This window comes from Micromonospora echinaurantiaca (genome assembly GCF_900090235.1).
GTDB lineage: Bacteria > Actinomycetota > Actinomycetes > Mycobacteriales > Micromonosporaceae > Micromonospora > Micromonospora echinaurantiaca.
Window position 1 is genome coordinate 632,501 of the sequence record NZ_LT607750.1, and the last position, 113,218, is coordinate 745,718.

The window sequence follows — 113,218 nt, forward strand, 5'->3', positions numbered from 1 at the left end:
GCAGGCATGAGTAGCGAAAGAAGGGTGAGAAACCCTTCCGCCGGATGACCAAGGGTTCCAGGGCCAGGCTAATCCGCCCTGGGTGAGTCGGGACCTAAGGCGAGGCCGAGAGGCGTAGTCGATGGACAACGGGTTGATATTCCCGTACCCGCGAAAGAGCGACCCTGATGAACCTCGTTGTGCTAACCACCCAAACCGGCGGCGACCTTCGGGTCAATGTTGGGGAGCGTGGGAACCTGGCGGGTAGTAGTCAAGCGATGGGGTGACGCAGGAAGGTAGCTGATCCCGGCCGGTGGTTGTGCCGGGGTAAGCGTGTAGGCCGTGCTGTAGGCAAATCCGCAGCACATGTAGGCTGAGACGTGATGCCGAGCCGATTCAGGTGAAGTCAGTGATCCTATGCTGCCGAGAAAAGCCTCTAGCGAGTTCTGAGCGGCCCGTACCCCAAACCGACACAGGTGGTCAGGTAGAGAATACCGAGGCGATCGGGCGAACTGTGGTTAAGGAACTCGGCAAATTGCCCCCGTAACTTAGGGAGAAGGGGGGCCGGAGACGTGAAGCCCCGCGCGGGTGGAGCGTTGTATGGCCGCAGAGAGCAGGGGGAAGCGACTGTTTACTAAAAACACAGGTCCATGCGAAGAAGTAATTCGATGTATATGGACTGACGCCTGCCCGGTGCTGGAACGTTAAGGGGACCTGTTAGCTCTTCGGGGCGAAGCGGAGAACTTAAGCGCCAGTAAACGGCGGTGGTAACTATAACCATCCTAAGGTAGCGAAATTCCTTGTCGGGTAAGTTCCGACCTGCACGAATGGCGTAACGACTTCCCCACTGTCTCAACCACAGGCCCGGCGAAATTGCATTACGAGTAAAGATGCTCGTTACGCGCGGCAGGACGGAAAGACCCCGGGACCTTTACTATAGCTTGACATTGGTATCCGAATTAGCTTGTGTAGGATAGGTGGGAGCCGGTGAAGTCCATACGCCAGTATGGGTGGAGGCAATCTTGAAATACCACTCTGGTTGATTTGGGTATCTAACTTCGGACCGTGATCCGGTTCAGGGACAGTGTCTGGTGGGTAGTTTAACTGGGGCGGTTGCCTCCTAAAGGGTAACGGAGGCGCCCAAAGGTTCCCTCAGCCTGGTTGGCAATCAGGTGTTGAGTGCAAGTACACAAGGGAGCTTGACTGTGAGACTGACAGGTCGAGCAGGGACGAAAGTCGGGACTAGTGATCCGGCACTTGCGTGTGGAAGCGGTGTCGCTCAACGGATAAAAGGTACCCCGGGGATAACAGGCTGATCTTCCCCAAGAGTCCATATCGACGGGATGGTTTGGCACCTCGATGTCGGCTCGTCGCATCCTGGGGCTGTAGCAGGTCCCAAGGGTTGGGCTGTTCGCCCATTAAAGCGGTACGCGAGCTGGGTTTAGAACGTCGTGAGACAGTTCGGTCCCTATCCGCCGTGCGCGTAGGATACTTGAGAAGGGCTGTCCCTAGTACGAGAGGACCGGGACGGACGAACCTCTGGTGTGCCAGTTGTCCCGCCAGGGGCACGGCTGGTTAGCTACGTTCGGAAGGGATAACCGCTGAAAGCATCTAAGCGGGAAGCTCGCTTCAAGATGAGGTATCCCACCACCCATTGGGTGGGTAAGGCCCCCAGCTAGACGACTGGGTTGATAGGCCGGAAATGTAAGCCCGGTAACGGGTTCAGTTGACCGGTACTAATAGGCCGAGGACTTGACTACTAAGCTGCTACGCGTCCACTGTGCAACTCACAGCAAACGAACAACAGACCACTGTGTGGTGTTGTTTGATATGTTGATAGAGTTACGGCGGTCATGGCGGAGGGGAAACGCCCGGTCACATTCCGAACCCGGAAGCTAAGCCCTCCAGCGCCGATGGTACTGCACTCGTGAGGGTGTGGGAGAGTAGGACACCGCCGGACAATCTTCCATTCAGGGCCACCCCACGAGGGGTGGCCCTGAATGCATTCCACCCTATTTTTGGCTCCGCCAGCTTTTGGTCTGGTTGCGGTTGGGGGTGTGGCCCCGCCGTGACCGGCTCCGGGCGGTCAGGCTTGATCCCTGCGCCGGTCACGGCGGGGCCACACCCCGATCCTGGTCACCGCCCGCCCGCCAGCAACAGCCTCCCGAAACCAACAAGGGGGCCGATCGCATGAACAAGGCGCTACTCAGATGAACAAAGGCGCTGTCAGCCCCGGGCCCGCCAACACCAACGACAGCCGCCGGACGCACGAGCGTCGCCGGATCAACCACCGACCCACACGCCCTTGACGACCAGGCGGCAGCCAAGCTGGACGGCTGCCCCTCGCTGTGCTGGACGTGTGCGGGGCGCCAGCGCTGCCCGGCGGAACCGCGGCCCAGGGGGGGGTGCCGGCGACCGAACCTGTCGTAGCGGGACGATGGCGCGGCCTCACCCGGTGGCAGCTGTCACGGTCACGTCACCGGTCAAATTGACCCGAACCGGCGAACACCGGTCGGTGGAAACCCCTCACCCAGCCGGGCTCGGGCGCGCACGCACCCATCTGCCACCCGCAAGTTCCCGCGGACCGGGACCACGACGAGGGTGTGGCCCGCCGTGCCCGGCGCAGGGATCAAGCCTGACCGCCCGGAGCCGGGCACGGCGGGCCATACCCCCAACCGCAACCACCCACGGCCGCCGAGCCGCCGGGTGAACCGCGCCCAAGCCCGCAACCGACCACGGCCGCAAGCGACGACGCCACGCCCCACCGCAACCACCCCGACGCGAACCCAGGCAGGACCAGCCACGGAGAGGCGCGTCAGTCGCGGGTCTGGACCTCGTCGCGGATGTTGCGGAGCAGCTCGCCGGACTGGTCGACCGGGCGGCCCGGGAACATCGCCATCACCACGCTGCCGTGGTCGGCCCAGCCGCAGATGGCGAAGTCGCCACCCTCGCCGCTGGTGCTGCCGCACTTCATCACGCCCCCGAACCGGCCCGCCGGCACCTCGCGCAGCCCGGTCACCTTGCCGGTCTCGTCCGACATCAGGCGGAAGAGGGTGTCCAGGTCGCGCTCCGGCTGCCAGAGCAGCGTGGTGCCACCGAAGATGAGCACCGACTTCCGCTCGTCGGCGGGGTCCCGGTAGACGGTGCCGAAGCTGCGGTCCAGGTCGATGTCGGCGGCGAAGCCGCTGCGCAGGTAGTCGGCGGTGCTGCGGGCCCGCTCGCTGTCGTCCCGGGTCAGGCCGGCCACCCGCTCCGGCGTGGCCAGGTCGGTGTCCTTCTGCTGGGCCACCCGCCAGCCGGCCGTGCTCAGCGCACCGGCGCCGGCCAGGCCGGCGACGAGCAGCGCCGCGAGCAGCACCTGCCGGCGCCGGGACCGGGGCCGCCGTTCGGCGGTCGCCTCCTGGTCCCGGTTGCTCAGCTGGATGGGCTCCTCGGTCAGGTCGATGGGCTCCCGCCCGTCGTCGACCGGGCGCTCGGTGAGATGTGCGTCGGACATAGCCGACACCGTACGCGAAGCACCGGTGGCGCACGTCAGGTCCGCGGAAGCGCTCCGTAGACTTTCAGGGTGACCGAGAGACTGGATGCCCGACGCCCCGACGCCCCGACCCTGGCCGGCCAGTACCAGCCGGGCGAGGTAGAGCAGCGACGGTACGAGCAGTGGGTAGCCGCCGGCCACTTCCGGGCGTCGGCGGAGAGCGACAAGCCCCCGTTCACCATCGTCATCCCGCCGCCGAACGTCACCGGCTCGCTGCACATGGGCCACGCGTTCGAGCACACGCTGATGGACGCCCTCACCCGGCGCAAGCGCATGCAGGGCTACGAGGCGCTCTGGCTGCCCGGCATGGACCACGCCGGCATCGCCACCCAGAACCTGGTGGAGCGGCAGCTCGCCACCGAGGGGCTGTCCCGGCACGACCTGGGCCGGGAGAAGTTCGTCGAGCGGGTCTGGCAGTGGAAGGCCGAGTCCGGCGGCGCGATCCTCGGCCAGATGCGCCGCCTCGGCGACGCCGTCGACTGGGACCGCGAGCGCTTCACCATGGACGAGGGCCTGTCCCGGGCCGTGCAGACCATGTTCAAGAAGCTCTTCGACGACGGGCTGATCTACCGGGCGAACCGGATCATCAACTGGTGCCCGCGTTGCCTCACCGCGCTCTCCGACATCGAGGTGGAGCACACCGACGACGAGGGCGAGCTCATCTCGATCCGCTACAGCGACGAGGTCGTGGTGGCCACCACCCGGGCCGAGACGATGCTCGGCGACACCGCTGTCGCAGTGCACCCGGAGGACGAGCGGTACCGGCACCTGATCGGCACGGAGGTGGCGCTGCCGCTCACCGACCGGCGGATCCCGATCGTCGCCGACGAGCACGTCGACCCGAGCTTCGGCACCGGCATGGTCAAGGTGACCCCGGCGCACGACCCGAACGACTTCGAGATCGGCCAGCGGCACGACCTGCCCGCCCTGACGATCATGGACGAGCGGGGCATCATCACCGCGCCCGGCCCGTTCGAGGGCCTGGACCGGTACGAGGCGCGCCCGGCGATCGTCGCCGCGCTGCGCGAGCAGGGCCTGATCGTCGCGGAGAAGCGGCCGTACCTGCACGCGGTGGGGCACTGCTCGCGGTGCAAGACCACCGTCGAGCCGCGGCTGTCGCTGCAGTGGTTCGTGAACACCGGGCCGCTCGCCCAGGCCGCCGGCGACGCGGTCCGCGACGGCCGGGTGAAGATCGAGCCGGCCGAGCTGGCCAAGCGCTACTTCGCCTGGGTCGACAACATGCACGACTGGTGCATCTCCCGCCAGCTCTGGTGGGGCCACCGCATCCCGGTCTGGTACGGCCCGAACGGCGAGATCGTGTGCGTCGGCCCGGACGAGGAGCCGCCGAGCGGCGAGGGCTGGCGGCAGGACGAGGACGTCCTGGACACCTGGTTCTCCAGCGGCCTGTGGCCGTTCTCCACCCTGGGCTGGCCGGAGCGAACCCCGGACCTGGCCAAGTTCTACCCGACCAGCGTGCTGGTCACCGGCTACGACATCCTCTTCTTCTGGGTCGCCCGGATGATGATGTTCGGCCTCTACGCGATGGACGGCGTGCAGCCGTTCGACGTGGTGGCGCTGCACGGCATGGTCCGCGACGAGCACGGCAAGAAGATGTCGAAGTCGTTCGGCAACGTGGTCGACCCGTTGGACTGGATCGACCGGTTCGGCGCCGACGCCACCCGGTTCACCCTGGCCCGGGGCGCCAACCCCGGCCAGGACGTGCCGGTCAGCGAGGAGTGGTGCCAGGGCTCCCGCAACTTCTGCAACAAGCTCTGGAACGCCACCCGGTTCGCGCTGCTGAACGGCGCGCACACCGGGGGGCCGCTGCCGGCCGCCGAGGCGTTGTCGACGGTCGACCGGTGGATCCTGTCCCGGCTGGCGCACGTCACCGCCGAGGTCGACGAGCAGTTCGAGGCGTACGAGTTCGCGAAGGTCTGCGACCTGCTGTACCACTTCGCCTGGGACGACGTCTGCGACTGGTACGTCGAGCTGAGCAAGCCGGTGCTGGCCGAGGGGGGACCGGCCGCCGAGGCCACCCGCCGGGTGCTCGGGCACGTGCTGGACCAGCTGCTGCGGCTGCTGCACCCGGTCATCCCGTTCGTCACCGAGGAGCTGTGGCTCGCCCTGACCGGCGGCGAGACGGTGATGACCGCCGCCTGGCCGACCGCCGACCGGGCGCTGCTCGACGACGCCGCCGAGGCCGAGGTCGGCACCCTGCAGCGGGTGGTCACCGAGGTCCGCCGGTTCCGTTCCGACCAGGGCCTGCGCCCCACCCAGCGGGTCGCCGCCCGACTCGACGGCCTGGCCGCCGCCGGGATCGCGGCGCACGAGCCGCTGATCCGGTCGCTGGCCCGGCTGGACGCGGCCGGTGACGACTTCCAGGCCAGCGCCACGCTGGCCATGCCCGGCTCGGTGAACGTCGCCCTGGACACCCGGGGCTCCATCGACGTGGCCGCCGAGCGGGCGCGACTCACCAAGGACCGCGCGGCGGCCGAGAAGGAGGCCGCGCAGGCCCGGGCCAAGCTGGACAACCCGGCGTTCGTCGGCAAGGCGCCGGAGCCCGTGGTAGCCAAGATCCGTGACCGGCTCGCGGTGGCCGAGGCCGACCTGGCCCGGATCGACGCGGCTCTGGAGGCGCTGCCCTCGTGACCGATCATGACTCGTTCGCCGAGGTCGAGGCCGAGCTGGCCGGCCGCGGCTTCACCCGGATGGTCTTCGAGCTGGACCGGATCCAGTCCGTGCTCGACCTGCTCGGCGACCCCCAGCGGGCCTACCCGGCGATCCACCTGACCGGGACCAACGGCAAGACCTCCACGGCCCGCATGATCGATTCGCTGTTGCGGGCGTTCGGGCTGCACACCGGTCGCTACACCAGCCCGCACCTGGAGACCGTCCGGGAGCGGATCAGCCTGGATGGCGAGCCGGTGAGCGAGGAGCGGTTCACCGCGACTTACCGGGAGGTCGAGCCGCTGGCCCGGCTGGTGGACGAGCGGTCGGCCGAGCCGCTGACCTACTTCGACATGACCACCGCGCTGGCGTTCGCCACCTTCGCCGACGCTCCGGTGGACGTGGCGGTGGTCGAGGTGGGTCTCGGCGGCGCCGAGGACTCGACGAACGTGATCCAGGCCGGGGTCGCGGTGATCACGCCGATCGGGCTGGACCACACGGAGTGGCTCGGCGACACGGTCGAGGACATCGCCCTGCACAAGGCCGGCATCATCCACAAGGGCGCGACGGTCATCTCGGCGGCGCAGGAGGAGGAAGCGGCCCGCCCGATCCTGGAGCGCTGCGCCGAGGTGGGCGCGACCATCGCCCGCGAGGGCTCCGAGTTCGGGGTGCTCCGCCGGGCGGTCGCCGTCGGCGGCCAGGTGCTCACCCTGCAGGGCCTGGGCGGCGTCTACGAGGAGGTGTTCGTCCCGTTGCACGGCGCCCACCAGGCGCAGAACGCGGCGGTGGCGCTCGCCGCCGTCGAGGCGTTCCTCGGTGCCGGCGCGCGGCGGCAGTTGGACGTGGAGACGGTCCGCGAGGGGTTCGCGGCGGCCAGTTCGCCGGGGCGGCTGGAGCGGGTCCGCAGCGCGCCGACGATCCTGCTCGACGGGGCGCACAACCCGCAGGGCATGGCCGCCACGGTCACCGCGCTGCAGGAGGAGTTCGCGTTCAGCAAGCTGGTCGCGGTGCTCGGCGTGCTCGCCGACAAGGACGCGGCCAGCCTGCTGGAGCTGCTGGAGCCGGTGGTCGACCAGGTGGTGGTGACCCGGAACAGCTCGCCGCGGGCGATGCCGGCCCGGGAGTTGGCCGCGCTGGCCGCCGAGGTGTTCGGCCCGGACCGGGTGGAGGTGGCCGAGGAGATGCCGGACGCGATCGAGGCGGCGGTGGCGCTGGCCGAGGAGGACGTGCCGGGCGAGCTGAGCGGGGTCGGCGTACTGATCACGGGTTCGGTGGTGACCGTGGCCGACGCCCGCCGGCTGCTGAAGCGATGACCGGCCCGGAGCACCCGCGGGCGGACGCCGCGGGCGAGCCGGCCGGCGCCGAGGCCCCGGACGGCCCCGCCGCGGGCGGACCGCGGCGGTCGGGGCTGCGGAACCCGGAGCGGGCGGTACGCGGCCTGGGCGCCGGCACGCTGAGCCTGGAGGCGTTGGTGCTGCTGCTCGCCATCCAGCCGATCCGGGTGGTCGGCGGCGACCTGAGCGGCACCGCGATCGGCGCGGTGGTGGCGCTGGCCGTGGCGGCGGTGGTGCTGGCCGGCATGATGCGCCGACCGTGGGCCTGGCACGCGGGCACCGCCCTGCAGGGGTTGCTGATGCTGGCCGGCCTGCTGCACTGGTCGCTGTTCGCGCTGGGCGTCATCTTCGCCCTGGTCTGGGCGTACGCCCTGCACGTGCGCCGGGTCATCCTCGGCTGAGCGCGGCCCGGCCCGGTCGGCCGGGGGTCAGGCCTCGGCGCGTTCCCGCCACTGGGTCAGCGCGATGCCGTGGCCGTCCGGGTCGCGGAAGGCGGCCGCCCACACCTCCAGCCTGCTGCCCCGGTTGACCACCCTCGGCGCGTAGGTGAACCGCACGCCGGAGTCGCGCATCCGGTCGTACGCGGCCTGGATGTCGTCGACCTCGAGGTTGACGTGCACCACCCGCCGGTTCACCGCCGCCGCCTCGGTGTTCTCGCGCAGCACCAGGCGGGTCGCGCCGGAGGCGAGCACGGCGTTGCCGCTGCCCCGGTCGACCTCGGTGAAGCCGAGCACGTCCCGGTAGAACGCCAGCGAGCGGGACAGGTCGGTGACCAGCAGGGTGAGCCCCACCCCGCTGATCGGCGCGGCCGGGTCGGCCGGCGCGGCGTCCGGGTCGAAACCGAAGATCGCCTCGTCCAGTTCCTCCGGGGTGACCGCCTCGGCGCGCGGCCGGGGCGGCGGCAGCGGGTCGTCCAGCGGCAGGTCGATCGGGTCGAGCGGCTCCGCCGCCGGCGATTCGAACCGCTCCTCGGCGGGCGGGCGCGGGGCCGGGGTGGCCCGGCGGGGCAGGGTGCCGCTCTCCGTCGACTGCTCCACCACGGTGCCCTCCAGCACCACCGGGCCGCCGGGGCGTTGGTGCATCCGCACCGGCTCGCGCTCGTCGGCGGGCGGGCCGAGCTCGTCGACCAGCGGGTCCGGCCCGAGCGGGTCGCGCGGGTCGTCGCGCAGGTCGTCCTCGGGGGCCCGGTCGGCCCACGGTGGGGCCTCCTGCTGGATCAGCACCTCCTCCACCGGCTCGGCGCCGGCGTACTCGGGCGGGAGGTCGGCGACCGCCTCGGCGGTCTCGCTGTGGGTGGGCACCTCGTCCCAGAGGACCCGGACGTGTCGCTGGTCGTCCAGCGCCACCCGGATCGGCAGGGTCTGGCCGAGCGAGGGCCACTTGGCCACCGGCACCCGCGGCTCGATGATCTTCTTGGAGCGCGGTGGCAGGCCCGGGGCGTCGATCACCAGTTGCAGCTCGCAGCGGCCGAAGGCGTACTGGGTGGGTGGCTCGGAGGCGCTGTGCACGTGCCCGACGCCGACCACCCAGGTGCGCCCGCCGCCGCGTACCGTGGCCAGCGCGATGGCCAGCACCAGCAGGGCCACCCCGAGCGCCACGATCGCCCAGCTGGTCATGCCGAGGCCGAAGAGGATCACGAAGGTGGCCACGGTGCCGAGCACCGCGGCGATCAGCTTGCGTACCGGCGCGATGGGTCGGTTCCCGCCATTCGCCACTGTGGACCTCCCGGGGGTCAAGGGCCAGGCTAGGCCGGACCGGTGGCCGGGGGAAAGACCGGCCGCCGCGCCGGCGCCGGGACCGGGTCGCTAGGCTGACCGTACCCAGCAGGACGGTCTTGCGCGCACAGGAGGAACCCAGCGTGTCCAGCAGCAGCCCGGATGAGCGCACCCTCGTACTGATCAAGCCGGACGCGGTGCGCCGCGGGCTGGTCGGCGAGGTCATCTCCCGCTTCGAGCGCAAGGGGCTGCGGATCGACGCGATGGTGACCCGGACGATGGACGCCGCGCTGGCCGACGAGCACTACGCCGAGCACGTCGACAAGCCGTTCTACCCGCCGCTGAAGGACTTCATGACCGGCGGCCCGCTGGTCGCCCTGGTGCTCTCCGGCGACCAGGTCATCGACGTGGTGCGCGGGCTGGTCGGCGCGACCGACGGGCGCAAGGCGGCCGCCGGCACCATCCGCGGCGACTTCTCGCTGTCCAACCGGGAGAACCTGGTGCACGCCTCCGACTCCCCGGACAGCGCCAAGCGGGAGATCGCGCTCTGGTTCCCCGAGCTGGGCTGACGCGAGCTGGGCTGACGCGAGCTGGGCTGACGCGTCACCGCGTCCGGCGCGGCGCCCGGCGGCCGACCTGACCGGCCCGGCCCGGGCCGGGAACCGGGACGCGACCGGGATGGTCGGCGGCGCCGGGCCGGGCGGGCTCCGGGCTCAGTCGGTGCGGGCCGGGAGCTTGTCCGGGTTCCCCACCACGTAGAGCCCGGTGATCCGGCCGCCGGCGGCGGCCACGGTGAGCGCGTACCGGCTGCCGTCGGGGCGGACGACCAGCGCGGCCGGCTGGCCGTTGAGTTCCAGCCGGCGTACCGAGAACGGGACGCCGCCGTAGATGCCGGCGAAGAAGCGGGCGATCCGATCCGCGCCGGTGACCGGGTTGCGGGCCGCCTTCACCCGCCCGCCGCCGTCGGTCCAGGCGGTGGCGTCCGCGGCGACCAGCCCGGTCAGCGCCGCCAGGTCGCCGTCGCGGGCGGCGGCGAGGAAGGCGTCCAGCAGCCGTTCCTGCTCGGCCCGGTCGACGGTGAACCGGCGCCGGTCCTGCCCGATCCGGGCCACCGCGCGGTGGTGCAGCTGCCGGCAGTCGGCCGGCGACCGGTCCAGGATCTCCGCGATCTCGGCGTACGGCAGCTCGAAGGCGGTGTGCAGGACGTAGACCGCCCGCTCCGGCGGGCTGAGCCGCTCCAGCAGGTGCAGCAGCGCGGTGGCCAGCGTGTCGCGCTGCTCGGCGCGGTCCAGCGGCCCGAACGGCGAGGGCGCGGTCGGCACCGGCTCGGGCAGCCACGGGCCGACGTACGCCTCCCGGGCGGCCTGCCGGGCCCGGAGCCGGTCCAGGGCCAGTCGGGTGACCACCCGGGACAGGTACCGGCGCGGCTCGGCCACTGCCGCCCGGTCGACGGCCAGCCACCGCAGGTAGGCGTCCTGAAGCACGTCCTCCGCGTCGTGCCGGCTGCCGAGCAGGCGGTAGGCGAGGCCGAGCAGCATCGGCCGGTGCGCCTCGAGCGCACCGGCCGCCTGCTGCGCTGCGAGCGTGGTCACACGGTCAGCGGGGGCTGCTTCCGGGTGGTCACGGCGATCCGGTTCCACACGTTGATTGTGGCGATCGCCATGACCAGGTCGGCCAGTTCCCGCTCCGACCACACCTTCGCCGCGGCGTCCCAGACGTCGTCCGGCACGCCGTGCTCGCCGAGCCGGGTGACCGCGTCGGTGAGGGCGAGCGCGGTGCGCTCCCGCTCGGTGAAGAACGGCGCCTCCCGCCACGCGGCCACCGCGAACAGCCGGCGGGTCGACTCGCCTGAGTCGAGGGCGTCCCGGGTGTGCATGTCGACGCAGAACGAGCAGCCGTTCAACATCGAGGCCCGGATCTTGACCAGCTCCAGCACGGTGTGCTCGACGTTGGCCCGGACGTACTTCTCCAGCCCCAGCACGGCGTGGTACGCCTCCGGCGCCACCTCGGCCGCATCCATCCGCTGCATGACGAACCTCCCTGGTCGGTGGTGTGACACCGACACGACGACGCGGCGGGGGCGCGGCGTGACGGTCGGGCCTGTGATCCCGGTCATGCCGGGCGCGCCACGCGGGGGGCCGGCGGGACCCGGGATGGGGAATAGTCACGGGCGCGGGGTGCCGGGGGTCGAGTATTCTTGGCGACCGTAAGGCGATGACCCGGCCATCACCGGCGAGCCTCCGGAAGAACAGCCGGGTGACCGGCCCAGTAGAACCGGACGGGTCCGGCCCGTCACAGCCGGCCAACGAGCGGGCGGTCGATCCTGACCGCCAAGCGGGGTGGTACCGCGGGCCCACCCGGGGCGCCGACAGGCGTACCGGAACGGCTCGTCCTCGCAGACCCACACGACGCGTGAGCTGCTGAGGAGAGCGACCCCCGATGGCCTATCCGTTGCACGACCCGACCGCCGCCGGCGTGCCGGCGAGCCCGGACCTGCCCGCGGTCGAGCGCCGGGTGCTGGAGCACTGGACGGCCGACAAGACCTTCGAGGCCAGTGTCGAGGCCCGTCCCGCCGGCACCGACGGCAAGAACGAGTACGTCTTCTACGACGGCCCGCCGTTCGCCAACGGCCTGCCGCACTACGGCCACCTGTTCACCGGCTACGTCAAGGACGTGGTGCCGCGCTACCAGACCATGCGCGGCAAGCACGTGGAGCGGCGCTTCGGCTGGGACTGCCACGGCCTGCCCGCCGAGGTGGTCGCCGAGAAGCAGCTCGGCATCACCAGCAAGGCGGAGATCCTCGACCTCGGCGTGGCCCGGTTCAACGAGGCCTGCCGCACCTCGGTGCTGGAGTTCACCCAGGACTGGGAGCGGTACGTCACCCGACAGGCCCGCTGGGTCGACTTCGCCAACGACTACAAGACCCTCGACCTGGACTACATGGAAAGCGTCATGTGGGCCTTCAAGACCCTGCACGACAAGGGTCTGGTCTACGAGGGCTTCCGGGTGCTGGCGTACTGCTGGCGCTGCGAGACGCCGTTGTCGAACACCGAGACCCGGATGGACGACGTCTACAAGGACCGGCACGACCCCACCCTGTCGGTGTGGTTCGCGCTGACCCCGGACGAGTCCGCGCCGGAGCTGGTGCGCGGTCCGGTGCGGCTGGGCGTCTGGACCACCACGCCGTGGACGCTGCCGTCCAACCTGGCGCTCGCCGTCGGCCCGGACATCGAGTACGCGGTGCTGGAGCGCGACGGCGACCGCTACCTGGTCGGCGCCGCCCGGCTCGGCGCGTACGCCAAGGAGCTGGAGGGGTACCAGCAGGTCGGCACGGTGCGCGGCGCGGACCTGGTCGGGCGCCGGTACACCCCGCTCTACGACTTCCTCGTCGAGCAGGCCGGCCCGAACGCGTACCAGGTGCTCGGCGCGGACTTCGTCACCACCGAGGACGGCACCGGGATCGTGCACCTGGCCCCGGCGTTCGGTGAGGAGGACCAGAACGCCTGCAACGCCGCCGGCATCCCGACCGTCGTCACGGTGGACGACCACACCCGGTTCACCGCGCTGGTCCCGCCGTACCAGGGCGAGCAGGTCTTCGACGTGAACAAGCCGGTGATCCGGGAGCTCAAGGAGCGGGGGGTGGTGCTCAAGCAGGACACCTACACCCACTCCTACCCGCACTGCTGGCGCTGCGACACCCCGCTGGTCTACAAGGCGGTGTCGTCGTGGTTCGTCGCGGTCACCAGGTTCAAGGACCGGATGGTCGAGCTGAACCAGCAGATCAACTGGACGCCGGGGCACATCAAGGACGGCTCGTTCGGCAAGTGGCTGGCCAACGCCCGGGACTGGTCGATCAGCCGGAACCGGTTCTGGGGCTCGCCGATCCCGGTGTGGAAGTCCGACGACCCGAACTACCCGCGGGTGGACGTCTACGGCTCGCTGGAGCAGATCGAGCAGGACTTCGGCGTACGCCTGACCGACCTGCACCGGCCGGCGGTGGACGAGCTGGTCCGCCCCAACCCGGACGACCCGACCGGCAAGTCGATGATGCGCCGGGTGCCGGAGGTGCTGGACTGCTGGTTCGAGTCCGGCTCGATGCCGTTCGCCCAGGTGCACTACCCGTTCGAGAACCGCGACTGGTTCGAGCACCACTACCCGGGCGACTTCATCGTCGAGTACATCGGACAGACCCGCGGTTGGTTCTACACCATGCACGTGCTGGCCACCGCGCTGTTCGACCGGCCCGCGTTCCGCAACTGCCTCAGCCACGGCATCCTGCTCGGCTCCGACGGGCGCAAGATGTCCAAGAGCCTGCGCAACTACCCGGACGTCTACCACGTCTTCGACTCGTACGGGTCGGACGCGATGCGCTGGATGCTGATGTCCTCGCCGGTGCTGCGCGGCGGCGACATGGCGGTCACCGAGGCGGGCATCCGGGACGCGGTGCGTCAGGTGCTGCTGCCGCTGTGGAACGTCTGGTACTTCTTCTCGCTCTATGCCAACGCGGACGGGTACCAGGCGCGCCGTCGGACCGACAGCAGCCACCTGCTCGACCGGTACGTGCTGGCGAAGACCCGGGAGCTGGTCGACACGGTCCAGGCGCAGCTGGACGCGTACGACATCTCCGGCGCCTGCGCCACCGTGCGGTCCTACCTGGACGCGCTGACCAACTGGTACGTGCGCCGTTCCCGGGACCGCTTCTGGGCCGGTGACCACAACGCGTTCGACACCCTGTGGACGGTGCTGGAGACGCTCTGCCGGGTGGTGGCGCCGCTGGCGCCGCTGACCGCCGAGGAGATCTGGCGCGGGCTCACCGGCGAGCGGTCGGTGCACCTGACCGACTGGCCGGACGCCACCGGGTTCCCGGCCGACCACGACCTGGTGGCGGCGATGGACGACACCCGGGCGGTCGCCTCGGCGGCGCTGTCGCTGCGCAAGGCGAAGGGCCTGCGGGTCCGGCTGCCGCTGTCCCGGCTGACCGTCGCCTCCCCGGCGGCGGAGCAGCTGCGGCCGTTCGCCGACCTGGTCGCCGACGAGGTCAACGTCAAGGCGGTGGAGTTCACCGACGAGGTGTCCGCGTACTGCCAGCAGGTGCTGACCGTGGTGCCCCGGGCGCTCGGGCCGCGGGTCGGCAAGCAGGTGCAGCAGGTCATCAAGGCGGTCAAGGCGGGGGAGTGGGAGCTGGTCGACGGCGCCCCGGTCGCCGCCGGGGTCACCCTCGCCGAGGGCGAGTACGAGCTGCGCCTGGTCGCCGCCGACGCCGAGCACTCCGCGCCGCTGCCCGGCGGCGAGGGCGTGGTCGTGCTGGACACCGAGGTCACCCCGGAACTGGCCGCCGAAGGGCTGGCCCGGGACGTGGTGCGGGTCGTGCAGCAGGCCCGCCGGGACGCCGACCTGGACGTCTCGGACCGGATCGTGGTGGCGCTGTCGGCGTCCGAGGAGGTGCGCGCGGCGGTGGCCGGGTTCGCGGACTTCGTGGCCCGCGAGGTGCTGGCCGACCAGGTCGACGTCGTGGAGGGCGTCGAGGGGTTCACCGGCGAGGTCGGTGAGGGCGATCGGGTGACGGTCGCCGTTCGCCGGGTATGAGAATCGGGTGAGCCGGCCGGAGGGGGTTCTTCCGTCGCGTTCGCGCTGCGGAGGGGCCCCTTCCGGCCCTTCGCCGCCCACCCGGACCAGCCCGCGGACCGCCCGCCACCCGCGCGGGGTGTCCGGGGGACGTCCGCTACGGTGACAGCGCCCGACCAGCCCGACCGCCGGAGGATCCGTGCCCCTGCTCTACACCATCGGCAAGCTCACCGTGGCGCCCGCGCTCCGGTTGGCCTGGCGTCCCACCGTGGAGGGGCTGGAGCACATCCCGCCGACCGGCGGGGCGATCTTCGCCGCCAACCACCTGTCGGTCGCCGACGAGCTGCTGCTGGGCACGGTGGTGCCCCGGCACCTGGCGTTCTGGGCAAAGTCGGACTACTTCAAGGGCACCGGGCTGCGCGGCTGGTTCAGCAAGGCGGTGCTCACCGGCCTCGGCGCGATCCCGGTCGAGCGGGCCGGCGGGCGGGCGGCGCTGTCGGCGTTCGACGCGGCGATCCCCGCGCTCAAGGGCGGTGACCTGGTGGTGGTCTACCCGGAGGGGACCCGGTCGCCGGACGGCCGGCTCTACCGCGGGCGCACCGGGGTGGCCCGGCTGGCGGTCGCCGCGCAGGTGCCGGTGATCCCGGTCGGCACCATCGGCACCGAGAAGGTCCAGCCGATCGGCGCCCGGATGCCCCGGCTGCTGCCGGCGGACATCACCATCCGGTTCGGCAAGCCGCTGGACTTCACCGGCCGGCCGGACGACCGGACGTCGCTGCGGGCGATGACCGACGAGGTGATGAGCGAGATCCAGAAGCTCACCGGCCAGGAGTACGTGTCGCGGTACGCCCCGCCGCGGGCGCACCCGGCCACCCCCGGCGACACCCCGGTCTGACGACGGCCGGCCCGGCCGCTGCTGATCCCCGCCCGGCCGCTGCCTAGCCCCGGTCCGATCCCGGTCCGGCCTCGGCCCGGCCCGCCTGGTCCGGTCACGGCGGCTGGTCGCCGCGGCGTCTCTCCTGGTCGAGCACCTGGTCGACGTCGGGCAGCCGGTCGAGCTGGGCCAGCTGCCGGGCCATCCGGGCGTTGGGCGGGAGCCGGTTGCGGTCGCGGGCCAGCAGGGCCCAGTAGCCGGCGGTGAACGGGCAGGCGTCCGCGCCGAGGCGCTGGCGCGGGTCGTACCGGCAGCCGCCGCAGTAGTCGCTCATCCGATTGATGTATGCGCCGCCGGCCACGTACGGCTTGCGGTCCAGGTCGGCGTACCGGCTCATACCGAGCACGTTCACCGGCATCGCCCAGGCGTAGCCGTCGACGAAGCCGCGGTGGAAGAGGTCGACCAGCTCGGCGGCGCGCCAGCCGCGTTGCACGGCGTAGTTGCCGAGCACCAGCAGCCGGGGGACGTGCTGCACCCAGCCGTGCTCCCGCAGGTCACCGAGGACGTCCGACAGGCAGCGCGCCCGTACCGCGTCGGCGTCCAGGTCGCGGAACCAGTCCGGCACCGACCGGCGGCCGGCCAGCTCGTCACGGCCGGGGTGGCCGTGGCCGAAGTACCAGTACAGGTTCCACACGTAGTCGCGCCAGCCCAGCACCTGGCGGATGAAGCCCTCCACGCCGGCCAGCGGGGCGCCGTTCCGGCGGTAGGCCCGTTCGGCGGCGCGCACCGCCTGCACCGGGTCGAGCAGGCCGAGGTTGAACGAGGACGACAGCGCGCTGTGCGCCATCCACGGGTCGTCGGCGAGCATGGCGTCGGCGTACCGGCCGAAGTGGGCCAGCCGGTGTCGGAGGAAGTGCCGCAGCCGGGCCGTCGCCTCCCGGGTGGTGGCCGGGAACCGGCGCGGTCCGTCCCGCCCGACGAACCGGACGCCCTCCCGCTCCCACCGGTCCAGGTCGGCCCGGACCTCGGCGTCGATGTCGTCCTCCGTCGGCATCGGCGGGGGCGGCAGGTCGAGCCGGCGGGCGCCCTTCGGTGGTGGCTCCCGGTTCTCCGGGGCCACGCTCCACCGCCCGCCGACCGGCTCGCCGCCGTCGACCAGCACCCCGTGGTGCTCCCGGGCGAACCGGTAGAACGCCTCCATCCGCAGGGCGCCCCGGCGGCCGTCCGCCCACTCGGCGAAGTCGTCGACCGCAGTGACGAAACCCCGGGGCGGCAGCACGGTGACCCGGTCCAGACTCCGGACGAACGCCAGCGCGGCCCGGGAGGTGGGGTGGCACACCTCCAGTGGCTCGCGGACCCCGCGCAGCGCCTGCCGGTACGTCTCGGTGCGCAGGAAGATCGCCTGGTCGCCCAGCTCGGCGGCGCGGTGGCGCAGCGCGGACAGCACCAGGTGGGCCTTCTGCCGGTGGTACGCGCGCCGGCGGAAGACCGCCTTCGACTCGATCAGCAGGACCGGTTGGTGGCGGTGGTCGAGGAAGTGCGGCCCCAGCTGGTCGGCGAAGAGCCAACGCCGCGACATGCCCCGATTATGGCCGGTTTATTCATAAATGAGGACGAGGGAATCTCAGCCAATCGGCTCAGTTCTGGTCCGCCGTCACGATCTGCGTGCGCATCCGGTCGAGCAGGCGGGCGCTGTCGTCGACGGAGAGCCGGGTGAACACTGCGGTGGCGATGCTGCCGTGGTCGGCCGAGGTGCAGACCACCACGTCCGTGCCGCCGTCCCGGCCGACCGCGCAGCGCCCGTGCCGGCCGCGCACCCCGGTCTCGACCACCTGCGCCTCGCCGAGCCGGTACTGCGCGGTGAGCCGGTCCAACTCCTTCTCGGCGTCCGCCTCCGGGGTGAACCGGAAGCCGGTGCCGCCGAACACGGTGACCCGCTTGCCGTCCCCGGTGGCGTAGACGCCGGCGAAGGTCTCCTCGGCCAGCCAGTGCGCCTTGCGTACCTCGGTCTCCAGCTGCCGGGCGGTCTGCTCCGACCGGCTGTCGTCGCGTAGCCGCAGGTCGTCCACCGCGGCCGGCAGCGCCGCCTTGGCCGGGTACTGCGCGGCGATCGGCATGCCGTAGTAGGCCGGGCAGCCGCAGCAGCAGGCCAGGGTGAGCAGCAGCAGCCAGGGCCAGCGGCGACGTTTGCGGACGGCGACCGGGACGTACCCCCTGGGGGCCTGCCAGCCGGGCGGCGGCGCCACCGGCGGCGGGGTCTGCTTCCCGCGCCGCTGCCGGGGCGGCCGGACCGGGGCCGCCGGCGGCGGGGCCGGTGGCCGGGCGACGAAGGCCGGTGGTGGGGCCGGTCGGGTGACCGGGGCCGGTGGTGGGGCCGGCCGGGAGGCCGGCGGTGGCGGCAGCGGCGCGGGCGGCGGCGAGACCGGGCCGGCGGGTGGCGGCGCGGGCGGTCCGGAGTACGGCCGGGTCGGCGGTGGCGCCGGGTAGGGCAGCGTCGGCGGCAACGTGGGCAGCTCGACCGACGGCAGCTCCCAACCCCCGGTGTCCGCGCCCGCCCACGGGTCGACCGGCGGCCGGTGCTCGGGCGGCTCGGGCGGGGCCGGCGGCACGGGGGTCGGCTCGGCCGACTCGCCCCAGGCCCGCCGGCGCGGCGGCGGGGGCGGGACCGGCGCGGAACCGCTCCACCGGGGCGCGGGCGCGGCGTCCGGCTCGCCGGCCGGCAACCGCCGGGTGCCCTGCGGCCCGAGGTCCGGCGCCGGGACCGTGCCGGGAGTCGGGGCGGGCGTCTCGTCCGCGTCGACGTTCCGCGGGTCCGCGCCGGGCTGGTCGGCGGGGGTCGGGTGCGGAGCGGGTTGCTCCGGTTCGTCGACGGTCGCGGCCTCCGGGTCGGTGCCGGGCTGGTCGGCGGGGGTCGGGTGCGGGGCGGGTTGCTCCGGTTCGTCCGCGGTCGCGGCCTCCGGGTCGGTGCCGGGCTGGTCGGCGGGGGTCGGGTGCGGGGCGGGTTGCTCCGGTTCGTCCGCGGTCGCGGGCTCCGGGTCGGTGCCGGCCTGGTCGGCGGGAGGCGTGCGGAGGTCGGCCGGCGGCGGGTCGCTCGCGGTCGCCGTGGGTGCGCCGGCCGGTGGCGTGCCCGCCTCCGGGGCCGGGCCGGGCGGGTCGGTGGGCAGCGTCGGGGTGCCCTCCGGGCCGGTGCGGGGCGGCTCGACCGGCGGTACGGGGGAGAGGGTCCGCTCCTCGCTGACCGCCGGATCCCGGTCCGGGTGCTGGTCCGGGGGGCTCCCGTCGGCCGGCCGGTCGGCTCCCGGCTGCGGCTGCGGCATCGCGGCAATCTCCTCTCGCGCCGATCCGAGGTTAGTACCGCTGCGCCACCGCCGTCGATCCGCCCACCACCAGCGCCGGTGACCCGGGTCGACGGCGGGTGAGCATGCCGTCCGGACACGAGCTGGTGGCGTGCACGCGGTCACCGCCGCCGGGCCGCGTACCCTTGGGCATCATGAGCGTCCCGTCCACCACCCCGCGCCCCGTCGCGGGCGAATCCGTCTGGCCCCGGCTGGAGCCGCTGCTGCCCCAGGTGACCAAGCCCATCCAGTACGTCGGTGGCGAGCTGGGTGCGGTGGTCAAGGACTGGGCCGCGGCGACCGTGCGCTGGGCGCTGATGTACCCCGACGCGTACGAGGTGGGCCTGCCCAACCAGGGCGTGCAGATCCTCTACGAGGTGCTCAACGAGCAGCCCGACGTGCTCGCCGAGCGGACGTACGCGGTCTGGCCGGACCTGGAGCGGCTGATGCGCACGCACGGCGTGCCGCAGTTCACCGTCGACGCGCACCGCTCGGTGCGTGACTTCGACGTGTTCGGCCTCTCCTTCTCCACCGAGCTGGGCTACACCAACCTGCTCACCGCGATCGACCTGGCCGGCATCCCGCTGCTCGCCGCCGACCGCACCGACGCCGACCCGGTGATCGTGGCCGGCGGGCACGCCGCCTTCAACCCGGAGCCGATCGCCGACTTCGTCGACGCCGCCGTGCTCGGCGACGGCGAGGAGGCGGTGCTGGAGATCACCGCGATCGTCCGGGAGTGGAAGGCCGAGGGCAGCCCGGGCGGGCGCGACGAGCTGCTGCTGCGGCTGGCCCGCACGGAGAGCGTCTACGTACCGCGTTTCTACGACGTCGACTACCTGCCGGACGGCCGGATCCAGCGGGTCGTGCCGAACCGGGCGGACGTGCCGTTCCGGGTGCACAAGCGCACGACGATGGACCTGGACGCCTGGCCGTACCCGAAGAAGCCGCTCGTGCCGCTGGCCGAGACGGTGCACGAGCGGTATGCGGTGGAGATCTTCCGGGGTTGCACCCGGGGCTGCCGGTTCTGCCAGGCCGGCATGATCACCCGGCCGGTCCGCGAGCGTTCCATCACCACGGTGGGGCAGATGGTGCAGCAGGGGCTGGAGTTCTCCGGCTTCCACGAGGTGGGCCTGCTGTCGCTGTCGTCGGCCGACCACTCCGAGATCGGCGACATGTGCTCCGGCCTGGCCGAGCAGTACGCGGGCACCAACGTCTCGCTGTCGCTGCCGTCCACCCGGGTGGACGCGTTCAACATCGACCTGGCACAGGAGCTGTCCCGCAACGGCCGGCGGACCGGCCTGACCTTCGCCCCCGAGGGCGGGTCGGAGCGGATCCGCAAGGTCATCAACAAGATGGTGTCGAAGGACGACCTGATCCGCACGGTGGTCACCGCGTACACCAACGGCTGGCGGCAGGTGAAGCTCTACTTCATGTGCGGCCTGCCCACCGAGACCGACGAGGACGTCCTCGAGATCGCCGACATGGCGCACGAGGTGATCCGGGCGGGCCGGGCGGCCACCGGCTCCAAGGACATCCGCTGCACCGTCTCGATCGGCGGGTTCGTACCGAAGCCGCACACCCCGTTCCAGTGGGCGGCGATGGAGCGGCCGGAGGTCATCGACGCCCGGCTCAAGCTGCTCAAGCAGGCGATCAACGCCGACCGTTCGCTGGGCCGGGCGATCGGCTTCCGCTACCACGACGGCGAGCCGTCGCTGATCGAGGGCCTGCTCAGCCGGGGTGACCGGCGGGTCGGCGCGGTGATCCGCAAGGTGTGGGAGAACGGCGGCCGGTTCGACGGTTGGAGCGAGCACTTCTCCTACCAGCGCTGGGTGGACGCCGCCGCCGAGGTGCTGCCCGCGTTCGGGGTGGACCTCGACTGGTACACCACCCGGGAGCGCGACGAGCTGGAGGTCCTGCCCTGGGACCACCTGGACTCCGGGCTGGACAAGGACTGGCTCTGGCAGGACTGGCAGGACTCGCTCTCGGAGTACGAGCAGGACGACTGCCGGTGGACCCCGTGCTTCGACTGCGGCGTCTGCCCCGCCATGGACACCGAGATCCAGATCGGCCCAACGGGCAAGAAACTCCTCCCCCTGACCCCCATCAACGGCCTCAAACTCCCCACCCCGCAGTAACCCACCCCGCGCCCGCGGCCCACTCGGTTGATCATGAAGTTGTTGTCACCGCCACCGCGTGTCGTCGACAATAACTTCATGATCAACGAGCACTGACCGAACGAGGAGCACGACGATCAGCAAGAGACCACAGCCGGAGGGCGGGCAGGCGCCGGTCGTCCAGCGCGTCCGGATCCGGTACGCCAAGCGCGGACCGCTGCGGTTCACCTCGCACCGGGACTTCGCCCGTGCGTTCGAGCGGGCGCTGCGCCGGGCCGGGGTGCCCGTCGCCTTCTCCCAGGGCTTCACCCCGCACCCCAAGATCTCGTACGCCAGCGCGGCGCCGACCGGCGTGGCGAGCGAGGCCGAGTACCTGGAGATCGGACTGCGCGAGCAGGTCGACCCGGCGCAGCTGCGCGCCGCCCTGGACGCCGCGCTCTCGCCCGGCCTCGACGTGCTGGAGGCCGTGGTGGCCACCGGCGGCAGCCTGGCCGACCGGATCGAGGCGTCCCACTGGCGGATCGAGCTGCCCGAGGTCGACCCGCGCGTGCTGGCGACCGCGGTGTCCGCTTTCACCGCCGCCGACGAGGTGCTGGTGGAGCGGATGACCAAGCAGGGCCGGCGCACCTTCGACGCCCGGGCGGCAGTCATCTCCATCGATGCCGTCGCGCCGACGGAGACGCCTTCCGGGGCGTTGGGCGTACCGTGTGCGATACTCGAACTGGTCGTGCGGCAGGTCACCCCCTCCGTACGACCCGATGACGTCCTTTCCGGCCTCCGCGTGGTGGCCGCCCTGGAGCCGCCGGTTCCGCCGAGGGTTATCCGGCTGGCTCAGGGCACGCTGACCGCGCAGGGTGCGATCGCGGATCCGTTGGAAGCGGACCGCGACGGGGCAACCATCGGCGGGCACTGACCGACGGTCAGCGCCCAGGCAGGCAGACTTCGCCGGTCGCACGACTCGCGCGCCCGGCGGAAACACCTTTGCGGCAACCCTGCGTGGCAGCGCTCACCCGCGCCCGGGGCGGCCAGAACTGGAGAACGTCCATGCTCGAGAACGAGCCCGAGGGCGGCGAACGGACCGGTGCACAGCCGGCCGGCGAGACCGCCGACAACAGCAACACCCTCGACGGCAGTGCCGTCGGAAGCGCCCCGCTCGCGGGGCCCGAGGGCGAGGCTCCGGCCGCGCCGACCCGGCGGCGGGCCACCCGGCGGCGGGCCGCCCCGCTGAACCAGCCCGAGCAGGTCGAGGCGCCGGTCGAGGCGTCCAGCGCGCCGACCCCGGGCAGCGGGGAGGCCCCGGAGGCCGAGGTCCTCGCTCCGATCTCCGGCGACCTCGACGCCGCGCCGAAGACCCCACGTCGCCGGCGCAAGGCCACCACCGCGAAGGCGGCCGAGGAGCAGCCGACCGAGGTGACGGAGGCGTCCGCCGCCGAGGCCGCGCCGCCGGTCAAGGCCACCCGTACCCGGCGGCGGAAGGCCGCCCCCGCGGCGGCCGAGCCGGCCGCGGAGACGCCGGCCGAGGGCGCCGCCCCGGCCGCCGAGCCCGCTGGCGTCGCACCGGCCGAAGCCGCCCCGGAGACCGGGCCGGCGGCCGGAACCGACTTCGGCGCCGCCGCGCCGGCGTCCGACAGCGGGGCCGAGCCCCGCTCCGGTGAGGTCCCGCCGGGCGTGGCGGTCAGCCCGCCCGAGGACGAGGAGGCCGAGCGCGAAGCGCCGGAGGCCGTCGAGCCCGAGGTCGTCGAGCCGGAGCCCCGGACCCGCCGCCGGCGGGCCGCGCTCTCCGCGCCCACCGTCCTGTTCATGGCACCGCAGCCGGAGGAACTCCCGGTCGCCCGGGTCGTCCCGCCGGCGCCGGTCGAGGAGCCCGCCGAGGAGGCGGCCGAGCCGTCCCGCCGGCGTCGGCGGGGTCGCCGCGAGGCCGAGCCGGTCGAGGCGGTGGAGATCGAGGAGGAGCCGACCGAGGAGCCCGAGGAAGCCGAAGAGGCCGCCGAGGAGGACGAGGAGGAGGCCGCGGCCGCCCGCCGCCGGCGCCGCCGGGGTCGCCGTGGCCGGGGCCGTGGCAAGGGCGGTGTCGAGGACGCCGAGGACGAGGAGGCCGAGGAGGCCATCCGGGCCGAGGCCGAGGAGGCTGAGGCGGAGGAGGCCGAGGAAGAGGAGGCCGAGGGCGGCGAGGGGCTGACCCGCCGCCGGCGTCGCCGGCGTCGCCGGGGTGCCGGGGACACCGAGGGGGCCGCCGACGACGGCGTGCCGACCGTCGTCAAGATCCGCGAGCCCCGGCGGACCGTCGACGAGGTGCAGGGCGTCTCCGGCTCGACCCGGCTGGAGGCCAAGCGGCAGCGCCGCCGGGACGGCCGCGAACAGCGCCGGACCCGCCCGCCGATCCTCAGCGAGTCGGAGTTCCTGGCCCGCCGGGAGGCGGTGGACCGGGTGATGGCGGTGCGCCAGCGCGGTGACCGTACCCAGATCGCCGTCCTCGAGGACGGCGTGCTGGTCGAGCACTACGTCACCCGCAACTCGTCCGGCACGATGGCCGGCAACGTCTACCTGGGCAAGGTGCAGAACGTCCTGCCGAGCATGGAGGCGGCCTTCGTCGACGTCGGCCGCGGCCGCAACGCGGTGCTCTACGCCGGCGAGGTCAACTGGGACGCCACCGGCCTGGAGGGGCGGGCCCGCTCGATCGAGCAGGCGCTGAAGTCCGGCGACTCGGTGCTGGTGCAGGTCACCAAGGACCCGATCGGGCACAAGGGCGCCCGGCTGACCAGCCACATCGCGCTCTCCGGCCGGCACCTGGTCTACGTGCCCAACGGCAATGCCTCCGGGATCAGCCGGAAGCTGCCGGACAACGAGCGCAAGCGGCTGCGGGACGTGCTGAAGAAGCTGGTGCCGGACGGCGCGGGCGTGATCGTGCGGACCGCCGCCGAGGGCGCCAGCGAGGACGAGTTGGCCCGCGACGTGAAGCGGCTCCAGGCGCAGTGGGAGGACATCCAGGCCAAGGCGGCCTCCGGTGGCGCCCCGGTGCTGCTCTACGAGGAGCCGGACCTGGTCATCCGGGTGGTCCGGGACCTGTTCAACGAGGACTTCCGCGAGCTGGTCATGGAGGGCGACGAGGCGTACGACATGGTCGAGTCGTACCTGTCACACGTCTCGCCCGACCTGGTGGCCCGGCTGCGCCGGCACGTCGGCACCACCGACGTCTTCGCCGAGTACCGGATCGACGAGCAGATCCTCAAGGGGCTCGACCGCAAGGTCTTCCTGCCCTCCGGCGGTCACCTGGTGATCGACCGGACCGAGGCGATGACCGTGGTCGACGTGAACACCGGCAAGTACACCGGCGCCGGCGGCAACCTGGAGGAGACGGTCACCCGGAACAACCTGGAGGCCGCCGAGGAGATCGTCCGCCAGCTGCGGCTGCGCGACATCGGCGGCATCGTGGTGATCGACTTCATCGACATGGTGCTGGAGTCGAACCGGGAGCTGGTGCTGCGCCGGCTGACCGAGTGCCTGGGCCGGGACCGCACCAAGCACCAAGTCACCGAGATCACCTCGCTGGGCCTGGTGCAGATGACCCGCAAGCGGATCGGCGCCGGCCTGCTGGAGGCGTTCAGCGAGACCTGCGAGTGCTGCAAGGGCCGCGGCGTGATCATTCACACCGAGCCGGTGCCGGAGAAGCCGCGCGGCGCCGGGGCGGGGGAGAAGGTCAAGGCGGTCGCCTCGGCGGTCGCCGCCCCGGAGGCGACCGGCGGGACGTCCCGGCGGCGGGCCCGCAAGGGCGCGCCGGCCGAGCGGACCGTGGTCGAGGTGACCGACACCGACACCGCCACCACGACGACGGACGCCGACTACCACGACACCATGGGCTACGACCTGTCCCGCTACGAGACGGACACCGCCGCCGCACCGGAGGTGTCCGACAGCCAGCAGGGCGAGTCGGCCCGGTTGGCCGCGCCGGACGACCCGGACGCGCTCGCCGAGGCCGACGCCGAGGAGTCGGAGGGCGGCACCGGGCGGCGCCGGTCGCGCCGTGGCGGCGCCCGACGGCGTACCCGGCCGTGACCGGCTGACCAGCCTCGGGTTTGACAGGGCCCCTTCCCCGGCAATGTCCGGTGGGAGGGGCTCTGCCGTCCGGCCCGTGGGGCCGGGACCGGTTCGCCCCCGGGACCGGAGGAGAAGCATGCGCCGTCTGCTCGCCATCACGGTGGTCGCCACCGCCCTGCTCGTACCGGCGGGTTGCGCCGCCGACCGCACGGCGGTCGGCCCGGTCACCCCGGCCGCGTCGGCGGGCGCCCTGACGTCCGGCCCGGTGGCGAGCGGGGCGGCCGGCGGCGACGCCACCGGGGCGTGCGCCGCCGCGCGGCAGGCCGGCGCCACCGCGGTGACCACGTACGTCGAGGAGGTGGGCAGGATGCTCGCCGCCATCGGGGCGAACGACACCGCGACGGCGGAAACCGCCCGCCGACGGGCCGAGGCCGCCCTCACCGGCTGGCGGACGGCCCTGCGGCAGCAGGCGGAGCGGGCCGCGGATCCCCAGCTCAAGACCCTGCTGGCCGATCTGGCCGGCGAGGTGGCGGCGCTGGGCACCGACCTCGACGCGATCGACGAGACCGAGCTCGACCGGCTCCAGCAGCGCCTCGACCAGGTGTGCGGCCGCTGACCGGCCGGCCCGGTTTGGGCGTCCGGCCAGGCATGGCGTACGCTTGCCTGCGGCGCACTTTGGTGTGCCGAGTTCCCGCGTGCCCACGCCGCCGTGCCACTGCTACCCGGCGAGCCGCCGCGGGGACTACCGCCAGCAGCCTCAACGACAGGGAGTCCGCCTCCGATGTACGCGATCGTCAAGACCGGCGGCAAGCAGTACAAGGTCGCCGAGGGCGACGTGATCGAGGTCGAGAAGCTCGCCGGTGCCCCCGGCGACGCGGTGAAGCTCGCCGCGGTGCTCCTCGTCGACGGTGACGACCTGGTGACCGACGCGGCGAAGCTTGCCAAGGTCGAGGTGTCCGGCGAGATCGCCGCGCACACCAAGGGCCCGAAGATCCGGATCCACAAGTTCAAGAACAAGACCGGCTACCACAAGCGCCAGGGTCACCGCCAGCCGCTGACCCAGGTCAAGGTGACCGGCATCTCCAGCGGGAAGTAGGTCGTCCTCCAATGGCTCACAAAAAGGGTGCGTCCAGCTCGCGTAACGGCCGTGACTCCGCGGCCCAGCGGCTCGGCGTGAAGCGCTTCGGTGGTCAGGTCGTCAGCGCCGGCGAGATCCTCGTCCGGCAGCGTGGCACCAAGTTCCACCCCGGTGACCTGGTCGGCCGCGGCGGTGACGACACGCTCTTCGCGCTGGCCGCCGGTTCGGTGCAGTTCGGCACCAAGCGCGGTCGCAAGACCGTCAGCATCGTGCCGCAGCAGTAGTTGTTCGGTCGAAGCGGGCCGCGGACCTGGTGTCCCGGCCCGCTTCGCCGTTTCTCGTGCGGGGACGTGCCTCGCTGGAAGGATTGGCGTCGTGACGACGTTCGTTGACCGGGTCGTCCTGCACCTGCAGGCCGGCGACGGCGGGCACGGCTGTGTCTCGATTCACCGGGAGAAGTTCAAGCCGTTCGGTGGCCCCGACGGCGGCAACGGCGGGCACGGCGGCAGCGTGTCGCTGGTGGTCGACCCGCAGGTGCACACGCTGCTCGACTTCCACTTCCGCCCGCACGTCAAGGCGCCGAACGGCAAGGGCGGGGCCGGTTCGAACCGGGACGGCGCCAACGGCGGCGACCTGGTGCTCAAGGTGCCCAACGGCACCGTGGTGCAGACGCTCGACGGCACCGTGCTGGCCGACATGGTCGGCGCCGGCACCACCTTCGAGGTGGCCCGGGGCGGGCGCGGCGGGCGGGGCAACGCCGCGCTGGCCAACGCCCGCCGCAAGGCACCCGGCTTCGCCGAACTGGGCGAGCCCGGCGAGCACCTCGACGTGGTGCTGGAGCTGAAGAGCGTGGCCGACGTCGGTCTGGTCGGCTTCCCGTCGGCCGGCAAGTCGTCGCTGATCTCGGTGATCTCCGCCGCCAAGCCGAAGATCGCCGACTACCCGTTCACCACCCTGGTGCCCAACCTCGGCGTGGTCCGGGTCGACAACCACACCTTCACCGTCGCGGACGTGCCGGGTCTGATCCCGGGCGCGGCCACCGGCAAGGGGCTCGGGCTGGAGTTCCTCCGGCACGTCGAGCGGTGCGCGGTGCTGGTGCACGTAATCGACACGGCGACCCTGGAGCCGGGGCGGGACCCGCTCGCCGACATCGACACCATCGAGGCCGAGCTGGCCGAGTACGGCGGGTTGGCCGATCGGCCCCGGCTGGTCGCGCTGAACAAGGTCGACGTGCCGGACGGCCGCGACCTCGCCGAGATCGTCCGCCCCGACCTGGAGGCGCGGGGCCTGCGGGTGTTCGAGGTCTCCGCGGCCACCCGGGAGGGGCTCAAGGAGCTCACCTACGCGATGGCGGAACTGGTGGAGGCGGCGCGCCAGGCGGCCCCGCCGGCCGAGCCGACCCGCATCGTGATCCGCCCGACCGCGGTGGACGACGCCGGGTTCACCATCGAGCCGGCGCCGGACGGCGCCTGGGTGGTGCGCGGCGTACGGCCGGAGCGCTGGGTACGGCAGACGAACTTCGACAACGACGAGGCGGTCGGCTACCTCGCCGACCGGCTGGCCCGGCTGGGTGTCGAGGAGAAGCTCGCCAAGGCCGGTGCCGAGGCCGGCGACCTGGTCCGCATCGGCGACCGGGAGTTCGACTGGCAGCCCACCCTCTACGCCGGCGTCGACTTCATCCCCGGCAACCGGGGCACCGACGTGCGGCTGGAGGAGAAGTCGACCCGGGCCCCGGCGGCGGAGCGGTTGGCGGCCCGCAAGGCCCGCCGGCAGCGGCCGGCCGACGAGATCGAGGCCGGCGACGTGGCGGCCGGCGAGCCGGCGGTGGAGGCCGACGCCGAATAGCTGGTTGCGCTCCGTGACCAGGCCGCCCGCCGGAAACCTGGGCGAAATCCGCGCGTCGTAACGTGGCGTGATGCTGATCGAGTCACGTCCCGCCACCGATCCGGAGATCGCCGCCCTGGTCGCGGCCCAGCAGCGCGAGTTGCGCGAGGCCGACGGCGGGCTGGACGGGCAGGCCACCGTGACCCACAGCGACATCCGCTACCTGGCGGTGGTCGTCGACGGGCGCGCGGTGGCCTGCGGCGGGATCCAGGCACTGGACGCCGGCACCGGTGAGCTCAAGCGGATGTACGTGCGGCCCGCGTACCGGGGGCGGGGGATCGCCCGACAGTTGCTCGTCGCGCTCGAGGAACTGGCCTTCCGGCAGGGGCACGAGACGGTCTGCCTGGAGACCGGCAGTTACCTGCCGGCGGCCATCGGCCTCTACACCTCCAGCGGCTACCAGCCGATCCCGGTCTACGGCGAGTACGTCGACAACCCGTACAGCGTCTGCTTCGCCAAGCGGCTGCGCGTGCCGGCCTGACGGCGCGCCGGTCCCCCCGCCGCCGGCCACCGGCGGCCGGACGGCCGGTCAGTCGCCGGTGTGCGCGTGCTCGACGGTGACCGGCTTGGACTCCGGCGAGGCGTGCTGGCGCAGGAAGATGCTCAGCACGATCAGGGTGCCGACGGCGAGGAACTCGCTCTGCCAGTTCTGCATGGACTGGAACCAGAAGTCGCTGGTGCCCAGGAACTCCCAGACGCCGACCGGCGGGGCGCCGCTCTGCAGCGCCTGCTGCTGGTTGTACTCGGCGGTGCCGGCGAACAGGTGGCCGAGGAACGAGCCGGCGAAGATCAGCAGCAGCGCGATGGAGAGGCTGTTGCGGTAGACCACCAGGGGCAGCCCGCCGGCGTGTACCGGCCAGGGGGACTCCGGCTTGGCCCGCCGCTCGTCGTCCTCGGGCCGGTCGGTCTGCTCCAGCGGCTTCGACTCCGCCGACCCGCGCTGCACCAGGTACGCGGTGAGCAGCACGTAGCCGCCCATCTGGAGGAACTCCGACTCCCAGTTCTCGAAGACCGCCTCCAGGAAGTGCCCGCTGCTCAGGTATGCCAGCCAGCTCACCTGGGGCGCCCCGTACTCGGCCAGTTCCTGGTTGTGGGTCTGCCAGCCGAACACGCTCTGCAGCACCAGGAAGACTCCGAACGCGCCGAACATCGACACGCTCAGTGCGTTGTCACGCAGCCAGCGGGGCATCGTCGCCTCCTCGTCGGAGATCCTGTGACTCTCCGTTGCCCCACCGGACCAGCCGGCAAACTCCGCCGACCCTCCGGTAACCCCCCGGGTACGGCGGCGCCGCCGGTCAGGGGCGGTCGAACGGGGTGTCCAGCCGGCTGCCGGTGCCGAGTTGGTTGGACAGCAGCAGGCCGAGGGCGAGCATGCCGAAGCCGAGCACCAGGTGCAGCCAGTTGACGGCGTCGTTGAGCGGGATGAAGTTCGCCGCGCTCTCCCGGTTGATGACGAAGCCGTAGAGCCAGAGCCCGAGGTAGAGCGCGCCGCCGCCGGCCAGAAAGATCCGGGCCCCGGCGACGCTGCGGGCCATCAGCAGGCCGAGCAGGCCGAAACCCAGGTGCAGGATGTTGTGCAGGATCGACACCTGGAACAGACCGAGCAGCTTGGCCTCGGAGTGGTGCCCGGCGAAGTTCATCTCGTCGTAGCCGGTGGTGATGCCGGGGATGAAGCCGAGCACCCCGATCAGGGTGAAGACCCCGGCCGCGGCCAGCGCGGCGAGTTGGACCGCTGACTTCCGCCCCGCGACCGCGCCACCGCGTGCGTCACGCGCCATCGATGTCACCTCCGTGGATCCGCGGAGTCTCCGCGGCGCCGGTCGCGAGGAACGCTCGTGACAGTCCGTATCGGCGACGTCACCCCAACCCGACGATCCTCCATTTTGTAACCCTGCGCGGACGGCTCCGCAGAGAAATGGCGAATCAGGTATGGACCCGGCGACGCAGGGTAGGTGAATTTGCGCGCCGGTCGGACGGCCGGCGCGTTCCCCCAGCACACCGCGACGACTTTCCGAGCGGAAGGGACATCATGACTTACGATCTGTCACCCACGTCTGCCACGTACGGGCAGGAGTCGACGAACGGCGGCGGCGTCCGCGACCAGGCCCGCCAGGTCGGGTCGGAGGCCAAGCAGGCCGGCGGCGCGGTCGCGCAGACCGCCAAGGAACAGGGCACCGAGGTCGGCCGCGAGGCGGCCCGGCAGGCCCGCAACCTGTACGGCGAGGCCCGCAGCCAGCTCGCCAGCCAGACCAGCGAGCAGCAGCGCCGCGCCGCCGGCGGGCTCCGCTCGCTCGCCGACGAGATGCGGACGATGGCCGAGCAGGGTGGGCAGGCCGGCCCGGTGAGCGAACTCGCCCGCCAGGCCGCCGACCGGGTGCACGGGGTGGCCGGCTGGCTGGAGGCGCGCGAGCCCGGCGACATCCTGGCCGAGGTGCGCGACTACGCCCGCCGCAACCCGGGCACCTTCCTGGTCGGCGCGGCCGTGCTCGGCGTGCTCGCCGGTCGGCTGACCAAGAACATCGCCGCCACCGGCGACGGCCAGGGCGGCAGCCACCGGGCGTACGGCTCGGACGCCGGCTACGACCCGGACCAGACCGCGGTCATCCCCACCCCGCCGGCCCCCCGCGCGGTCCCGGACGCCGTGCCGCCGGGCGGCTACCTCGACCCGGCGCCGGCCGCCCGCCCGGACACCGGCACCACCACCAGCTACGCCGACCCGGCCGGCGGCACCGGCCAGCCGCTGCCGCCGGTGAACCAGACCGACCCGCTGCCGGGCGTGCCGTCCAGCGGAACCACCCGTCCGTGAGCCGAGTCATCCGAAGGGAGGCGGCGGCATGAGCATGCCGACGCAGGGGTCCGGACTGGACTCCGGTTACCAGCCCCCCGCGGGTGCGCCGCACACCGCGGACGAGGTCCGGGGCAGCTCGATCGGCGAGCTGATGCGCCAGGTCACCACCGACCTGTCCACTCTGATGCGTCAGGAGGTGGAGCTGGCCAAGGCGGAGATCCGCCAGGAGGGCAAGAAGGCGGGCAAGGCCGCCGGCTTCTTCGGCGGCGCCGGCTTCGGCGGCTACATGGTGGCGCTGTTCCTCTCGCTGGCCCTGTGGGCCGGGCTGTCCAACGTGATGGACGCCGGCTGGGCGGCGTTGATCGTGGCCGTCATCTGGGGCGCGATCGCCGCCGTCCTCTACTCCATGGCGAAGAAGAACGCGGAGCGGATCCGCGGCCTCAAGCAGACCAACGACAGCGTGCAGCGGATCCCCGACGCGCTCAAGCCCCACCCGCAGGAGGTCACCCGATGAGCACCGACCCCGCCCAGATCCGCCGGGAGATCGAGGCCACCCGCAGCAACCTGAGCTCCGACGTGGACGCGCTGGCGTACAAGGTCAGCCCGAGCCGCATCGTCGACGACCGCAAGCAGCGGGTCCGTACCGCGCTGCAGAATGTGAGGGACAAGGTGATGGGAACCGCTTCGGACCTGGGCCACGGCACCGGCCACGCCGCCCACTCGGTGGGCGACCGGGCCTCGTCGGCGGCCCACACGGTCAGCGACAAGGCCCAGTCGGCGGCCTCGACCGTCGGCGACGCCGCGCAGCGGGCGCCGCAGGTGATCCGGGAGAAGTCCGAGGGCAACCCGCTGGCCGCCGGCCTGATCGCGTTCGGCGTCGGCTGGCTGGCCTCGTCGCTGATCCCGGCCACCCGCCGCGAGCAGCAGGTGGCCAGCCAGGTCAAGGAGAAGGCCGGCGAGCACACCGGAGTGGTCAAGGAGAAGCTGACCGAGGTGGCCGGTGAGCTGAAGCAGGAGTTGCGCGAGCCGGCGCAGCAGGCGACCGAGTCGGTGAAGTCCACCGCGCAGGACGCCGTGCACGCCGTGAAGGACGACACGAAGTCCGCCGCGCAGGACGTGAAGGACCAGGCGCAGCACTCCCGCGACCAGGTGCGGTACTGACCGGTCGGTCACCGTACACCGCAGCTCGCGGCCACTACCCGGCACCGCCGGCCAGTGGCCGCGAGCTGTCGTGTGCGCCCCGACCCTCGCGATCTCGCGCACCGGGCCCAGCCCGTGCGGCACTGCCACCGGTTCGCCCGGGCGGAAGGTGCGAGATCGCGGGTCAGTGGAGGCGGCGGCGGAGCGCGCGTTCGGAGTGCGCGGCGTGGCGGACGCGGGTGCCGGCGTAGCGGACGCCGCCGAACAGGACCCGCCGGCCGACCGCCAGCCAGGCGCAGACGCCCCGCTCCAGCAGCCACAGCGGCGCCGCCAGGGCGGTGGCCGGCGGGAAGACAGCCGCGCCGCCGGCCCGCCGCCGGCCCACCTCGGCCAGCCCCACGGTGGTCGCCGCCGCGCCGAGTAGCAGGCCCGGTCGCCGGGCCAGGGTCGCCGCCGCCAGCGCCGGCAGGACCGCGAGCGAGGTGAGCAGCCGCGCCGGCTGGGCCAGGTCGTCGTACGCCTGGCGGACCCGCTGCCCACGGAAGTGCGCGGTGCCCGGCGGCAGCCGGCGGACGTACAGCCCGGCCGGGGCGGCCTCGGTGCCCCCGTACGCGCGCACCGTGCGGATCAGCTCCAGGTTCTCGAAGAGCACGTCCGGGTCGTAGCCGCCCATGCCGAGGAAGGTGCTCCGGCGTACGGCGAGGGTGCCCGGGTAGTCCGCGCCGAGCGCCCGGTTCAGCAGCGTCCGCCCGGTGTCCCAGTACGCGTGCCAGGGCAGCGGGTCGAAGTAGTTCTGCGGGCGGACCAGATCCACCCGGTGCAGCAGCCGGTGCACCGCGCGCAGCCCGGCCTCGTCGTAGCGGACGTCGTCGTCGGCGATCACCACGTGCTCGTGCCGGGCCGTCCGGACGCCGGTGAGCACCCCGACGACCTTGCCGTTGACGCCGCGCAGCGCCGGATCCGGGGGCACGTGCCGGAGCAGCCCGCGCCAGGTGTGCGCGTGCCGGGCGAAGACCTCCGGGGCGGACCCGTCCACCACGGTCACCTCGACCCGGGTGGCCAGCCAGCGCAGGTAGTCGGTCAGCTCGGCCAGGCCGGCGTCGTCGGCCCAGCGCAGCGGCAGCACGTACGACACCGGGAGCCAGCGCGGCCGGTCGCCGGCGGACCGGGCGCGGCCGGGCGTGGCGCGGTCGACGGCGCCGCCGGTGGCGGCCGACCCGGTCGGTCCGGTCGATCCGGTCGGTCCGGTCGATCCGGTCGGTCCGGTCGACCCGGTCGGTCCGGTCGATCCGTTCGCCGTGGGCGAGGCGACCGGGCGGGCGGGGTCGTCGCCGGTGGCCCCGCCGGCCGGGCGGGTCGGGGCGCTCACGCCGCCTCCGGCCGCCGCCAGACCGAGACGTGCTCCCGGCTGTCGTCGGTGAACGGTTCGGCGGCCCAGCCCGCCCAGCGGTGTTCCCGGACCATCCCGGCCAGCTCGGCCATCAGGTCCAGCTCGGCCGGCCAGGCGTAGCGGTGGTTGGCCGGCAGCAGCCGTACGCCGCCGTCGGTGAGCCGGATCTTCGTGGTGGTCATCCGCTGCTCGGCCGGGTGCAGCACGGCCGCCTCCAGCAGCACCTCGTCCTCGGCGACCCGCACCGGGCGCAGCGCGGACCCGGCCCGGAACGCGCCCGGGTCGGGCATCCACGCCTCGACCACGAACCGGCCGCCGGGGCGCAGGTGGGCGGCGGCGTTGCGGAAGCAGGCCACCTGCGCGGCCTGGTCCGGCAGCGCGAAGACGGTGTTGAAGGCCAGCACGACCAGGGCGTACTCGCCGGGCACCCGGGTCTGCGCGAAGTCGCCGAGAGCGACCTCGATCCGGTCGCCGCCCGGTTTGGCCCGCAGCCCGGCCACCATCTCCGGTGACCCCTCGATGCCGGCGACGGTCAGGCCCCGCGCCAGCAGCGGCAGCGCCAGCCGCCCGGTGCCGATGCCGAACTCGCAGACCGGGCCGCCGTCCGCCAGCGCCGCCAGCCGCTCCACCGCCTCGGCCGGGTCCAGGTGGGCGTACGTGTCGTCGTAGACGGCGGCGACGTGCCGGCCGTAGGCGCTGGCGTCGAAGGGCAACGGGGCCTCCCGGGCGAGGTGTCGTGCCCGCAGCAGGTGCCCGGATATCTCCGGATCAAACCGGTCTGTCGTTTCGGCGGGCCGGTGCCGGGTAGCGCACCGGGCACGGGCGGTCCAACCCCGAGGCGCCCGTGGAGGAGACGTGATGACCAGCAACGGAACGAGGTGGGCGCTGCTCGGCGCCGGGGCGTTGACCGCGGTCGGCGCGGGCCGGGCGCTGGCCCGGCGCCGCCGTCGCCACCAGCCGGAGCGGCAGGACGGCTGGTACGTGGTGCGGCGCGGGGTCACCGTGGACCGGCCGATGGAGGCGGTGATCGGCTTCTGGACCGACCGGGAGCGGCTGGACCGCGCGCTGGCGGAGTGGGCGACACTGGAGCAGCTGGCCGAGAACCGCTGGCGGTGCGTGGCCCGTGACCCGGCCGGCGGCGGCACCGAGTGGTGCGCCGAGATCCGCGTCGCCGGCCCGGGACGGCTGACCTGGCAGGTGACCGACGGGCCCGCGCAGCACGGCACGGTCGAGCTGGTGCCCGCGCCGCAGGACCGGGGCACCGAGATCCGGGCCGAGCTGCGCTACCGCTCCGGGCCGGTGCGCCGGGCGCTCGGCCTGGCCGCGAGCGACGAGCCGGACCTGGCCCTGCGGGACACCCTGCGCCGGGTGAAGTCACTCATCGAGGCCGGGCAGGTGATCGACACCCGGCGGGACCCGTCCGGCCGTGGCCCGGCTCAGGAGCAGGCGACCGACAAGGTGCGCGAGAAGCTCACGACGGGAGGCCGGGCGTGAAAGCGCTGTGCTGGGAGGGAGTCGGCAGGCTCGCGGTGCGCGACGTGCCCGAGCCACGGATCCGCGCCGAGGGCGACATCGTCGTCAAGGTCCGGGCCAGCAGCGTCTGCGGCTCGGACCTGCACCTGATCAACGGCTACCTGCCGGCGATGCGCGAAGGGGACGTCCTCGGCCACGAGTTCATGGGCGAGGTGGTGGAGACCGGGCCGGGAGTGCGGCGGCTGAAGGTCGGCGACCGGGTGGTGGTCGGCTCGGTGGTGGCCTGCGGCGGCTGCTGGTACTGCCGGACCGAGCAGTACTCGCTCTGCGACAACTCCAACCCGCAGCCGGTCTTCGCCGAGAAGCTCTGGGGGCACTCGACGGCCGGCATCCTCGGCTACTCGCACGCCGCCGGCGGTTACACCGGCTCGCACGCCGAGTACGTCCGGGTGCCCTTCGGTGACGTCGGGGCGTTCACGGTTCCCGACGGGGTGCCGGACGACTCGGTGGTGTTCGCCTCCGACGCGATGCCCACCGGCTGGATGGCGGCCGACTTCTGCGGGCTGACCGGTGGCGAGGTGGTCGCGGTCTGGGGCGCCGGCGGGGTGGGGCAGATGGCCGCCCGGGCCGCCCAACTGCTCGGCGCCGGGCGGGTGATCGTCATCGACCGGCTGCCGGAGCGGTTGGCCACCGCGGCCGACCGGCTCGGCGTGGAGACGGTCAACTACGCGGAGACCGACGTGCTGGAGGCGCTGCGCGAGCTGACCGCCGGACGGGGACCGGACGCCTGCATCGAGGCGGTCGGCATGGAGAGCCACGACGTCGGCCCGGCGTACGCGTACGACAAGGCCAAGCAGACCGCACGGCTGCAGTCCGACCGGCCCACCTCGGTCCGCCAGGCGATCATGGCCTGCCGCAAGGGTGGCACGGTGAGCATCGTCGGCGTCTACGGCGGCCTGGTCGACAAGTTCCCGCTCGGCGCGGCGATGAACAAGGCGCTGGTGCTGCGGATGGGGCAGATGCACGCCCAGCGCTACATCCCGATGCTGCTGGACCGGCTCGCCGCCGGCGAGATCGACCCCGGCTACCTCGCCACCCACCCGATGTCGCTGGAGCAGGGCGTCCGCGGCTACGAGGTGTTCGAGAAGAAGCAGGAGGGCTGCCTGCGTACCGTGCTGCATCCGGCCTGACCGGCGCCGCGACCGACCCGCCGAGGGCCGCCCCCGCCGGGGCGGCCCGTCGCGCTCGGGCGCTCGTCAGGCGGTGCGCCGCACATTGGTGATCAGGAAGCCGCTGGGCGGCAGCGCCGGTATCCGGCGCAGGCTCACCGCCAGGTTCTGCGGCGGTACGTCGTAGCGCATAGCGGTGGTCAGGTTGGTCACCGCCCGCTTCATCAGCTCGATGGTGATCCACTCGCCGGCGCAGCGGTGCCCGGTCAGGTGCTCGCCGCCGCCCTGCGGGATCAGCCCGAACGGGTCGGCCCGCCAGTTCGCGAAGCGCTCCGGGCGGAACTGCTCCGGCTGGGGCCAGAGGGTGTGGTCGTGGTTGGTGCCGTACAGGTCCAGCACCACCCGCCGTCCGCGCGGGAAGTGGTAGCCCTGCCAGTCGAAGGAGCGCCGGACCCGGGCCGCCGCCATCGGGAAGAACGGGTAGTAGCGGCGGACCTCCTGCACGAAGCACTCGGTGGCCTCGTCGCTCTCCCCGGCCCGCTGCCGCCAGGCCGGATGGTCGTGCAGGGCCAGCGCGGCGAAGACGACGAAGCGGTCCACGGCCACCGTCGGCCGGAGCACGTTGAGCAGTTCCACCGCGGCGATCCGCCGGGGCAGCGGCCGTCCCCACTCGTCGCGGTGGTCGGCGATCACCCGGAGCGCGCTGCCCTCCGGGGCGGGCAGCGTGCCGACCCGGGCCCGCTCGACGAGGTCACCCGCCCAGTGCTCGCCGCGGCGGCGGCCCAGCAGACCGCGCCAGTGCCGGGGGCCGAGCGCGGCCGGCCCGTCGATCATCGCGTGCAGCTCGTCGGTACGCCGGAGCACCTCGGTGCCGGCCAGCGGCACCCCGGCCCAGGCGCAGACCGTCCGGGTGAGCATCCGGCCCAGCTCGTCGTAGAGCACGACCGGCCCGGACCTCTCCCAGACCGGGATCCGGGCCCGCCACTCGTCGTCGAAGAGCTGGCCGATCTGCCGGACCGCGGTCGGCGTCATGATCGACATCAGCATCGCCTTGCGGTCCCGGTGCGCCGCGCCGTCGAGCCCCTGCACCCCGCCGCGCCCGGTGAGCGTCCGCTGGGCCCGCAGCGGCATGGCGCCGGCGCGGACGAAGCGCTCGTTGTCGTAGAAGAGCACCGCCGCCGACCGGCCGCGCAGGCAGATGGTGCGTTCCAGCAGCAGCCGGGTCTGGAAGATGTCGGTGCCGTACCGGTCGCACCGGGCGCCGACGAACCGGTAGCCGTCGCGCAGGAAGGCGAGGGTGCTGTCCGGGCTGCGGTCTGCCGGGATGGACGGCATCGGGCCTCCTGACTGGGGTGGCGGGCGGCCCGCCGATCTGCTCGACCGCGTTGCTTCTACCCAGGTCAGGGACGCTGAATCCCGAGCCGGCCGGGCCCGCGAAGGGCGTCGGATCCCGGAGCCGGCCGGGATCGGCGGGGGCGGTGGACTCCGGGGCCGGCCGGGCCGGCGGCGCGGCGACGCGGGGGAGGGGCCAGCCAACCGCCCGGCGGCTGGCCCCTCCCAGGAGCGCCCGGATCTGGTTGGCTCGGTTGAGCGGCGCCGGGCGCCGCGGCGCGGGCCGTCCGGCAGCGCGGCACGTCGCCGGGAGACCGGCGGGCCACCGGTACGGGTGGCCCGCCGGCACGCCCGGCGACACCGCGCCGGGTGGGCCGGCGCGGATCGTCGACCACGGGGAGGGCCCATGCGGGACAACACGTCGCCGTACTGGCGGCAGCGGCGTACGGTCGAGCGGCTCGACGGGGGACCGGACGCCGATGCGGCCGCGCTGCTCGCGCCGTCCCGGCGGGCCGCCCGGCCGGTCCGGTTCTACACCGTGCACCTCGGCTTCACGGCAGCCGGCCCGGCCGAGGCGGGCGAGCTGGCGGTCGGCTACGCCGAGGCGTTGAGCCTGCTCCGGCCCGAGCTGGCGCTCGGCGCGGCGGCGCTGTCGCCCGCCGATGCCTGGCACCGGGCCGAGCGGCTGTTCTGCGGGGCGGTCGGCCCGGACGGCGAGCGCTGCGCCGACGTGGCCGGGCATCCCGGCTTCCACCACGCGCCGGGCCCGGGCGGGCTCGGCTGGGGCGACGGGTGAGCCCTCGGTCCGGTCAGTCCAGGTCGAACTCGCCGTCCTGGGCGCCGGCCACGAACGCGTCCCACTCGGCCTGGGTGAAGACCAGCACCGGTCCGTCCGGCTCGGCCGAGTTGCGCATGCCGATCAGGTCGTCGACGAAGGCGACCTCGACGGCGCTCTCGGAGGTGTCGCCCTCGGCCCGCTGCCAGACCGCCCGGGACAGGTCGAAGTCACCCTTGGGGTGCGAAGCCATGGTTCAGTCCTCCAGTGCCACGGGTCACGGGGGAGACACGTGCGGTTCCCCATCCGGCAGGATAAGCGGATGCCCAGCCTGACCCGTGTAGAGGCGACCGCGCGTGGCGCGGCGATCACCGTCGAGTCCTACCAGGTGGACCTCGACTTCACCGGCGGCGCGGAGCAGTTCCGCTCGCACGTCACCATCCGCTTCCGGTCGACCACCGGCGCCGCCACCTTCGCCGAGGTCAAGCCCGCGAAACTGCTGGCCGTACGCCTCAACGACCGTGACCTGGACCCGGCCACGCTGGACGACAACCGGCTGCCGCTGACCGGGCTGGCCGAGGCCAACACGCTGACCGTGGAGGCCGAGATGGCCTACACCAACACCGGCGAGGGGATCCACCGCTTCGTCGACCCGGCCGACGGCGAGACCTACCTCTATGCGATGTCCTTCCTGGACGACGTGCAGCGCATCTTCGCCGCCTTCGACCAGCCCGACCTGAAGGCCCCGGTCACCCTCGCGGTGACCGCCCCGGAGCACTGGACGGTCGCGGCCAACGGCGCGCTCGCCGCCACCCCGCGCCCCGGCCGCTGGGAGTTCGCCCCGACCGCCCCGCTGGCCACGTACTTCGTCTCGCTCGTCGCCGGGCCCTGGCACGTGCGCCGTGACGAGCACGACGGCATCCCGCTCGGCGTCTACTGCCGCCGCTCGCTCGCCGAGCACCTGGACGCCGACGCGGACGAGATCTTCACCGTCACCAAGCAGTGCCTGGACCGGTTCCACCAGCTCTTCGACGAGCGCTACCCGTTCGGCAAGTACGACCAGGCGTTCGTGCCGGAGTTCAACGCCGGCGCGATGGAGAACCCGGGCCTGGTCACCTTCCGGGACGACTACGTCTTCCGGTCCGCGGTCACCGACAGCCAGCGCGAGCTGCGCGCCACCACCATCGCGCACGAGATGGCGCACATGTGGTTCGGTGACCTGGTCACCATGCGCTGGTGGGACGACCTGTGGCTGAACGAGTCGTTCGCGGAGTACCTGGGCACCCGGGTCACCGCCGAGGCGACCCGCTTCGACCAGGCGTGGACCACCTTCGCGATGCGCCGCAAGGCCTGGGGCTACGCCGCCGACCAGCGCCCCTCCACCCACCCCGTGGCACCGGAGGAGGTGACCGACGCGGCGCAGGGGCTGCTCAACTTCGACGGCATCTCGTACGCCAAGGGCGCCAGCGTGCTGCGACAACTGGTGGCCTGGCTCGGCGACGACGCCTTCCTCGCCGGGCTGAACGCGCACTTCGCGAAGCACCGGTTCGGCAACGCCACCCTGGCCGACCTGCTCGGCAGCCTCTCCGCCGCGAGCGGGCGCGACCTGGCCGACTGGGCCGAACGCTGGCTGCGCCGGGCCCAGGTCAACACGCTGCGCGCCGAGGTCGCCGTGGACGCCGACGGCCGCTACCGCGAGGTGGCAGTGGTGCAGACCGCCCCGCAGACGCACCCGGTGCTGCGCCCGCACCGGATCGGCGTGGGCCGCTACTCCGCCGACGGCACTGTCGACCGGAGCGAGGTGGATCTCGACCCGGACGCCGACGGCGGCCGGACGGTGCTCGCCGAGCTGACCGGCCAGCCGGCGGCCCGGCTGCTGCTGCCCAACGACGGCGACCTGACCTTCGCCAAGGTCCGCCTCGACCCGGCCTCGGCCGACGCCGTGCCGCTGGTGCTGCCCGGCCTGGCCGACCCGCTGGCCCGGGCGCTGCTCTGGCGCGAGGCGCTGGACGCCGCGATCGACGGGGAGCGGCCGGTCGCCGGCCTGGTCGAGCTGATCGCCGCCGCGCTGCCCGCCGAGACCGAGGTGATCGTCGCCGAGGACGTGCTCACGCTGAGCCGCTCGCTGATCGACCGCTACCTGGATCCGGCGGCCCGCACGGCCGCGCTGGCCCGGGTCGCCGGCGCCTGCCGGCAACTGCTCGACGGCGCCCCCGCCGGGCAGTCGTTGCAGCTGGCCGCGGCCCGCGCCTGGATCGCCGCCACCACCGACGCCGACCTGCTCACCGGCTGGCTGGCCGGCCGCGGCGTACCGGCCGGGCTGGCCGTCGACGCGGAACTGCGCTGGGCGGTGCTCTACCGGCTGGTGGTGCTCGGCGCGGCCGGCGAGTCGGAGATCGCCGCCGAGGCGGCCGCCGACCCGAGCGCCGCGGGCGCCGAGCGGGCCGCCCGGTGCCGGGGCGCGCTGCCCGACCCGGCGGCGAAGCGGGCCGCGTGGGAGATCGTGGTGTCCAACGCCGAGCTGTCCAACCGGCTGGTCGAGGCGACCGCGGAGGGCTTCTGGCAGCCCGAGCAGGCCGAGTTGACGGCCGGGTACGTCGAGCGGTACTTCGCCGACATGCCGGCCGCGGCGCGGCTGCGTACGCCCTGGACGGCGGACCGGGTGGCCAGCCTGGCCTTCCCCCGCTACGCCGTGGCGCAGCCGACCCGGGAGGCGGCCGCGGCGCTGCTGGCCCGCGACGACCTCACCCCGGGCTTGCGCCGGGTGGTCACCGACGCCGACGACGACCTGCGCCGGGCCCTGGTCGCCCGCACCGCCGTCGCCGCCGCCACCGCCTGATCCGGGCCGGGGACGGCGGCGCGGTCCCCGGCCGGCCAGAGTGGATGGTTCGTCGGGAGTCGTGGGTGGCACACCGAGCCCGGTGTGCCACCCACGGGCCGGTCAGCGCCGCGCCGGCTCGGCCGCCACCGGGGCGTCCCAGTCGATGACGTAGCGCTGTTCGGGGCCGACCGTCTTCTCCGGGTTCATCGCGGTCTTCACCAGCAACGGCATCAGCAGCGGCATCAGCGCGCGGGCCACCGGTCCCGGCGCCTTGGCCTGGTTGATCCGGGCGGCCCGGGCGGCGATCCGTTCCACCCGGGCCCGTCGCAGCCGCTCGAAGGTGGCGAACGCCGACTCGACGTCGGGCAGGTCGCGCAGGCAACGGGCGAGCTGCACGGCGCTCTCGATGGCGAGCGACGCGCCCTGTCCCGAACTGTTCGAGGGCGCGTGCGCCGAGTCGCCGACCAGCACCATCCGGCCCCGGTGCCAGTGCGGCACCGGCGGCATGATGTGCAGCGCGCCCACCACCTGCAGGCCGGCCGGGTCGCTGGTGCGCAGCAGGTCGCGGCCCGGGTCGTCGTCGGCGTACGCGGACCGTAGCGTGTGCAGCCACTCCTGCGATGCGACCGCGCGGGCCTCGACCAGGCTCATCGGCCGCTGCCCCGGCAGGTTGACCCCCCAGCGGGTGCCGCCGCCCGGCTCCGGCCAGTAGAGGTAGTAGCCGCGCCGGCCGAAGGCGAAGGTCATCGTGCCTGGTTCGACGTCCACCTCGTGCCGGGCGACCGCCTCGAAGCCGAGCAGCCCGGTGAACCGCGGGCCGGGCGCCGCCGGGTCGATGAGGGTGCGCACGGTCGACCGGACGCCGTCGGCGCCGACCAGCACGTCGGCGGTGGCGGTGCTGCCGTCGTCGAAGGTCGCGGTGACCCCGGCGGCGGTTTCCCGGGCCTCGACCAGGCGCTTTCCGTGCTCGATCGGCACGCCCTCGGCGCGGGCCCGGTCGTGCAGCACCCGGTGCAGTTCGTTGCGGTGCACCACCCGCAGCGGCGGTACGTCGGCCAGGCCGGGCAGGTCGATGCGCTTGCGGCCGACGGCCATCACCGTCCGGTGGATCGGGGTGGCGATGGCGGTCACCGCGTCGGCCGCGTCGACGGTACGCAGGGCGGCGACGCCGTTCGGGGCGAGCGCCAGGGTGCCGCCGATGCCGTCGGCGGTGCTCGGGTACGCCTCGTGGACGGTGGCGGCGATGCCGGCGCGGCGCAGCGCCAGCGCGGTCACCGGGCCGGCGATGCCGCCGCCGATGACGAGGGCTGTCCTCACTCGGGTCATGGGTCCTCTCCAGGGGTTCGATGGCGTGCGAAACCGCCTGGGTGGGAGCCCGGTTATCCTCTGGTTGCCGCTTCGGGCCGGGCACCTTCCCAGGTGTGGTTCGAGGTAAGGGCCCCGGTGCGGTGTTGGCGCACCGCGCCGGGGCCGCCGGTCACTCGGTGCGGCGACTCCTCTCCGCGACGTCGGTCAGCTCGGCCGGCAGCTCACCGGTCTCGTGGAAGGCCCGCCACTGGTCGAGCCCCGGGAAGTCACCCGAGGCGAAGGCGGCCAGCAGGTCGCGGACCCAGGCCGCCTCCGCCTCCTGGACCGCCAGGTCGTACTCGGACTCGACCAGGAACAGTCGGGGCACCTGCCGCAGGTGCTCGGCGAGCGCGGCGCGGTTGGCCCGGATCAGCTCGTCGAGCAGTTCCAGCCGCCGCCGCAGCAGCGCCGTCGCCTCGTCGGGGTGCAGCGCGGCGAGCACAGAGAGGCCGGCCCGGAACCGGGACTGCTCCGCCTCCGGCGTGGAGACCAGCTCCCGTGCCCAGTCGACCAGCTCGGCCCGGCCGGCGTCGGTGATCCGGTAGACCGTGCGCTCGGGGCGCCGGCCGGCTCGCACGCTCTCCACCTCGGCGATCAGCCCGTGCCGGTCGAGGTTCCGGATGACCGTGTAGAACGACCCCCACTTGATCTCCATGTCCTGGTCCTTGCCCCAGGCCCGCAGCGCGGTGGCGATCTCGTACGGGTGCATGGGCCGCTGGACGAGGGCGGAGAGCACGGCCAACGCCAGCAGGTTGCCCACCTTGCGTCGCTTGGGCACGGCCACCTCCTCGCCCATGCTCGTCCACGATTACTCGCAGACGAGTATAAGCGTGGCCGGGCCGGCTGCGCGACCCCTCGCCCGGCATAGGATCACGGGGTGGAGGAAGACATCCGGCGGATCGGGATCATGGGTGGCACCTTCGACCCCATCCACCACGGGCACCTCGTGGCGGCCAGCGAGGTGGCCGACCGGTTCGGGCTGGACGAAGTGGTCTTCGTACCCACCGGCCAGCCCTGGCAGAAGGCGGACGAGCCGGTCAGCCCGGCCGAGGACCGCTACCTGATGACGGTGATCGCCACCGCCTCCAACCCCCGCTTCCAGGTCAGCCGGGTCGACATCGACCGCGGCGGCCCCACCTACACCGTCGACACGCTGCGCGACCTGCACGCCGAGTACGGCCCGAAGGTGCAGCTCTACTTCATCACCGGCGCCGACGCGCTGGCCAAGATCCTCAGCTGGAAGGATCTCGACGAGATCTTCGAGCTGGCCCACTTCATCGGGGTGACCCGGCCCGGCTTCGAACTCTCCGACGCGCACCTGCCGGCCGACACGGTCAGCCTGATCCAGGTGCCCGCGATGGCCATCTCGTCGACCGACTGCCGGGCGCGGGTCGCCCGCGGCGAGCCGGTCTGGTACCTGGTACCCGACGGTGTGGTGCAGTACATCGCCAAACGGCGCCTCTATCAGCAGTGATTTCGCCCGGTACCGACCAGATCGGGCGGGTAATCGACCAGAACTGACAAGTCGGGATTCGGTCGCGTGTGAGACGCTTGGAGGATCGCACGGTTGATCGAAGGAGAACGGTGACAGTTTCCGAACGCGCTCACGAGCTGGCGATCGCCGCCGCGCAGGCCGCCGCCGACAAGAAGGCGCAGGACATCGTCATCATCGACGTGGGCGACCAGCTCGCCATCACCGACGCGTTCCTGCTCGCCGCGGCCCCCAACGAGCGCCAGGTGCTGGCCATCGTCGACGCCATCGAGGAGCGACTGCTCCAGCTGCCCGAGAAGGCCAAGCCGGTGCGCCGCGAGGGCGAGCGCGGCGGTCGCTGGGTGCTGCTCGACTACGTCGACATCGTGGTGCACGTCCAGCACACCGAGGAGCGCGAGTTCTACGCCCTCGACCGGCTCTGGAAGGACTGCCCGACCATCCCGTTCGTCGACCGGGACCTGGTCGACGCCGAGTCCGGCAGCGCCACCGCGGAATGACCCGCCTGATCATCTGGCGGCACGGCAACACCGACTGGAACGCCGCCGGCCGGGTCCAGGGGCAGACCGACGTACCCCTCAACGACCTCGGCCGCGAGCAGGCCCGGGCCGCCGCCCCGCTGCTCGCCGGGCTGCGCCCGGACGCCATCGTCGCCAGCGACCTGCGCCGCGCGGCGGACACCGCCGCCGCGCTGGCCGCGGTCACCGGGCTGCCGGTACGCACCGACGCCCGGCTGCGCGAGCGGCACTTCGGGCAGTGGCAGGGCCTCGAACTGACCGAAGCGGCCCGTCGCTACCCGAGCGAGTACGCCCGCTGGCGGGCCGGCGACCCCGATCCGGGTGCCGGCATCGAGACCCTCGACGACCTGGGCAAGCGGATCGGCGCGGCCCTGCAGGACGCCGCCGACGCGGTGGCCGGCGGGACCGTCGTGGTCGCCACCCACGGCGGCGGGGCCCGGCAGGGCTGCGGCCAGCTGCTCGGCTGGGACCACCAGGTGCTGCGCACCATCGGGTCGCTGCAGAACTGCCACTGGACCGAGCTGCGCCACGACGAGGTGCGGGGCTGGCACCTGCGCGCCCACAACGTCGGGCTGATCAGCGCGGCGGCCCCGGCCGAGTCGGTCTGAGCCACACGGCCCTCGGCGTACCGGGGCGGCATCGGCTAGCGTGCCGGGCATGCCCGTCGCGGTCGTCACCGACTCCACCGCCTACCTGCCCCCCGAACTGCTCGCCGCCCACCGGCTGACCGTGGTGCCGCTCACCGTCGTGCTCAACGGCGCCGAAGGGCTGGAGGGCGTCGAGACGTTCCCGGCCGACGCGACCCGGGCCCTCGGCGGCCGGCGGGTCTCGGTGAGCACCTCCCGGCCCGCTCCGGAGCAGTTCGCGCAGACGTACCGCCGGTTGCTGGACGACGGCGCGGACGGCATCGTCTCGGTGCACATCTCCGCCGAACTCTCCGGCACCGTCGAGGCGGCCCGGCTGGCCGCCGCCGAGTTCGGCGACCGGGTCGCCGTGGTGGACAGCCGCTCCTGCGGCATGGGCCTGGGCTTTCCGGTCGTCGCGGCCGCCGCGGCCGCCGACCGGGGCGCCGACCTGCCGGCGGTACGCGACGCCGCGCTGGCCACCGTCGCCCGTACCACCATCTGGTTCTACGTCGACACGCTGGAGTTCCTCCGCCGGGGCGGCCGGATCGGCGCCGCCGAGGCGCTCTTCGGCACCGCGCTGTCGGTCAAGCCGATCATGCACATGCCGGACGGCGCGATCGTGCTCAAGGACAAGGTGCGCACCGCGAGCCGGGGCGTGGCCCGACTGGTCGACCTGGCCGTCGAGGCGGCCGGCGACGCCGCGGTGGACCTCGCCGTGCACCACCTCGCCGCCCCGCAGCGGGCCGAGGCGCTGTTGACGGCGCTGCGCGAGCGGCTCGGCGACCGCCTGCTCGACGCGTACGTCTCGGAGGCCGGTGCGGTGGTGGCCGCGCACGCCGGCCCGGGCCTGGCGTGCGTGGTGGTGCATCGCCGGCCGGCCCCCGACGGCGGCTGACCTGCCGGTCCGCGTCGGTCCCGCCCGGGGCCTGTTCGGACGGTGCCGGTGCCGTCGAGCTGGCAGGGTTGGTCTGACGGGCGTGCGGCCTGGCCAGGCGTGCTGGCGGGGGAGAGGAGCGGCGATGTCCATAGTGGTGACCGGCGGCGGTCGGGGCGTGGGCCGGGCCGTCGCGGAACGGCTCGCGGCCTCCGGCGACACGGTGGTGGTGATCGAGTACGACCACGACGCGCTCGACTGGTTGCGTCAGGTGGCGACCCCGGACCGGCTGGTCGCGGTGGTGGGGGACGCCGGCGACGAGCAGCTCGTCACGCGCGCCGCCGACCTGGCCGAACGCGCCGGGCCGCTGACCGGGTGGGTGAACAACGCGGCGGTGTTCCGGGACGCCTCGGTGCACTCCACACCCGCGGCCGAGGTGCTCGACCTGATCGGGCTCAACCTGCGGCCAACGGTGGTCGGCGCGACCACCGCGGTCCGCCGGTTCCTCGCCGCTGGCACTCCCGGCGCCATCGTCAACGTCTCGTCGCACCAGGCCCGCCGGCCGGTGCGCGGCTGCCTGCCGTACGCGACCGCGAAGGCGGCGGTCGAGGGGCTGACCCGGGCGCTGGCCGTCGAGTACGGCCCGCGCGGCATCCGGACCAACGCGGTGGCGCTCGGCTCGATCGCCACCGAGCGGCACGCCGCGTTCCTCGCCGAGCGCGAACCGGCCGAGGCGGAGTGGATCGACGTGGAACTGGCCCGGCTGCATCCGGTCGGCCGGATCGGCCGGGTCGAGGAGGTGGCGGAGGCGGTCGCCTACCTGCTGTCGCCGGCGGCGGGCTTCGTCAACGGGGTGACCCTGCCGGTCGACGGCGGCCGCTCGGTGCTCGGCCTCGATCCGGAAGCACACTGAGCTGGTCAGGTCTGAGCCGCTAGCGATCTCGTTCGCCCACCCACAAGCCGCGACCCTGTAGACCGACAACCGAACCACGGTCTTGCAGGTGATGATCGCCCGCTGCACCGTCGTCACGCTCACTTGGCGGTGAACTGCGCGGGTCCGGGCCGTTCTGCGCTCTCTGCCTGCGGGTCAGAACCGGGACGGCCGGTTGCCGGCCATCCGGAGCGCCCGGAGCCGGTCCTGTGCCCATCGCAGCGCCGCGCACGGGCCGGTCCGGCCGGCGCACCGGTCGCAGTAGCCCAAGATCCAGTGCCGCCGGATGATTCGCTTGGCCGCAGTCGGCACCCACTCCGCCCGCGAGACTTCCCACTCGATCATGGCCCCTCCAGAAACGGCAGGTCCGGCCACCGATCCCCGATCAGGTGACCGGACCGCATCCGGTGTCGCCCCAACAGCCTCCCTTGCAACGTGCACACCGTCAAGCTTGCAAGTGGCAACGTGTGTAGGTGGCACGTACATACGGTCAGGGCGTGCGACTGGTGGCCCTCTCCGACATCGCGGACATGCTCGGTGGCGTGTCGCGCACCAGGGCCACGGAGATCACGAACCGGGCCACCTTCCCGGCGCCGATCGACACGGTGGCCAGTGGCAAGGTCCGGGTGTGGGACCGCGCGGACGTGGAAGCGTGGATCAGGAAGTACCGGCCGAACCAAGCGCCGGACGAGAGTTGACACGACACCCCCCATCCGCGTCAGGGGTGCCGTGTGCGTCTTCGGCCGGCCCAGGCCGCCGTGAGCCGCCTGCTCCCGGCCAGCCCTGGCCGCGCCGCTCCAGCCGCCCAGCGCCACGGCGGTCCGCTCGCGCGCCTCTATGGCCGCCTCCACCGCGTCTCTCGACCGAGTGACCCGAGGCGCACTGACGCGAGGCGTCGACGGGCGTGACACGGCGGCCTTCCTGGCTCAGCCCGAACGGCGAAGGGGCTGAACCGTCGCGCTCACCTGATGCCCACCAGCCGGTCGCGCCGCCACCACCGTCACCCATGCGAGGCATCCGGTAGCACAGCCGCCGCATGATCAGGGCCTTGTCCACAGGGCCGTTGTCTTTCCACAGCCGAGCCTGCACGAGCGTCCGGGGTGGGCCGTGTCGACCTAGCCTCGCGCCGTGTCCAATGACGAGGAGGCGGTGGTGCGGCAGCGCCTTCGGCGCCTGCTGCCCGCCACGGCTGCCGATGACGCGGCTGCGCCCCCTGCTGGGCCGTCCATGGCCGGGATCGTGGCCGATTTGCCCGACCTGTCGCACACCGTCACCGCGCCGTGGCCGTTCGCCGGCGCGCCGCCGGGGCCGGGACCGGACCGGGCTGGCGGACGTTCTCCCGCTGTCGACGACGGTCCGCTGTCCGGACTCGGCCACGTGCCGATCCGGGCGGCGCTGTCGTCGCGCTCTGCCTCGTCGGTGCCCGATCCCGAGCCGGTAATGGTGGGCAGCGCGGGGGAGGATGCGCCGTCGTCCCGCTTGCCCGGCCCCGGGGTCTTCGACCCGGGGCGGCGGGGCGTGCGGGTGCTGGCCGTGGTCGCCGTGCTGGTGGTGCTCGGTGCCGGCTTCTGGGCCTGGCGGTCCCGGCCACGGGCCGAGCCGGTCGTCCCGGTGGCCACCGCGGCGCCGGCCGGGCCGCTCAGCTCGTCGTTCGCCGAACCGGTGGCGTCGCCGGCCGGCGAGCTGGTGGTGGCCGTGGCCGGCAAGGTACGCCGACCGGGGCTGGTCCGGGTGCCGGCCGGTGCCCGGGTCGCCGACGCCGTCGAGGCGGCCGGCGGGGCGTTGCCCGGCGTGGACGTGGCCCTGCTCAACCCGGCCCGCAAGGTCACCGACGGCGAGCTGATCGTGGTCGGCGTACCGGCGCCGCCGAACCAGGCGGGCGCGCCGGGCGGGCCCGGGACCGACGCGGCACCCGGCGGTCGGGTCAACCTGAACACCGCGACGCTGGCGCAGCTCGACTCGCTGCCCGGGGTCGGGCCAGTGCTCGCCCAACGCATCCTCGACCACCGCGAGCAGCACGGCGGGTTCCGGTCCGTCGGCGACCTGCGCCAGGTGGACGGCATCGGCGACGCCCGGTACGAGCAGCTCAAGGACCTGGTGACGGTGTGAGCACCCGACACCCGTTCGCTCCCGGCGCCGGCCGAGCCGGCGCACCGGCTGCCGCACCCCGTTCGCGTCAAGCCGTGGGTCCGAACGGCGCGACGAGTCCGGACGAGGCAGCGGGCGCGGACGGGGTGACGGGTGGGGATCGGGCGGCGGGGCCGGACCTGCGGCTGGCCGGGCTGGCCGTGGCGGCCTGGCTCGCCGCGCTGGCCGGGCTGCACCTCACCGCCGTCGGCACGCTGCTGCTCGCGGCGGGGGCGGCCACGCTGGCCGTCCTCGGCGCGCTGCGTCTGCTGGGCGTCCTCGGCCAGCCGACGGTGCGCCTGCGGCGGTACGGCTGGATCGCTGTCGCGGTGCTGATCGGGGTGGTCTGCGGCGCCAGCGCGACCGCCGCCCGGCTGGCCGTCCGGGACGCCGGGCCGGTCCGCGCCCTGGTCGACGAGCGGGCCAGCGTCACCGCCGAGCTGGTCGTGCGCGACGATCCCCGGCCGGTCCGCGGCGGCGCCACCGGCCGGCCGGCGATGTTGCTGGTGGCGGCCGAACTGGTCGGCGTCACCGGCCCGGACGGTCGGCGGGTGGTTGCGCCGGTGCGCGTGTTGGTGCTCACCACCGACCCGGGCTGGCGGGGACTGCTGCCCGGGCAGCGCCTCACCGCCGAGGGGCGGTTGGCGGCCCCGCGTGGGGGTGACCTCACCGCCGCCGTGCTGCGCGCCACCGGTGCGCCCGAGCCGCACGGGCCCGCGCCGACGTCCCAGCGGGCCGCCGGCCAGCTCCGGGCCGGCCTGCAACGCGCCTGCGAGCCGCTGCCGGACGAGCAGGGCGGGCTGCTCCCCGGCCTGGTGGTCGGGGACACCAGCCGGCTGCCGGCCACGGTGGAAGAGGACTTCCTGGCCACCGGCATGACCCACCTGAACGCCGTCTCCGGGTCCAACGTGGCGATCGTCGTCGGCGCGGTGCTGCTGCTGGCCCGCTGGGCGCGGGCCGGCCCGTGGCTGGCGGCGGGGCTGTGCGCCGTGGCGCTGGTGGGCTTCGTCATCCTGGTCCGCCCGTCGCCGAGCGTAGTGCGGGCCGCCACCATGGGCACGATCGGACTGGTCGCGCTGGCCACCGGCCGGCCCCGGGCCGCGCTGCCGGCCCTGGCCGCGGCGGTCACGGTGCTGGTGCTGGTCGACCCGGAGTTGGCCGGCGACCCCGGCTTCGCGCTCTCCGTCCTGGCCACCGGTGGCCTGCTGCTGCTCGCGCCACGGTGGCGGGACGGGCTGCGTCGCCGCGGCGTGCCGGCCGGGCTGGCCGAGGCCCTGGCGGTGCCGGCCGCCGCGCAGCTGGCCTGCGCTCCCGTGGTCGCCGGGATCTCCGGCACGGTCAGCCTGGTCGCGGTGCCGGCCAACCTGCTGGCGGTCCCGGCGATCGCGCCGGCCACCGTGCTGGGCGTGCTCGCCGCGGCGGTGTCGCCGATCTGGCCGGCCGGGGCCGAGTTCGCCGCCTGGCTGGCGAGCTGGCCGGCGTGGTGGCTGGTCACCGTCGCCCGGTACGGGGCGCAACTCCCCGCCGGCACTCTGCCGTGGCCGGGCGGCATACCGGGAGCGCTGCTGCTGGCCGGCCTGACCGGGGCGCTGCTGGTGGCCACCCGACGGCCGCTGGTACGCCGCCTGGTCGCGGTGGTGGCAGTCGCCGTGATGCTCGGCACGCTGCCGGTCCGGCTGGTTGCGGACGGTTGGCCACCGGCGGGCTGGGTGGTGGCCGCCTGCGCCGTCGGCCAGGGCGACGCGATCGTGCTGCCGGTGAGCACCGGGCGGGCCGTGGTGGTCGACGCCGGCCCGGAGCCGGCGGCGGTGGACGCCTGCCTGCGCCGCCTCGGCGTACGGGAGGTGCCGCTACTGGTGATCAGCCACTTCCACGTCGACCACGCCGGTGGTGTCGCCGGGGTGTTCCGGGGACGCCGGGTCACCGCCGTGCTCGCTCCACCGTGGCCGGAGCCGGAACACGGTCGGGACCTGGTCCGGGGCGAGGTGGCGGCGCGGGCCGTCGAGCTGCTGACCGCGCCGCCCGGCTGGCGTTGGCGGGCGGGTGGGGTCGAGTTGGCCGCCCTCGGCTCGGCGGCTCCGTTGCGCGGCACCCGTTCCGACCCGAACAACAACTCGATCGTGCTGCGTGCCGTGGTGTCCGGGGTGCGGATCCTGCTCACCGGCGACGCGGAGACCGAGCAGCAGCAGGCGCTGCTGGCCGGCGTACCGGCGGCTGAGCTGCGGGCGGAGGTGCTGAAGGTGCCGCACCACGGCTCGGCCTATCAGGACCCGGCGTTTCTCGACGCGGTCCGCCCAGCGGTCGCCCTGGTGCCGGTCGGCGCCGGCAACACGTACGGGCACCCGCACCCGGCGCTGCTGGCCCGGCTGGCCCGGGGCGGGGCGCGGGTGCTGCGCACCGACACCGACGGCGACGTGGCGGCAGTGGTCGGCCGGTCCGGCCTGGCCGTGGTCAGCCGGGGCGTCGACCCGGGCCGGCAGCGCTGACGGATCGACGGCGATTCCAGCGATAAGGCCTGAATCAACGTAGATGTCTGGATTTGCGCTGAGTGCGGGCTCCGCGAGCGGAGTACCGATGACCAGGCTGGTTCCGGCAGCGCGGCGTGCGAATATGGGCGGCGTGACCGCCAGCCTCCCGCCCATTCTGCTCGTCCTCGGCGACGAAGAGCTGCTCGCCACGCGGGCGGTGTCCGAAGCCGTCGCCCGGGCCCGCAGTGTGGACCCCGACGTGGACGTCCGGGAGTACCAGGCCGGCTCGCTGACCGCCGGCGAGATCGCCGAGATGCTCAGCCCGTCCCTGTTCGGCGGCCGGCGGGTGCTGGTCCTCCGGTCCGGTCAGGACGCCCGCAAGGATCTGGTCACCGCGCTGCTGGCGTACGTGAAGAACCCCGACCCGGAGGTCCAGCTCGTCGTGCTGCACCTCGGCGGCGCCAAGGGCAAGGCGTTCGCCGACGGACTCAAGGCGGCCGGCGCCACGGTCGTGCCGGCGGCCAAGCTCAAGGGCCACCGGGACCGGGTGGCCTTCGTCCGCGACGAGATCCGCCGCGCCGGCGGCAAGTGCACCGAGGACGCCGCCGAGGCGCTCATCGCGGCGGTCGGCAACGACCTGCGCGAGCTGGCCGCCGCCTGCTCCCAGCTGATGGCCGACACCGACGGCCGGATCGGCGCCGACACCGTGGCGCGCTACTACCGGGGCCGGGTCGAGGTGACCGGCTTCACCGTGGCCGACGCCGCGATGGTGGGCGACCTGCCGGGGGCGCTGGAGGCGTTGCGCTGGGCGCTGCACGTGGGGGTCGACCCGGTGCCGATCGCCGACGCGATCGCCGACGGCGTGCGTACCGTGGCCCGGGTCGCGGCGGCCGGGCGGGGTGACCCGTACCAGTTGGCGAGCACCCTCGGCATGCCGGCCTGGAAGATCCGCGGCGCCCAGCAGCGGGCCCGCGGCTGGACGCCCGAGGGGCTCGTGCAGGCCATGCAGGCCGCCGCCGAGTGCAACGCCGCCGTCAAGGGTGGCGCGGACGACCGGGCGTACGCCCTGGAGCGGGCCGTCTTCTCGGTGGCGGCCGCCCGGCAGGGTGGCGCCCGGTGAGCGGAGCGAGCCACGGCTCGTGGGCGACGATCCCGGCCGACGAGGAGCGGTACCGGCCGCTCTACGCCCGGATCCTCGGCCTGCGCTTCGTCAATCCCGGCGGAGTGCTCTGCTTCCTCTTCTTCGAGGGCGTCGTCGCGCTCGCCGCGCTGCTCGCCCTCGCCGAGCTGGTGACCTGGTGGGCGGTGCTGGTCCTGCCGGCCGCGGTGGCGGTGATGGTGAAGCTCAACGACATGGTGGCCGCGCTGGTCGTCCGGTCCGCGGCGGCGGTGCCCGAGCAGGAGCGGGAGCGGTTCCGCCGGCAGATGGAGCCGGTCGTCGGCCGGGCCCAGGTGGAGTGGATCACGCACAGCGTGCCGGGTGTGGTCATCACGTCCGAGCCGCTGCACACCACGCCCGCCGAGCCCGCCCGAAACGGGTCGGACAGCCAGGACCGGTCGACCGGCGTCGCCCCGGCGACGGGGGCGGGCGGGGCGGATCCGCCGGACGGTCCCGGCTCGGCGCGCCGGGCGTCGAGCCCACCCGAGACCGGCCCCGGCTCGTCCACCGGCCGTCCGACTCCGCCGACCTGAACGCCGGTGGCCGTGCAGGCGCACGTCATCGCCGGCGCGGACCGGTGCCGGAAACGGACAGCCGAAAGCCCCGGGCGATGCCCGGGGCTTTCGGTCAGGTCTGGGTCCGCCGGATCAGGCGGAGAGCGACACCACGCGCTTGGCGATCGCGGACTTGCGGTTCGCGGCCTGGTTGGTGTGGATCACGCCCTTGCTGGCGGCCTTGTCCAGCTTGCGAGCAGCGTCGCGCATGAGGACGGTGGCCTTCTCCACGTCGCCGGCCTCGGCGGCCTCGTGGAACTTGCGGATGGCGGTCTTCAGCGACGACTTGACCGACTTGTTACGCAGCCGGCGCTTCTCGTTCTGCCGGTTGCGCTTGATCTGGGACTTGATGTTCGCCACGCGACAGCCTCGTCTTGATAGCTCGGGTTGGTCTGCTTGTGCGCGCGACGAACATGCGTCATCGCTGCGCGAAGAGCCAGGTTACCAGGTCGCCCGGGACGAGCCAAAACGGCCGGGTCCGCGGTGCCCGGAACGGGGGCCGGGCGGCGAGTAACGACCGACCCATCATGACCACGCCATCGCCGTGCCGGCCAGCGCCGGCCCGTGGCGGACGGGCGTAGGCGGTCGGGTCACGTCCAGCCCTGGCGGTGGGCGAGCCAGTCGAGCGCCTGCTCGCCGCTCCACCGCTGGTGGACCCGCAGGTGGGCCGAGGCGGTCGGCGGGGCCGCAGCCGCGGAGGTGAGGAAGAAGCCGGCCAGCGCGGCCAGGGTGACGTCCAGCACGTCCGGCGGAGCGCCGGCGGCGGCCGGGTGGCCGGCGAAGAGGGCGTCCGCGTCCAGCCCGCTGGCGTACCCGCTGATCAGCAGGGTGACCAGGTCGAACCAGGCCGGGCCGTGGCAGAGCCAGGTCCAGTCGCAGAACCAGGCCCGGCCGGCGGGGTCGACGAGCACGTTGTCCAGCCGCAGGTCGCCGTGGATCAACCCGGGCGCGCCGGCGGCGTACCCGGGCAGGCGGGACTCCAGGGCCACCAGCTCGGGCAGCCGGTCCCGGACCGGGCCGGGCAGCGGCGGCGGTGGCTCGCGGCCGGCGGCCACCTCGCCCCACCAGAGGATGTCCTCCCGGGCCAGGTCGGCGAGCTGGGGCAGCCCCAGGGCGACCAGCTCGGCCGGCGGGTCGGCCAGCGCGGCGGCGAGCTGGGCGTACCCGGCCAGGGTGGCGGCCAGCTCGGCCGGTCGCCAGGGCAGCCCGGGCGTACGGCCGTCGATGGCCTCCTGGCCGACCGCGAACCAGCCTTCCGCGCGCACCGTCCAGCGCGGGCGGGGCGCCGGCAGCCCGGCGGGCAGCCGATCGAGGATCGCCGCCTCCCGGCCGTACCAGTCGACCAGGTGCGGTTGCCCGGCGGCGGGCGCGGCCTTGACGAACGCCCGGCCGCCGTCGGCGGTGCGGAGCACACCGGCGAAGCCGCGGGTGAAGCCGGCGCCGGCGACCCGGACCGCGACCACCGGGGCACCCAACCGGTCGGCCAGCGCCGCCCGCAGCCCGGCCGGCAGGTCGGCCCACTCCGGCCGCAGGGCCGTCGCGTCGTACGACACCGGGGGCAGCGACGGCGGGGGCACGCCTCCATGCTGCCGGTTGTCGTACCGCCCCGCGATACTGCGCCGGTGATCGCCACCGACGACTTCTGGGCGCTGATCGAGGCGTCCGCCGCCGCGACCGACGACCCGGACGCCCGGCTGGCCTGGCTCACCGACCGGCTGGCCGAGCGACCCACCGACGACGTGGTCGACTTCGCGCTCCGGCTCGACGAGGCCCGGGCCCGGGTCGACACCTGGTCGCTGTGGGGCGCCGCGCTGCGCGTCTGCGGCGGGCTCTGCTCCGACGACGGCTTCCACTACTTCCAGGCCTGGCTGGTGGGGCTGGGCCGGGAGACGTTCGAGCGGGTGGTCGCCGATCCGGACGCGCTCGCCGACGTGCCGCAGGTCCGTCGGCTGGCCGGCCGGCCGAACCGGGACTGGGCCGACCACGAGTGGCCCGACTGGGAGGCGCTCGACTACGTCGCCGAGCGGGCGTACGAGCGGATCACCGGCGACGAGGACGGCCTGGAGCGGGCGCTGGCGGCACGCGGGCGGGACGTGAGCATGTCGCCCGACCCGCAGGACGAGGAATGGGCGCTGGAGGATCGGGCGGAGTTCGCCCGGCGCTTTCCCCGGCTCGCCGAGCGCTTCCCGCTGCCCGACCGGCAGCCGTGGTCGGTCTGGGAGACTGCCAGGCCATGAGGACCGACGACTTCTGGCAGTTGATCGACCGGGCCCGGGCCGGCGGCGGGGGCGAGCCGGGCGCGGTGGCCGCGCGGGCGGTGGCGCTGCTCGCCGAGCGCGAGCCGGCCGACATCGTCGGCTACGCCCGCCACCAGCAGCGGGTGCTCGCCGCGTCCTACCGGGTGGACCTCTGGGGTGCGGCCTACCTGATCAACGGGGGCGCCTCGGACGACGGCTTCGAGTACTTCCGGGGCTGGCTGATGACCCAGGGCCGGGAGGTCTTCGCCCGGGCGGTGGCCGAGCCGGACTCGCTGGCCGAGCTGCCGCAGGTGCGGGCCGCCTCGCTCAGCGGCGAGGAGTTCGAGTGCGAGGAGATGCTCTCGGTCCCCTGGGACGCGTACCGCAAGGCGACCGCGACCGACCTGCCGGCCGACCGCGACCCGGTGCCGGTGCCGGACCTCAACGACTTCTGGGACTTCGACGACGAGGAGGAGGCCCGCCGCCGGCTGCCGAAGCTCGCCGCGCTCTTCGTCGAGCCGCCCGCCGAGTGACGCGGGCCCGCCGACGCCCCCCGCTCGTCGGCTGACGGCACGGGGTCGGAGCCGGGGATCGCCCGCGCAGCGGGAGCGCGTCGGCGACGTGGGAGCATAGAGGGGGCCGGCGTCGCGCCGGCCTGCTCAACGTCAGCCGACCAGAACGGACAGCTGTGCCTCCGACGCTCGATTCCGGCGCGAACGCTCCTGGTGCCACCGACCCGGCGCGCATCAGGAACTTCTGCATCATCGCCCACATCGACCACGGGAAGTCGACCCTGGCCGACCGGATGTTGCAGCTCACCGGCGTGGTCGACCCCCGGCAGATGCGTGCCCAGTACCTCGACCGGATGGACATCGAGCGCGAGCGCGGCATCACCATCAAGAGCCAGGCCGTCCGGATGCCGTGGACCATCCGGGACGGCGAGCGGGCCGGCGAGCAGGCCGTGCTCAACATGATCGACACCCCGGGCCACGTCGACTTCACCTACGAGGTGTCCCGCTCGCTGGCCGCCTGCGAGGGCGCCATCCTGCTGGTCGACGCCGCGCAGGGCATCGAGGCGCAGACGCTGGCCAACCTCTACCTGGCGCTCGAGAACGACCTGCACATCATCCCGGTGCTCAACAAGATCGACCTGCCGGCCGCCCAGCCGGAGAAGTACGCCGAGGAGCTGGCCCACCTGATCGGCGGCGACCCGGCCGACTGCATCAAGGTCTCCGGCAAGACCGGCGAGGGCGTGCCGCACCTGCTCGACGAGATCGTCCGGCAGTTCCAGCCGCCGGTCGGCGACGCCGACGCGCCGGCCCGCGCGATGATCTTCGACTCGGTGTACGACGTCTACCGGGGCGTGGTCACCTACGTCCGGGTGATCGACGGGCACATCAACGCCCGGGACCGGATCAAGATGATGTCCACCGGCGCGGCGCACGAGCTGCTGGAGATCGGGGTCATCTCGCCGGAGATGCAGAAGGCCGACGCGCTCGGCGTCGGCGAGGTGGGCTACCTGATCACCGGGGTGAAGGACGTCCGCCAGTCCCGGGTCGGTGACACCGTCACCATCAACTCCCGGCCGGCCACCGAGGCGCTCGGCGGCTACAAGGACCCGAAGCCGATGGTCTACTCCGGCCTCTACCCGATCGACGGCTCCGACTACCCCAACCTGCGGGACGCGCTCGACAAGCTCAAGCTCAACGACGCCGCGCTCACCTACGAGCCGGAGACCTCCGGGGCGCTCGGCTTCGGCTTCCGCTGCGGCTTCCTCGGCCTGCTGCACCTGGAGATCATCCGGGAGCGGCTGGAGCGCGAGTTCAACCTCGACCTGATCTCCACCGCGCCGAACGTGGTCTACCGGGCCGTCCAGGAGGACGGCGAGGAGGTCGTGGTCACCAACCCGAGCGAGTACCCGACCGGCAAGATCGCCGAGGTGTTCGAGCCCACCGTGCGGGCCACCGTGCTCACTCCGAACGACTACGTCGGCGCCGTGATGGAGCTCTGCCAGGGCCGCCGGGGCAGCCTGCTCGGTATGGACTACCTCTCCGCCGACCGGGTGGAGCTGCGCTACACGCTGCCGCTGGCCGAGATCATCTTCGACTTCTTCGACCAGTTGAAGAGCCGCACCAAGGGGTACGCCTCGCTCGACTACGAGCCCTCCGGCGAGCAGTCCTCCGACCTGGTGAAGGTGGACATCCTGCTGCACGGCGAGCCGGTCGACGCGTTCAGCGCGATCGTGCACAAGGACAAGGCGTACAACTACGGCACCTCGATCGCGGCGAAGCTGCGCAACCTGATCCCGCGCCAGCAGTTCGAGGTGCCGATCCAGGCGGCGATCGGCAGCCGGGTCATCGCCCGGGAGACCATCCGGGCGATCCGCAAGGACGTGCTCGCCAAGTGCTACGGCGGTGACATCAGCCGGAAGCGCAAGCTGCTGGAGAAGCAGAAGGAGGGCAAGAAGCGGATGAAGATGGTGGGCCGCGTGGAGGTCCCCCAGGAAGCCTTCATCGCCGCGCTCTCCTCCGACTCCGGGGACGGCAAGGCTCCCGGCAAGAAGTGAGGCCGCCGCCGGTCCGACCGGCGGCAGACGTACGACGGCCGGCGCCCCGGTCGGGCCCGGACCCCCACGGTCCGGCGCCATCCGGGGCGCCGGCCGTCGTCGTGCCCGTCGTCCCCGGGACGTCGGCGTCCGGCACGGCGGTGGCCCTCCGGTACGGCCGGCGTCGAGGTGCCGGCGACGGGGCGGCGACGGGGGTGTCCGGGCGGCGCCGCGGGTGGCCGGTGGGGGCAGTTACCGGGCCGGCGGTGACCGGTGAAGGAATTTTCCGGTGCCCGGCATCGGCCGGCGTCATCGCCCGGAGGCCCGTGGTGACCTGCGCAAACCCCGCCCGGAGTGGAATCGGGACGCGCCCGCGCATCGACCGCGGACGAGGTCGGCGATGGCCGGACCGGTTTGGCGATTCGGCTGGTCGGGAACTTAGCGGTCACGACAGGAAGCACACACCGTGTGACAGACATTCTGCTGAAGGAGGGCGACCGTGGAGCTCACCGTTTGGGGCATCATCACCGCGCTCGTTGTCGGTCTCATCGTCGGCGCTCTGGGCCGCCTGGCCGTGCCGGGCCGCCAGAACATGCCGATGTGGCTGCACATGCTGATCGGCGTGGGCGCCGCGCTGCTCGGCACGGTGCTCGCCCGGGCCATGGGCATCGCCACCGAGACCGCCGGCATCGACTGGGGCGAGCTGCTCGTCCAGGTCGTACTGGCCGCCATCGCCGTGGCCCTGGTGGCCGGGGTGGGCCGGCGCCGCAGCGTCACCCACCGGTAAACCCCGCACAGCCTGAACGCGACGGGCGCCCGACCACCACGGTCGGGCGCCCGTCCGCGTCCCGCATGGGTGACGAGGCGGGCATGCTCGCCACCAGGTCGTGATACCGGAGAGTCATCATGATGACTCTCCGGTATCACGCTACGGAGCAAGGCTGCCGCCCGCCGGGACACGCCCACCTGACGTGGCAGCCGATTCCTGACCCGGTGGCACGACGTGACCCCACCAGCAGCGCGGCCACGGGCCTGGCGGGGACCGACGTCGAGCGCGGACAACCAGCCGGTGCGTTGGCGCCGTCGGCCGCCACCGGTTCGCGCCACCGGTTCGGGGGTACGTCCCGTTCTGGTGCTGCTCGCGGCGCACTGCCCCCGAAAGTCGGTTTGGGTTTCCGAGGCATCGGGCAATCAGGGGGCGCACACGAACACCACCCATCGTCAAAGACATTCATTGAAGGAGGGCGACCGTGGAGCTGACCGTCTGGGGCATCATCACTGCGCTCATCGTTGGTCTGATCGTCGGCGCTCTGGGCCGGCTGGTCGTGCCGGGCCGGCAGAACATGCCGATCTGGCTGCACATGCTGATCGGCGTCGGCGCCGCACTGCTCGGTACGGTGATCGCCCGCGCCTCGGGCTTCGCCGACACCGCCGGGATCGACTGGCGTGAGCTGCTGCTGCAGGTCCTGCTGGCCGCGGTCGCCGTGGCCCTGGTGGCCGGGGCGGGCCGTCGCCGGGGTGTCACCCACCGGTAAATCCGCACAGCCTGAACACCACGGGCGCCCGACCGGCAGGTCGGGCGCCCGTTCGTCTGCGTACGACCTGATTCGCCCCGTTGCCCGGCTGTCCCTCGGGGCGGGGCTGCGATACGGTCGCCTCGCTTCCGCCGGAGCGCCCACTGTCGTAAAGGAATTTTTCCTACTAAGGTGCGGCGGAGAAGGTTAATGCCAGACGGCGCGAGGGAGATATGGCGTGAACAGGTGGAAGCGGCTGGCTCCGGTCACCGCCGTCGTGGCCTCGGCCGCGATGGTGCTGGCCGGCTGCGGCGGCTCAGACGACGACGCAGCGGCCGACAACAGCAAGCTGACGGTCTGGATGATGGGCGAGGGCAGCGAGGCGCAGACCAAGTTCCTCGACGGCGTCGAGACCGAGTTCCGGCAGAAGCACCCGGACACCGACGTGGTGGTCCAGTACATCCCCTGGCTGGAAGCGCCGAAGAAGTTCCAGGCGGCGCTCGCCGGCGGTGAGGGCCCGGACGTCACCGAGCTGGGCAACACCGAGACCCAGGGCTGGGCCGCGCAGGAGGCGCTGGCCGACCTGACGGGCAAGTTCGGCGGCTGGGCCGAGGGCAAGGACATCCTCCCCGACCTGGTGCAGAACGCGCAGCTCGACGGCAAGCAGTACGGCGTGCCGTGGTACGCGGGCGTGCGCGGCATCTACTACCGCACCGACTGGTTCGCCGAGGCCGGCGTGCAGGTGCCGAAGACCTGGGACGACCTGGTCGCCGCGGCCAAGGCCGTGCAGGCGAAGAAGCCGGGCACCTACGGCATCGCCCTGCCCGGCAACTCCGAGCTGCCGTTCTACTCGTTCCTGTGGGGCGCCGGCGCGGAGATCGCCACCAAGCAGGGTGACTCCTGGAAGTCCGGCTACAACACGCCGGAGGCGCAGAAGGCCGTCAAGTTCTGGACCGACCTGGTGACCGTGCACAAGGTCGCCCCGCCGGCCGCCGCCGGCTGGAACGAGATCGACGCGCGGACCCAGTTCGCCACCGGCAAGGCGGCCATGGCGTTCGGCGGCAGCTGGCAGCAGGGCGCCATCAAGAAGGACAACCCGGAGATCGAGAAGGTCTGGGGCACGTTCCCGATTCCCGGCCCCGACGGCCAGCCCGCGCCCGCCTTCGCCGGCGGCTCGGACATCGCCGTCTGGCAGGACAGCGAGCGGCAGGACCTGGCCTGGGACTACCTGACCGTGCTGCTGAGCAAGAAGAACGACGCGGCGTTCGCCGAGAGCCTGGGCTTCTTCCCGGTCTACAAGGACCTGGTCGGTGGGGACAAGTACGCCAGCGACAAGATCATGGCGCCGTTCGCCACCGCCATGCAGAACACCAAGCTCACGCCGCTCACCCCGAAGTGGGTGGAGGTCAGCCGGACCAAGACGGTGACCCAGGCGATGAACAGCTCGGTCATCAAGGGTCAGAAGACGGTCGAGAAGGCCACCGCCGACGCGGCCGCGGAGATGGAAAGCATCCTCAACGCCAAGTGACCACGCTGACCGAGGTTCCGGAGACGTCCGCCGCGCGGGAGACCCCCGCGCGGCGGCGTCGCCGGCTGGACCGCCTCCCGTACCTGCTGCTCCTGCCCTGCCTGGTGATCATCGCCGTGCTGCTGCTCTGGCCGCTCGGCCAGGTCATCGCGATGTCCTTCTTCCGGCTGAACAACGTCCGCCAGCTGCGCGGCGACCGGGAGTGGCCGTGGGTGGGCTTCGAGAACTACGCCGAGATCCTCGGCGACCCGTTCTTCCTCACCGTGCTGCGCAACACTGTGCTCTTCGCGGTGGCCAACGTGGTGCTGACGATGATCCTCGGCACCCTGGTCGGGCTGCTGCTCAACCGGCTGGGCCGGAAGATGGCCGCGTTCGTGGCCAGCTGCGTGATGCTGGCCTGGGCCACCCCGGCGCTGACCGGCACCATCGTCTGGAAGTGGATCTTCGACGACACCAGCGGCCTGGTCACCTGGCTCTTCAACGCCCTGCCCGACGGGCTCTCGATGAGCCTGTTCGGCCGCAGCGACTGGACCGGCTACGGCTGGTTCAACTCGCCCCTGCTGTTCTTCTCGATCCTGACCCTGGTGGTGGTCTGGCACTCGTTCCCGTTCATCGCGGTGAGCGTGCTGGCCGGGCTGAAGAGCGTACCGAGTGAGCTGCACGAGGCGGCCCGGGTGGACGGGGCCGGCCCGTGGAAGGTGTTCTGGCGGATCACCTTCCCGCTGCTGCGGCCGGTCTTCGGGATCCTGATCGTGCTCTCCACCATCTGGGACTTCAAGGTCTTCACCCAGCAGTTCGTGCTCGCCGGCGGCACCCAGGACCGGCCGACGTTCATGCTCGCCATCTACTCGTACGCCGAGGCGTTCTCGCCGCCGCCGAAGTACGGCCTGGGCGCGGCGATCGCGGTGATCCTCACCCTGATCCTGCTCGTGGTGACCGGCTTCTACGTCCGCATGGTGCTCAAGCAGGAGGAGGACGCGTGACGCGACGCGCGGGCAGCGTAGGCGTGAAGCGGATCGCCCTCAACGGCGCGGGTCTGCTGGTGGCGCTCTTCGCGGCCTTCCCGGTCTACTGGATGATCGCCACCTCGCTGAAGCCGAGTTCGGAGATCTTCGCCAGCACGCCCCGGCCGGTGCCGAGCGAGCCGACCCTGGCGCACTACCGGGAGATCCTCACCGGCAACCTGATCCCCGGGGTGACCTTCGCCGACTTCTTCCTCAACAGCGCGCTGGTCGCGGTCTCCACCGTGCTGCTCAGCGGCCTGGTCGCGCTGCTCGCCGCGACCGCGGTGGCCCGGTTCCGGTTCAAGCTGCGGACCAGCTTCCTGATCATGCTGCTGGTGGTGCAGATGATCCCGCTGGAGGCGCTGGTCATCCCGCTGTTCCTGATGATCCAGCGGCTCGGGCTCTACAACACCCTGCCCAGCCTGATCCTCACCTACCTCGGCTTCTCGCTGCCGTTCGCGGTCTGGATGCTGCGCGGGTTCGTCGCCGCGGTGCCCAAGGAACTGGAGGAGGCGGCCGCGATCGACGGGGCCAGCCGGGCCCAGATCTTCCGCCGGATCCTCTTCCCGCTGGTGGCGCCCGGCCTGGTGGCGACCAGCATCTTCTCCTTCATCACCGCCTGGAACGAGCTGATCTTCGCGTTGACCTTCATCAACGACCAGGACCGCTACACCCTGCCGGTGGCGATGACCTTCTTCTTCGGCCGCGACGACACCGCCTGGGGGCCGGTGATGGCCGCCTCCACGCTGTTCACCCTGCCCGTGATCATCTTCTTCCTGCTGGTGCAGCGCCGGATGGTCTCCGGCCTGGTCGCCGGCGCCGTGAAGGGCTGAGCGGCGGGGCCTGACTAGGCTGATCACCATGACGGGCAGGCTGGCGGCGGTGAACCTCGGGATCGTCACCGAGGCGGAGTGGGCGGGCGATCCGAGCGGCCGCAGCGGCATCGACAAGCGGCCGGTGGACGGCCCGGTGCTGATCCGTACCGAGGGCGTGGCCGGCGACTTCATCGGCGAGCGGGCCCACCACGGCGGGCCGGACCAGGCCGTCTACGCCTACGCCGAGGAGGACGCCGCCTGGTGGGCCGCCGAACTGGGCCGGGCGATCCGCCCGGGCGGCTTCGGCGAGAACCTGACCACCGCCGCGGTCGACGTGACCGGGGCGGTGATCGGCGAGCAGTGGGCGATCGGGTCGGTGCTGCTCCAGGTGACCAAGCCGCGCACCCCGTGCACCACCTTCGCCGGCTTCTGGGGCGTACCCGATCTGATCAAGCGGTTCACCGTACGCGCGCTGCCCGGGGCGTACCTGCGGGTGCTGCGGGAGGGCGAGGTCGGCGCGGGCGACCCGGTCGAGGTGATTGAGCGTCCGGCGCACGGGGTGACCATCGGCGAGGTGTTCCGGGCGCTCAACCTGGAGCCGGAGCTGCTGCCCCGACTGCTGGACGCCCCGGATTTGCCCGAGCCGATCCGGGAGAAGGCCCGCCGCCGGCTGGCCGGCCGCGCGCCCCGCTGACCGGCCTTACGTCGGTGTGAAGGAAGTCCGGAAGAGCGGAACGGGCCCCGTCCCGCGAGGGGAGGGGGCCCGTCCGGCGTCGGGTCAGCGCAGCCAGGGGATGCTGCGGTCGAGCAGACCGCGCTCCTTGAGCTCCTTGCGCAGCGGGATCTCGTCGTCGATGTAGCCGTCCCAGTTGATGCCCCAGTAGTTCGCGGTGTGCGTGCCCTCACCGCAGAGCTGGCGCTGCACCGGGGTGCGGTTGGCCCACCACTCGCCGTCCTTGTCGATGTGCAGCTCGTCCAGCGGGCGGATCCACCGGTAGGTGTAGCCGACGAAGAGCATCTTGCGGGTGATGGTCGACAGGTTGGTCGACCGGGAGTGCCACTGGCGGCGGTCGAAGATGAACGCGTCACCCGGGTTGGCGGTGATCTCCACCGTGCCCTCCGGGTCCGGGTTGTGCACAGTGGTGTCCGCCGGGCGGGGCAGCGAGTTCCACAGGTGGCTGCCCGGGATGACCTTGGTGGCGCCGCGCCCGGTCTCCGACAGGTCGGAGAGCACGTAGGCGACCTTCAGCGAGAACATCGGCCGGGGGAGGTTCGGGTCCATCGTCTCCGGGTCGGAGTTCTGCCGGTACCCGTCCTGGTGCCAGCCCCAGTACGGCTTCTCCGGCTCCAGCGCCGGCGGGGTCACGTCCAGGTGGTTGTGGTGGCTGTAGATGTTCCACCCGGCCAGCCCCCACATGTACGGGAAGGCGATCGGGTGGGTGAGCAGGTCGCCGAAGAGCTCGTCCCGGTTCAGGAAGCCCAGCAGGTGCAGGGTGCCGTCCTTGGTGGTGTTGCCCTTGGCCTTCTCCTCGGCGTAGACGCGGTCGACCGCCGCCTCCAGCGCCGCCCGGTGGTCCTCCGTCAGGACGTTCCGCAGCAGCATGAAGCCCTGCTCGTGGAACTCCTTACGGTCAGTGTCGCTGATCGGCTCGTAACCGGTCCGGTCGCCGTAGTCGAACGCCACGTCGTACCCCTCCCCATGAGGCGAAACCATTGCTGGCACAGGCCGCCGATCGTAACGCGCTGCAAGGGCGGGCGGGAATGCCCGACCCGCCGCCGAGGCGGCGGTCGGACCATGGGCAGTGGTACGAATGCGGTGGGTATACCTCGAACGGCCACGTCGGGGCTATCGCCGGGAATGCCGGTTTGTGCGGTGACTGCGGGTAAGGAGATCGGGGTCCGTCACCCCTCGGCGAAGACCTCCGCCACCACCCGGGACTCCTCCGGGGAGCCGTCGGTCACCCGGTTCCAGGTGCCGCCCCGGGCGGTCCACTCCAGGTCGCCGAAGCGCACCCGCTTCAATCCGTGGTCGCTGGCGTGGGAGACCAGCCAGTGCGCGTACCGCCAGCCGCCGCGCTGGTCCGCGGCGGGCACGCTGAGGCCGGTCAGGTCGGTAGCGGCGACCGACGCGGCCAGGCCCCAGTCGAGGGCCAGCCCGCGGGTCAACGCTGCCGTCGCGGCGGTGCCGCGCAGCACCGGATCCCGGCCCACCGTGCAGGCGACCGCGCCGGTGGCGTGCCCGAGCAGCGCCCGGGTGAGCACCTGGGACTCGTCCGCCCACTTCTGGTACGCCTCCGGGAAGGCCGACCGCTGCACCTTCTGCGCCGCGTCGGTGACCCGCATCCGCTCCCAACCGCGCACCTTCTTCAGAGCCGCGTAGAACCGGTTCGCCGCGTACCGAGGATCGCGGATCTGCGCGGGAGTGCCCCAGCCCTGGCTCGGCCGCTGCTGGAACAGCCCGATCGAGTCGCGGTCGCCGCCGTCGAGGTTGCGCAGGCCGGACTCCTGGTACGCGGTGGCCAGCGCCACCACCACCGCCCGCTCCGGCATCTTCCGCTGGATCCCGATCGCCGCGATCGTCGCCGCGTTGGCCATCTGGTCGCCGTCCAGCGCCACCTCGCCGTCGGCCTGCACCTTGCAGGTGCGGCTGGCCAGCGGCAGCCGCAGCCCCTCGCCGAACTGGCGGACGACGTACAGGACCCCGATCACGGCGACGAGCACGAGGACGACTCCACCCGCCACGACTGCCCGAGTTCGCACCCACACCCCCTGTTCGACAGCCCGACAAGCGTACGTCCCCGGACGGCCCGTCCGGGTCGTCCGACCGGATCGGGCCCGGCCCCGGGGTTGCGTGCCCCGGCCGATGAGTGACCGGAAGGTTCCCGTTCCGGCAGGTTCCTCACCTGGACATCCGGCCCGCCCCGGGAGGCGTCATCCGGAAACCTCCGCCGCCTCGTCCAGCTCGGCCACCCAGCGCGGCGGACGCTTCTCCCGGAACGCCAGGACGCCCTCCCGACCGTCGTCGGAGAGGAAGAACCCGGTGGAGAGCTCGGCCAGGTCGGCGATCTCGGCGCGCAGGTCGGTGGCGGGCGGCCGGCCTAGCAGCCGCTTCGCCCCGGCGAGCGCGGCCGGCGCGCCACGGACCAGCGAGTCGCAGTACCGGGCGACCGCCGCGTCCAGCCCGTCGGCCGGCACCGCGGCGGTGACCAGGCCGATCTCGGCGGCCCGGCGGCCGTCGAAGGTGTCCCCGGTCAGGTACAGCTCCGCCGCCGCCCGCGGGTGCAGCCGGGGCAGCACGGTCGCCGAGATCACCGCGGGGATCACCCCGATCCGCACCTCGGTGAAGGCGAAGGTGGCCTCCTCGGCGCAGACGGCCAGGTCGGCCGCAGCGATCAGGCCGAGGCCGCCCGCCCGGGCCGGCCCGGCGACCCGGGCCAGCACCGGCTTCGGGCACTCCCAGACGGCGGCCAGCACGTCGCCGAGCATGCCCGCCGGCACCGTTCCGCTGGCGTACGCGGCGGCGGTCTCCTTCAGGTCGGCGCCGGAGCAGAAGACCGGGCCGGTGTGGTCGAGCACGATCACCCGGACCGTGTCGTCGGCGACCGCGGCGGCCAGGCCGGCGAGCAGCTCGGTCATCAGCGGGGTGGAGAGCGCGTTGCGGTTGTGCGGGCTGTCCAGGGTGAGGGTGGTCACCCCACGGGTCGTGGCGACCCGCACCAGCGCGTCGGGAGAGGTCATGCGGGCACACTAGTGGCCATGCCCGGCGTCCTTCCAGAAGGCGAACCCGTCCCGGTCGACGGTTCGCTGCCCGCCACCGCCACCCGCGCGGTCGGCGCGCGTGGCTTCGGCGTGTACGTGCACGTGCCGTTCTGCGCCAGCCGCTGCGGCTACTGCGACTTCAACACGTACACGGCGGCGGAGCTGGGCGGCGGGGCGAGCCGGGAGAGCTACGCCGACACCGTGCTGGCCGAGCTGGCGCTCGCCGCCCGGGTGCTCGGCGACGCCCCGCCGCCGCGGGTGGACACCGTCTTCGTCGGCGGCGGCACCCCGACCCTGCTTCCCGCCGACGACCTGGCCCGGATCCTGGACGGCATCGACCGCACCTGGGGGCTGGCCGCCGACGCCGAGGTGACCACCGAGGCCAACCCCGAGTCGGTCACCCCGGAGTCGCTCAAGACGCTGCGCGCGGCCGGCTACACCCGGATCTCGTTGGGCATGCAGTCCGCGTCGCCGGGCGTGCTGGCGATCCTGGACCGGACGCACAGCGCCGGCCGGGCCACCGCCGCCGCGGCCGAGGCGCGCGACGCCGGGTTCGACCACGTCAACCTGGACCTCATCTACGGCACGCCGGGGGAGAGCGCGGAGGACTTTGCCGCCTCGCTGGCGCAGGTGGTGGCGGCCGGGGTCGACCACGTCAGCGCGTACGCCCTGATCGTGGAGGACGGCACCCGGCTGGCCGCCCGGATGCGCCGAGGCGAGCTGCCGTACCCCAGCGACGACGTCGCAGCGGACCGCTACCTGGCTGCGGAGGCCGCGCTCTCCGCCGCCGGCTTCGCCTGGTACGAGGTCTCCAACTGGGCCCGCACGCCGGCCGGCCGGTGCCGGCACAACCTGCTCTACTGGACCGGCGCGGACTGGTGGGGCCTCGGCCCGGGGGCGCACAGCCACGTCGGCGGGGTGCGCTGGTGGAACGTCAAGCACCCCACGGCGTACGCCCAGCGGCTCGCCGCCGGGCGGTCGCCCGGCCTGGCCCGGGAGGTGCTCACCCCCGACGAGGCGCACACCGAGGACGTCATGCTCCGGCTGCGGCTCGCCGACGGGCTGCCGCTGGCCAGCCTGGACGCGGCCGGCCGGGCCGGCGCCGAGCGGGCGCTGGCCGACGGGCTGCTCGCCGCGCCCGAGTACGCGGCCGGCCGGGCCGTGCTCACCCTGCGCGGGCGGCTGCTCGCCGACGCCGTGGTGCGCGACCTGCTGCCCTGACCGGGGCTGCCCGGAGCCGGCCGGGGGAGCGGCCGGCCCGGGTCACCTGGTGAAGCTGTAGGTCATCGGGTAGCGGTAGAGCACGCCCTCGTTGGCCTTGAACCCGCCGATGATCCCGAAGATCAGCGGCACCAGCCAGACGAGCATCGGGACGAAGAACAGGATCCCGCAGGTGACCAGCGTGACCACCCAGCTCAGCACGCTGACGATCGTCCAGGTGAGCTGGAAGTTCAGGGCCGCGACGGCGTGCGCCCGGACGGTCGGCGACTGCTGCCCGCGCACCATCATCGCGATGAGCGGCGCCAGCCAGCCGAGCAGGCCACCGCCAATGATCACGCCCGCCGCGCCGCCGAAGTGGGCGATCAGGGCCCAGGTCTTGTCCTCGTTGTTGGCGTAGCCGGCGGGTGGGCCGTAGCCGCCACCGGCCGGGTAGCCGGGCCCCGGGGGGTAGCCACCGGGCGGCGGGTAGCCACCGGACGGGGGAGCGCCGGCTGGCGGAGGGTAGCCACCCGACGGCGGTTGGTCACCGGTGGGCGGCGGATAGCCACCGGGCGGGGGATAGCCGCCCGGGGCCGACGCCCCGGACAGTGGTGCGGTGGGTTCGTCACCGGCCGGCGGGCCGGGAACGGCCGACGGAGCGGTCGGGTCCGGCGGCGGTGCGCCGGGGCCGTCGGCTCCCGGGGGGCGAGGCGGTTCAGTCATGCACGTCACGGTAGGGGCAGCCGGCAAGGACGCACCAGAGCGACATCGACCGGCTTGTCCGGATGATCGGCCGGCGCGGGCGCACCGGTGGTCCGTCTTGATCATCGCGTCGGCGGGCCCGCCGACGTAGACTGGCACTCGCTACAGTCGAGTGCCAGGACGCGCCGCGCGGCCGGCAGTGCGCCGCCGGCCGACGTTGCGACAGGAGGTGGGGAGATGGGTCTCGACGACCGCAAGCTCGCGGTGCTGCGCGCGATCGTCGAGGACTACGTCGCCACGCAGGAGCCGGTCGGCAGCAAGGCGCTGGTCGAGCGGCACCAGCTCGGGGTCTCCCCGGCCACGGTGCGCAACGACATGGCCGTGCTGGAGGAGGAGGGCTACATCCGGCAGCCGCACACCAGTGCCGGCCGGGTGCCTACCGACCGCGGCTACCGGCTCTTCGTGGACCGGCTGTCCCGGGTCAAGCCGCTCAGCCCGGCCGAGCGCCGGGCGATCGAGCGGTTCCTGGTCGGCGCGGTCGACCTCGACGACGTGGTGCACCGCACGGTGCGGCTGCTGGCGCAGCTGACCCGGCAGGTCGCCGTCGTGCAGTACCCGAGCCTGGCCCGCTCCTCGGTGCGCCACCTGGAGCTGGTGCCGATCTCCACCACCCGGCTGATGCTCGTGATGATCGCCGACACCGGCCGGGTCGAGCAGCGGCTGGTCGAGATGCCCGGCCCGATTCCGGCCGACGACGTCCTCGACCTGCGCCGGCTGGTCAACGAGAAGCTGGTCGGCACCCGGCTGTCGGAGACCCCGCCGCTGGTGCAGGCGCTGGTCGACGAGGCCACGCCCGACCTGCGGCCGGCGATGGCCACCCTCTCCACCGTGCTGCTGGAGACGCTGGTCGAGCGGCACGAGGAGCGGATCGCGCTGGCCGGCACGGCCAACCTGACCCGCGGCGGACTGCTCGACTTCCAGGGCTCGCTGCGGCCCATCCTCGAGGCGCTCGAGGAGGAGGTCGTGCTGCTCAAGCTGATCGGCGAGGTCGAGCCGAGCACGCTGCGGGTCCGGATCGGCGACGAGAACGAGATCGACAACCTGCGCGCCGCCTCGGTGGTCAGCACCGGCTACGGCCCCGGTTCGACCATCGTCGGTGGTCTCGGCGTGCTGGGGCCGACCCGGATGGACTACCCCGGCACCATCGCCACGGTGAGGGCCGTGGCACGCTACGTGGGCGACCTGCTGGCCCAGAACTGACCAGGCAGTACCGACGGCCGGTTCCGGCCGGCGACCGGCGCAACGCGAGACGAACATGAGGACACGGAACGCAGTGGCCAGGGACTACTACGGCATTCTCGGCGTGAGCCGGGACGCCTCCGACGACGAGATCAAGCGCGCCTACCGCAAGCTGGCGCGGCAGTACCACCCGGATGTCAATCCGGATCCGGAGGCCCAGGAGAAGTTCAAGGACATCAACGCCGCGTACGAGGTCCTCTCGGACGACCGGAAACGGCAGATCGTCGACCTGGGCGGCGACCCGCTCGCCCCGGGTGGCGGGGGCGCGGGCGGCCCCGGGGGGCCCGGCGGCGCCGGCCCGTTCGTCGGCTTTCAGGACATCATGGACGCCTTCTTCGGCGGCGCGGGTGGCTCCCGCGGGCCGCGGCCGCGTACCCGGCCGGGCGCGGACGCGATCCTGCGGCTGGAGCTGGACCTGCACGAGACGGCGTTCGGCGTGGAGGCCCCGATCACCGTCGACACCGCCGTGCTCTGCACCACCTGCTCCGGCGCCGGCACGGCCGCCGGCACCCACCTGGCCACCTGCGAGGCGTGCGGCGGCCGGGGCGAGGTGCAGTCGGTGCAGCGCACCTTCCTCGGCCAGGTGGTCTCGGCCCGCCCGTGCACGGTCTGCCAGGGCTACGGCACCACCATCCCGCACCCCTGCCCGACCTGCGCCGGTGACGGCCGGGTCCGCACCCGGCGGTCGCTGACCGTGAAGATCCCGGCCGGCGTCGAGGACGGCATGCGGATCCGGCTGGCCCAGCAGGGCGAGGTCGGCCCCGGCGGCGGCACCGCCGGCGACCTCTACGTGGAGATCCACGAGCGGCCGCACGACGTCTACTCCCGCAAGGGCGACGACCTGCACTGCCGGGTCACCGTGCCGATGACCGCCGCCGCGCTCGGCACCCGGCTGACCATCAAGACGCTGGACAGCGAGGAGACCGTCGACGTCAAGCCGGGCACCCAGCCGGGCAGCACGCTGCGGCTGCGCGCCCGGGGCGTGCCGCACCTGCGCGGTACCGGCCGCGGCGACCTCTACGTCCACCTCGACGTGCGCACCCCCACCAAGCTCGACGCCGAGCAGGAGCGGATGCTGCGCGAGTTCGCCAAGACCCGGGGCGAGGAGGTCGCCGAGCTGACCAAGCAGGGCGGCTTCTTCTCCCGGATGCGCGACGCCTTCAACGGCCACGCCTGATCCGCCCGGCACGCCGCGCCGCGCCCCGGGCTCGGCGCGGCCGCGGCCGCGCCCCGGGTAGGGGCGGCCGCGGCCGTCAGCGGGCGGCGGGCGCGGCGCGGGTGACCGGCCGTCGCCCGCCTCACCGCCCCGGCCATCGGCGCGGCCGATAGCCTGAGCCGGTGTCCGCGCCGCTGTTCCTGGTCGAATCGTTGCCGACCGCCGACTCGCTGACCCTCGACGGCCCGGAGGGCCACCACGCCGCCACGGTGCAGCGCCTGCGGGTCGGCGAGGAACTGCTGCTCGCCGACGGGCACGGTGGCACGGCCACCGCCGTGGTCACCGCCGTCGGCCGGGGCAGCCTGGAACTGGACATCCGCTCCCGGGGGTACGTCGACGCGTCCGTGCCGCGGCTGGTGGTGGTGCAGGGCATCGCCAAGGGCGACCGGGGCGAGCTGGCCGTGCAGGCGATGACCGAGGTCGGGGTGGACGAGATCGTGCCGTGGGCGGCGGCCCGCTCGGTCACCCAGTGGCGCGGCGACCGGGGCGTACGGGCCCGGGAGAAGTGGGCGGCGACCGCCCGGGAGGCCGCCAAGCAGGCCCGCCGCGCCTGGCTGCCGGTGGTCGCCGGGGCACCGGACGAGTCCACCGGCACGGTGGCCCGCCGGATCGCCGGCGCGGCCGCCGCGTTCGTGCTGCACGAGGAGGCCGCCGACCGGCTGACCACCGCCGAGCTGCCCGATGCCGGCGAGATCGTGCTGGTGGTCGGCCCGGAGGGCGGCATCGCCCCGGCCGAGCTGGACGCGTTCACCGCGGCCGGCGCCCGCCCGGTGCGCCTCGGCTCCGCCGTGCTGCGCACCTCGACGGCGGGAGTGGCCGCGCTCGCCGTGCTGTCGGCCCGCCTGCACCGCTGGTAGCCGTTCCGCCCGCAGCACCCCCGACCGCACCGAGCAGTTGATCAGCCCTGGGCAGCGGCCATGGCGGCGTCCCGGAGCCGCGCGGCGGGTCGGGCCCGGTCAGCTGCGCAGGTAGGAGGCGCCGTTGAGGTCGACGATGGTGCCGGAGGCCCACTCGGCCTCGGGGGAGGCGAGCCAGTGCACAGCGGCGGCGATCTCCTCCGGGCGGGCGACCCGGTCGAACGGGCTCTGCGCCCGGACCGCCGCGCCGCGCTCGGCCTTCAGGTGCTCGTTGGTCATGTCGGTAGCCACGAAACCGGGCGCGACCGTGGCCACCGCGATCCCGTACGGGGCCAGCGCCACCGCGAGCGACTGGCCCATCGCGTTCAACCCCGCCTTGCTCGCCCCGTACGCCGGGTTGCCCGGCTCGCCGCGGAAGGCGCCGCGCGAGGAGACGTTGACGATCCGCCCGCCGCGCCCGCGCATGTGCTGGGCGGCGCACCAGGTGGCGTTGGCCGCGCCGAACAGGTTGGTGTCCAGGACCTCGCGCCAGCGCTGCCGCCACTGCTCGTAGCTGCTCTCGAAGACCGGGTGCGGCGGGTCGGCGGGCCCGAACACGCCCGCGTTGTTCACCAGCACGTCCAGCCCGCCGAGCCGTTCGGCGGCCTGGTCCACCATCGCCCGGACCGCGTCCGGGTCGGCGAGGTCGGCGCGGACCACGACGTGCCCGTCGCCGGGCAGTTGCGCGCGCAACTCCTCGGCCAGCTCCGCCGACTCCCGATGGTGGATCGCCACCCGGTCGCCGCCGGCCGCGAAGGCCCTGACCACCGCCCGCCCGATGCCGCGCGAGCCCCCCGTCACCAGTACCGCCCGTGAAGTCACGCCGGCCATCATGCCGGAGCGGTCCGGCCCTGCTCACCGGCCCCCGGCGCAGCGCATAACATGCCCGAATGGGAGCCGACTGCCTGTTCTGCCGCATCGTCGCCGGGGAGATCCCGGCCACCATCGTCCGGGAAACGGACACCACCCTCGCCTTCCGCGACATCGACCCGAAGGCGCCGGTGCACGTGCTGGTGATCCCCAAGGAGCACTACGCCGACGTGGCCACCCTCGGCCAGGGCGACCCCGCGCTGGCCGGTGCGGTGCTCGCCACGGCCGCCGCGGTGGCCGAGGACGAGGGGCTGCTCGGCGACGGGTTCCGGCTGATGTTCAACACCGGCACGTACGGCGGCCAGGAGGTCTTCCACGCGCACGCGCACCTGCTCGGCGGCGCGCCGCTCGGCCCGATGCTCTGCCGCTGACCCGTCGCCGCCCGCCGGCCCGCCGCTCCTCCTTACACTGCCCGGGTGACGGATGTGGGGGACCGCCTCGGGCGGATGGTGCGGTGGGTGCAGGCGCAGGCGCGGGTGCCGGCGGTGTCGGCGGCGCTGCACCGGTCCGACCGGCCGCTGTGGCAGTGCACGGTCGGCTGGACCGGCAACGACACCGCGCTCGACCCGGAGACCCGGTTCCGGATCGGCTCGGTCACCAAGACCTTCACCGCCGTGCTGACCCTGCAGTGCCGCGACGACGGCCTGCTCGACCTCGACGACCCGATCGGCCGACACCTCGACCTGCCGGCGCACGGCGAGCTGACCGTCCGCCGGCTGCTGTCGCACACCGCCGGCCTGCAACGGGAGCCGTACGGCGACGTCTGGGACACCCTGCGCGCCCCGGACGCCGACGCGCTCCTCGCCGACCTGGCCCGCGCCGAGCGGGTGCTGCCGCCGGGCCGCCGCTACCACTACTCCAACCTCGGCATGGCGCTGCTCGGCCGGATGGTCGGCGAGCTGCGCGGCGCCACCTGGGCCGAGGTGCTGACCGAGCGGGTGCTGACCCCGCTGGGGCTGACCCACACCACGGTGGCGCCCGGTCGGCGGGCCGCGACGGGCTTCCTGGTCGACACGTACTCCGACGAGGCGCACCCGGAGCCGCCGACCGACTTCGGCGCGGTCGGTCCGGCCGCCCAGCTCTGGAGCACCGCCGGCGACATGGCGCGCTGGGCCGCCTTCCTGGCCGACCCCGCGGCGCTCGACGCCGCCGGCCGGGTGCTCGCCCCGGCGACCCTGGACGAGATGCGCTGGCCGGTGACGATGACCGACGAGACGCTCTGGTCCGGCGGCTTCGGGCTCGGGCTGATCCTGGTCCCGCAGGGCCGGCGGATCATGCACGTCGGGCATGACGGCGCGATGCCCGGCTTCCTGGCCGCCGTTTACGGCCGGCGGGGCGGCGAGGGCACCGCCGGCGCGATGGGCGCGGCGGTGCTCGGCTCCTCCGGCACCGCGGCGGAGCTGTTCGAGCTGACCCACCGGCTGCTCAACGCGGCGGTGGAGCACGACCCCGCCGAGATCGAGCCGTGGCGGCCGGGCCCGCCCGCCCCCGAGGGGGTACGCGGGCTGCTCGGCCGCTGGTGGGGCGAGGGCTTCGAGTACGTCTTCTCCTGGCACGACGGGGCGCTGCGGGCGCGGGGCGCCGACGACCCGGCGGGGAAGCCGCCGGCGGTCTTCGCGCCGCTGCCGGACCAGCCGGACGTCTACCGCACGGTGTCCGGCCGGGAGGTCGGTGAGCTGCTCCGGCTGACCCGGGACGAGCGCGGCACGGTGGTCCGGATGCACTGGGCGACGTACCGGTTCACCCGCACCCAGGAGACCTTCGAGCGGTACGACTTCCGCGCCGGAAGCTGACCCGGGGGCGGCGGAAATGGGCGAGGTGCCACCCGTGTTGAACCGATACGATGGGTGTAACGTCCGCACGCCGCGCCAGCAGGGCCGGCGCTGATTCGAGAGCAGGTGGCGCAGGGCCCCTCGGCCCGACCTATGACCGGCACCCCACCTCCCGGCCCGCCTCGGGTGCAGACCAGGATCACGGTCCCCGATTCCAAGATCATGGTCAACCTGCTCGGCGCGGGTGACGAGATCCTGCGACTGGTCGAGCGCTCGGTGAACAGCGACGTGCACGTCCGAGGTAACGAGATCACGATCAGCGGCGCCCCGGCGGACAATGCCCTCGCCGAGCGGCTCTTCAGCGAGCTGCTCGAACTCATCGAGAAAGGCGAGACCCTGACCACAGACGCCGTCCGGCGTACCGTCGGCATGCTCGAGCAGGGCAGCGCCGAGCGGCCCGCCGAGGTCCTGACGCTCAACATCCTCTCCCGGCGCGGCCGCACCATCCGTCCCAAGACGCTGGGGCAGAAGCGCTACGTCGACGCGATCGACGTGCACACCATCGTGTTCGGCATCGGCCCGGCCGGTACCGGCAAGACCTACCTGGCCATGGCGAAGGCCGTCCAGGCGCTCCAGGCCAAGCAGGTCAACCGGATCATCCTCACCCGGCCGGCGGTCGAGGCGGGGGAGCGGCTCGGCTTCCTGCCCGGCACCCTGAACGAGAAGATCGACCCCTACCTGCGTCCGCTCTACGACGCGCTGCACGACATGCTCGACCCGGACTCGATCCCGAAGCTGATGGCGGCGGGCACGATCGAGGTCGCGCCGCTGGCGTACATGCGCGGCCGGACGCTCAACGACGCGTTCATCATCCTCGACGAGGCGCAGAACACCACGCCCGAGCAGATGAAGATGTTCCTCACCCGGCTGGGCTTCAATTCCAAGATCGTCGTCACCGGCGACGTGACCCAGGTGGACCTCCCCGGCGGCACGACCAGCGGCCTGCGGGTGGTCCGGGAGATCCTGGCGAACGTCGAGGACGTGCACTTCGCCCAGCTCTCCAGCTCGGACGTGGTCCGGCACCGGCTGGTCGGGGAGATCGTCGACGCGTACGCCCGCTGGGACGCCGAGCGGGAGAACCAGCAGGCGCAGAGCGTGCGCGCCGTGCCGGGGCGGGCCGCCCAGGGCGGCCGCGCCGGCCGGCGCCGCTAGACAGAGGAAGACAGTTGTCCATCGAGATCGCCAACGAGTCCGGTGTCGACGTCGACACCGACGCCGTGCTCGCCGTCGCCCGGCACGCCCTCGACGAGATGGGGGTCAACCCCCTCGCCGAGCTCTCCGTGCTGCTGGTCGACGTCGACTACATGACCGAGCTCAACCACCGCTGGATGGGTGGCGACGGGCCGACCGACGTGCTCGCCTTCCCCATGGACGAAGGCAGCGTCGACCACGGGCCGGGGGAGGCCACCGCCGCGGGCGGCGAGCCCGCCCTGCTCGGCGACATCGTGCTCTGCCCCGAGGTGGCGGCCAAGCAGGCGGCCACCGCCGGGCACTCCGCCGCCGACGAGCTGCACCTGCTCACCGTGCACGGCGTGCTGCACCTGCTCGGCTACGACCACGCCGAGCCGGAGGAGGAGCGGGAGATGTTCGCGCTCCAGGCCCGTCTGCTGGCGAGCTGGCGGTCGACCCGGTCCCGGTGATGTCCACACCGCTACTGGCGGCCGGCGCGACCGCCGGCCTGCCCGACGCGCAACTGATCGTCTTCGCGGCCGGCCTGGTGGTGCTCGCCGGCCTGATCGCGATGACCGAGGCCGCGCTGGCCGCGGTCTCCCCGGCCCGGGCCGCCGAGCTGGCCCGGGACGGCGCGCGCGGCGCGCGTACCCTCCAGGCCGTCGCCGGCGACGTGGTCCGCCATCTCAATCTGCTCCTGCTGCTGCGGCTGCTCGCCGAGCTGACCGCCACCACCCTGGTGGCCCTGGTCGCGGTGGACACCTTCGGGGCGGGCTGGCGGGCCGCGCTGATCACCGCCGGGGCGATGACCGTGGTCAGCTTCGTGGTGGTGGGCGTCGGTCCGCGCACCCTCGGCCGGCAGCACGCGTACGCGGTGGGGCGGGCGGTCGCGCCGCTGGTGCGCTGGCTCGGCCGGGCGCTCAACCCGCTCGCCTCGCTGCTGATCCTGATCGGCAACGCGGTGACGCCGGGGCGCGGCTTCCGGGAGGGGCCGTTCGCCACCCAGGTGGAGCTGCGCGAGCTGGTCGATCTGGCCGAGCAGCGCGGCGTGGTGGAGCACGGCGAACGCCAGATGATCCACTCGGTCTTCGCGCTCGGTGACACCATCGCCCGCGAGGTGATGGTGCCGCGTACGGAGATGGTGTGGATCGAGGGGACCAAGAACCTCTCCCAGGCGCTGGCGCTCTTCCTGCGTTCCGGGTTCTCCCGGATCCCGGTCATCGGCGAGAGCGTCGACGACGTGCTCGGCGTGCTCTACCTCAAGGACCTGATCCGGCGCACCCAGGGCGGCGCGCCGGAGGACCGGCGGCTGCCGGTGGCCGAGCTGATGCGCCCGGCCACCTTCGTGCCCGAGTCCAAGCCGGTCGACGACCTGCTGTCCGAGATGCAGGCCGCCCGCAACCACCTGGTGATCGTCGTCGACGAGTACGGCGGCACCGGCGGGCTGGTCACCATCGAGGACATCCTGGAGGAGATCGTCGGCGAGATCACCGACGAGTACGATGTCGAGCGCCCGCCGGTCGAACGCCTGGAGGACGGGGCGGTGCGGGTCACCGCCCGACTTCCGGTGGAGGACCTGGGCGAGCTGTTCGACACCGAACTGCCCACCGACGAGGTGGAGACGGTCGGCGGCCTGCTCGCCCAGTCACTCGGTCGGGTCCCGATCCCCGGGGCGCAGGCCGAGGTGGCCGGCCTCCGGCTGGTCGCCGAGGGCACCACCGGCCGGCGCAACCGGATCGACACGGTGCTGGTGCGCCGGATGGAGTCGACCGGCGAACCGGACGGCTCCGGCCGGGGCGAGCACCCCGAGTCCCGGGGCAACCACAACCGATCCGAGGAGAGGCAACCCGCCGATGCCTGAGTCATCCGCCGCGCCGGCCGCCCGGCCCACCCCGTCCGAGCCGGTCGAGCTGAGCGCCGAGGACGCCAAGCTGGTCGTGCTGGCCCGGGGCGCGCGGGGCCGGGTGGGCGCCGTGGAGGGCGCGGCGGTCCGCGACCAGGACGGCCGGACGTACGCGGCGGCCAGCGTCTCGCTGCCCTCGCTGACGATCACCGCGCTCCAGCTGGCGGTCGCCTCGGCGGCCGCGGCCGGCGCCACCCGGCTGGAGGCGGCCGTGGTGGTCACCGAGGCGTCGACGCTGGACGGCGCCGGGCACGCAGCGGTGCGGGACCTCTCCGCCGACGCGCCGGTCCACGTGGCCGCCCCGGACGGCAGCGTCCTCGGCACGGTGACCGCGTGACCCGGCGGATCGTCCAGCCCCACGGCGGAGCGCCGCGGATCGCTGCCGCATCGAGCGGGGCGACGGCGTGAGCGACCTGGCACAGCGCCCGTACCGGGCCGGGTTCGCCTGCTTCGTCGGCCGGCCGAACGCCGGCAAGTCGACGTTGACCAACGCGATCGTCGGGCAGAAGATCGCGATCACCTCGAACAAGCCGCAGACCACCCGGCACGTGATCCGGGCCGTGCTGCACCGGCCCGACTCGCAGCTCGTCCTGGTCGACACCCCCGGCCTGCACCGCCCCCGTACGCTGCTCGGCGAGCGCCTCAACGACCTGGTCCGGCAGACCTGGAGCGAGGTCGACGTGATCGGGCTGTGCATCCCGGCCGACGAGCCGGTCGGCCGGGGCGACCGGTTCATCACCGGCGAGCTGGCCGGGCTGAAGGCCACCGTGCTGGCCGTGGTGACCAAGACCGACCTGGTGGACCGCAAGCGACTCGCGGAGCAACTGCTCGCGGTCAGCGAGCTGGGCGAGTTCGCCGAGGTGGTGCCGGTCAGCGCGGTCTCCGGGCACCAGCTGGACACGCTGGTCGACGTGATGACCCGCTACCTGCCCGAGTCGCCCCAGCTCTACCCGGACGACATGCTCACCGACGACCCGGAGCAGGTGCTGGTCGCCGAGCTGATCCGGGAGGCCGCCCTGGAGGGCGTCCGCGACGAGCTGCCGCACTCCATCGCGGTGGTGGTCGAGGAGATGATCCCCGAGGGGCAGCTCACCAGGATCTACGCCGACGTCTACGTGGAGCGGCCCAGCCAGAAGGCGATCGTGATCGGCCACCGGGCCAGCCGGCTCAAGGAGGTCGGCACCACCGCCCGCCGGCAGATCGAGGAGCTGCTCGGCACCCGGGTCTACCTCGACCTGCACGTACGGGTGGCCAAGGACTGGCAGCGGGACCCGAAGCAGCTGCGCAAACTCGGCTTCTGAGCCCCCCGAGGTGGACGGCGGCGGCCAGGACGGACCGCCGCCGCGGCGGGCGCGGTGGCAGCTGCGGGGACGCGACCGTTCGGGATGATCGGTATCGGTCGGGCATATGGGGATGTTCACGTTCGATCGGGGCCTCTGTCGTTTGGCGGGCCGGCGGCGCAGGGTAGGGGAGGAAGATCCCCGTGTCCCCGGACCCCTGCAGGCTGATGCGAAACCGATACCTGGACCTGCTCCGCTTCCTGGCCATCGTTCGAGTGGTCGTCTACCACGTCACCGGGTGGGCCACCCTGACCCTGGTCTTCCCGGCGATGTCGGTGATGTTCGCGCTCGCCGGCTCGCTGATGGCCGCCTCGCTGCACCGCTGGGGTCCGACCGCCGTCGTCCGGCGGCTGCGTCGCCTGCTGCCGTCGCTCTGGGTGGTCGCCGCCGTCTTCGTACCGGCGATGCTGCTCACCGGGATGCCGCTGAGCCCGAAGGTGCTGCTCTGGCTCTTCCCGATCGCCGACCCGCCGGCGAACGACTGGGGCGCCCTGGCGCTGAGCGTGATCTGGTACCTGCGCGACTACCTCTGGTTCGTGCTCGCCTCGCCGGTCGCGCTCTGGCTGTTCCGGCGCGCCCCGGTGCCCACCCTGCTCGCCCCGTACGCCCTGCTCGCTTCGGTGGAGTTCGGCCTCTACCCGACGGCGCCGGTGGTGCTGCGCGAGTTCGGCCTCTACTTCGGCGCCTGGCTGCTCGGCTTCGCCCACCAGGCCGGGATGCTGCGCCGGCTGGCCAACCGGGTGCTGCTGCCGGTCGCCCTGGTCCTCGCCGCGGCCGGCGGCGCGTGGATCGTCACCCATCCGGGCCCGCGTGGCTTCGACCTCAACGACAACCACCTCGGCAACGCCCTCTGGTCGGCCGCCTTCGTGCTCGTCCTGCTGGGCCGGGGGCCGTCCGGCGCGGCCTGGTTGGGCCGGTTCCCCCGGTTCGACCGGCTGGTGACCGTGTTCAACCGGCGGGCGCTGACCGTGTACCTCTGGCACATGCCGTTCGTGGTCGCGCTCACCCCGCTGGTCGACGTGGTCGGCTGGTCGCACCAGGACCCGGTCGGCCTGGCCATCCGGGTCGCCCTGGTGTTCGCGCTGGTCGCGGTGGTCACCGCGCTGGTCGGCTGGGTCGAGGACGTGGCGGCCAACCGCCCGCCGGAACTGGTCCCCGGAGGCCGGCGACCGGTCGCGGCCCGGCCGGCCCCGGTCCGCTCCGGTCCGGGCCGCGGGCTGGCGGCCGGCGAGCCGGTGCCGTCCAGCCCGCCGCCCGCCGGGGCCGCGCACCTGCCCGAGCCGGGCCTGCCGGTCAGCGGCCGGGCCGCGGTGCCGGCGCCACGCGAGGCCGGCGAGCCGGAGACCGTGGAACTCAGCGCTGGGCGACCGTGATGTTGCCGCTGCCGGTGCCCACGTCGATGACCAGCCGCGCGCTCGGGTCGTCGGGCACGGCGACGTGCACGTCGCCCGAGCCGGCCCCGGAGCGGACCCGGTAGGGGCCGGGGGGCACGAGCAGGGTGACGTCGCCGCTGGAGGCGTGCGCCCGGGCCGAGGCGGCGGTGCTCAGCTCCAGGTTGACGTTGCCGGAGCTGGCCTCGGCGTCCACCTCGCCGCCGAGCCGACGGGCGGTGATGTCACCCGAGGAGGCGCGCAGGGTGACCGGGGCGGCCACGTCGTCGACGTCGATGTTGCCGGAGCCGGTCTCGGCGCGTACCGGGCCGCTGGCGTCGCTGACCCGGATGTTGCCCGAGCCGAGCCGGAACTCCACCGGGCCGACCCGGCTCAGGTCGACGTCGCCGGAGCCGGTCTCGCCCTGGACCGCGACCCCCTCCGGGGCGGTGATCTCGTAGGAGACGCTGCACCGGTTTCCGCAGTCGGCGTCCAGCACCAGCTCGGCGCCCTTGATCTCGTACCGGGCGTCGGGCTGGCCGCCCTGGTAGCGCACCACCCGCTTGATCCGTACCTCGCCGGCCGGGCCGCTGGCCCGGACCACCACGTCGCCGGAGCCGGGCAGCACCCGGATGGTGGTGATCCGCGCCGCCTCGGTGTTGTCGTAGTCGAGGCGCCGGAAGGAGAGGTTGTCGCACCCGGCGAGGACGATGAGGGTGGCGGCCGCGGCGACGGCGGCGGTGGTTCGGTGCAGTGCCATGGCGAGCACGCTACGGCGGATCCCCGGCGCCACACATCGGGGACAGCCGGCAGCGCACCCCGAACCGACCCTGATTTCGCACCCCGAGGGAGAATGACCGGATGGCCGGGTACCGCCGACAGCTCTACCGCGACGACGCGGTGGTCCTGCGCGTACAGAAGCTCGGCGAGTCCGACCGGATCATCACCCTGCTCACCCGCCGGCACGGCCGGTTGCGCGCGGTCGCCCGCGGCATCCGGCGCACCACCAGCAAGTTCGGCGCCCGGTTGGAACCGTTCGGGCACGTCGACCTCCAGCTCGCCGGTGACCCGAAGGGCAACCAGGGCAGTTCGCTGCACACCGTCAGCCAGGTCGAGGGGATCGACCTCTACGGCAAGCGGTTCCTGGGCGACTACCCGCGCTACACCGCGGCCAGCGCGATCGCCGAGACGGCCGAGCGACTCACCCCGGTGGAGCGGGAGCCCTCGCTGCGGCTGTTCCAGCTCACCCTCGGCGCGCTGCGCGCGCTGGCCGACGGCAGCCACGCCACCACCCTGGTGCTCGACGCCTACCTGCTGCGCGGGATGGCGCTGGCCGGCTGGGCGCCGGCGTTGACCGCCTGCGCGGTCTGCGGCACCCCGGGGCGGCACCGGGCCTTCTCCGTACCGGCCGGGGGCGCGGTCTGCCCGGACTGCCGGCCTCCCGGCGCCGCCCACCCCGCCCCGGCCACCATCGACCTGATGTCCGCGCTGACCAGCGGCGACTGGCGGGTCGCCGACGCCACCGAGACCGGCGTACGCCGGGAGTGCAGTGGCCTGGTCGCGGCGCACCTGCAGTGGCACCTGGAACGCGCGCTACGCTCGCTGCCGCTGGTCGACCGGGGTGCCCCGGCGTCCGGCGCGGAAGGCGCGAGCAGGGAGAAGAGCGAGTGATCCGATCCATGAGGGCTGGCCGGCGCGAGCCGGTGCCGCCGACACCGCACCCGTCCGGCGCCCGGCCGCCGGCGCTGCCCCCGGAGGCGGTGCCCCGGCACGTCGCCGTGGTGATGGACGGCAACGGTCGCTGGGCCAAGGAGCGCGGGCTGCCCCGCACCAAGGGCCACGAGGCGGGCGAATTCTCCCTCTTCGACACTATCGAGGGCGCCATCGAGCTGGGCATCCCCTACCTGTCGGCGTACGCCTTCTCGACCGAGAACTGGCGGCGCTCGCCGGAGGAGGTCCGCTTCCTGATGGGCTTCAACCGGGACGTCATCCGCCGCCGCCGCGACCAGCTGGTCGACCTCGGCGTCCGGGTGGTCTGGTCCGGCCGGGCCGGGCGGCTGTGGAAGAGCGTGATCTCGGAGCTGCAGACCGCCGAGGAGATGTCCCGCGGCAACTCCACCCTGACCCTGCAGTTCTGCGTCAACTACGGCGGGCAGGCCGAGATCGCCGACGCGGCCGCCGCGATCGCCCGGGACGCCGCGGCGGGCCGGCTCGACCCGGCGAAGGTCACCGAGAAGACGGTGGCGAAGTACCTCTACCACCCGGAGGTCCCCGAGGTGGACCTCTTCCTCCGCCCCTCCGGCGAGCAGCGGATCTCCAACTACCTGCTCTGGCAGACCGCGTACGCCGAGCTGGTCTTCCTCGACACGCTCTGGCCGGACTTCGACCGCCGGCACCTGTGGTACGCCTGCGAGCTGTACGCGCAGCGGGACCGGCGCTTCGGCGGCGCGTTGCCCAACCCGGTCGCCCCGCCCGCCTGACCCGCAGGTCCGCCCCCGGGGCAGGCTTACCTACCCGTCACGCTGGGTACCAATCCGGTCAGCAGCCACTGACGGAGGTGAACCCACATGATCCAGAAGCGCATTGCCCAGTGGGCGGTGATGGCGATCGCGGTGCCGCTGGCGGCGGCCGGCGTGCGTCGGCTGAGCCACACGCTGGAGGCCCGGCGCGGCCCGTCCGGGGTCACCCGCCTGCTCACCAAGGGCGCCGACCTGATCCGCCCGCAGAAGGCCAGGCGTCGGCGCTTCTTCTGACCCCTTGCGGGGCCGCGTCCGATGGTGCCGGCGCCGCTCGGCGCCGCCGCTTCGCGGCGCCGCTCCCGCCCCGGCCCGGCGGCCGATCGGGGAGTTCCTGGTGTTTGGCGACAGTCACCCGTCCGGGTGGATCGCCCACGCGGGACCGCCCGGTCGACCCCCGGGCCGGGGTTGGTGGTTTCCGGGGTGGGTGGGCATGGCGGTGCCTAGGATCGGAGCCGGGGGTACGCCCCGGACCGCGCCGAGCCTCGGGGGTGGGGATGCGGGATCTCCGGTACAAGATGATCATGGCGTTGAACGCCGCCGACCTCGGTGACCCGATCTGCGAGCAGGTGGCCGAGATCTGCGCCGAGATCGCCGAGCAGCACTGCGCCGAGTTCGGCCACACGCCCCGACTGCGCGCGGGCGAGATCGCCGAACTGGCCACCGGGGAGCCGGCTCTGACCTGGGCCCCCGCGCCCACCGACACCGGGCAGCGTGCCTGGTGACACTGCCCGTTCCGGGGGTGGACGTCCGGCGGGCCGACGACCGCTTCGCCACCCGGATCTCCTGGCTCGACTCGAAGCACTCCTTCTCGTTCTCCCGGCACTACGACCCGGCCAACACCCACCACGGCCTGCTGCTGGTCAACAACGACGACGTGGTCCGGCCGGGCACCGGCTTCGAGACCCACCCGCACCAGGACATGGAGATCGTCACCTGGGTGCTGCGCGGGTCGCTGGTGCACCAGGACTCCACCGGGCACTCCGGGGTGATCTATCCCGGGCTGGCCCAACGGATGAGCGCCGGCACCGGGATCCTGCACTCGGAGAAGAACGACTCCTGGCGGCTCGACGGCCGCGACCCGCACACCGACCCGGTCCACTTCGTACAGATGTGGGTGCTGCCCGACACCGAGGGCGTCGACCCCGGCTACGAGCAGCTGGAGATCGACGACCAGTTGCTGCGCGGCGGCCTGGTGCCGGTGGCCTCCGGCATGGACCGGTACGACGGGGCGTCGGCGATCCGGATCCGCAACCGGTACGCGACCCTGCATGCCGCGCGGCTCCAGCCGGGCGACGAGGTGATCCTGCCGGACGCGCCCTTCGTGCACCTCTACGTGCCGGCCGGCGCGGTCACCCTGGAGGGCAGCGGCCCGCTCGGCACCGGCGACGCCGCCCGGCTCACCGGCACCGGCGGCCAGCGGGTCACCGCCGCCGACCCCGCCGAGATCCTGGTCTGGGAGATGCACGCCACCATCGCCTGACCGCAGCGACCCCGACCACGCTCGTTCACTGAAAGAGTGGCTGTTCCGCGTCGGACAGCCACTTTTTCGTGAACGAGGCCGAAGCCGTGCGGGGCGGGGCGGGGCCGCCGCGCGGGGCGGGGCGGTCAGGCCTCCAGTTCGGAGCGGTCGCCGGCCCAGCGGGTGTGGAAGGTGCCGTCGCGGTCGACGCGGTGGTAGGTGTGCGCCCCGAAGTTGTCCCGCAGGCCCTGGATCAGCGCGGCGGGCAGCCGCTCGGCGCGCAGCGCGTCGAAGTACGCCAGCGAGGAGGCGAACGCCGGCGCCGGCACCCCGGCCCGGGCCGCCTCGGCCACCACCCGCCGCCAGCTCGGCACGCCGTCGTTGACGGTGTCCGCGAACCAGGGCGCGACCAGCAGCGTGGGCAGGTCCGGCTGCTCGTCGTACGCCTGCCGGATGCGGTCCAGGAAGCGGGCCCGGATGATGCAGCCGCCCCGCCAGATGGTCGCCGTCCCGCCCAGGTCGATGTCCCAGTCGTACTCCCGGCTGCCGGCGCGGATCTGGTCGAAGCCCTGCGCGTACGCGACGATCTTGCTGGCCAGTAGCGCCCGCCGGACGTCCTCGACGAACGCGTCCCGGTCGGTGACCTGCCACTTCTTCTCGCCGGCGTCCGGGAACGCCCGGCGGGCCGCCGCCCGCTGGTCGGCGTGCCCGGACAGCGACCGGGCGAAGGTCGCCTCGGCGATGCCGGTGATCGGGATGCCCAGGTCGAGGGCGCTCTGCACGGTCCACCGGCCGGTGCCCTTCTGCTCGGCCCGGTCCAGCACGATGTCGACGAAGGCCCGCCCGGTGGCCGCGTCCCGGTGCCCCAGCACGTCGGCGGTGATCTCGATGAGGAACGACTCCAACTCGCCGGCGTTCCACTCACGGAAGATCTCCGCGAGCTCCGCCGGCTCCGCGCCCAGCCCGGCCCGCAGCAGGTCGTACGCCTCGGCGATGAGCTGCATGTCGGCGTACTCGATGCCGTTGTGCACCATCTTCACGAAGTGCCCGGCGCCGTCCGGGCCGATGTGCCGGCAGCACGGCACCCCGTCCACCTGGGCCGCGATCTTCTCGAAGATCGGCCCGAGCTTCCGGTAGGACTCGGCGGAGCCGCCGGGCATGATGCTCGGCCCACGCAGCGCGCCCTCCTCACCGCCGGAAACGCCGGTGCCGACGAAGTGCAGCCCGTGGCCGCGCAACGCCTCCTCCCGGCGCCGGGTGTCGGCGAAGTGCGCGTTGCCGCAGTCCACCACGATGTCGCCGGCGTCCAGCAGCGGGATCAACTCGTCGATCACCGCGTCGGTGGGGCCGCCCGCCTTGACCATGACGATCACCGCCCGGGGACGCTCCAGCGCGGCGACGAAGTCGGCCATCGACTCGGCCGGCACGAACGTGCCCTCGTCGCCGTGTTCCGCGACCAGGCTGCGGGTGCGCTCCGGCGAGCGGTTGTGCAGCGCCACGGTGAAGCCGTTGCGGGCCAGATTGCGGGCCAGGTTCCGGCCCATCACCGCCAGCCCGGTCACCCCGATCTGTGCCGTCGCCTGCTCGGCCATCCGTCCGCCACCTTCCGCCGTCGACACCTGCCGCTGCGACCGTATCGCGGCCCCGACGGCCGGCGCGCCGAACATCGACACGGGGTGACCGCGGCGTAGCGGCGCGTCGGGTTCGACCGTGGTCGGTAATTCGGCTGCGCGGGTCCGGGTGGGGCGGTACCGTGTGGCCATGCGCAAGTGACGCCCCACCTCCGAGCCGGCCCGCCGCCCTTGCCGCGGGTCCGCGTGCTCCCGGGCGTCCGCATTCCCACCTGCCGCAGCGGCGGTGGTGTCCTCCGTGGTCGGTACCGGCGAGCAGTCCCGAATCCGTACGACCGTCGCCCGACGGTCACCTGACGAGCCGGATCGTCCGCCCGCCCGCGTCCAGCGCCGGCCGGAACGGTCCGCAGACAAGGAGGCACCGGATGCCCGCCAAGCGCAATCCGAAGAAGACCCGCAGCGACCTGCCCACGCCCTCGGCCGCGGACCTGACGCCGGTCAACCTCGACCAGGTTGCCGTCGCGCCGGTGTCGCCGGCCGGTCCGGTGCTGCCGGCCGCCCGGCCCACCGCCCCGAAGGCCGGTCCGCCGGTCGGCGGCGGCAAGGCGGGCGGCCGCACCCAGCGGGCCGGGCAGACCCGCCGGTACGCCTTCCGGCGCAGCTGACCGGCGGCCCGGGGTGGAGGTGCCGCCGCCCACCGGCGGTGGCCCCTCCACCCCGGCGTGGCCGCTCAGCCGATCAGCGGGCGGAACGTGCCGAGCAGCACGCTGACCGTCAGGGCCGCGCCGGCCACCGCCGCCGCCCCGGCGATCAGCAGGCCGTCGGCGGCGCCGAACCGCTGCCGGCGGGCGACCGTGCGGGGGGTGCCCGCGTCGAAGCCCCGGGCGTCCATCGCCACCGCCAGCCGGGTGCCCCGCCGGATCGCCCCGACCAGCAGCGCGAACGCGGTCGAGACGAAGAGCCGCAGCTTGGCCAGCGGGTTCCGACCGGCGTCGACCCCGCGGGCCCGGCGGGCCAGGCTGATCATCTGCCACTCCTGACCGAGCAGCGGCACCAGCCGGAACGCGGCCAGCGCTCCGATGGCGAACCGGGCCGGCGCCTTCGCGTTCTGGATCAGCGCGTCGGCCAGGTCGGTCGGGTCGGTGGTGGCGAAGACGATCACACCCGGCAGCGCCACCGCGAACATCCGCAGCACCAGGCCGAGCGCGGTGAGCAGCACCCCGGAGGTGACCACCACCGGGCCGGCCTCGACCAGCACCCGGCCGGACCGCTCGGCGGCGAAGAGCACCAGGGTGACCAGGATTCCGACCGCGCCCAGCAGCAGTGGCCAGGCCCGCCGGGCCAGCACCCGGAACCGGACCCCGAACAGCGGCAGCACGGCCAGTTCGACGGCGACCGCGATGGCCGGCGCCACCGGGTCCAGGGTGGCGATCATGATGAACGAGAAGACCAGGGCCGCGGCCAGCTTGGCCACCGGGTTGCGCCGGGCCAGCGGGGCGTCCGGCGCGGCGACCGGCTCCAGCGTGATCACGGGCGGTCCAGGGTGCGGGGCCGGTCGGGCCGGAGGTGCGGTGTGGGGACGGGGTGTGAGCTGGTCATGCGCGACCCAGGGTGAGGGTGCGGTCGGCCAGTGCGGCGACGAACTCCGGGTCGTGGGTCACGGTGACCACGCCGTGCCCGCCGTCGCGCTGCTCGGCGAAGAGGTCCACCAGCTCCAGCCAGGTCCGCCGGTCCTGGCCGAAGGTGGGTTCGTCGCAGATCAGCAGCCGGGGCGCGGTGGCCAGGGCGGTCGCGACGCTCAGCCGCCGCGCCTCGCCGCCGGAGAGGGTGTACGGGTTGGCGGCGGCCAGCCGTTCCAGCCGGAGCCGAGCCAGCAGCGCGTCCACGGTGGCGCGTATCGCGGGCTCGGGCGAACCGGTGCGGCGCGGCCCCAGCGCCAACTCGTCGAAGACCGTGCCGGTGACGAACTGGTGCTCGGGATCCTGGAAGACCGAGCCGATCCGCCGGGCCAGCGCCGGGGCGCGCCACCGGTGCGGGGGAGTGCGGGCGTCCGGGCCGGCCAGCGCCGGGCTCGCGGTCACCGTGCCGGCTCCGGGCCGGAGCAGCCCGCCGAGCAGCAGGGCCAGGGTCGACTTGCCGGCCCCGTTCGGGCCCAGCACGGCGAGCGCCTCGCCGGCGCGTACCCCGAGGTCGGTGGGGGCCAGCCGGGGCGGCAGGCCGAGCCGGTCGGCGGTGAGCAGCAGGTCGCCGGCCGGGGCGACGGCCCGGCGCGGCGGCACCGGACGGCCCGGCACCCAGACCCCCTCGGCGGCGAGCGCGTCGCCGTGCGCGCCGAACACCGCCTCCGGGGTGCCGTCGGCGCGGACGCCGCCGCCGGGTTCCAGCACCACCACCCGGTCGACCAGCGGCAACGCGTCGGCGACCCGGTGTTCCACCAGGATCAGCGTGGTGTCCGCGTCCAGCGCCCCGGCGACCGCGTCCCGGACCAGCGCGGCGCCGGCCGGGTCGAGGTTGGCGGTGGGTTCGTCGAGCAGCAGCAGGCCCGGGCGTAGGGCGAGCACCCCGGCCAGGGCCAGGCGCTGCTGCTCGCCGCCGGAGAGCGCGGCGGTGGGCCGGTCCCGGTGGTACGGGAAGCCGACCCGGCGCAGCGCCTCGTCCACCCGGGGCCAGATCTCCCCGGCGGGCACCCCCCGGTTCTCCAGCCCGAACGCGACGTCGTCGCCGCTGCGGGCCATCACCAGTTGGCTCTCCGGGTCCTGGAAGACGATGCCGACCCGTTCCCGGCCCTTGCGCGGGTCGAGCCCGTCGATCTCGACGGTGCCCTCCTGCTCGCCGGAGTCCTCGGGCAGCAGGCCGGCCAGCGCGGCGAGCAGGGTGCTCTTGCCGGCCCCCGAAGGCCCGAGCAGCAGCACCCGCTCTCCGCTCTCCACCCGCAGGTCCACCCCCCGCACCGCCCAAGCGCGCCGCCCCGCATGCCGCCACCCAAACCCCCGCACCAGTACGGAACTCACGCTCCCACCCCCGCCCGGGCAGGGTTGATCATGAAGTTGTTGCCGCGACACGCCGGTGCGGAGGGCAACAACTTCATGATCGACGAGGTGGGGCGGGGGCGGGGCATGGGCGGGTCAGACCAGGGTGCGGTCGCGGGCGGCGGGGAAGCGGTCCAGGGCGCCGGTGCCGGCCAGGGCCCGGGTCAGGTACCAGCCGCCGACGCCGGCGATGATCGCGGCGCTGACCACGGTCAGCAGCGCGTACGGGATCCGGTAGCTGCCCAGCGCGTAGTCGACGTTCCAGACGAAGAAGTCGAACAGCGCCGCGCCGAGGCCGGTCAGCGTGCCGGCGAGCAGCGCGGTCGGCAGCCGGAACGAGCGGTACCGGAAGGCGGCGAAGGCCAACTCGGCGCCGAGACCCTGGATCAGACCCTGGACGATGGTGATCCCGCCCCACTCGGAGCCGAGCAGCGCGGAGATCGTCGCGGCGACCGCCTCGCAGAACAGCGCCGCGCCGGGCTTGCGGATGATCAGGCCGCCGAGCACCGCCGGCACCAGCCAGACGCCGTACATGACCGCCTGGCCGGCCGGGAAGAACGCGAACGCCGGGTCGACGGCCCGCCAGAGCAGGCCCCAGGCCCAGAAGATGACGCCGAAGGCCACCGCGATCACCGCGGCCACGACGATGTCGATGGTGCGCCACCGGTTGGTGGCGGGGTGTTGTTTCATGAGTGCTCCCAGTCCTGACTACGAACCAGGAGAAGACGCACGCCGCGCCCGGTGCCCCGGACGGCGGCGCGGCTGGAGGTCGACCGAACTCCCTGCGCTGGCATTACCCAGATCAGGTTCGAGGGTCTGCGGGTGGTGCCCGCACTCTCAGCGCTGTGCGCTCCCCTGTCGGATGTGAAGTTGTCCCGGCAGACGCTAGCACCGCCGGCAGCGCCGAGACGAGCCGCCCGCGCCGGCCTGGGTAGGCTGCCGATCATGCGCATCGACGCCCGAGGGTTGCGGTTCGAGGTACGCGTCGGCGGCCCGGAGGGCGGCGACCCCGCGCTCCTGCTGCACGGCTTCCCCCAGCACGGTGGGGAGTGGGACGACGTGGTCCCGACGTTGCACGCCGCCGGACTGCGCACGTACGCGCCGGACCAGCGCGGCTACTCGCCCGGCGCGCGGCCGGAGGCGGTCGAGGCGTACCGGATGGACGAACTGGTCGCCGACGCGCTGGCCGTGCTGGACGCCCTTGGCGCGTCGACCGCGCACGTGGTCGGCCACGACTGGGGTGCGCTGGTCGGCTGGGAACTGGCCGTCCGGCACCCGGAGCGGGTGCGCACGCTGACCGCGGTCTCCGTGCCGCACCCGGCCGCCATGGCGTACGCGCTGGCGAACGACCCGCAGCAGAAGGTGCGCTCGGCGTACATCGTGCTGTTCCGGCAGCCCGGCAAGGCCGAGAAGGTGCTGCTGGGGTTGAACGCCACGGCGCTGCGCCGGATGCTCGCCGGGGTTGGCGACGCCGACCGGGTGGCGGCGTACGCCGAGCCGATGCGCGAGCCGGGCGCGCTGACCGCCGCGCTGAACTGGTACCGGGCGATGCCGTCGCGGACGGAGCTGGCCGCCACCGGCCCGGTGACCGTGCCGACCACGTTCGTCTGGAGCGACCAGGACGTGGCGATCGGCCGGACCGCCGCCGAGGCGTGCGCCGAGCGGGTGACCGGGGACTACCGCTTCGTGGAACTGCCCGGGGTGAGCCACTGGATCCCGGACGAGGCGCCGGCGCCGCTGGCCGAGGCGATCCTGGCCCGGGTACGCGGACTGGCCTGACGGCCGACGCGAGGTGCAGGCAGTGATGGACGGAGGAAGCATGACGGTGAGTGCCGAGGACTACCTGGCCGTGGTGACCGAGACGATGGGCCGGGTCGCCGCCAGCCAGCGCGAGGCGGTCGGACGGGCGGCCGACCTGATCGCCGACGCGGTGCGCGCGGACGGGGTGGTGCACGCCTTCGGCACCGGGCACTCGGAGGCGCTGGCGATGGAGATCGCCGGCCGGGCCGGCGGCCTGGTGCCGACCAACCGGATCGCCCTGCGCGACCTGGTGCTGCTCGGCGGCGAGCCGGTCGACCTGCTCGGCCCGACCCTGGAGCGGGACCCGTCGGTGGCGCACAAGCTCTACGACCTCGCCCCGGTCCGTCCCGGCGACGTCTTCGTGCTGGCCTCCAACTCCGGCGTCAACGGCGCGATGGTGGAGTTCGCGTCCCTGGTCAAGGAGAAGGGGCACGCCCTGGTGGCGATCACCTCGGCGCAGCACTCGGCCCGGATGACCTCGCGGCACCCGTCCGGTCGCAAGCTCGCCGACTACGCCGACGTGGTGCTGGACAACGGCGCCCCGTACGGCGACGCCACCCTGCCGCTGCCCGGCGGCGGCGCGGTCGGCGCGGTCTCGTCGATCACCGCGGCGCTGCTGGCCCAGCAGATCACGGTCGAGGTGGTGGCCCGGTTGCTGGCGGCGGGGGAGCGCCCGCCGGTCTACCTGTCGGCCAACATCGCCGGCGGCGACGAGCACAACCACGAGTTGGAGGCCCGGTACGCCGGCCGGATCCGGCGCGGGGCCTGAGCCACGGGGCCTGCGCCGCGGAGCGTCGAGCCCCGGGATGCCGAGGTCGCGGTACCGCCGGGCCCGGGTCGTGAGCCGGTTTCGTGACGAGCGCGGTGGGGCATCAGCGTTGCTGCCGGCGGGGTGGCCCCCGCCGGCAGTAACGTCTCACCGGAGGTGGCCCCCGTGTCGAAGGAAACCGAGCGGCAGCGCTGGCAGCGCAACTTCGCCGACCTGCTGCAGGAGTTGCGGGTCGCCCAGACCGGTGTGCAGATCCTCTTCGCCTTCCTGCTCACCCTGCCGTTCAGCAACGGGTTCACCAGCACCAGCGGCTTCCAGAAGGACGTCTACATCGTCGCGTTGCTGGCGGCGGCGGCCGCCACCGCGATGATCATCTCGCCGGTGGCGTTCCACCGGGCGCTGTTCCGTCAGGGGCGCAAGCCGGAGCTGGTCCGCTTCGCCCACAAGATGGCCAGCGCCGGTCTCGCCTTCATGCTGATCTCGATGGTCAGCGCGGTGCTGCTGATCACCGACTTCGTGCTGGACCGGAGCGTCGCCCTGGTGCTCAGCGGCGCCGCCGGCCTGTGGTTCCTCACCTTCTGGGTGATCCTGCCGTTCGCCCGACGCAACTGGGGCGAGGACGACATCGACGACGAGGACGACGACCCGCGAAGCATCCCCGGCGACTGAGCGCGTACCCCGGCCACTGGGCCGCGTCGAGAAAACTCGATCTTTACCGAACGCTACCCCTGGGTAACACCCGGGGGTAGCGTTGCGTGTGTCGAGCACGTTGACGCAGCCGGACCGAGGTTCGAGGGGGCAACCGTGACCACGACGCAGAACAGCCGCTCCGCGCCCGACGGCGCGGGCTCCGACCAGCCCACCCCCGCCGACGGCGTGACCGCGCCCGGCGTCGCCGGGCCGTTGCCGACCGAGGCGGGCCAGGTCTCCGAAAAGGAGGCCCGCCAGGTCGCCGAGGCCGCCCGGGAGTCCACCTGGGACCGTCCCAGCTTCGGCAAGGAACTCTTCCTCGGCCGGTTCCGGCTGGACCTGATCAACCCCTGGCCCCGCTCGGATCCGGCGGACGACGCGCGGGCCGACGAGTTCCTCGGCCAGCTCCGCGAGTTCCTCACCACCGAGGTGGACGGCGCCGCGATCGAGCGCGACGCGTCCATCCCGGACGAGGTCTTCCACGGGCTGGCCCGGCTGGGCGCCTTCGGCATGAAGATCGACCGGTCGTACGGCGGGCTGGGGCTGAGCAACCTGCACTACTGCCGGGCCCTGATGCTGGCCGGCTCGGTGAGCCCGGCGATCGGGGCGCTGCTCTCGGCGCACCAGTCCATCGGGGTGCCGCAGCCGCTGAAGATGTTCGGCACCGCCGAGCAGAAGCAGCGCTTCCTGCCCCGGCTCGCCGCCGGCGAGGTCTCCGCGTTCCTGCTCACCGAGCCGGACGTCGGCTCCGACCCGGCCCGGCTGGCCACCACCGCCGAGCCCACCGAGGACGGCACCGGCTACCGGCTCAACGGCGTGAAGCTGTGGGCCACCAACGGCACGGTCGCCACCCTGCTCGTGGTGATGGCCCGGGTGCCGGCGGCCGAGGGGCGGCGCGGCGGCATCACCGCCTTCGTGGTGGAGGGGGACGCCGAGGGCATCACCATCGAACGGCGCAACGCCTTCCTCGGCCTGCGCGGCCTGGAGAACAGCGTCACCCGGTTCCACGACGTCTTCGTGCCGAAGGAGAACGTGATCGGCGGCGAGGGCAAGGGCTTGAAGATCGCCCTGACCACCCTGAACACCGGTCGGCTGTCGCTGCCCGCGATGTGCGTCGGTGCCGGCAAGTGGGCGCTGCACGTGGCCCGGGGCTGGGCCGCCGAGCGGGTGCAGTGGGGCCGGCCGGTCGGCGAGCACGAGGCGGTCGCGCAGAAGCTCTCCTTCATGGCCGCCACCACGTACGGCATGGAGACCATGCTGGACCTGTGCTGCCTGCTGGCCGACGACGACCGTAACGACATCCGGATCGAGGCGGCGCTGGTCAAGCTCTACGCCAGCGAGATGGCCTGGCGGATCGCCGACGACCTGATCCAGATCCGAGGTGGGCGCGGCTACGAGACGGCCGAGTCGCTGGCCGCCCGGGGCGAGCGGCCGGCCGCGGTCGAACAACTGCTGCGTGACCTGCGGATCAACCGGATCTTCGAGGGTTCCACCGAGATCATGCACCTGTTGATCGCCCGGGAGGCGGTCGACGCGCACCTCTCCGTCGCCGGAGACATCATCGACCCGGACGCCGGGCTCGGCCGCAAGGCGCGGGCGGGCGCGCGGGCCGGGGCCTTCTACGCGAAGTGGCTGCCCACCCTCGCCGTCGGCCGGGGCCAGACCCCCGGGGCGTACGCCGAGTTCGGGCCGCTCGCCAAGCACCTGCGGCAGGTGGAACGCTACTCGCGCAAGCTGGCCCGCTCGACGTTCTACGCGATGTCCCGCTGGCAGGGTCGGATGGAACGCAAGCAGGCGTTCCTCGGCCGGGTGGTGGACATCGGCGCCGAACTGTTCGCGATGTCCGCGGTCTGCGTCCGGGCGTACGCCGAACGGGACGCCCGGCCGGAGAACGTGGAGCTGGCGGACCTGTTCTGCCGGCAGGCCCGGGTCCGCGTCGACGCGCTCTTCACCGCGCTGTGGGACAACACCGACTCGGTCGACGTTGCCGCGGCGAAGCGGATCCTCGACGGCCGCTACGCCGACCTGGAGTCCGGCGTCATCACCCCGGCCGACGACCTGCCCTGGGTGGCCCGCTGGTCGCCCGGACCGTCCACCGCCACCGACGTCCGCCGCCGCATCCCGCCACCGCGCTGAGGCCGGCTGACCGTCCCGCCCCGGCCCGCGCCCCGGCCGCCCGCGTCGGGCGCCGGCTCGGTCGGGTCGGGGGCGTGGCTCGGTTGTCGGCGTCGGGGCGCGCGGCTCGGCCGTCGGCGTCGGGGCATGTGCCTTGGCCGTCGGCGTCGGGCGCGCGCCTCGACTGACCGTGTCGGGGTTCGAGAGTCGGTCCTCGGTGCTGTGGCCTGCTGGCGCCTCCTCGGCCAGGCGGGCCGTGACCCGCTGGCGGGCGACGACTCCTCGGGCGTGTCGCCACTGCCAGGGAGTACCACCACGGAGCTTGATACCTCTGAGTCATTTTGATGACTCACAGGTATCAACCTCCATCGCGAGAATGCCGCTGGCCGCTGGCCGCTGGCCGCTGGCCGCTGGCCGCTGGCCGCTGGCCGCTGGCCGCTGGCCGCCGGTCGCCGGTCGCCGGTCGCCGGCTGGTGCCGCTGAGGCCAGCCGCTGACTGGTGCCGCGGCTTTCGGCTGGTGGCTATTCGATCGTGACCGAAGCTCCGACTGCGGCCGGAGGCGAGGATCGGGAACCCCGACCGATGATTCCCCCGACTCCGACCATGACCGACGACCGGGAACCAGCGCCGGGACTGACGGCCGACGATCGGGGCCCGCGCAGCGAGCGCCGGGGACCGAGAGCCGCGCAGCGAGCGCGGGGATCGAGGGCGGCGGTCGAGGACCGGGGTCAGCGGGCGATGGCCCAGGCCAGGATCGCCGCGAGGATCAGCCCGTTCAGCACGGCCAGCCCCAGGTACGCCGCCGGCGGGATCTTGCGACCCTTGCGGACGAAGGTGACCAGGACGGCGGCGTACGCCAGCAGCAGGACGGCGATGACGACCAGGAAGTAGAACACCCGACGACCTTAGCGGCCCCCGCGTAGGCCGAGTTGGCGCAGCTCCAGTGCGGCCAGCGCGTCGACCGTGGCGTCGTCGCCGCGCCGCCACGCCTCGGCCACGTCCGGCGCGATCCGGGTCAGCCGGCCCAGCGGTTGGGTGGCCAGCGCGCGCAGGGCCAGCAGGTCCCGGCCCGCGGGTGCGGCGGCCAGCTTCGCGGCGGACCCGGCGCGGCGCATCCAGCGCACCCGCAGCGGCAGCCAGCCGAAGAGCACCAGGGCGAGCGGGAACACGAGTACCGCGACGGCGAGGGCCAGGGCCAGCTGGTCGACCAGCTCCTGCTGGTCCCGGCCGGCCTCGGCCAGCGACCGGGCGGCACCGGCGGCCCGCTCGAACGGCGCGGTCAGTTCGTCGCCGACCAGCGGCACCCGGCCGACCTTGCCGCCCGCCTCGGCCAGGTTGTCGGCCAGTCCGCCGCCGGCCCCCTCCAGCTTCTGCCCGGGTACGGCGAGCTTCTGCACCAGGTCGTGCAGCCAGAGCGCGCCGCGCACCGCGGCGTACACCCAGGCGACGACGAGCAGGTCGGTGATCAGCTGACGGACGGCGATGGGGAAGCGATCAGCGTAGATCTTCACGCCGGACAGCGTGCCACGGCCGGCCCTCGGCGGCATCCCGCCGGCGCGGCCCGGAGGGGGTGCTCAGCCGGCGCAGGTCGGGCAGGTGCCGAAGATCTCCAGGGTGTGGCTGACGTCGGCGTAGCCGTGCTGGGCGGCCACCCGCTCGGCCCAGGTCTCCACCGCCGGGCCGGCCACCTCGACCGTCCGGCCGCAGGCTCGGCAGACCAGGTGGTGGTGGTGCCCCTCGCTGCACCGGCGGTAGAGGTGCTCGCCGCCGGGCGGCCGCATCACGTCGATCTCGCCCGCGTCGGCCAGCCCCTGCAGGGTGCGGTAGACAGTGGTCAGCCCGACCCGCTCGCCGCGCTGGCGCAGCATGGCGTGCAGGTCCTGTGCGCTGTGGAAGCCCTCCATCTCGGCCAGCAGGGCGCTGACCGCGGAGCGTTGGCGGGTGTTGCGGACCGCCGAGCCGCTGCTCATGATCCCTCCCCGGCATGGCTGACCGCGTCGGCCACGATGTGCGCCACATGCTCGTCGACCAGCGTGTACGCGATCTCCCGGCCGCGCCGGGAGCCGCGCACCACGCCCGCGCCGCGCAGCACGCGGAGGTGCTGGGAGACCAGCGGCTGCGCGACGCCGAGCTTCTCCACCAGCTCGTGCACGCAGCGCTCGCCCGCGGCGAGTTCGCTGACGATGGCCAGCCGGATCGGCGCCGACAGAGCGCGCAGCAGCTCACTCGCGCCCTCGTACGCGTCGTAGCCTGACCCGCTGCTCACCGGATAACGGTAACCAATCCCGCCGCGACAGTGCCGCACGGGCTCAGTGGAGCACCACCTCGTGCGGTTCGGGCGCCGGCTCGGGCGTCGGCGTGCTCCGCCGGCGGAGCACCCGCCACGCGGCCCCGGCCCCGGCGACCACGGCGAACGAGGCGATCGCCAGCAGCACCACCGAGGCGCCCGGGGCGGTGTCGGCGGTGGCCGCCACCCAGACGCCCGCGCCGGCGGCGAACAGGCCGAGCGCCATCGCCGCCGTCATGGTGCTGCGGAAGCCCTTGGTGACCTGCTGCGCCGTGGCCACCGGCACCACCATCAGCGCGCTGATCAGCAGTACGCCGACCGCCCGCATGGCGATGGTCACGGTCACCGCGGTGGTGACCGCGATGAGCAGGTTGAGGGTGCGGACGGGCAGGCCGGAGACCCGGGCGTACTCCTCGTCGTGGCTGACCGCGAAGAGCGCCGGGCGCAGCGCCAGCATGGTGACCAGGATCGCCACCCCCAGCACGGCGATGGTGGTCAGGTCGGCGGGGGAGATGGTGGTCAGCGACCCGAACAGGTAGGCGTTGAGGTTGGCGCTGGTGCTGTCGGAGAGACCGACCAGCATCACGCCGCCGGCGATGCCGCCGTAGAAGAGCAGCGCCAGGGCCAGGTCGCCGGAGGTGCGGCCGCGGGAGCGGACCACCTCGATGGTGATCGCGCCGATGGTCGCCGCGATCACCGCGACGAGCACCGGGGAGCGGTTGAGCAGCAGACCGGCGCCGACGCCGGTGAGCGCCACGTGGCCCACCCCGTCGCCGATCAGCGCCAGCCGGCGCTGCACCAGGTAGATGCCGAGCGCCGGGGCGGCCAGCCCGATGACCAGCGCGCCGATCAGGGCACGCTGCATGTAGGGGTACTGGAAGAGTTCCATGGTCAGCTGCTCCAGAGCCCGGCGGGCTCGTCGGGACCGTGCGGGTGCACGTGGTCGTGGTCGGGCTCGGCGTGGTGGCCGGCCGGCTCGGGCACCGCCCCGTCGTGACAGATGCCGCCCTCGTGCACGACCACCGCGCGGCTGATCAACGGGCGCAGCGGCCCGAGTTCGTGCGCCACCAGCAGCACCGTCCCGCCGCCGGCGACGAAGTCGCGCAGCGCCCCGGCGAACGCCTCCTGGCTGTGCGCGTCCACCCCGGCGGTGGGCTCGTCGAGCACCAGCAGCTCGGGCCGGCCGGCCAGCGCCCGGGCGATGAGGGTGCGCTGCTGCTGCCCGCCGGAGAGGGTGGCGACCGGGTCCCTGGCCCGGTCGGCGAGCCCGACGGCGGCCAGCGCCGCGTCGACGGCGGCCCGGTCGGCCGCGCCCGGTGGGCGGAGCACCCCGCGCCGGGCGAGCCGGCCGGAGGCCACCACCTCGCGCACCGTGGCCGGTACGCCGCCGCCGGCGCCGAGGCGCTGCGGGACGTACCCGATCCGGTGCCACTGCCGGAACCGCCGCAGCGGTCGGTCGAAGAGGGTGACCGATCCGGCGCTGAGCGGGACCAGCCCGAGCACGGCGCGGATCAGCGTCGACTTGCCGGAGCCGTTGGCGCCGAGCACGGCGACCACCTCGCCGGCGGTCACGTTCAGCGAGACGTCCCGCAGCACGGGGCGGCCGTCGTAGCCGACCACCCCGTGCGTGACGGTGATGACAGGTGCGCTCACGAGCAGCTCAACGCCGTCCGAAGGGTCTCCAGGTTGGTATGCATCACCGAAAGGTAGTCCCCGCCGTGGTCGGCGGACAGGCCTTCCAGCGGGTCCAGCACGGCGGTGCGGGCGCCGACTTCGGCGGCGATCGTCTCGGCCACCTTCGGGCTGACCAGCGTCTCGAAGAAGATCGTGGTGGCGCCGTGCTCGCGGGCCTCCTCGGCCACCTCGGCCAGCCGCTGCGGGGCGGGCTCGACCTCCGGGCTGAGCCCGGTGAGGCCGATCTGCTCCAGCTTGTAGCGCTCGGCCAGGTAGCCGAAGGCGGTGTGGCTGACCACGATCTCCCGGCGCTGGCAGGTCTTCAGCCCCTCGGTGTACTCGGCGTCCAGCTTCGCCAGGTCGGTGCGGAGCGCCGCGGCCCGGGCGGTGTAGTCGGCGGCCCGGTCCGGGTCGGCCTGGCCGAACCGCTCGGCGAGCCGGTCGGCCACGGCGGACAGCCGGGTCGGGTCGAGCCAGAGGTGCGGGTCCTTGCCACCGGTCTCGTCGGCGTGCCCGGCCTCCTCACCCTCGTGCTCGTGCTGGTGCCCGCCGGCGCTGGCGTCCAGCAGCGGCTGCACCGTGGCCACGTCGAAGGAGCGGTCGGCGGCGTTCTGCGCGACGGCCTCGTCCACGGCCGGCTGGAAGCCCTTGAGGTAGACCACCAGCTCCGCCTCGGTGACCTGGCCCACCTGGCGCGGGTTGAGTTCCAGGTCGTGCGGCTCGGCGCCCGGCTTGACCAGGTTGCTGACCGCGGCCGCGTCCCCGCCCACCCGCTCGGCGACGAACTGCAACGGGTAGAAGGCGGCCACCACGTCGACCCGCTGCGGGTCGGCGCCGGCCGCGCCGTCGTCGGAGCAGGCGGCCACGCCGCCGAGGGCGAGCAGGGCGGTGGTGGCTGCGGCCAGGGCGCGCGGAGCGGTGCGGAAGTTCATGACGTCAACTGTCCGCGCGAACGATAATGATTGTCAAAAACGCATGATTGCATGTCAGAGCAGCTTCACCAGCCCGGCGGTGATCAGCAGGGTGAGCACCAGCAGCCGGATCACCCGGGTCTGCGGGGTCTGCACCGACCAGGTGGTGACCAGCAGCGCGGCCATCCCGGCGGCCAGCAGCAGGGTGAGCAGGCCGCCCGCCACGCCCGGGGTGAAGAAGGCCACCAGCACCAGCACCAGCGTGACCAGGAACACCGTCGTCGGGTTCGCCCGGGCCAGCCGACCCGGCAGGGAGCTCTGCGTACGCTGCATCCCACAGACTCTACGAGGAGGTGGCCGGTGCTGGTGACCAACCGGTTCGTGGTCGAGGTCGATGTCGCCGAGGCGTTCACCGAGCGGGCGCACGCCGCCCTCGCGGCGCTCGCCGCCCGACCCGGCTACCTGCGCGGCCAGTTGGTCCGGGCGCTGGACGACCCGCGGCACTGGTGCCTTCTCACCGAGTGGGAGTCGGTGGGCACCTACCGGCGCGCCCTGGGCGGCTTCGACGTCAAGGTCACCGCCGTCCCGCTGCTCGCCGAGAGCCTGGACGAGCCGTCCGCGTACGAGGCGCTGGCCACCGCCGCCCCCGGTGGCGAGGTGGTGGTCGCGGCGAGCGATCGGGCCGCTGGTCCTTACCGCTGAGCCCGCGGGCACTACCCTGCTCCTATGACCGCTCCCGGACCGGCAGCCCCCTCGCCGTACCCCCAGCTGCCCGGCCACGAGGGTGCTCAGCCGCCTTCGGTACCCGGGCCGCCGGCGGAGCCGGGCGCGCCCACGCCGCCGCAGGGGCCCGGGGTGGCCCCGCCGTTCGCGGCGCCGCCGACCGAGGGGCGGCGCACCCGGCTCTGGCTCGGCCTCGGCGCCGGGGCGCTGGCGGTGCTGATCTGCTGCGGCGGTGGCGGCGCGGCGGTGGTCGGGCTGGCGGTCAGCGGGGTGCAGGCGATCGAGGAGCAGGGCCGCACCGTCTCCGGGGACTACTACCAGGCGCTGGTGGAGCGGAAGTTCGGTGCGGCGTACGACCAGCTCTGCGACGACGCGCAGCGGCGCGAGTCGCGGCGCGAGTTCGAGCGGCGGGTGGCCGCCGAGCCGCAGGTCGCCGCGTACCGGGTCGGCGAGGTCGACACCACCGACCTGACCGTGCCGGTCGACGTGACCTTCAGCGGCGGCCGGCAGGAACGCCAGCAGGTGATCCTCGGGCAGGACCGGCAGACCGGTGGCCTGGAGGTGTGCGGGGTCAACTGACCCGCCCCCGGTATTCTGCTGGGCTCGGGACCCTGCTGGCCGTACCGTTGTCCCGAACTGCTCGTTCCGTCCACATCACGTCCCCGCCGACCGCCAGCCGGCGTAGGAGGAAACATGCCAGCCGACCGTATCGACGCCGTCGTCAGCCTCGCCAAGCGCCGGGGCTTCGTCTTCCCCTCCAGTGAGATCTACGGAGGCACCCGGTCGGCCTGGGACTACGGTCCGCTCGGCGTCGAGCTCAAGGAGAACGTCCGCCGGCAGTGGTGGAAGACCATGGTCCAGCAGCGCGACGACGTGGTCGGCCTGGACTCCGCGGTGATCCTGGCCCGCGACGTCTGGGCCGCCTCCGGCCACCTGGACGCCTTCGTCGACCCGCTGACCGAGTGCCAGTTCTGCCACAAGCGGTTCCGGGCCGACCACCTCGAGGAGGCGTACGCCGAGAAGCACGGCAAGCCGCTGGCGTCGCTGGCCGAGCTGAACTGCCCCAACTGCGGTAACAAGGGCACCTTCACCGAGCCGAAGATGTTCAACGGTCTGATGAAGACCTTCCTGGGCCCGGTGGAGAGCGACGAGGGGCTGCACTACCTGCGCCCGGAGACCGCCCAGGGCATCTTCGTCAACTACAAGAACGTCGAGACGGTGGCCCGCAAGAAGCCGCCGTTCGGCATCGCGCAGACCGGCAAGTCGTTCCGCAACGAGATCACCCCGGGCAACTTCATCTTCCGCACCCGCGAGTTCGAGCAGATGGAGATGGAGTTCTTCGTCGAGCCGGGCACCGACGAGCAGTGGCACGAGTACTGGCTGCGGGAGCGCTGGAACTGGTACCTCGACCTCGGCCTGTCGGAGGACAACCTGCGCTTCTACGAGCACCCCAAGGAGAAGCTCTCGCACTACTCGAAGCGGACGGTGGACATCGAGTACCGCTTCCAGTTCGGCGGCACCGAGTTCGCCGAGCTGGAAGGCATCGCCAACCGCACCGACTTCGACCTCTCCACGCACAGCAAGCACTCCGGCGTCGACCTGTCCTACTTCGACCAGACCAAGGGCGAGCGCTGGGTGCCGTACGTCATCGAGCCGGCCGCCGGCCTCACCCGGGCGGTGCTGGCGTTCCTGCTGGAGGCGTACGACGAGGACGAGGCCCCGAACACCAAGGGCGGCGTGGACAAGCGGACCGTGATGCGGTTCGACCCGCGGCTGGCCCCGGTCAAGGTGGCGGTGCTGCCGCTGTCCCGCAACGAGGCGCTCTCGCCGAAGGCCAAGGACCTGGCCGCCACGCTGCGCAAGCGCTGGGTGGTGGAGTTCGACGACTCGCAGGCGATCGGCCGCCGCTACCGCCGGCAGGACGAGATCGGCACCCCGTTCTGCGTGACCGTCGACTTCGACACCCTCGACGACAACGCGGTGACCGTGCGGAACCGGGACACCATGGCCCAGGAGCGGATCTCGCTGGACCAGGTCGAGCGCTACCTGATCGAGCGCCTGCCCGGCTGCTGAACCCCGACCGCGACGGCCCCGCCCCGATCCCGGGGGCGGGGCCGTCCGCCGTTGCGCACCATCCGTGAGCATTTTCCGGGCGATCCGGACCAATCACCTGGTCGGTCGAGGTCAGCGGTCACCCGGTGGTTGAGCGGCCCATGATCTCGTGCGAGCATTCCCGGCGTTGAATCTCGTCACGGGGGTGTGCATGACGCGCGCGTCGCAGGACCACGACCACGACCCGAACCGCCGGCGGCTGCTGCGCCGGGCGGCCACGGTCGCCGCCACCACGGCCGGCGCTGGCGTCGCCGCCGCGGTCGGCCTGCCCGGCACGGCCCAGGCCGCCCCGGGCGACAACCTCGTCATGGGTACGACGAACGACGCCGGCCCGGCCACCACCACGGTGACCACCACCGCTGGGGAGGCGCTCGACCTCCAGGCGAGCGGCGGGGCGCCGCTGCGGCTCGTGCCCAGCGAGAGCCTCTACCCCCAGGTGCTCGACTCCGAGGTGGGCACGCTCGCCGTCGACGACATGGGCGACCTGTTCGTCCGGGCGGGCGTCGACAGCGGGGAGAACGGCACCAACGGCTGGGCCTACACCAGCGAGTGGGCCACCACGTCGGTGGCCGTGCCGCCGACCCGGGTGCTCGACACCCGCAACGCCGACCTGCGCCGCCTGATCGTCTCGGGCGCGGACACGCTGGACTCCACCGGCCGGCTGACCCCCGGCAAGCCCATCGTGGTCAGCCTGGACTCCTACGTCCGGGACGGCTACGCGATGAAGGGCAACGTCACCGTGGTGGGGATGACCGGCTCCGGCGTGCTGACCGTGTGGGGCGCCGGCCCGCGGCCCGCCACGTCGACGTTGAACTGGTCGACCGCCGGCACGATCCTGTCCAACTTCCTCTTCACCGAGCTCGGTGCCAGCGGGGCCTTCCGCAGCGTCATCACGATCCAGGCGACCACCTCGCCGACGCACGTGATCGTCGACCTGACCAGCCTGCTGGTCGGCCACCCGAGCCAGGTCGGCGGTGGCGCGTAGCCGCCGGGACGGTCGGCGTGCCCGCGCCGCCGTCCGGACCGCCAGCCGTAGACCAACCCAGCCAACGGGGGAATGAGATGACTTCGTCCGAACCCGACCGCACCGCGTCGCGGCGTGGCCTGCTGCGCAAGGCCGCCGTGGCCGGTGGCGCCGCCGTCGCGGCCACCGCGGTGACCACCGCGAACGCCACGCCGGCCAGCGCCGCCTCGGGTGACCCGCTCACCATCGGCCTGCCCAACGAGGCCGCCGGCACCACCGCCGTCCTCAGCTCGGCGCCGGGCGCGACGCTCGCCCTGAAGAACTCCACCGGCGCGCCGCTGCACCTCAAGCGGCAGGACGTCACCAGCCCGGAGCACGGCTCGATCTTCCCCACCCGCGCCGGGTTGGGGTACAGCGTGCACGAATCCGGCGTGCCGGTCCGGTACGAGGCGCACACCACCGCCAACTCGACCATGCTGGTGCCGATCCCGCCGACCCGGATCCTGGACACCCGCAGCGCCGCCGGGCGGGCCCGGCTGGTCGAGGGCGCCGGCCGGATCGACTCGCAGGGCCGGGCGGTCGCCGACAGCTTCCTGGTGGTGCACCTGCAGGGCATCGCCGAGTACGCCGACGGGATGTTGGGCAACATCACCGTCGCCAAGACCGAGAAGGCCGGCTTCGTCACCGTCTACGGCCGGGGCGACCGCCCGAACGCCTCCACCATCAACTGGTGGAGCGCCGGGCAGCTGCTCTCCAACGGCGTGATCACCCAGCTCGGCGCGTACGAGACGGCCAACGGCGACTACTACCCGGACGTGGTCGGCATCTACGTGCCGAAGGCGAGCGCCACCGCGCTGATCCTCGACGTGACCGGGCTGCTGGTCTTCCACCCCGACTCGGCGGTCATCAACAGCCCCAAGACGACCGCCCGCACGTCGCTGGCCGCGGAGTCCGGCACTGCCGAGGTGCGGGCCCGCCAGATCAAGGCGCTGGCCGAGCGCGGCGACCGGGAGGTGCGGACCGGTGAGTGACCACGGAACCGAGGAGAGCAGCAGCATGAGCGCCGACGAGCAGCCGTCGACCAGCCGGCGTCGGATCATCAAGGCCGGCGTGGTCGCTGGTGCCGGCGCGGGCGTCGGCGCGGTGGCCGCCGCCGCGCCGGCGAGCGCCGACCCGGGGGACCCGGTGGTCCTGGGCGCCCTGAACAACGCCCAGGGCTCGGAGACGGTGCTGGTGGGCGGTTCGTCGGCGAACCCCACGCTGGCCCTGCGCGGCGCGCCCGGCCAGGCGCCGCTGCGCTTCTCGCCCGAGCCGGACAACCTGCTCCCGACGGAGATGCCCACCGGCTCCCTCGCGGTCACCACCGAGGGGAACCTGGTCATCGGTGGCCGGAGCAACACCAAGGCGTACGTGAACACCTCCCGGTGGGCGAACCGGACGGTGGCGATCCCGCCCACCCGGATTCTGGACACCCGCGCGGTGCCGACCTCCACCACCTACGACAAGTACATCGTCGGTGGGCGGGCCAACGTCGACAGCAGCGGCCGGCTGAAGGCCAAGACCGCCATCCAGTTGACGATCAGCGGGCTGCCCGACGTCACTCCGGGCCAGGCGCAGGCGGCGTACGTCAACATCACGGTGGCCGGGACGGTCGCGGCCGGCTTCCTGACCGCGTACAGCGCCCAGCTGCCCCGGCCGGGTACCTCGTCGCTGAACTGGTGGGGGCCGAACCAGATCCTCTCCAACCTGGTCGAGGTGCAGGTCGGGACCTACAGCAACCGGCCGTACACGTTCACGATCTACACCGACAGCACCACGTCGGTGATCGTGGACGTCTCCGGGCTGATCCTGGCCAACCCGGCCAGCTGACCGGCGGCGGTCGCCGCCGCGGTGCGAGTTCGCTCACCATCGCGGCGGCGACCGGCCACCGGCGCCGGGCCGCCCCGGCCGGCGTGGGATTCTTGGGTACGTGACCAGTCCCGCCGTTCCCGCGCTCCGCCCGCTCACCCTCGGGCGGCACCAGGTGTGGCCGCCGGTGGTGCTCGCCCCGATGGCCGGCATCACGAATGTCGGTTTCCGTCAGCTCTGCCGGGAGCAGGGCGGCGGCATCTACGTCTGCGAGATGATCACCACCGTCGCGCTGGTGGAGCGGAACCCCAAGACGCTGCGGATGATCGCGTTCGGCGCCGACGAGCGGCCGCGCAGCCTCCAGCTCTACGGCACCGACCCGGAGACCACCGCCGCCGCGGTGCGGATCGTGGTCGAGAAGGACCTCGCGGACCACATCGACCTGAACTTCGGCTGCCCGGTACCGAAGGTCACCCGCAAGGGCGGGGGCGCGGCGCTGCCCTGGCGGCGCCGGCTCTTCGCCCGGCTGGTGCGGGCCGCGGTGGAGGCCGCGTCACCCGCCGGGGTGCCGGTCACGGTCAAGATGCGCAAGGGCATCGACGACGACCACCTGACGTACGTCGAGGCGGGGCTCGCCGCCCAGGAGGCCGGCGTGGCCGCGGTGGCCCTGCACGGGCGTACGGCCGCGCAGCGCTACTCGGGCACCGCCGACTGGGACGCCATCGCCACCTTGAAGCAGGCGCTGGACGTGCCGGTGCTCGGCAACGGCGACATCTGGGAAGCCGACGACGCGCTGCGGATGGTGGCGCACACCGGCGTGGACGGGGTGGTGATCGGCCGGGGCTGCCTGGGCCGGCCGTGGCTCTTCGCCGACCTGGAGGCCGCGTTCGACGGCCGGCCGGAGCGGCGGCTGCCCACCCTCGGCGAGGTCGCCGCGACCATGCGCCGGCACGCCGAGCTGCTGGTCGAGCAGTTCAGCGCCGGGGCGCGTACGCCGGCGCGGGGCGAGCGGGACGGCTGCACCGACTTCCGCAAGCACGTCGCCTGGTACCTCAAGGGCTTCCCGGTCGGCAGCGAGCTGCGCCGCGAACTCGCGATGATCGACAGCCTGGCCCAGCTCGACGACCTGCTCGGCAAGCTGGACCCGACCGAGCCGTTCCCGGTCGCCACGCTGGGCCAGCCGCGCGGCCGGACCAACTCGCCGGGCAAGGTCTTCCTACCGGACGGCTGGCTGGCCAGCCGGGACGACGACACCGTCCCCGAGGGCGCCGAGCTGGCCGACTCCGGCGGCTGAGCCGACGCGCTCCGCGCTGGGCCCGGCCCTCCCGCGCGCTGGGCACGGGCTCCTGCGCCCGGCCCTCGGATACGACGAAGGGCCGGCCCCGGGTGGGGTCGGCCCTTCGAGCGTTGTTCGGTTGCGTCAGGCGGTGTAGCCGCGGGTGGCGATCCAGTCGGCCAGCGCCTCGGTGGTGATCCAGTAGGAGGCGGTGTCCGGGTTGGCCGAGTCGGCGATCTTCACCGTCTCGCCGCCGTCGCGGTACCCGACGACGCTGATGTAGTGCCCGCCCTCGAAGGAGTGGGTGTTGCCGTCGGTGTCGGTGGCGGTGCCGGCGATGTTGGCGACCACGGCGCGGCCCTCGTTGACGGCCTTGACGATGTCGGCGCGCAGCTTGTCGGTCTGCTTCTCGTCGGCCAGGCTGCCGGGGATCTCGACGCTGCGGTAGACGTCCTTACCGGTCTCCTTGTTCAGCACCGGTGTGATGTCGTTGATGGAGTCGGTGCCGGCCTCGGTGGTGCCCATCTCCTCGGCCACGGCGTCCATGTCGATCTCCTTGCCCTGCACGCTCAGCGCGTTGCGGGCGGCGGCGGGGCCGCAGTAGTAGAAGTTCGGCTGGGCCTCGTAGCGCACGCCCAGTTCCCGCTCACCGTGCTTGCGGTCGGTGGTCACCGACGTCGAGGGCTGCTGCTCGGCGATGGCGTAGGCGGCGGTGATCGGGCCGGCGATGGCGCCGCCCGCGAAGGCGAGGCCGGCAGCGGTCAGAGCGGTCTTACGCAGCATGTCGGTACGCATGATGATCACAAGCCTTTCGATCCGGGGGAAACACGGCACACCCAAGGGGGGTGGTGGGCCGTGGGTGAGGAAAGGGTCGTGCGAAAGGGTGGATCGCTCCGGGCGGCGCGGGGGCCTGCTCGGGCGTCCGGGGATGTAACCATCCGGGCCGGCCCCTGATTCCGGGGTTCGGCGCCCGGGCCTGTTCGGCCTGTCCGGGGACACGGCCGTGGCCTGTCCGGGGTTGTTCAACGACCCGGGCTGGCCGGCCATTCCGGGGGCGTCGGCCGGGAGCCTGTTCGGCCCGTCCGGGGATTGGTCAACGACCCGAGGCCGGTAGGCATTCCGCCCTGCAATCCGGCTGGGCCGCTCCAACCGCATGCCAGCACCCGGGGGGTGTGGCGCGGGTATGCCATGTTCAACGACCCCGACCCGCCACCGATTCCACCCCCAGCGTGGCCCCGACCACGCCACAGCCGCACCCAAACCACCCAACCCGGCACAGCCGGACACACGCCGAAACGGACATCCCGGCCCTCACCCGGCACCACGACTGCACCGGCCCGCCGGCGCAAGCGTGGGCCGACCGGCACGCTGTGGAGCTGATGGCGCCAACGACTCACCACGCACCCCCGGTGATCCACACCGTGTCGGGGACATGGGGGTGTCCGCCGGCTCGGGATGCCGCCACATCGCCGACACGGAGTGGATCACGACTGCAAGAGCACCCTGGGCCAGTGCGCAGGGGTGCCAGGGCGTCGCGACGCCAGCGCCGACCGATCGCCCGACAGGCGTGATGACTCAGCGGCATATTTATGACTCTGAGGTATCACGCCGGTGCGGAACTGCCCGCTCCGGCCACGACACGCCCGAGCCGGCCGCCGCCACTGACGCCCGGTTGGCCCCGTTGCTGTTTCACCCCGTTGCACGGTTGGCTGCGGCACGGACGGGACGGATGAGTCGTCTGCGACATCAGCTCCAAAGGGCGCGGCCGGACGGTAGCTGGCCGCTGAGGGCTGGGCGTGGACAGCCAGTCCCAATGAGCGGTAGCCAAAGTGATGGAGTTTGGGGCAGCGGCCGGTAGTCGAGTCGACGGAGCACCAGCCCGACCCTGGCCACCTCGCCGGCACAGTCCATCCCGGCTGGCGACGACACCACCAGCGGCGGCGACCCGGCCGGGTGGGCCGGGGCCGGGGGCCGGGGCCGAGGGCCGGGTCGGGGGCCGGGGCCGGGGGTTGAGGGCCGCGGGGCCGAGGGCCGGTGGTCGGGGCCGGGGGCCGGGGGCCGGGGGTTGGGGGTTGGGGGTTGGAGGCCAGTTGCCGGAGTGTCGGGCGGGCCGGGCCCGGTGGTCGGGCCAGCCGCCGATCCCGGACGCGGGGTCGGCGGCTGGTCCGTTGCCAGCTGGGAGTCAGACGGACGGGGCGGTGGCCGGTGCGTCGTCGGGGCCGGGCTGCGTCGGGATCGCGGGCCGCGGACCCGCAGGCATCGGACCCGCAGGTACCGGAGCCGCCGCCGGAGCGGCCGCCGGGGCCGCCGTCGGAGCCTCCGCTGGGACCTCCGCCGGGGCCTCCGTCGGCCAGGACACCTCCGGCGAGCGGTGGAAGGTGATGCCCGCGGCGGTCCAGCGTGGGCCGTGCCCGGCCAGCCGGTCGCGGAACCGGTCCCAGTCGTGCGTGGCCCGCGGCGACCAGCCCAGCTCGGCCAGGGCGGGCAGCCGGGGAAAGAGCATGAACTCGACCTCGGGCAGCGAGGTCACCGACTCGGTCCAGAGCGGCGCCTCGACGCCCAGCACCGCCGTCTCCGGCACGCCCGTCACGTGCGCGCCCGGATCCCACTCGTAGGACCGCCGCAGGTCGATCAGGCCGGCCCAGTCGTGCCCGATCGGGGTGTCCGGGGCGTACTTCATGTCCAGGTAGGCGTGGTTGCCGGGGGAGAGGAGCAGCCGGGCGCCCCGGCGTGCCGCCTCGGCGGTGGTCGGGTCGTCGGCGTCGGTGCCCCACCACTGGAGCACCCGGCCGTCGACGTGCCCGGCGGGCGCGAGCTGGTGCCAGCCGACCACGGTCTTCCCGAGGCCGGCGACGATCCGCTGCGCCCGCTCGACGAAGCCGGTGTACGCCTCCCGCTTCACCTTGAACGCCTCGTCTCCGCCGATGTGCAGCCACGGGCCCGGCGTCATCGCGGTCACCTCGGCGAGCACGTCGGTGACGAAGTCGTACGTCCGCTCGCTGGCCGGGTCGACGTAGCTGAAGCCGACCTCGGTGCCGGTGTACGGCGTCGGCACGGTTCCCGCCGGGGCCAGTTCGGGGTACGCGACCAGCGCCGCGTTGGTGTGCCCGGGGAGGTCGATCTCCGGCACCACGGTGATGTGCCGCTCGGCCGCGTACGCGACGATCCGCTGGTAGTCGGCCTTCGTGTAGAACCCGCCGGGGCCGTCGCCCACCTCGCCGACCCCGCCGACGGCGGCCAGCCGCGGCCAGGAGTCGACGGCGATCCGCCAGCCCTGGTCGTCGGTGAGGTGCAGGTGCAGGTGGTTGAGCTTGTACCGGGACAGGTGGTCGACCACCCGCAGCACGTCCTCGACGCCGAAGAAGTGCCGGGCCACGTCGAGCATCGCACCCCGGTAGGCGAACCGCGGCCGGTCGGTGATCGACCCGCCGGGCAGCGCCCAGCGCTCGGCGACCGGGGTGCGGCTCTCGATCGCCGCCGGCAGCAGCTGGCGCAGCGTCTGCACGCCGTGCAGCAGTCCGGCCGGTCCGGCCGCGGCGATGCGTACCCCCGCAGGGGTGATGTCCAGCTGGTAGCCCTCCGGGCCGAGGGTCTCGTCGTCGACCAGCACCAGCGCGATGCCGCCGGCCGGCTCGGGCCGGGCGGCGTCGGTGACCGGCAGCGGGTATCCGGTGGCCGGGCGGAGCAGCGCGGCCAGCTGCTCGGCCACGGCCAGCGCCGCCGGCCCGGTGCTGACCCGGATCACCGCGTCGGGAGTCAGCAGGTAGTCGGCGCCGGGGTCGGGCCGGACCTGCTCGGGGGCCGGCACCACGTCGTCGAGGCGGACCGGGGCGGGCGGGGCGAGCAGATCACCGGCGGCCCGGGCGGCGGTGCGCGCCAGGTCGGCGGCGGCGGGCTCGCGCAGCGGCAGCCGGCCCTGATCGGCGGCGGACTGCTGGCTCAGCGCGGGTCCGTCCTGGTCGGCGGCGGAGGGGAGGGTGGACACGGCAGCGGCTCCCGGGTGTATTCGCGGCGGTTATGGCAAAGGTGAAGTTCACCGAAACGCGTGCCGTCAAGGGTACGAGGGGAGGCCGGGATTGCGTGATCGTGCGCATGGAAGCGTTCCCAGAAACCGGCACGAACGCGGATAGTCGTGATGGCTGTGCCTATTGTCACCGAACGGTCCCAGCCCACCCGTTGTTCGCTTAACCTTCGCCCACCGACTGGCGTGGCACCGGATTACCGGCGGCCGGCCGCGGGGTATTGGGAGCAACTAAACCTTCGTTAAGTGTCGGACCGGCGCGCGTGGGAGGCTCTGGTGGCAGCGCAAGAGACGGCGGAACACAAGTACGTCTACGACTTCGCCGAGGGCAACAAGGACCTCAAGGACCTGCTCGGCGGCAAGGGGGCCAACCTGGCCGAGATGACCAACCTCGGCCTGCCGGTCCCGCCCGGTTTCACCATCACCACCGAGGCCTGCAAGGCCTACCTCGCCACCGGATCGGAGCCGACCGGGCTGGCCGAGCAGATCGCCGCGCACCTGGAAGCGCTGGAGCGGGAGATGGGCCGGCGCCTCGGCGACCCGCAGGACCCGCTGCTGGTCTCGGTCCGCTCCGGGGCCAAGTTCTCCATGCCCGGCATGATGGAGACCGTCCTCAACGTCGGCCTCAACGACCGCAGCGTGGTCGGGCTGAGCGCCCAGGCCGGCGGCAACGACCGGTTCGCCTGGGACTCCTACCGCCGCCTGATCCAGATGTTCGGCAAGACCGTCTGCGACGTACCGGGCGAGGAGTTCGAGCACGCGCTCGACGACGTCAAGCGGGCCAAGGGCACCACCAACGACCTGGACCTCGACGCGGACGACCTGCGCGGCCTGGTCGACGCGTACAAGAAGATCTTCAGCAAGCACACCGGGCGGGAGTTCCCGCAGGAGCCGCGCGAGCAGCTCGACCTGGCCATCCGTGCGGTGTTCGAGTCCTGGAACGCCGAACGCGCGGTGATCTACCGCCGGCAGGAGCGCATCCCGGCCGACCTGGGCACCGCTGTCAACGTGGTGGCGATGGTCTTCGGCAACCTGGGTGCCGACTCGGGCACCGGCGTCGCGTTCACCCGGGATCCGGCTAGCGGCGCGCAGGGCATCTACGGCGACTACCTGGCCAACGCCCAGGGCGAGGACGTGGTCGCCGGCATCCGCAACACGGTGCCGCTGCAGGAGCTGGAGCGGATCGACAAGAAGTCCTACGACGAGCTGCTCGACTACATGGCCCGGTTGGAGGGGCACTACAAGGACCTCTGCGACATCGAGTTCACCATCGAGCGCGGCAAGCTCTGGATGCTGCAGACCCGGGTCGGCAAGCGCACCGCCGCGGCCGCCTTCGTCATCGCCGGGCAACTGGTGGACGAGGGCCTGATCGACCTGGACGAGGCGCTGCACCGGGTCAACGGCGCGCAGCTGGCCCAGCTGATGTTCCCGCGGTTCAAACTCGACCACGAGTTCCAGCCGGTGGCCAAGGGCATCGGGGCGTCGCCGGGCGCGGCCGTCGGCAAGGTGGTCTTCACCTCGGCCCGCGCGGTCGAACTGGCCGCCGAGGGTGAGTCGGTGATCCTGGTCCGCCGGGAGACCAACCCCGACGACCTGAACGGCATGATCGCCGCCAAGGGCATCCTCACCTCGCGCGGCGGCAAGACCAGCCACGCCGCCGTGGTGGCCCGGGGCATGGGCAAGACCTGCGTCTCCGGCGCCGACGAGCTGGACATCAACATCCCGCAGCGGAAGTTCACCGTGGCCGGGCAGACCGTGACCGAGGGCGACGTCGTCTCCATCGACGGCACCACCGGCAAGGTCTACCTCGGCGAGGTGCCGGTCATGCCGTCGGAGGTGGTGCAGTACTTCGAGGGCACCCTCGACCCGGAGCAGGCCGGCGACGCGTTGGTCCAGGCCGTACACCGGATCATGACGCACGCCGACGCCCGGCGGCGGCTGGCCGTCCGGACGAACGCCGACACCGGCGCGGACGCGGCGCGGGCGCGGCGCTTCGGCGCCCAGGGCATCGGCCTGTGCCGCACCGAGCACATGTTCCTCGGCGACCGCCGGGAGCTGGTCGAGCGGCTGATCCTCGCCGGCACCGACGCCGAGCGGGAGGACGCGCTCGCCGCGCTGCTGCCGTTGCAGCGCGAGGACTTCATTGAGATCTTCCGGGAGATGGACGGCCTGCCGGTCACCGTCCGGCTGATCGACCCGCCGCTGCACGAGTTCCTGCCCCCGCTGGAGCAGCTCGCGGTCAACGTGGCGGTCGCCCAGGAGCGCGGCGAGGATGTGGCCAAGGAGGAGGCCCTGCTCGCCGCCGTCCGGCGGATGCACGAGGAGAACCCGATGCTCGGCCTGCGCGGCGTGCGGCTCGGCCTGGTCATTCCGGGCCTGTTCGCCATGCAGGTGCGGGCCATCGCCGAGGCCGCCGTCGCGGTCACCCGGTCCGGTGGGTCAGCCTGCCCGGAGATCATGGTCCCGCTGGTCGGCGCGGTCCAGGAGCTGGAGACGGTACGCGCCGAGGCCGAGAAGATCATCGCCGAGGTGGTCGGCGACAGCGGCGTCGAGGTGCTGATCGGCACGATGATCGAGGTGCCCCGGGCGGCGCTGACCGCCGGGCAGATCGCCGAGGCGGCGCAGTTCTTCTCCTTCGGCACCAACGACCTGACCCAGATGGGCTGGGGCTTCTCCCGCGACGACGTCGAGGGCGCGTTCTTCTGGCGCTACCTGGAGCTGGGCATCTTCGGCATCTCGCCGTTCGAGTCGATCGACCGGGAGGGCGTGGGCCGGCTGGTCCGGATCGCCGCCGAGGAGGGCCGGGCCGCCCGCCCGGGGCTGAAGCTCGGCGTCTGCGGCGAACACGGCGGCGACCCCGAGTCGGTGCACTTCTTCCACGAGGTCGGGCTGGACTACGTGTCCTGCTCGCCGTTCCGGGTGCCGGTCGCCCGGCTGGAGGCCGGTCGAGCCGCCATCGAGACGACCGGCTCGGACAGCCGCTGACCCGCTGATCCGTACGCCCCGGCGGCGGACCCGGTCACCGGGTCCGCCGCCGGTCGCGTCTGCGGAGACCGGCGACGGCAGTGACCCTCGGTGCGGCCGGCTCAGACGGGTGGGCGGCGCCAGGTGGCGTGCGGGTGCCGGGCGACGCGCCGGGTCGGCAGCGTGGTC

The 113,218-nt window shown here is 73.4% G+C and carries 106 protein-coding genes, 2 rRNA genes, 1 pseudogene and 1 riboswitch (2 of these 110 cut by a window edge); of the genes and pseudogenes, 72 read left to right on the plus strand and 37 right to left on the minus strand.

All coding sequences use genetic code 11. The annotated features are described in order from the left end of the window. Positions 1 to 1,739 (plus strand): 23S ribosomal RNA (locus GA0070609_RS02940); it begins 1,373 nt to the left of the window's first position. Positions 1,740 to 1,822: 83 nt separating this feature from the next. Further along, positions 1,823 to 1,939, plus strand: a 5S ribosomal RNA gene (gene rrf / locus GA0070609_RS02945). An 855-nt stretch (positions 1,940 to 2,794) separates the two neighbouring features. Here rrf and GA0070609_RS02950 read toward each other — a convergent pair. Beyond that, positions 2,795 to 3,475 carry a hypothetical protein gene (locus GA0070609_RS02950; protein WP_088992366.1) on the minus strand — a complete coding sequence of 227 codons (681 nt, stop codon included), beginning with the start codon at positions 3,473 to 3,475 and terminating at the stop codon, positions 2,795 to 2,797. 69 nt (positions 3,476 to 3,544) lie between these two features. Between GA0070609_RS02950 and GA0070609_RS02955 the strand changes: the two genes are divergently transcribed. From GA0070609_RS02955 to GA0070609_RS02965, 3 genes are read left to right on the plus strand one after another with little or no spacing between them, the layout of a single operon-like run. Then, positions 3,545 to 6,163 (plus strand): valine--tRNA ligase, encoded by a 2,619-nt coding sequence (locus tag GA0070609_RS02955; RefSeq protein ID WP_088992367.1) that lies wholly within the window; start codon positions 3,545 to 3,547, stop codon positions 6,161 to 6,163. Beyond that, entirely contained in the window at positions 6,160 to 7,494 is a 1,335-nt protein-coding gene (locus tag GA0070609_RS02960; protein ID WP_088992368.1) for a bifunctional folylpolyglutamate synthase/dihydrofolate synthase, read from the plus strand. Before GA0070609_RS02955 ends, GA0070609_RS02960 begins: the two co-directional genes overlap by 4 nt. Continuing rightward, a complete protein-coding gene (locus GA0070609_RS02965) occupies positions 7,491 to 7,916 on the plus strand; it encodes a DUF4233 domain-containing protein (protein WP_088992369.1) in 426 nt (141 codons plus the stop codon). The genes GA0070609_RS02960 and GA0070609_RS02965 overlap by 4 nt, the downstream gene beginning before the upstream one ends. 27 nt (positions 7,917 to 7,943) lie before the next feature. Here GA0070609_RS02965 and GA0070609_RS02970 read toward each other — a convergent pair whose 3' ends face one another. Next, the gene (locus GA0070609_RS02970; RefSeq protein ID WP_088992370.1) at positions 7,944 to 9,230 is read right to left on the minus strand and encodes a VOC family protein; all 1,287 of its coding nucleotides are present in this window, start codon (positions 9,228 to 9,230) and stop codon (positions 7,944 to 7,946) included. Between the two features lie 143 nt (positions 9,231 to 9,373). Here GA0070609_RS02970 and ndk point away from each other — a divergent pair, with 143 nt between their 5' ends. Continuing rightward, positions 9,374 to 9,799, plus strand: a complete 426-nt coding sequence (ndk, locus tag GA0070609_RS02975) for a nucleoside-diphosphate kinase (RefSeq protein ID WP_088992371.1) — start codon at positions 9,374 to 9,376, stop codon at positions 9,797 to 9,799. A 144-nt stretch (positions 9,800 to 9,943) separates the two neighbouring features. Here the strand turns inward: ndk and sigJ are convergent, their stop codons facing one another. Next, entirely contained in the window at positions 9,944 to 10,822 is an 879-nt protein-coding gene (gene sigJ / locus GA0070609_RS02980) for an RNA polymerase sigma factor SigJ (protein WP_231928513.1), read from the minus strand. Continuing rightward, positions 10,819 to 11,259, minus strand: a complete 441-nt coding sequence (locus GA0070609_RS02985) for a carboxymuconolactone decarboxylase family protein (RefSeq protein ID WP_088992372.1) — start codon at positions 11,257 to 11,259, stop codon at positions 10,819 to 10,821. The genes sigJ and GA0070609_RS02985 overlap by 4 nt, the downstream gene beginning before the upstream one ends. A gap of 410 nt (positions 11,260 to 11,669) precedes the next feature. Between GA0070609_RS02985 and ileS the strand changes: the two genes are divergently transcribed. Further along, entirely contained in the window at positions 11,670 to 14,816 is a 3,147-nt protein-coding gene (gene ileS, locus GA0070609_RS02990) for an isoleucine--tRNA ligase (protein ID WP_088992373.1), read from the plus strand. A gap of 178 nt (positions 14,817 to 14,994) precedes the next feature. Further along, a complete protein-coding gene (locus tag GA0070609_RS02995) occupies positions 14,995 to 15,690 on the plus strand; it encodes a lysophospholipid acyltransferase family protein (protein WP_088992374.1) in 696 nt (231 codons plus the stop codon). Between the two features lie 94 nt (positions 15,691 to 15,784). Here the strand turns inward: GA0070609_RS02995 and GA0070609_RS03000 are convergent, their stop codons facing one another. Further along, entirely contained in the window at positions 15,785 to 17,248 is a 1,464-nt protein-coding gene (locus GA0070609_RS03000; RefSeq protein WP_088992375.1) for a cryptochrome/photolyase family protein, read from the minus strand. A 58-nt stretch (positions 17,249 to 17,306) separates the two neighbouring features. After that, a complete protein-coding gene (locus GA0070609_RS35140; RefSeq protein WP_269459269.1) occupies positions 17,307 to 18,986 on the minus strand; it encodes a hypothetical protein in 1,680 nt (559 codons plus the stop codon). Positions 18,987 to 19,159: 173 nt separating this feature from the next. Here GA0070609_RS35140 and GA0070609_RS03010 point away from each other — a divergent pair, with 173 nt between their 5' ends. From GA0070609_RS03010 to GA0070609_RS03045, 8 genes are all read left to right on the plus strand, one after another. Then, positions 19,160 to 21,139: a TIGR03960 family B12-binding radical SAM protein gene (locus GA0070609_RS03010; protein ID WP_088992376.1), complete on the plus strand. Its 1,980-nt coding sequence runs from the start codon at positions 19,160 to 19,162 to the stop codon at positions 21,137 to 21,139. A gap of 172 nt (positions 21,140 to 21,311) precedes the next feature. Further along, entirely contained in the window at positions 21,312 to 22,031 is a 720-nt protein-coding gene (locus tag GA0070609_RS03015) for a TIGR03936 family radical SAM-associated protein (RefSeq protein WP_088992377.1), read from the plus strand. Between the two features lie 131 nt (positions 22,032 to 22,162). After that, positions 22,163 to 25,171: an Rne/Rng family ribonuclease gene (locus tag GA0070609_RS03020; RefSeq protein ID WP_088992378.1), complete on the plus strand. Its 3,009-nt coding sequence runs from the start codon at positions 22,163 to 22,165 to the stop codon at positions 25,169 to 25,171. A gap of 118 nt (positions 25,172 to 25,289) precedes the next feature. After that, positions 25,290 to 25,769, plus strand: coding sequence for a hypothetical protein (locus tag GA0070609_RS03025; RefSeq protein WP_088992379.1), 480 nt, complete (start codon positions 25,290 to 25,292; stop codon positions 25,767 to 25,769). 165 nt (positions 25,770 to 25,934) lie between these two features. Continuing rightward, entirely contained in the window at positions 25,935 to 26,249 is a 315-nt protein-coding gene (gene rplU / locus GA0070609_RS03030; protein ID WP_088992380.1) for a 50S ribosomal protein L21, read from the plus strand. Positions 26,250 to 26,260: 11 nt separating this feature from the next. Continuing rightward, complete coding sequence (gene rpmA / locus GA0070609_RS03035; RefSeq protein WP_088992381.1) at positions 26,261 to 26,515, plus strand: 50S ribosomal protein L27; 255 nt, start codon at positions 26,261 to 26,263, stop codon at positions 26,513 to 26,515. 91 nt (positions 26,516 to 26,606) lie between these two features. Further along, a complete protein-coding gene (obgE, locus tag GA0070609_RS03040) occupies positions 26,607 to 28,076 on the plus strand; it encodes a GTPase ObgE (protein ID WP_088992382.1) in 1,470 nt (489 codons plus the stop codon). A 70-nt stretch (positions 28,077 to 28,146) separates the two neighbouring features. Next, complete coding sequence (locus GA0070609_RS03045) at positions 28,147 to 28,596, plus strand: GNAT family N-acetyltransferase (protein WP_088992383.1); 450 nt, start codon at positions 28,147 to 28,149, stop codon at positions 28,594 to 28,596. A gap of 48 nt (positions 28,597 to 28,644) precedes the next feature. Here GA0070609_RS03045 and GA0070609_RS03050 read toward each other — a convergent pair whose 3' ends face one another. Together GA0070609_RS03050 and GA0070609_RS03055 are read right to left on the minus strand one after the other, a co-directional pair. Continuing rightward, positions 28,645 to 29,304, minus strand: coding sequence for a DUF6766 family protein (locus tag GA0070609_RS03050; protein WP_088992384.1), 660 nt, complete (start codon positions 29,302 to 29,304; stop codon positions 28,645 to 28,647). 106 nt (positions 29,305 to 29,410) lie between these two features. After that, entirely contained in the window at positions 29,411 to 29,893 is a 483-nt protein-coding gene (locus GA0070609_RS03055; protein ID WP_088992385.1) for a DUF4383 domain-containing protein, read from the minus strand. 251 nt (positions 29,894 to 30,144) lie between these two features. On the opposite strand from GA0070609_RS03055, the gene GA0070609_RS03060 reads away from it, so the two are divergent. Genes GA0070609_RS03060 through GA0070609_RS03070 form a run of 3 tightly spaced genes read left to right on the plus strand, consistent with a single transcriptional unit; the run spans position 30,145 to position 32,064 of the window. Next, positions 30,145 to 30,921 (plus strand): hypothetical protein, encoded by a 777-nt coding sequence (locus tag GA0070609_RS03060; protein WP_088992386.1) that lies wholly within the window; start codon positions 30,145 to 30,147, stop codon positions 30,919 to 30,921. A 28-nt stretch (positions 30,922 to 30,949) separates the two neighbouring features. Continuing rightward, positions 30,950 to 31,417, plus strand: a complete 468-nt coding sequence (locus GA0070609_RS03065) for a phage holin family protein (RefSeq protein ID WP_088992387.1) — start codon at positions 30,950 to 30,952, stop codon at positions 31,415 to 31,417. Continuing rightward, positions 31,414 to 32,064, plus strand: a complete 651-nt coding sequence (locus tag GA0070609_RS03070) for a DUF3618 domain-containing protein (RefSeq protein WP_088992388.1) — start codon at positions 31,414 to 31,416, stop codon at positions 32,062 to 32,064. Before GA0070609_RS03065 ends, GA0070609_RS03070 begins: the two co-directional genes overlap by 4 nt. A 163-nt stretch (positions 32,065 to 32,227) precedes the next feature. Here GA0070609_RS03070 and GA0070609_RS34765 read toward each other — a convergent pair whose 3' ends face one another. After that, on the minus strand, positions 32,228 to 33,412 hold the full coding sequence (locus GA0070609_RS34765; RefSeq protein ID WP_269459270.1) for a glycosyltransferase: 1,185 nt from the start codon (positions 33,410 to 33,412) through the stop codon (positions 32,228 to 32,230). Continuing rightward, positions 33,409 to 34,146 (minus strand): class I SAM-dependent DNA methyltransferase, encoded by a 738-nt coding sequence (locus GA0070609_RS03085; RefSeq protein WP_231928514.1) that lies wholly within the window; start codon positions 34,144 to 34,146, stop codon positions 33,409 to 33,411. The genes GA0070609_RS34765 and GA0070609_RS03085 overlap by 4 nt, the downstream gene beginning before the upstream one ends. A gap of 145 nt (positions 34,147 to 34,291) precedes the next feature. Between GA0070609_RS03085 and GA0070609_RS03090 the strand changes: the two genes are divergently transcribed. Both GA0070609_RS03090 and GA0070609_RS03095 read left to right on the plus strand, forming a co-directional pair. Beyond that, positions 34,292 to 34,927: an SRPBCC family protein gene (locus tag GA0070609_RS03090; protein WP_088992391.1), complete on the plus strand. Its 636-nt coding sequence runs from the start codon at positions 34,292 to 34,294 to the stop codon at positions 34,925 to 34,927. Then, positions 34,924 to 36,096 carry a zinc-dependent alcohol dehydrogenase gene (locus tag GA0070609_RS03095; protein ID WP_088992392.1) on the plus strand — a complete coding sequence of 391 codons (1,173 nt, stop codon included), beginning with the start codon at positions 34,924 to 34,926 and terminating at the stop codon, positions 36,094 to 36,096. Before GA0070609_RS03090 ends, GA0070609_RS03095 begins: the two co-directional genes overlap by 4 nt. A 66-nt stretch (positions 36,097 to 36,162) precedes the next feature. On the opposite strand, the gene GA0070609_RS03100 is transcribed toward GA0070609_RS03095, so the two are convergent. Further along, positions 36,163 to 37,410 carry a cytochrome P450 gene (locus GA0070609_RS03100; RefSeq protein ID WP_088992393.1) on the minus strand — a complete coding sequence of 416 codons (1,248 nt, stop codon included), beginning with the start codon at positions 37,408 to 37,410 and terminating at the stop codon, positions 36,163 to 36,165. Positions 37,411 to 37,813: 403 nt separating this feature from the next. Between GA0070609_RS03100 and GA0070609_RS03105 the strand changes: the two genes are divergently transcribed. Next, entirely contained in the window at positions 37,814 to 38,203 is a 390-nt protein-coding gene (locus GA0070609_RS03105; RefSeq protein ID WP_088992394.1) for a hypothetical protein, read from the plus strand. A gap of 13 nt (positions 38,204 to 38,216) precedes the next feature. Here GA0070609_RS03105 and GA0070609_RS03110 read toward each other — a convergent pair whose 3' ends face one another. Further along, positions 38,217 to 38,435, minus strand: coding sequence for a DUF397 domain-containing protein (locus GA0070609_RS03110; protein ID WP_088992395.1), 219 nt, complete (start codon positions 38,433 to 38,435; stop codon positions 38,217 to 38,219). A gap of 69 nt (positions 38,436 to 38,504) precedes the next feature. On the opposite strand from GA0070609_RS03110, the gene pepN reads away from it, so the two are divergent. Continuing rightward, the gene (gene pepN / locus GA0070609_RS03115; protein ID WP_088992396.1) at positions 38,505 to 41,021 is read left to right on the plus strand and encodes an aminopeptidase N; all 2,517 of its coding nucleotides are present in this window, start codon (positions 38,505 to 38,507) and stop codon (positions 41,019 to 41,021) included. A 102-nt stretch (positions 41,022 to 41,123) separates the two neighbouring features. On the opposite strand, the gene GA0070609_RS03120 is transcribed toward pepN, so the two are convergent. Together GA0070609_RS03120 and GA0070609_RS03125 are read right to left on the minus strand one after the other, a co-directional pair. After that, positions 41,124 to 42,329 carry an FAD-dependent oxidoreductase gene (locus tag GA0070609_RS03120; RefSeq protein WP_088992397.1) on the minus strand — a complete coding sequence of 402 codons (1,206 nt, stop codon included), beginning with the start codon at positions 42,327 to 42,329 and terminating at the stop codon, positions 41,124 to 41,126. 151 nt (positions 42,330 to 42,480) lie between these two features. Continuing rightward, positions 42,481 to 43,128, minus strand: coding sequence for a PadR family transcriptional regulator (locus GA0070609_RS03125; protein ID WP_088997455.1), 648 nt, complete (start codon positions 43,126 to 43,128; stop codon positions 42,481 to 42,483). A 99-nt stretch (positions 43,129 to 43,227) separates the two neighbouring features. On the opposite strand from GA0070609_RS03125, the gene nadD reads away from it, so the two are divergent. The 10 genes from nadD (at position 43,228) to GA0070609_RS03180 (ending at position 53,075) form a co-directional block, all read left to right on the plus strand. Then, entirely contained in the window at positions 43,228 to 43,824 is a 597-nt protein-coding gene (gene nadD, locus GA0070609_RS03130) for a nicotinate-nucleotide adenylyltransferase (protein WP_088992398.1), read from the plus strand. 110 nt (positions 43,825 to 43,934) lie between these two features. Then, positions 43,935 to 44,339: a ribosome silencing factor gene (gene rsfS, locus GA0070609_RS03135; RefSeq protein WP_088992399.1), complete on the plus strand. Its 405-nt coding sequence runs from the start codon at positions 43,935 to 43,937 to the stop codon at positions 44,337 to 44,339. Continuing rightward, positions 44,336 to 44,965, plus strand: a complete 630-nt coding sequence (locus GA0070609_RS03140; protein WP_088992400.1) for a histidine phosphatase family protein — start codon at positions 44,336 to 44,338, stop codon at positions 44,963 to 44,965. Before rsfS ends, GA0070609_RS03140 begins: the two co-directional genes overlap by 4 nt. Positions 44,966 to 45,014: 49 nt before the next feature. Further along, positions 45,015 to 45,878: a DegV family protein gene (locus GA0070609_RS03145; RefSeq protein WP_088992401.1), complete on the plus strand. Its 864-nt coding sequence runs from the start codon at positions 45,015 to 45,017 to the stop codon at positions 45,876 to 45,878. 124 nt (positions 45,879 to 46,002) lie between these two features. Beyond that, on the plus strand, positions 46,003 to 46,770 hold the full coding sequence (locus GA0070609_RS03150; protein ID WP_088992402.1) for an SDR family NAD(P)-dependent oxidoreductase: 768 nt from the start codon (positions 46,003 to 46,005) through the stop codon (positions 46,768 to 46,770). Between the two features lie 515 nt (positions 46,771 to 47,285). Then, positions 47,286 to 47,486: a helix-turn-helix transcriptional regulator gene (locus GA0070609_RS03160; protein WP_088992404.1), complete on the plus strand. Its 201-nt coding sequence runs from the start codon at positions 47,286 to 47,288 to the stop codon at positions 47,484 to 47,486. 430 nt (positions 47,487 to 47,916) lie between these two features. After that, positions 47,917 to 48,897 carry a ComEA family DNA-binding protein gene (locus GA0070609_RS03165; protein ID WP_088992405.1) on the plus strand — a complete coding sequence of 327 codons (981 nt, stop codon included), beginning with the start codon at positions 47,917 to 47,919 and terminating at the stop codon, positions 48,895 to 48,897. 125 nt (positions 48,898 to 49,022) lie between these two features. Beyond that, positions 49,023 to 51,401: a ComEC/Rec2 family competence protein gene (locus GA0070609_RS03170; RefSeq protein WP_088992406.1), complete on the plus strand. Its 2,379-nt coding sequence runs from the start codon at positions 49,023 to 49,025 to the stop codon at positions 51,399 to 51,401. Positions 51,402 to 51,525: 124 nt separating this feature from the next. Beyond that, positions 51,526 to 52,503: a DNA polymerase III subunit delta gene (gene holA, locus GA0070609_RS03175; protein ID WP_088992407.1), complete on the plus strand. Its 978-nt coding sequence runs from the start codon at positions 51,526 to 51,528 to the stop codon at positions 52,501 to 52,503. Then, positions 52,500 to 53,075: a hypothetical protein gene (locus GA0070609_RS03180; RefSeq protein WP_231928515.1), complete on the plus strand. Its 576-nt coding sequence runs from the start codon at positions 52,500 to 52,502 to the stop codon at positions 53,073 to 53,075. The genes holA and GA0070609_RS03180 overlap by 4 nt, the downstream gene beginning before the upstream one ends. 114 nt (positions 53,076 to 53,189) lie before the next feature. Here GA0070609_RS03180 and rpsT read toward each other — a convergent pair whose 3' ends face one another. Together rpsT and GA0070609_RS03190 are read right to left on the minus strand one after the other, a co-directional pair. Further along, positions 53,190 to 53,456, minus strand: a complete 267-nt coding sequence (gene rpsT / locus GA0070609_RS03185) for a 30S ribosomal protein S20 (protein WP_088992408.1) — start codon at positions 53,454 to 53,456, stop codon at positions 53,190 to 53,192. A gap of 230 nt (positions 53,457 to 53,686) precedes the next feature. Further along, entirely contained in the window at positions 53,687 to 54,673 is a 987-nt protein-coding gene (locus tag GA0070609_RS03190; RefSeq protein WP_088992409.1) for a phosphotransferase family protein, read from the minus strand. Between the two features lie 45 nt (positions 54,674 to 54,718). On the opposite strand from GA0070609_RS03190, the gene GA0070609_RS03195 reads away from it, so the two are divergent. The 9 genes from GA0070609_RS03195 (at position 54,719) to GA0070609_RS03235 (ending at position 63,433) form a co-directional block, all read left to right on the plus strand. After that, the gene (locus GA0070609_RS03195) at positions 54,719 to 55,333 is read left to right on the plus strand and encodes a DUF4240 domain-containing protein (protein ID WP_157748044.1); all 615 of its coding nucleotides are present in this window, start codon (positions 54,719 to 54,721) and stop codon (positions 55,331 to 55,333) included. Beyond that, on the plus strand, positions 55,330 to 55,866 hold the full coding sequence (locus GA0070609_RS03200; protein ID WP_088992411.1) for a DUF4240 domain-containing protein: 537 nt from the start codon (positions 55,330 to 55,332) through the stop codon (positions 55,864 to 55,866). The genes GA0070609_RS03195 and GA0070609_RS03200 overlap by 4 nt, the downstream gene beginning before the upstream one ends. A 155-nt stretch (positions 55,867 to 56,021) precedes the next feature. Further along, a complete protein-coding gene (gene lepA, locus GA0070609_RS03205) occupies positions 56,022 to 57,899 on the plus strand; it encodes a translation elongation factor 4 (protein ID WP_088992412.1) in 1,878 nt (625 codons plus the stop codon). A gap of 478 nt (positions 57,900 to 58,377) precedes the next feature. Then, positions 58,378 to 58,665, plus strand: a complete 288-nt coding sequence (locus tag GA0070609_RS03210; protein WP_088992413.1) for a GlsB/YeaQ/YmgE family stress response membrane protein — start codon at positions 58,378 to 58,380, stop codon at positions 58,663 to 58,665. A 463-nt stretch (positions 58,666 to 59,128) separates the two neighbouring features. Further along, positions 59,129 to 59,413 (plus strand): GlsB/YeaQ/YmgE family stress response membrane protein, encoded by a 285-nt coding sequence (locus GA0070609_RS03215; protein WP_088992414.1) that lies wholly within the window; start codon positions 59,129 to 59,131, stop codon positions 59,411 to 59,413. 217 nt (positions 59,414 to 59,630) lie between these two features. Further along, positions 59,631 to 60,920: a sugar ABC transporter substrate-binding protein gene (locus GA0070609_RS03220; protein WP_088992415.1), complete on the plus strand. Its 1,290-nt coding sequence runs from the start codon at positions 59,631 to 59,633 to the stop codon at positions 60,918 to 60,920. Beyond that, the gene (locus GA0070609_RS03225; RefSeq protein ID WP_088992416.1) at positions 60,917 to 61,903 is read left to right on the plus strand and encodes a carbohydrate ABC transporter permease; all 987 of its coding nucleotides are present in this window, start codon (positions 60,917 to 60,919) and stop codon (positions 61,901 to 61,903) included. The genes GA0070609_RS03220 and GA0070609_RS03225 overlap by 4 nt, the downstream gene beginning before the upstream one ends. Positions 61,904 to 61,926: 23 nt before the next feature. Next, positions 61,927 to 62,757, plus strand: a complete 831-nt coding sequence (locus GA0070609_RS03230; protein WP_088992417.1) for a carbohydrate ABC transporter permease — start codon at positions 61,927 to 61,929, stop codon at positions 62,755 to 62,757. A 28-nt stretch (positions 62,758 to 62,785) separates the two neighbouring features. Beyond that, positions 62,786 to 63,433 carry an MOSC domain-containing protein gene (locus GA0070609_RS03235; protein ID WP_088992418.1) on the plus strand — a complete coding sequence of 216 codons (648 nt, stop codon included), beginning with the start codon at positions 62,786 to 62,788 and terminating at the stop codon, positions 63,431 to 63,433. An 84-nt stretch (positions 63,434 to 63,517) separates the two neighbouring features. On the opposite strand, the gene GA0070609_RS03240 is transcribed toward GA0070609_RS03235, so the two are convergent. From GA0070609_RS03240 to GA0070609_RS03250, 3 genes are all read right to left on the minus strand, one after another. Further along, positions 63,518 to 64,423 (minus strand): phytanoyl-CoA dioxygenase family protein, encoded by a 906-nt coding sequence (locus GA0070609_RS03240; protein WP_231928516.1) that lies wholly within the window; start codon positions 64,421 to 64,423, stop codon positions 63,518 to 63,520. A 218-nt stretch (positions 64,424 to 64,641) separates the two neighbouring features. Continuing rightward, on the minus strand, positions 64,642 to 65,505 hold the full coding sequence (locus GA0070609_RS03245) for a hypothetical protein (protein ID WP_088992420.1): 864 nt from the start codon (positions 65,503 to 65,505) through the stop codon (positions 64,642 to 64,644). Between the two features lie 165 nt (positions 65,506 to 65,670). Further along, positions 65,671 to 66,477, minus strand: coding sequence for an enoyl-CoA hydratase family protein (locus GA0070609_RS03250; RefSeq protein ID WP_088992421.1), 807 nt, complete (start codon positions 66,475 to 66,477; stop codon positions 65,671 to 65,673). A gap of 18 nt (positions 66,478 to 66,495) precedes the next feature. Here GA0070609_RS03250 and hemW point away from each other — a divergent pair, with 18 nt between their 5' ends. After that, a complete protein-coding gene (gene hemW, locus GA0070609_RS03255) occupies positions 66,496 to 67,719 on the plus strand; it encodes a radical SAM family heme chaperone HemW (protein WP_088997456.1) in 1,224 nt (407 codons plus the stop codon). A 42-nt stretch (positions 67,720 to 67,761) separates the two neighbouring features. On the opposite strand, the gene GA0070609_RS34770 is transcribed toward hemW, so the two are convergent. Continuing rightward, on the minus strand, positions 67,762 to 68,421 hold the full coding sequence (locus GA0070609_RS34770; protein WP_088992422.1) for a DUF4870 domain-containing protein: 660 nt from the start codon (positions 68,419 to 68,421) through the stop codon (positions 67,762 to 67,764). A 216-nt stretch (positions 68,422 to 68,637) separates the two neighbouring features. Between GA0070609_RS34770 and hrcA the strand changes: the two genes are divergently transcribed. The 3 genes from hrcA to GA0070609_RS03275 all read left to right on the plus strand — a co-directional run bounded on the left by hrcA (position 68,638) and on the right by GA0070609_RS03275 (position 71,772). Beyond that, positions 68,638 to 69,660 (plus strand): heat-inducible transcriptional repressor HrcA, encoded by a 1,023-nt coding sequence (gene hrcA, locus GA0070609_RS03265; protein WP_088992423.1) that lies wholly within the window; start codon positions 68,638 to 68,640, stop codon positions 69,658 to 69,660. A gap of 73 nt (positions 69,661 to 69,733) precedes the next feature. Continuing rightward, positions 69,734 to 70,876, plus strand: coding sequence for a molecular chaperone DnaJ (gene dnaJ, locus GA0070609_RS03270; RefSeq protein ID WP_172899279.1), 1,143 nt, complete (start codon positions 69,734 to 69,736; stop codon positions 70,874 to 70,876). 161 nt (positions 70,877 to 71,037) lie between these two features. Further along, positions 71,038 to 71,772, plus strand: a complete 735-nt coding sequence (locus tag GA0070609_RS03275) for a 16S rRNA (uracil(1498)-N(3))-methyltransferase (RefSeq protein WP_088992425.1) — start codon at positions 71,038 to 71,040, stop codon at positions 71,770 to 71,772. 99 nt (positions 71,773 to 71,871) lie between these two features. Here the strand turns inward: GA0070609_RS03275 and GA0070609_RS03280 are convergent, their stop codons facing one another. Beyond that, entirely contained in the window at positions 71,872 to 72,633 is a 762-nt protein-coding gene (locus GA0070609_RS03280) for an SDR family NAD(P)-dependent oxidoreductase (protein ID WP_088997457.1), read from the minus strand. 68 nt (positions 72,634 to 72,701) lie between these two features. Here GA0070609_RS03280 and GA0070609_RS03285 point away from each other — a divergent pair, with 68 nt between their 5' ends. The 8 genes from GA0070609_RS03285 (at position 72,702) to GA0070609_RS03320 (ending at position 80,299) form a co-directional block, all read left to right on the plus strand. Then, positions 72,702 to 73,052 carry a histidine triad nucleotide-binding protein gene (locus GA0070609_RS03285; protein WP_088992426.1) on the plus strand — a complete coding sequence of 117 codons (351 nt, stop codon included), beginning with the start codon at positions 72,702 to 72,704 and terminating at the stop codon, positions 73,050 to 73,052. Between the two features lie 45 nt (positions 73,053 to 73,097). Further along, positions 73,098 to 74,474, plus strand: coding sequence for a serine hydrolase domain-containing protein (locus GA0070609_RS03290; RefSeq protein WP_088992427.1), 1,377 nt, complete (start codon positions 73,098 to 73,100; stop codon positions 74,472 to 74,474). A gap of 132 nt (positions 74,475 to 74,606) precedes the next feature. Further along, complete coding sequence (locus GA0070609_RS03295) at positions 74,607 to 75,665, plus strand: PhoH family protein (protein WP_088992428.1); 1,059 nt, start codon at positions 74,607 to 74,609, stop codon at positions 75,663 to 75,665. Between the two features lie 14 nt (positions 75,666 to 75,679). Next, positions 75,680 to 76,153 (plus strand): rRNA maturation RNase YbeY, encoded by a 474-nt coding sequence (gene ybeY, locus GA0070609_RS03300; RefSeq protein WP_088992429.1) that lies wholly within the window; start codon positions 75,680 to 75,682, stop codon positions 76,151 to 76,153. Continuing rightward, on the plus strand, positions 76,129 to 77,544 hold the full coding sequence (locus GA0070609_RS03305) for a hemolysin family protein (protein WP_088992430.1): 1,416 nt from the start codon (positions 76,129 to 76,131) through the stop codon (positions 77,542 to 77,544). The genes ybeY and GA0070609_RS03305 overlap by 25 nt, the downstream gene beginning before the upstream one ends. Next, positions 77,537 to 77,923: a cytidine deaminase gene (locus GA0070609_RS03310; protein ID WP_088992431.1), complete on the plus strand. Its 387-nt coding sequence runs from the start codon at positions 77,537 to 77,539 to the stop codon at positions 77,921 to 77,923. Before GA0070609_RS03305 ends, GA0070609_RS03310 begins: the two co-directional genes overlap by 8 nt. A gap of 67 nt (positions 77,924 to 77,990) precedes the next feature. Then, positions 77,991 to 78,887 (plus strand): GTPase Era, encoded by an 897-nt coding sequence (gene era / locus GA0070609_RS03315; RefSeq protein ID WP_088992432.1) that lies wholly within the window; start codon positions 77,991 to 77,993, stop codon positions 78,885 to 78,887. 206 nt (positions 78,888 to 79,093) lie between these two features. Further along, entirely contained in the window at positions 79,094 to 80,299 is a 1,206-nt protein-coding gene (locus GA0070609_RS03320; RefSeq protein ID WP_088992433.1) for an acyltransferase family protein, read from the plus strand. Here the strand turns inward: GA0070609_RS03320 and GA0070609_RS03325 are convergent. Then, positions 80,280 to 81,056: a DUF4097 family beta strand repeat-containing protein gene (locus tag GA0070609_RS03325; protein WP_088997458.1), complete on the minus strand. Its 777-nt coding sequence runs from the start codon at positions 81,054 to 81,056 to the stop codon at positions 80,280 to 80,282. The two genes, GA0070609_RS03320 and GA0070609_RS03325, sit on opposite strands and share 20 nt — an antisense overlap. A gap of 101 nt (positions 81,057 to 81,157) precedes the next feature. On the opposite strand from GA0070609_RS03325, the gene recO reads away from it, so the two are divergent. From recO to GA0070609_RS03350, 5 genes are all read left to right on the plus strand, one after another. Further along, positions 81,158 to 81,967, plus strand: a complete 810-nt coding sequence (recO, locus tag GA0070609_RS03330; protein WP_088992434.1) for a DNA repair protein RecO — start codon at positions 81,158 to 81,160, stop codon at positions 81,965 to 81,967. 8 nt (positions 81,968 to 81,975) lie between these two features. Next, on the plus strand, positions 81,976 to 82,776 hold the full coding sequence (locus GA0070609_RS03335; protein ID WP_088992435.1) for an isoprenyl transferase: 801 nt from the start codon (positions 81,976 to 81,978) through the stop codon (positions 82,774 to 82,776). Between the two features lie 87 nt (positions 82,777 to 82,863). Continuing rightward, on the plus strand, positions 82,864 to 83,049 hold the full coding sequence (locus GA0070609_RS03340; RefSeq protein ID WP_088992436.1) for a hypothetical protein: 186 nt from the start codon (positions 82,864 to 82,866) through the stop codon (positions 83,047 to 83,049). Positions 83,050 to 83,309: 260 nt separating this feature from the next. Further along, entirely contained in the window at positions 83,310 to 83,537 is a 228-nt protein-coding gene (locus GA0070609_RS03345; RefSeq protein ID WP_088992437.1) for a thioredoxin reductase, read from the plus strand. After that, positions 83,534 to 84,295 (plus strand): pirin family protein, encoded by a 762-nt coding sequence (locus GA0070609_RS03350; RefSeq protein WP_088992438.1) that lies wholly within the window; start codon positions 83,534 to 83,536, stop codon positions 84,293 to 84,295. The genes GA0070609_RS03345 and GA0070609_RS03350 overlap by 4 nt, the downstream gene beginning before the upstream one ends. 125 nt (positions 84,296 to 84,420) lie before the next feature. On the opposite strand, the gene gndA is transcribed toward GA0070609_RS03350, so the two are convergent. Further along, positions 84,421 to 85,866 (minus strand): NADP-dependent phosphogluconate dehydrogenase, encoded by a 1,446-nt coding sequence (gene gndA / locus GA0070609_RS03355; RefSeq protein ID WP_088997459.1) that lies wholly within the window; start codon positions 85,864 to 85,866, stop codon positions 84,421 to 84,423. Between the two features lie 404 nt (positions 85,867 to 86,270). On the opposite strand from gndA, the gene GA0070609_RS03360 reads away from it, so the two are divergent. Continuing rightward, the gene (locus GA0070609_RS03360) at positions 86,271 to 86,510 is read left to right on the plus strand and encodes a hypothetical protein (RefSeq protein ID WP_088992439.1); all 240 of its coding nucleotides are present in this window, start codon (positions 86,271 to 86,273) and stop codon (positions 86,508 to 86,510) included. A gap of 65 nt (positions 86,511 to 86,575) precedes the next feature. Here GA0070609_RS03360 and GA0070609_RS03365 read toward each other — a convergent pair whose 3' ends face one another. The 3 genes from GA0070609_RS03365 to GA0070609_RS03375 all read right to left on the minus strand — a co-directional run bounded on the left by GA0070609_RS03365 (position 86,576) and on the right by GA0070609_RS03375 (position 89,564). Then, complete coding sequence (locus tag GA0070609_RS03365) at positions 86,576 to 87,376, minus strand: energy-coupling factor transporter transmembrane component T family protein (protein ID WP_088992440.1); 801 nt, start codon at positions 87,374 to 87,376, stop codon at positions 86,576 to 86,578. 64 nt (positions 87,377 to 87,440) lie between these two features. Next, positions 87,441 to 88,856 carry an ABC transporter ATP-binding protein gene (locus GA0070609_RS03370; protein WP_088992441.1) on the minus strand — a complete coding sequence of 472 codons (1,416 nt, stop codon included), beginning with the start codon at positions 88,854 to 88,856 and terminating at the stop codon, positions 87,441 to 87,443. 114 nt (positions 88,857 to 88,970) lie between these two features. Continuing rightward, positions 88,971 to 89,564 carry an ECF transporter S component gene (locus tag GA0070609_RS03375; protein WP_088992442.1) on the minus strand — a complete coding sequence of 198 codons (594 nt, stop codon included), beginning with the start codon at positions 89,562 to 89,564 and terminating at the stop codon, positions 88,971 to 88,973. A 71-nt stretch (positions 89,565 to 89,635) separates the two neighbouring features. Beyond that, positions 89,636 to 89,741: riboswitch (TPP riboswitch) on the minus strand. A gap of 78 nt (positions 89,742 to 89,819) precedes the next feature. On the opposite strand from GA0070609_RS03375, the gene GA0070609_RS03380 reads away from it, so the two are divergent. The 4 genes from GA0070609_RS03380 (at position 89,820) to GA0070609_RS03395 (ending at position 94,269) form a co-directional block, all read left to right on the plus strand. Continuing rightward, positions 89,820 to 90,653 (plus strand): alpha/beta fold hydrolase, encoded by an 834-nt coding sequence (locus GA0070609_RS03380; protein WP_088992443.1) that lies wholly within the window; start codon positions 89,820 to 89,822, stop codon positions 90,651 to 90,653. Between the two features lie 40 nt (positions 90,654 to 90,693). Beyond that, entirely contained in the window at positions 90,694 to 91,443 is a 750-nt protein-coding gene (locus GA0070609_RS03385; RefSeq protein WP_088992444.1) for a sugar isomerase domain-containing protein, read from the plus strand. 165 nt (positions 91,444 to 91,608) lie between these two features. After that, positions 91,609 to 92,112, plus strand: coding sequence for a DUF6328 family protein (locus GA0070609_RS03390; protein WP_088997460.1), 504 nt, complete (start codon positions 91,609 to 91,611; stop codon positions 92,110 to 92,112). A 135-nt stretch (positions 92,113 to 92,247) separates the two neighbouring features. Then, positions 92,248 to 94,269: an acyl-CoA dehydrogenase family protein gene (locus GA0070609_RS03395; protein ID WP_088992445.1), complete on the plus strand. Its 2,022-nt coding sequence runs from the start codon at positions 92,248 to 92,250 to the stop codon at positions 94,267 to 94,269. 708 nt (positions 94,270 to 94,977) lie between these two features. Here the strand turns inward: GA0070609_RS03395 and GA0070609_RS33495 are convergent. The 8 genes from GA0070609_RS33495 to GA0070609_RS03430 form a co-directional block, all read right to left on the minus strand. After that, positions 94,978 to 95,145, minus strand: a complete 168-nt coding sequence (locus GA0070609_RS33495) for a hypothetical protein (protein WP_172899280.1) — start codon at positions 95,143 to 95,145, stop codon at positions 94,978 to 94,980. A 9-nt stretch (positions 95,146 to 95,154) separates the two neighbouring features. Further along, the gene (locus GA0070609_RS03400) at positions 95,155 to 95,760 is read right to left on the minus strand and encodes a hypothetical protein (RefSeq protein WP_088997461.1); all 606 of its coding nucleotides are present in this window, start codon (positions 95,758 to 95,760) and stop codon (positions 95,155 to 95,157) included. A 63-nt stretch (positions 95,761 to 95,823) separates the two neighbouring features. Then, positions 95,824 to 96,219 (minus strand): Fur family transcriptional regulator, encoded by a 396-nt coding sequence (locus tag GA0070609_RS03405; protein ID WP_172899281.1) that lies wholly within the window; start codon positions 96,217 to 96,219, stop codon positions 95,824 to 95,826. After that, entirely contained in the window at positions 96,216 to 96,515 is a 300-nt protein-coding gene (locus GA0070609_RS03410) for an ArsR/SmtB family transcription factor (protein ID WP_088992447.1), read from the minus strand. Before GA0070609_RS03410 ends, GA0070609_RS03405 begins: the two co-directional genes overlap by 4 nt. A 43-nt stretch (positions 96,516 to 96,558) precedes the next feature. Next, positions 96,559 to 97,425 carry a metal ABC transporter permease gene (locus GA0070609_RS03415; protein WP_088992448.1) on the minus strand — a complete coding sequence of 289 codons (867 nt, stop codon included), beginning with the start codon at positions 97,423 to 97,425 and terminating at the stop codon, positions 96,559 to 96,561. 2 nt (positions 97,426 to 97,427) lie between these two features. After that, positions 97,428 to 98,189, minus strand: a complete 762-nt coding sequence (locus GA0070609_RS03420) for a metal ABC transporter ATP-binding protein (RefSeq protein WP_088992449.1) — start codon at positions 98,187 to 98,189, stop codon at positions 97,428 to 97,430. After that, the gene (locus GA0070609_RS03425; RefSeq protein WP_088992450.1) at positions 98,186 to 99,142 is read right to left on the minus strand and encodes a metal ABC transporter substrate-binding protein; all 957 of its coding nucleotides are present in this window, start codon (positions 99,140 to 99,142) and stop codon (positions 98,186 to 98,188) included. The genes GA0070609_RS03420 and GA0070609_RS03425 overlap by 4 nt, the downstream gene beginning before the upstream one ends. 54 nt (positions 99,143 to 99,196) lie before the next feature. After that, a complete protein-coding gene (locus GA0070609_RS03430; RefSeq protein WP_088992451.1) occupies positions 99,197 to 99,454 on the minus strand; it encodes a hypothetical protein in 258 nt (85 codons plus the stop codon). A gap of 27 nt (positions 99,455 to 99,481) precedes the next feature. On the opposite strand from GA0070609_RS03430, the gene GA0070609_RS03435 reads away from it, so the two are divergent. The 7 genes from GA0070609_RS03435 to dusB all read left to right on the plus strand — a co-directional run bounded on the left by GA0070609_RS03435 (position 99,482) and on the right by dusB (position 106,062). After that, positions 99,482 to 99,823, plus strand: a complete 342-nt coding sequence (locus tag GA0070609_RS03435) for an antibiotic biosynthesis monooxygenase family protein (protein ID WP_088992452.1) — start codon at positions 99,482 to 99,484, stop codon at positions 99,821 to 99,823. A 24-nt stretch (positions 99,824 to 99,847) separates the two neighbouring features. Further along, the gene (locus GA0070609_RS03440; protein WP_231928517.1) at positions 99,848 to 100,423 is read left to right on the plus strand and encodes a hypothetical protein; all 576 of its coding nucleotides are present in this window, start codon (positions 99,848 to 99,850) and stop codon (positions 100,421 to 100,423) included. Between the two features lie 114 nt (positions 100,424 to 100,537). Continuing rightward, entirely contained in the window at positions 100,538 to 101,917 is a 1,380-nt protein-coding gene (locus GA0070609_RS03445; protein WP_088992454.1) for a glycine--tRNA ligase, read from the plus strand. A 190-nt stretch (positions 101,918 to 102,107) separates the two neighbouring features. Then, a complete protein-coding gene (locus tag GA0070609_RS03450) occupies positions 102,108 to 102,941 on the plus strand; it encodes a hypothetical protein (RefSeq protein ID WP_088992455.1) in 834 nt (277 codons plus the stop codon). Between the two features lie 77 nt (positions 102,942 to 103,018). Further along, on the plus strand, positions 103,019 to 103,951 hold the full coding sequence (locus GA0070609_RS03455) for a hypothetical protein (RefSeq protein WP_088992456.1): 933 nt from the start codon (positions 103,019 to 103,021) through the stop codon (positions 103,949 to 103,951). Continuing rightward, the gene (locus GA0070609_RS03460; RefSeq protein ID WP_157748045.1) at positions 103,944 to 104,789 is read left to right on the plus strand and encodes a hypothetical protein; all 846 of its coding nucleotides are present in this window, start codon (positions 103,944 to 103,946) and stop codon (positions 104,787 to 104,789) included. The genes GA0070609_RS03455 and GA0070609_RS03460 overlap by 8 nt, the downstream gene beginning before the upstream one ends. A 100-nt stretch (positions 104,790 to 104,889) precedes the next feature. Beyond that, positions 104,890 to 106,062, plus strand: a complete 1,173-nt coding sequence (dusB, locus tag GA0070609_RS03465) for a tRNA dihydrouridine synthase DusB (RefSeq protein WP_088992458.1) — start codon at positions 104,890 to 104,892, stop codon at positions 106,060 to 106,062. 126 nt (positions 106,063 to 106,188) lie between these two features. Here dusB and GA0070609_RS03470 read toward each other — a convergent pair whose 3' ends face one another. Together GA0070609_RS03470 and GA0070609_RS03475 are read right to left on the minus strand one after the other, a co-directional pair. Then, positions 106,189 to 106,839, minus strand: a complete 651-nt coding sequence (locus GA0070609_RS03470; RefSeq protein ID WP_088997462.1) for a C39 family peptidase — start codon at positions 106,837 to 106,839, stop codon at positions 106,189 to 106,191. 1,504 nt (positions 106,840 to 108,343) lie between these two features. Beyond that, positions 108,344 to 109,987 (minus strand): annotated as a pseudogene (locus tag GA0070609_RS03475) (beta-N-acetylhexosaminidase); the annotation flags it as partial. Between the two features lie 354 nt (positions 109,988 to 110,341). On the opposite strand from GA0070609_RS03475, the gene ppdK reads away from it, so the two are divergent. Further along, a complete protein-coding gene (ppdK, locus tag GA0070609_RS03480) occupies positions 110,342 to 113,050 on the plus strand; it encodes a pyruvate, phosphate dikinase (RefSeq protein WP_088997463.1) in 2,709 nt (902 codons plus the stop codon). A gap of 101 nt (positions 113,051 to 113,151) precedes the next feature. Here ppdK and GA0070609_RS03485 read toward each other — a convergent pair whose 3' ends face one another. Beyond that, on the minus strand, positions 113,152 to 113,218 hold the 3' end of the coding sequence (locus GA0070609_RS03485) for a roadblock/LC7 domain-containing protein (protein ID WP_088992460.1). Its footprint extends 431 nt past the window's final position; the window shows 67 of its 498 coding nt (coding positions 432-498); the start codon falls outside the window, past its right edge; it ends in the stop codon at positions 113,152 to 113,154.

Excerpts from the sequence above, each read along its gene's own strand:
- holA (WP_088992407.1), top strand. The coding sequence starts at position 51,526 with ATGGGCGGCGTGACCGCCAGCCTCCCGCCCATTCTGCTCGTCCTCGGC.
- GA0070609_RS03385 (WP_088992444.1), top strand. The coding sequence starts at position 90,694 with ATGACGGTGAGTGCCGAGGACTACCTGGCCGTGGTGACCGAGACGATG.
- GA0070609_RS03000 (WP_088992375.1), bottom strand. The coding sequence starts at position 17,248 with ATGTCGCGGCGTTGGCTCTTCGCCGACCAGCTGGGGCCGCACTTCCTC.
- GA0070609_RS03450 (WP_088992455.1), top strand. The coding sequence starts at position 102,108 with ATGACGCGCGCGTCGCAGGACCACGACCACGACCCGAACCGCCGGCGG.
- GA0070609_RS03020 (WP_088992378.1), top strand. The coding sequence starts at position 22,163 with ATGCTCGAGAACGAGCCCGAGGGCGGCGAACGGACCGGTGCACAGCCG.
- GA0070609_RS03405 (WP_172899281.1), bottom strand. The coding sequence starts at position 96,219 with ATGAGCAGCGGCTCGGCGGTCCGCAACACCCGCCAACGCTCCGCGGTC.
- GA0070609_RS03110 (WP_088992395.1), bottom strand. The coding sequence starts at position 38,435 with ATGGCTTCGCACCCCAAGGGTGACTTCGACCTGTCCCGGGCGGTCTGG.
- GA0070609_RS34770 (WP_088992422.1), bottom strand. The coding sequence starts at position 68,421 with ATGACTGAACCGCCTCGCCCCCCGGGAGCCGACGGCCCCGGCGCACCG.
- GA0070609_RS03445 (WP_088992454.1), top strand. The coding sequence starts at position 100,538 with ATGCCAGCCGACCGTATCGACGCCGTCGTCAGCCTCGCCAAGCGCCGG.
- GA0070609_RS03425 (WP_088992450.1), bottom strand. The coding sequence starts at position 99,142 with ATGAACTTCCGCACCGCTCCGCGCGCCCTGGCCGCAGCCACCACCGCC.
- GA0070609_RS35140 (WP_269459269.1), bottom strand. The coding sequence starts at position 18,986 with ATGCCGCAGCCGCAGCCGGGAGCCGACCGGCCGGCCGACGGGAGCCCC.
- GA0070609_RS02985 (WP_088992372.1), bottom strand. The coding sequence starts at position 11,259 with ATGCAGCGGATGGATGCGGCCGAGGTGGCGCCGGAGGCGTACCACGCC.
- GA0070609_RS03050 (WP_088992384.1), bottom strand. The coding sequence starts at position 29,304 with ATGCCCCGCTGGCTGCGTGACAACGCACTGAGCGTGTCGATGTTCGGC.
- GA0070609_RS03140 (WP_088992400.1), top strand. The coding sequence starts at position 44,336 with ATGACCCGCCTGATCATCTGGCGGCACGGCAACACCGACTGGAACGCC.
- rpmA (WP_088992381.1), top strand. The coding sequence starts at position 26,261 with ATGGCTCACAAAAAGGGTGCGTCCAGCTCGCGTAACGGCCGTGACTCC.
- pepN (WP_088992396.1), top strand. The coding sequence starts at position 38,505 with ATGCCCAGCCTGACCCGTGTAGAGGCGACCGCGCGTGGCGCGGCGATC.
- GA0070609_RS03430 (WP_088992451.1), bottom strand. The coding sequence starts at position 99,454 with ATGCAGCGTACGCAGAGCTCCCTGCCGGGTCGGCTGGCCCGGGCGAAC.
- GA0070609_RS03145 (WP_088992401.1), top strand. The coding sequence starts at position 45,015 with ATGCCCGTCGCGGTCGTCACCGACTCCACCGCCTACCTGCCCCCCGAA.
- GA0070609_RS03470 (WP_088997462.1), bottom strand. The coding sequence starts at position 106,839 with ATGCGTACCGACATGCTGCGTAAGACCGCTCTGACCGCTGCCGGCCTC.
- GA0070609_RS03045 (WP_088992383.1), top strand. The coding sequence starts at position 28,147 with ATGCTGATCGAGTCACGTCCCGCCACCGATCCGGAGATCGCCGCCCTG.
- GA0070609_RS03335 (WP_088992435.1), top strand. The coding sequence starts at position 81,976 with ATGAGGGCTGGCCGGCGCGAGCCGGTGCCGCCGACACCGCACCCGTCC.
- GA0070609_RS03010 (WP_088992376.1), top strand. The coding sequence starts at position 19,160 with ATGAGCGTCCCGTCCACCACCCCGCGCCCCGTCGCGGGCGAATCCGTC.
- GA0070609_RS03415 (WP_088992448.1), bottom strand. The coding sequence starts at position 97,425 with ATGGAACTCTTCCAGTACCCCTACATGCAGCGTGCCCTGATCGGCGCG.
- GA0070609_RS03320 (WP_088992433.1), top strand. The coding sequence starts at position 79,094 with ATGCGAAACCGATACCTGGACCTGCTCCGCTTCCTGGCCATCGTTCGA.
- GA0070609_RS03025 (WP_088992379.1), top strand. The coding sequence starts at position 25,290 with ATGCGCCGTCTGCTCGCCATCACGGTGGTCGCCACCGCCCTGCTCGTA.
- GA0070609_RS02965 (WP_088992369.1), top strand. The coding sequence starts at position 7,491 with ATGACCGGCCCGGAGCACCCGCGGGCGGACGCCGCGGGCGAGCCGGCC.
- gndA (WP_088997459.1), bottom strand. The coding sequence starts at position 85,866 with ATGGCCGAGCAGGCGACGGCACAGATCGGGGTGACCGGGCTGGCGGTG.
- rplU (WP_088992380.1), top strand. The coding sequence starts at position 25,935 with ATGTACGCGATCGTCAAGACCGGCGGCAAGCAGTACAAGGTCGCCGAG.
- GA0070609_RS03200 (WP_088992411.1), top strand. The coding sequence starts at position 55,330 with ATGAGGACCGACGACTTCTGGCAGTTGATCGACCGGGCCCGGGCCGGC.
- GA0070609_RS03055 (WP_088992385.1), bottom strand. The coding sequence starts at position 29,893 with ATGGCGCGTGACGCACGCGGTGGCGCGGTCGCGGGGCGGAAGTCAGCG.
- GA0070609_RS03375 (WP_088992442.1), bottom strand. The coding sequence starts at position 89,564 with ATGAAACAACACCCCGCCACCAACCGGTGGCGCACCATCGACATCGTC.
- GA0070609_RS03285 (WP_088992426.1), top strand. The coding sequence starts at position 72,702 with ATGGGAGCCGACTGCCTGTTCTGCCGCATCGTCGCCGGGGAGATCCCG.
- GA0070609_RS03340 (WP_088992436.1), top strand. The coding sequence starts at position 82,864 with ATGATCCAGAAGCGCATTGCCCAGTGGGCGGTGATGGCGATCGCGGTG.
- GA0070609_RS03295 (WP_088992428.1), top strand. The coding sequence starts at position 74,607 with ATGACCGGCACCCCACCTCCCGGCCCGCCTCGGGTGCAGACCAGGATC.
- GA0070609_RS03065 (WP_088992387.1), top strand. The coding sequence starts at position 30,950 with ATGAGCATGCCGACGCAGGGGTCCGGACTGGACTCCGGTTACCAGCCC.
- GA0070609_RS03360 (WP_088992439.1), top strand. The coding sequence starts at position 86,271 with ATGCCCGCCAAGCGCAATCCGAAGAAGACCCGCAGCGACCTGCCCACG.
- GA0070609_RS03105 (WP_088992394.1), top strand. The coding sequence starts at position 37,814 with ATGCGGGACAACACGTCGCCGTACTGGCGGCAGCGGCGTACGGTCGAG.
- GA0070609_RS03325 (WP_088997458.1), bottom strand. The coding sequence starts at position 81,056 with ATGGCACTGCACCGAACCACCGCCGCCGTCGCCGCGGCCGCCACCCTC.
- GA0070609_RS03380 (WP_088992443.1), top strand. The coding sequence starts at position 89,820 with ATGCGCATCGACGCCCGAGGGTTGCGGTTCGAGGTACGCGTCGGCGGC.
- hemW (WP_088997456.1), top strand. The coding sequence starts at position 66,496 with ATGCCCGGCGTCCTTCCAGAAGGCGAACCCGTCCCGGTCGACGGTTCG.
- GA0070609_RS03100 (WP_088992393.1), bottom strand. The coding sequence starts at position 37,410 with ATGCCGTCCATCCCGGCAGACCGCAGCCCGGACAGCACCCTCGCCTTC.
- GA0070609_RS03455 (WP_088992456.1), top strand. The coding sequence starts at position 103,019 with ATGACTTCGTCCGAACCCGACCGCACCGCGTCGCGGCGTGGCCTGCTG.
- GA0070609_RS03310 (WP_088992431.1), top strand. The coding sequence starts at position 77,537 with ATGCCTGAGTCATCCGCCGCGCCGGCCGCCCGGCCCACCCCGTCCGAG.
- hrcA (WP_088992423.1), top strand. The coding sequence starts at position 68,638 with ATGGGTCTCGACGACCGCAAGCTCGCGGTGCTGCGCGCGATCGTCGAG.
- GA0070609_RS03090 (WP_088992391.1), top strand. The coding sequence starts at position 34,292 with ATGACCAGCAACGGAACGAGGTGGGCGCTGCTCGGCGCCGGGGCGTTG.
- ileS (WP_088992373.1), top strand. The coding sequence starts at position 11,670 with ATGGCCTATCCGTTGCACGACCCGACCGCCGCCGGCGTGCCGGCGAGC.
- GA0070609_RS03440 (WP_231928517.1), top strand. The coding sequence starts at position 99,848 with ATGACCGCTCCCGGACCGGCAGCCCCCTCGCCGTACCCCCAGCTGCCC.
- GA0070609_RS03120 (WP_088992397.1), bottom strand. The coding sequence starts at position 42,329 with ATGACCCGAGTGAGGACAGCCCTCGTCATCGGCGGCGGCATCGCCGGC.
- GA0070609_RS03345 (WP_088992437.1), top strand. The coding sequence starts at position 83,310 with ATGCGGGATCTCCGGTACAAGATGATCATGGCGTTGAACGCCGCCGAC.
- GA0070609_RS03250 (WP_088992421.1), bottom strand. The coding sequence starts at position 66,477 with ATGACCTCTCCCGACGCGCTGGTGCGGGTCGCCACGACCCGTGGGGTG.
- GA0070609_RS03070 (WP_088992388.1), top strand. The coding sequence starts at position 31,414 with ATGAGCACCGACCCCGCCCAGATCCGCCGGGAGATCGAGGCCACCCGC.
- recO (WP_088992434.1), top strand. The coding sequence starts at position 81,158 with ATGGCCGGGTACCGCCGACAGCTCTACCGCGACGACGCGGTGGTCCTG.
- GA0070609_RS02950 (WP_088992366.1), bottom strand. The coding sequence starts at position 3,475 with ATGTCCGACGCACATCTCACCGAGCGCCCGGTCGACGACGGGCGGGAG.
- GA0070609_RS03060 (WP_088992386.1), top strand. The coding sequence starts at position 30,145 with ATGACTTACGATCTGTCACCCACGTCTGCCACGTACGGGCAGGAGTCG.
- GA0070609_RS03235 (WP_088992418.1), top strand. The coding sequence starts at position 62,786 with ATGACGGGCAGGCTGGCGGCGGTGAACCTCGGGATCGTCACCGAGGCG.
- GA0070609_RS03150 (WP_088992402.1), top strand. The coding sequence starts at position 46,003 with ATGTCCATAGTGGTGACCGGCGGCGGTCGGGGCGTGGGCCGGGCCGTC.